Raw genomic sequence first — 115,343 nt, 5'->3', positions numbered from 1 at the left:
CACCAGAACGGCCGTCTTGCGCAGCTTGGCGGCGACGGCGAACCCGGTGGCGAGCGCCTCGAGCGACGTGTGCTCGGCCTGCACGACCTCCACCAGCGGCATCGCTGCGACGGGGTTGAAGAAGTGCAGCCCGACGACGCGCTCGGGGTGCTGCAGGTCCGCGGCCATCGCGCTGACGGACAGTGCGCTGGTGTTCGTCGCCAGGATCGCCGTGGGGGCGATGACGGTCTCCAGCTCGGCGAACACCCGCTTCTTCAGGTCGAGGATCTCGGTGACCGCCTCGATGACGAGATCGCACGACGCGAACTCCGCGAGATCGGTGGTGCCGTGGATCGAACCCAGCAGCCGGGCGCCCGCCGCCTGCCCCATCCGACCGGTCGAGGTGAGCCGGTCCACCGTCGCCTTGACGGCAGCAAGGCCCTTGTCGACACGCTCCTGGTCGAGGTCGCGCATGACGACCGGGACGCCGAGCCGCTGCGCGAACAGGGTCGCGATCTGCGCGGCCATGAGTCCGGCACCGACGATGCCCACGCGCGTCACGGGCTGTGCGAGCGAGCGGTCGGGTGCGCCGGCGGGCCGCTTTCCCGCGGACACCAGCCCGAACGCGTACACGCTGGCGCGCATCTCGTCGCTCATGATCAGGTCGGCGAGTGCCTCGTCCTCCGCCGCGAACGCGTCCGTGCGAGAAGCGTCGCGAGCCTCCGCGACGAGATCCAGGGCGCGGCCGGGTGCAGGGCGCGAACCCGCGACGACGGCGTCGAGCCGTTGACGCGCGACGGCGACGGCGCCGTCCCACAGGGGCGCCGGGTCGAGGGGACGTCGCTCGACGGCAATCTCCCCGGACACCACGCGGGCCGCCCACCGGATGGACTCCTCGAGGAAGTCGGCCGGGTCGAGGACGACGTCCACCAGACCGATCGACGCCGCCTCGTCTGCCGCGTACGGCTTGTTCGTGGCAGGCCGCGTCAGCACGACGTCGAGCGCCTTCTCGATGCCCACCAGGCGCGGCACGAGGTAGGCGCCGCCCCAGCCGGGTACGAGCCCGAGGCCCGCTTCGGGCAGCGCGAGCGCGCGCACGTCGGACGCTGCGGTGCGGTAGTCGCAGTTGAGGGCGAGCTCGAGCCCGCCGCCGAGAGCGACGCCGTTCACGAACGCGAACGTGGGGACGCCCATGCTGTGCAGCAGCTCGTAGGCGGCGTGCCCGGCACGGGCGAACGCCAGCGCGGTCGGGCGGTCCGTGATGCTCCCGACCTGCGTGAGGTCGGCGCCGGCGACGAAGAAGTACGGCTTGCCCGTCACTGCGACCGCGACGATCTCGCCGGCGGCGGCGCGGGCCTGGAGGCCCGTGAGGGTTGCCGTGAGCTCGGCGATGCCCAGCGGTCCGAGGGTCGTCGGCTTGGTGTGGTCGAGGCCGTTGTCCAGGGTGACCAGGGCGAGGGTGCCCCCGCCGCCGGGCAGGCGGATGTCCCGGGCGTGGGCGTGGGTGACGCGCTCGGCACGTCGCTCGGCGGTGGGCGTGCTCACAGGGCGCTCCCCTCAGAAGCGTCGGAGGACTCGTAGTCGGTGTGGTTCGGGTTCTCCCAGACGACGGTTCCACCCTGGCCGAGGCCGACGCACATCGTCGTGAGGCCGTACCGGACCTCGGGGTGGTCGGCGAACTGCCGGGCCAGCTGGAGCATGAGGCGGACGCCCGACGACGCCAGCGGGTGACCGACCGCGATCGCGCCGCCGTACTGGTTCACCCGCGGGTCGTCGTCGGCGATGCCGAACGCGTCGAGGAACGACAGCACCTGCACCGCGAACGCCTCGTTGATCTCGAACAGGCCGATGTCGTCGATCGTCAGCCCGGCACGCTGCAGGGCCTTGGTGGTGGCCGGCACCGGACCGATGCCCATGATCGACGGCTCCACACCCGCGTACGCGAACGAGACCATCCGCATCCGGGCCGGCAGGCCGAGCTCGGATGCGGTGTCCTCGGCGGCGAGCAGGCAGGACGCGGCGCCGTCGGTCAGCGGAGCGGCCGTCCCGGCGGTGACGCGGCCACCGGGCCGGAACGGGGTGGGCAGCGCCCGGATCGCCTCGACGGTGGTGCCGGGACGCGGCGGTTCGTCGGCGGTCGCCAGACCCCAGCCGTTCTCCGGGTCGCGCAGGGCCACGGGGACGAGGTCGGGGTCGATCTTCCCGGCGGCCAGCGCCGCCGCGTACTTGGCCTGGCTGGCGGCGCCGAACGCGTCTGCACGCTCGCGCGTCAGTGCGGGGAAGGTGTCGTGCAGGTTCTCGGCCGTCACGCCCATGTTGAGCGCGTCGTTCTCGACGAGCCGCTCGGACAGGAACCTGGGGTTCGGGTCGGCGTCGAAGCCCATCGGGTGGTGGCCCATGTGCTCGACGCCACCGGCGAGCGCGACGTCCTGGGCGCCCACACCGATCGCGGCTGCCGTGCTGGTCACCGCGGTCATCGCGCCCGCGCACATGCGGTCGATGGCGTAGCCGGGGACCGATCGTGGCAGGCCGGCCAGCACACCGACCGTGCGACCCAGGGTCAACCCCTGGTCGCCCTGCTGCGTGGTGGCCGCGATGGCGACCTCGTCCACCCGCTCCGGCGGGAGCGACGGGTGCCGGCGCAGCAGCTCGCGGATGGTCTTGACCGACAGGTCGTCGGCGCGGGTGTTCGCGTACAGGCCGTCCTTGCGTGCCCGACCGAACGGGGTGCGTACCCCGTCGACGAACACGACGCGACGGACACGCGGAGCGGGGGTGGGCATCCAGGCCTCCAAGGCGGGACGACGGTGTCCGGCGGGCACGCGACTGCGAGCCCGCGACGGTTCGACGCTACCCGGGTGCCCCGAGCGGCGCGAGCCGTAAGTTACCGAACAGTAACAGCGCGCCTCAGAGGGTCGCGAACGCCTCCGCCAACCGGGGTCCGACGAGCGCGACCTGCCACGGGCGGGCGCCACCGGCACGCAGGAACGTGGCGATCCCGTCGACGTCCAGGGTGGCGGGCGGGGTCCAGCACAGCCGCCGGAGCAGGTCCGGCTGCAAGAGGTTCTCCGCGGGCACCGACCACTGCGCGGACAAGGTGGCCACGGCCTCACGAGCCGCACCCAGACGAGCCGCAGCACCCGGATCCTTCTCCGCCCATGCGCGGGGCGGCGGTGGGGCATCGCTCTTGGGTCCGCGCACCGAGGGCAGGTGACTGTCAGGCTCGGCGAGGGCGCGGTCGATCGCCTGCTGCCAGAGGGTGGCGCGTCGACGTGTGCCCTTCCCGGCGAAGGCCGGGAGGGCGGTCAGCTGCGCGACGGACACCGGCAGTGCCTGTGCGGCCGCGACGATCGCATGGTCGGGCAGGACGCGGCCGGGGGAGATGTCGCGCTCACGAGCGTTCTGGTCGCGGGTCAGCCACAGCTCGCGCACGACGGCCAACCGCCGCGCGTCGCGGATCGCGTGCAGGCCAGAGACCCGACGCCACGGCTCGACCCGCGGGGGAGGCGGCGGCGCGGTGCGCACCGCCTCGAACTCCTGGGCGGCCCACTCCGCCTTCCCGGCCACGGCCAGCCTCTCGGCCAGGATCTCGCGCAGCTCGATCAGGACCTCGACGTCGAGCGCCGCGTACCGCAGCCACTCGGTGGGCAGTGGGCGGGTGGACCAGTCGACCGCGGAGTGCTCCTTGGCGAGCCCGAGTCCGAGCGCATCTGCGACGACCGCGGCGAGCCCGACCCGCTCCATCCCGAGCAGTCGCGCGCCGAGCTCGGTGTCGAACACCCGGCTGGGCACCATCCCCTGCTCGACCAGGCCGGGCAGGTCCTGGGACGCCGCGTGCAGCACCCACTCGACGCCCACGAGCGCCTGGGAGAGCGAGGAGAGGTCGGGGACCGCGATCGGGTCGATCAGTGCGGTCCCGGCCCCCTCGCGCCGGATCTGGACGAGGTAGGTGCGCTGGCCGTAGCGGTAGCCGGACGCGCGCTCGGCGTCCACGGCCACCGGGCCGGTACCGGCACCGAACGCGGCGACGACGGCGGCCAGGGCTTCGGGCGTCTCGACGACGGGCGGGATCCCCTCGGCCGGCTCGGAGAGCATGACGATCTCGGGGCCGCTCGTTGCGGCGTCATCGGGCACGACACCGAGCGGCTCGGACCCCCCGGCCGGCAGCTCGGGGGTCACCTCAGGTCGCATGACAGCAACCGTAAGCGACGAGACCGATGCATCTGCGCAGGCCGCGCGGAAGCGAACCGGTCAGGCGACGGTCAGGACAGCACGCCGCCGCGGATCGAGATGGCCACGAGCTCGGCCCGGTCGCCGGTCCCCAGCTTGCGAGAGATGCGCGCCAGGTGGCTCTTCACGGTGAGCGCCGAGAGTCCGAGCTCCTCGCCGATGAGCCGGTTGGTCCGTCCGTCCGCGACCAGCTTGAGGACGCTGACCTCTCGCGCCGTCAGCTCGGGCAGGGGCGGCGGGGCGACGGTCGGTGCCGCGGCCCGGGCCAGCGTGGGGGAGGTGGTGCTGGCGACGGCGCCGCGCAGGCCGCCGGCGAGCAGGATGCTGAGCTCGGGTCGGGCGGCTCGCCGGGTCAGGACGACGACCCTCGGCGCTCCACGGCGACGCAGGTTGCGCACCAGCGCGCCACCGTCGCCGTCGGCGACCTCCGTCACCACGACGCACATCTGCTGGGCTGTCGCACCCGCCGCGGTCGGTGCGGCGGCAGCGGTCCGCGGACGCGAGCTCGGCAGGGTACGTCGAAGCTCGGGCCCACGCGCCTGGGCCAGGTCTCGTCGCAGCGGCTCGATGCTCACGTGCCAGTCATCGGCAGCCCGAGCGGTCGACTTGAGGCTAGCGGCGCGGTCCCAGCGCGACGACACCCTCGGGCAGCGGCTCCAGACCGGCAGCAGTGCAGAGCAGGGTCGCCCACGCGGTCAGGTGAGGGGCGAGATTCTCGTCGGTCGCGGTCCACGACGCGCGGATCTCCAGCTCGGTCTGCTCGGCGCGACGGTCGAGCGCACCGAAGCTCTGCGACAGCACCCGCGTCACGGTCCCACCAGCGGCGTGCGGGTCGAGCCCGGACTCCCGGAGCGAGTCGGTGAACCAGCTCCAGGCGACCTCGGCGAGCAGCGGGTCGGCGCCGACCTCGGCCTCGAGGGTCGCCCGGACCAGGGTGACGAGCCGGAAGTGGCCCTCCCACGCCTCCTGGCCGGCCGGGTCGAAGAGGACGACGAACCGACCGGACGCGAGCTCGGCGGCCGCGACGGACCGGCGCGCGGTCCGGATCTCTGCGGTGAGCGCGGCGGAGAACGGCGCGATGCGCGCCGGCCCGGGGACCTCGTCGAGGATCACCTCGGGGCGGACGGTCACCTGACGCAGCGAGCGCAGCGCACTGACGAACTCGACGGGCACGTCCTCCGGACCAGCGGGTGTCACGGTGTGGAGCGTACGCACGACGGTGTCGTCTTGCGGTCCGGCACGCCGCTCCGTCGCCCGGCGGTGCGCACTAGGCTTGCGCGCGCACCCACCACCCGGACCCGTCGCCCCCCGCGCCCGCCCGCAACCCGGTCGCAGGGGACGGCACCTCGAAGGAGCTCTCCCGCATGGTCGCCTCAGGAACCGCCACCGGAACCGCGCAGATCGGCGTCACGGGGTTGGCGGTGATGGGCCGCAACCTGGCACGCAACTTCGCGCGGAACGGGTACACCGTCGCCATCCACAACCGGTCCTACGCGAAGACCGAGTCGCTGGTTGCGGACCACGGCGACGACGGCGACTTCGTGCCGTCGGAGTCGGTCGAGGACTTCGTCGCGTCGCTCGCGCGCCCGCGCAAGATCATCGTGATGGTCAAGGCCGGCGGCCCGACCGACGCCGTGATCGACGAGCTCGTGCCGTTCCTCGAGGCGGGCGACATCGTCGTCGACGCCGGCAACGCGCACTTCCCGGACACGATCCGTCGCGAGGCGGCGCTGCGGGAGAAGGGCCTGCACTTCGTGGGCTCCGGTGTCTCCGGTGGCGAGGAGGGTGCGCTCCTGGGCCCGTCGATCATGCCCGGCGGCACCAAGGAGTCCTACGAGTCGCTCGGCCCCATCCTCGAGAAGATCTCGGCGAAGGTCGACGGCGTGCCGTGCTGCACGTACATCGGGCCGGACGGCGCCGGCCACTTCGTCAAGATGGTGCACAACGGCATCGAGTACGCGGACATGCAGCTGATCGCCGAGGCGTACGACCTGCTGCGCCAGGGGCTGGGTGCCTCCGCCGCGGAGATCGGCCGGATCTTCGCGGAGTGGAACACCGGCGACCTCGAGTCCTTCCTCATCGAGATCACCGCCGACGTGCTCGCCCACGTGGACGCCGAGACGGGGAGCGCGTTCGTCGACATCGTGCTCGACCAGGCGGAGCAGAAGGGCACCGGCCGCTGGACCGTGCAGAACGCTCTCGACCTCGGCGTGCCGATCACGGGCATCGCGGAGGCCACGTTCGCGCGCGCCCTGTCCGGCTCGGTCCCGCAGCGCACCGCCGGCGCGGCCGCCCTGCCGGGGGACGTCACGCCGTGGGAGGTCACCGACCGCGACGCGTTCATCGAGGACGTCCGGCTCGCGCTGTACGCCTCGAAGGTCGTCGCGTACTCGCAGGGCTTCGACCAGATCGCCGCGGCGAGCGCCGAGTTCGGCTGGGACATCGACCGTGGCGCCATGGCGCGCATCTGGCGCGGCGGGTGCATCATCCGCGCCCGCTTCCTCAACCGCATCACCGAGGCGTACGAGCGCGACGCCCACCTGCCTCTTCTGCTTGCCGACGAGTACTTCACCGGCGCCGTCGGCAACGGCCTGGGCGCCTGGCGCCGGGTCGTCGCGGGTGCGGCGTTGCACGGTGTGCCCACGCCGGCGTTCTCCTCGTCGCTCGCCTACTACGACGGCGTCCGGGCCGAGCGCCTGCCCGCCGCGCTGATCCAGGCGCAGCGCGACTTCTTCGGCGCGCACACGTACCGCCGCACCGACAAGGACGGCACGTTCCACACGCTCTGGACCGGCGACCGCACCGAGCAGCCCGCGTGAGCGGGGCCCTCCCGCTGCAGCCCGTCATCCTCGGCGCCGACATCGGCGTGTACGCCCTGGCCCGCTCGTTCCACGAGGCCTACGGCGTCACGTCGGTGGTCGTTGCCGGTGCGGCGCTGGGTCCGGTGGCCCACTCGCGGATCGTCCGGCACGAGATCGTCGACGACGGCCACGACCCCCGCCAGCTGGTCGACCGGCTGGTGGAGGTCGCGCTCGCCATGCCGGACAAGCGGCTCCTGCTCATGGCCAACTCCGACTGGCTCGTCCGGGTGGTCGTGCAGCACCGTGCGCTGCTCGAGCAGCACTACGTGGTCCCGTTCCTGTCCGAGGACCTGCTCGACAAGATCTCGGACAAGGCGACGTTCGCCCAGATCTGCACCGACCTCGGCATCTCGGTGCCGCGGACGATCGTGCAGGACTTCGCGGGTCCCGAGTGGGCCGCGGCCGCCGTGGACCTCGACTACCCGCTGATCGCCAAGGCCGCCAGCAGCGCGGACTACCAGGACGTGGAGTTCGAGGGGAAGAAGAAGGTCTTCGAGATCGCGACGCCCGACGAGCTGACGTGGCTCTGGCAGGCGCTGCGCGACGCGGGGTTCCGCGGGCGCTTCGTGGTCCAGGAGCTCGTGCCCGGCGACGACACGCAGATGCGCTCGATCACCGCGTACGTCGATACGCGCGGCGTGATCACGCTGCTCTGCTCGGCCCACGTGCTGCTCGAGGAGCACACGCCGTCGGGGCTCGGCAACCCGGCGGCGATGATCACCACACGCGACGACGAGATGCTGGAGCAGGCGCGCACGTTCCTGTCGTCGACGGGCTACCGCGGTTTCGCCAACTTCGACGTCAAGGTGGACCCGCGCTCCGGGCAGTTCCGGTTCTTCGAGGTCAACCCTCGGATCGGCCGCAACAACTACTACGTCACGGCGGCCGGGGCCAACCCGATGCGGTTCGTGGTCGAGGACCAGGTGGACCGGGTGGCGGTCGAGCCGGTCGTCGTCGACCGCGAGATCCTCTACTCGATCCTGCCGCACCGGCTCCTGCTGCGGTACGTGAAGGACCCTGCCCTCAACGCCCGGGTCCGTCGGCTGGTCCGCACCAAGGCGGTGGCGCACCCGCTGCGGTACGCCCGCGACCTGTCGCCGCGTCGGCGGCTGTACGTGTGGATGGCGCTGGTCAACCAGGTCCGCAAGTTCCGCCGCTACTACCCGGACGTGACGTCGACCGGCTTCTGACCAGCCGTCCGACCGGCGTCGGACGGCGTGACCGCACGAGTTCGTGCGTTCCAGCCGAGGTTGCGCGTTTCAACGCACGAACTCGGCCGGAACGCACGCACTCGCGTTCACGCTGGACAGTGGTGGGGGTCAGCCGAGCTCGCTGGTCCCCGCGTAGAGGTGCAGGACCGGGACCTGGAGCTCGTCGCGGGCGCGCGACGCCCAGTCGGTGTGGAACGTGTCCTCGACCGCGTGCGGGTACGTGACCACGGCCACCTCGATCACGTCGCCGTCAGCGACCGCCGTCTTCAGCGCGGGCAGCGGGTCGTCGTCGACGACGACACCGGTGGCCGTCCGGCCGGCCGCCTGGAACGCGGCGATGCTGCCGGCGAGCTGCTCGTCGGCCGTGGCCTTCGCCTCGGGCTGCGACGGCTCCTTGCCACGCGCGCGGTTCCACGCCTCCCGGAGCTCGCCCATGCTCAGGTTGTCGATGATCGTGGCGACGAGGGGCTGGTCGGTGTCTGCCGGGACGAGGACGCGGTAGGCGTACGCCTCGCCGTCGTGCAGGGCGAGGAGCTTGTCGACGTCGGAGCTGGAGAGGGTGTCCTCCGTGAGGACGATGATGGTGTCGGTCACGCGCCGAGCCTAGCCACCCGCCAGCGACCCAGCAGCACACCGTCCGCGTGGAGCAGGTGCAACGGCTGCACGTCGCGGACGGGGGAGTACCAGGACGGCTGGCTCAGGATGCGCCCGGCCGGTCCGCCGACAAGCTGCGGGCTCCACGTCAGGCACACCTCGTCCACCACGTCGGCCTCGATCAACCGAGCGAGCAGCGACGGGCCGCCCTCCGCCAGGACGTGGCGCAGACCTCGGGCGGCGAGCGCCCTGACCGCGGCTCGGGGGTCGACGCGATGCTCGTCGGCCGTGACCAGGACGCGGTCCCGGCCGATCCTCTTGCGCAGGCCCCAGAGCGCAGGATTGTGGGCGACGGTGATCACGATCGGAGGCCGCTCCCCGTCGAGCAGGGCCGCCGGCAGGTCTCCCGTCGTCGAGACGACGGCCAGCTCGAGGTCGTCGGCACGGCCGAGGGCCGCCCGGGCCGCGCGCAGGTCGTCGACGACCGACAGGGCGGTGTAGCCCTCGGCGCGCACGGTGCCGGCGCCGACGAGGACCACGTCCGCGAGCGCACGCAGGACCCGGAAGACTCGCCAGTCGGCCGGATTGTTGATCGACCCGGACAGACCGTTGGCGCCGACCGCAGACCCGTCGACGGTGCTCACCATGTTGGCGCGGACGCCGGGTGAGTCGCCGAACAACGCGATCAGCTCCGGCTCGCCGGGGAGTGGCTGCAGTCGGGGGACGCCGAGGGGGAGCAGGACGTCGAGCGCTGGCAGGTCGTCGGGCACAGAACCAGGCTAGGGGTTCAGACCGTGCCCAGGACGTCCGCGAGTGCAGCGACATCGCCGACGACGACGACCGCGGGGTTGCCGACGCCGCGCTCCCGCGCCCGCACCGCGATGTCCGCGAGGGTGCCGACCGTGGTCCGCTGCGACGGGAGCGTCCCGCGCTCGACGATCGCCACGGGCGTGCCGGGGTCCTTGCCGTGCGCGAGCAGCTCGCGGGTGTGCGAACCGAGCTGCGCGACGCCCATCAGCAGGACCAGCGTGCCCTCGAGGCGCGCGAGCGTGGCCCAGTCGGGGGCGGTGTCGTGCGCGGACAGGATGGTCAGCTGCCGGGACAGGCCGCGGTGCGTGACGGGGATGCCCGCGGCAGCCGGGACGGCGAGCGCGCTGGTCACCCCGGGGACCACCTCGACCGGTACACCGGCGGCGATGCAGGCGAGGACCTCCTCGCCGCCGCGGCCGAGCAGGAACGGGTCGCCGCCCTTGAGCCGCACGACTCGGTCGCCCGCCTGCGCACGTTCGACGAGCACCGCGTTGATCTCGGTCTGCGTGAGCGTGTGGGCGTGCGGGGACTTGCCGGCCTCGATGACCTCGACGGACGGGTCCAGCTCGGCGAGCAGCGCACGAGGTGCGAGGCGGTCGACGACGACCACGTCGGCCTCCGCCAGCGCCCGGCGGCCGCGGGTGGTGATGAGCCCCGGGTCGCCGGGTCCGCCGCCGACGAGCACGACGTGGCCGGTGCCCGGCCGGTGCCGACGCAGGGGGAGCGCACCCGTGTCGAGGAGGAGGGCGATCGCGTTGCGCAGGGCGGTCGCCCGCCGCGGGTCGCCGCCGGCGCCGACCGCCACGGTGACATCACCCGAGCGGGCGACGGCGGGCGTCCAGGCGCTCGATGCCGCGGCGTCGTCGGCGCGGACGCACCACAGGCGTGCGGTCTCCGCGTCTTCGGCGACCGCGTCGTCGACCGAGCGGTCCCCGGTCGCCGTGTGCACGAGCCAGGCTCCGTCGAGGTCGGTCACCAGGTACTCGCGTTGCCGCCAGGTGACCCGGTCGAGCAGCTCGACCAGGTCCTCGCACAGAGCGGGGGCGACGACCACGACGGACGCGCCGTCCTCGAGGAGTCGACGCGCACGACGTGCTGCCACCGGCCCGCCACCGACCACGACGACGCGGCGACCCGCGAGGTCGAGCAGCAGCGGGTGGCGGCTGGTCATATCCCGGCGCCCGCCAGCCAGTCCTGGTCGTCGGCCGACGAGCCGGTCGGCGCGATCCGGTCGAGCAGGGTCGGCCCGATCATCCCGGCGGCCAGCGTGGTGCCGTCCGCGGGGTCGACGAGCAGGAACCCGCCCGTGCGGCGGTGGGTGGCGTAGTCGTCGAGCACCACGGACTCGGCCAGCCGGATCTTGACGCGGCCGATGGCGTTGAGTCCGAGCGATCGCGGCGGGATGTCCGAGGACGTGTCGGTGGCGTCGACCGCGTGCAGGGTGTCCACGCCGTCCCACGCGTCGACGGTGAGCGTGTCGACGTCGAGTCGGGCGTTCACCTCGCGCAGCAGGGCCCGCACCGTGCGGGTGCCGACGCGGACGAGCAGGCGGGCGCCCAGGACGCTGCGCTTCTCGGCCAGCCAGCAGATCGTGCCCTCGAGGTCCGAGCCGACCGTCACACCCGACCCCGTGGGCACCAGGACGTCGCCGCGGGCGACGTCGACGTCGTCGGCGAGCCGGAGCGTGACCGACTGCGGCGCGTGCGCCTCCTGCAGCGGTCCGTCGAACGTGTCGATGCCGACCACGAAGCTCGTCTTGCCCGACGGCAGGACGGTGACCTCGTCGCCGACCTTGACGACGCCGGACGCCACGCGACCGGCGTACCCGCGGTAGTCGGGGTGCTCGGGGGTGCGCGGACGGATGACGACCTGCACCGGGAACCGGAACGCCTCGATCTGGGCGTCCCGACCGACCTCGACACGTTCCAGGTGCTCGAGGAGCGTCGGGCCGTCGTACCAGGGCGTCCGCGTGGAGCGGTCGACGACGTTGTCCCCGGCGAGCGCCGACAGGGGCACGGCGACGACGTCGGAGATGCCGAGCCCGGCGGCGTAGGCCGTGAACTCCTCGGCGATCGCCCGGAACGTGGGCTCGTCGAAGTCGACGAGGTCCATCTTGTTCACCGCGAGCACCACGTGCGGGACGCGGAGCAGCGCGGTGATCGTCGCGTGCCGGCGCGTCTGCTCGAGGACACCCTTGCGGGCGTCGACGAGCACGATCGCCAGCTCGGCGGTCGAGGCGCCCGTGACCATGTTGCGGGTGTACTGGACGTGGCCAGGGGTGTCCGCGAGGACGAACGCGCGGGTCGCGGTGGAGAAGTACCGGTACGCGACGTCGATCGTGATGCCTTGCTCACGCTCCGCGCGCAGGCCGTCGGTGAGCAGCGCCAGGTCCACCTGACCACCACCGCGGGCGGCGGTCGCCGCCTCCACGGCGCTGAGCTGGTCTGCCAGCACCGACTTCGTGTCGTAGAGCAGGCGCCCGATCAGCGTGCTCTTGCCGTCGTCGACGGATCCGGCCGTGGCCAGGCGCAGGAGGTCCCGCGTCGCGTGCTCGGTCACCGGTACGTGCTCCTCAAGAATCGGCAGCATCAGAAGTAGCCCTCGCGCTTGCGGTCTTCCATCGCGGCCTCGGACGCGCGGTCGTCGGCTCGGGTGGCACCGCGTTCGGTCAGCCGGCTCGCGGCGACCTCGGCGATGACCTCGGGGACGGTCGCGGCAGACGACTCCACGGCGCCCGTGCAGCTCATGTCGCCGACGGTGCGGTAGCGGACCGTGCGGGTCTCGAGCGTCTCGGACGGCTTCGGGCCGCCCCACTCGCCGGGCGCGATCCACATGCCGTCGCGCAGGAAGACCTCGCGCTCGTGCGTGTAGTAGATCGACGGCAGCTCGATGTTCTCGCGCTCGATGTAGCGCCAGACGTCCAGCTCGGTCCAGTTGGACAGCGGGAAGACGCGCACGTGCTCGCCCAGCTTGTGCCGGCCGTTGTAGAGGTCCCACAGCTCCGGGCGCTGCCGGCGGGGGTCCCACTGGCCGAACTCGTCCCGCAGGGAGAACACGCGCTCCTTGGCGCGGGCCTTCTCCTCGTCGCGACGACCACCGCCGAAGACCGCGTCGAACTTGTTCGCGATGATGCCGTCGAGCAGCGGCACGGTCTGCAGGGAGTTGCGGGAGCCGTCGGGCCGCTCGGCCACGCGGCCGTCGTCGATGGCGTCCTGCACGCTGGCCACGACGAGCCGCAGCCCGTACTGCTCGACCACGCGGTCGCGGTACTCGATGACCTCGGGGAAGTTGTGCCCGGTGTCCACGTGCATGAGCGTGAACGGCACGGCCGACGGCCAGAACGCCTTGCGCGCCAGGTGCAGCATGACGATCGAGTCCTTGCCGCCGCTGAACAGCAGGACCGGCCGCTCGAACTCGCCGGCCACCTCGCGCATGATGTGGATGCCCTCGGACTCCAGCGCATCCAGCTGGGTCAGGGTCGGAGAACTCATGTGTGCAACCCGCATTCGATCTTGCCCGTGCCGGACCAGCGTCCCGCACGAGGGTCCTCACCGGGCGCCACCGCACGCGTGCACGGGGCGCAGCCGATCGACGTGTACCCGGCCTGGCGCAACGGGTTGAGCACGACGTTGTTCTCCGCCACGTAGGCGTCGACGTCGGCCTGCGTCCAGGCGGCCAGGGGGTTGAGCTTGACCTTGTCCCGCTTCGCGTCCCAGCCGACGACCGTGATGTCGGTCCGCGTCGGGGCGTCCTCGCGGCGCATGCCGGTCACCCACGCCGTGTACGGCGCGAGCCCGCGCTCGAGCGGCTCGACCTTGCGCATCGCGCAGCAGAGGTTGGGATCGCGGTCGTGGAGCTTCTCGCCGTGCTCGGCGTCCTGCTCCGCGACGGTGCGCAGCGGCAGGATCGTCAGGAGCTTGATGTCCGTGAAGTCGGCGTAGTAGTCCCGCGTGCCGATCGTCTCGGCGAAGTGGTAGCCGGTGTCGAGGAAGATCACGTTGACGCCCGGTGCGGCCTTCGCGGCCATGTGCACGAGGATCTCGTCGCCCATCGACGAGGCCACGACCAGGTCGTCGCCGAACGTCGCAGCGGCCCAGGCGAGGATCTCCTCGGGGTGTGCACCTTCCAGGTCGCGACCGGCCTGCTCGGCCTGCTCGCGCAGCGTCGTGAGATCGATGGTGCTCATGCGCGGCTCACCAGCCCCACGAACTTCAGGGCGAAGGCACGCGTGCACGACCGGCACTCCCACTGGCCGTGGGTCTCTCCGGCGGGCCACAGGTCCTCGCTGGCGCAGAAGGGGCAGTAGTACGGCACCGCCCGCTCGCCCGTCGTTCCGCTCATCGCAGGTCCTCCTCGTCGGCACGCTGCACCCACTGGGCGAAGAGCTCGCCGTCGGTGCGCTGCTCGTCGAACTTCGTCGCGACACGCTCGACGTAGTCGGGCAGCTCCTCTGCAGGAACGCGCAGGCCGCGCAGGGTCTTCCCCAGACCGCTGGTCATGCCCAGACCGCCACCCAGGTGGACCTGGTAGCCGTCCTCGCCGTTCGCCAGCGCACCCTTGAGGCCGATGTCGGCCGTCTGGATCCGGGCGCACGAGTTGGGGCAGCCGTTGAGGTTGATGGTGATCGGCTGGTCGAACGTGGGCAGCCGGTTCTCCAGCTCGCCGATCAGGTGCGTCGCGCGCGCCTTGGTCTCGACGATGGCCAGCTTGCAGAACTCGATCCCCGTGCACGCCATGGTGCCGCGACGGAACTGCGACGCACCCCGCACCGGGAGCCCGAGCGCCTCCAGACCCTCGACGAGCGGGTCGACGTTCGCCGGGGCGACGTCCAGCACGATGATCTTCTGCTCGACCGTGAGGCGCACCCGTCCTGACCCGGCAGTCTCGACCAGGTCGGCCAGCCTGTGCAGCAGGTCGCCCGAGATGCGGCCCACGGTCGGCGCGACGCCGACGTAGAAGTTCCCGTCGTTCTGCGGGTGCACGCCCACGTGGTCCCGGTTGCCGGTGGGCGGCGGCGGGGGCTCCGGGCCGTCCGGCAGCGTGAAACCGAGGTACTCGCCCTCCAGCACCTGGCGGAACACCTCCGGTCCCCAGTCGGCGACGAGGAACTTCAGACGCGCACGCGTGCGCAGCCGGCGGTAGCCGTAGTCGCGGAAGATGCTCACGACGCCTACCCAGACGTCCGGGATCTGCTCGAGCGTGACGAACGCGCCGAGGCGGACGCCCAGCTTGGGGTTGGTCGACAGGCCCCCGCCGACCCACAGGTCGAAGCCCGGGCCGAGCTCGGGGTGCACGACGCCGACGAACGCGACGTCGTTGATCTCGTGCGCGACGTCGTGGTGCGGCGAGCCGCTGATCGCGGTCTTGAACTTGCGGGGGAGGTTCGAGAACCGCGGGTCGCCGATGTAGTTGTCGACGATCGCGCGGACCGCGGGAGTGCCGTCGATGATCTCGTCGGCCGCGACGCCCGCGACGGGGGACCCGAGCACGACGCGCGGGCAGTCGCCGCACGCCTCCTGGGTGCTCAGCCCGACGGCCTCGAGGCGCCGCCAGATCTCGGGCACGTCCTCGACGCGGATCCAGTGCAGCTGGATGTTCTGCCGGTCGGTGACGTCCGCGGTGCCGCGGCCGAACTCGACGGAGATGTCCGCGACGGTACGCAGCTGCTGCAGGCTCAGCGCGCCGCCGTCGCAGCGCACCCGGAGCATGAAGAACTCGTCGTCCAGCTCGTGCGGTTCGAGCGTTGCCGTCTTGCCGCCGTCGATGCCGGGCTTTCGCTGCGTGTAGAGGCCCCACCAGCGCATACGTCCGCGCAGGTCCTCCGGCGCGATGCTCGCGAAGCCCTCGCGCGAGTACACGTCCTCGATCCGCTGGCGCACGTTGAGCGCGTCGTCCTGCTGCTTGAACAGCTCGTTGCCGTTCAGCGGCTCTGTCTGGCCGAACGCCCACTGGCCCTCGGGGCGAGCCGAGGGTGGGGCGATCCTGGTCTGCGCCATAGGGCGCTACCTCCGGTTGAACATGGTCGTGCGGCTGCACCCAGCGCTCGGGGGAGCGGCGATCGGACGCAGACCGCGCGCCCGAGGGGGACGTGGGCGGGGTCAGTTGCTCCGCGGACAGCAGCAGCGCATGCTCAGGGCCGCGGCGGCGCGCATGCACCGACAGGCGGACGTCCCGGACATGGTCACCCCCTGAGGATGACTGACGAGGGGCGCGCACGGGAGAGTCGTTCCGTCATCTGAGACGCTCCTACCGACATATGGACAGCCGCCCGACTGTGCGCTAAAAGCCGTCTCATTTGGTCGGGATTTCTGCGCGGTCCTCGGTTGCGCGTGTCTGCCCTCGCCTGACGAGGCCGCGTAGTCTCGTTCCTCGTGCCAGTGCCCGAGTCCCGCGCCGTCCACGCGCCGACCTCGTCGCTCGCCGACCGGCGTCCCCACGTCCCGACCGAGCGCCTCCTGTCCGAGCTCGTCCCTCCGCGGCACTTCGCGGACGAGTCGTTCGACACCTACCGGCCCGATGCCGCGCACCCGTCGCAGCGGGCAGCGGTCGAGCGGTTGTCGCACGTCGCTGCGCAGATCCGGGACGGTTCCGGCAGGTGGTGGCGCAAGAAGCCGGCAACCCCTGCGGTGTACCTCGACGGGGGGTTCGGCGTCGGGAAGACCCACCTGCTCACCTCCCTGGCCCGGGCGGTCGGGGACGCCGCCTACGGCACGTTCGTCGAGTACACGAACCTCGTGGGCGCGCTCGGCTTCCTGCCGACCGTCGAGGCGCTCGCCACCCGGCGCCTCGTCTGCATCGACGAGTTCGAGCTCGACGACCCCGGCGACACGGTCCTGATGTCCCGGCTCCTGCGCGAGCTCGGCGACCGCGGCGTCGCGCTGGCGGCGACGTCGAACACCCTGCCCGACGCGCTCGGGGAGGGTCGGTTCGCGGCCGACGACTTCCTGCGTGAGATCCAGGCGCTGGCCGCCCGGTTCGAGGTGCTCCGCGTCGACGGCGACGACTACCGGCACCGGTCGCTCGTCACCGACGCCACCGGGCTGAAGGACGCCGCCGTCCGCGCGGCGGTCGCGGGGCGTCCGGATGCGACCCTCGACGACTTCGACACCCTGCTGGCGCACCTGGCCACCGTGCACCCGTCCCGCTACGGGGCCCTGCTCGACGGAGTCGGCCTGGTCGGGCTGACCGCCGTAGGACCCGTCCCCACGCAGGACGTCGCGCTGCGGCTCGTCGTGCTCGTGGACCGGCTCTACGACCGTGACGTGCCCGTCCTGCTGGGCGGCTCGGGCGAGCACGACCTGTTCTCCCCGGAGATGCTCGCCGGTGGCTACCGCAAGAAGTACTACCGGGCGCTGTCCCGGCTGGGTTCGCTCGCGGCCGACGGAGCGGCGCTGGTCGGCAGACCGGACGTCCGCGCCGCGGCGGCCGGTGCCCGGCGAGCGAAAGTTCAGCCCGTCCGCACGGGCGATCGGCCGCGGAACGGGCCCCGGGACACCGGCGACGTCGGCTAGCGTCCGTCCACCACCATGTCAGGGGGCACGATGTCAGAGGCGCGACGCCTGCACGACCAGGCCGAGGCGACGCTGCGGCGCGGGATTGCGGACGGGCTCCGAGCGGAGGAGCTGTCGAGCGAGGTCGCGCAGCTGGTCGGCGTCGGCACCGACCCGGACCGAACCGTCCGCGCCCAGGTCGACCACCGGGGGCTGCTGACCGACGTGGCGCTCACGCCGGCCGCCATCGCACAGGGCACGGACGGCGTCAGCTCGGCCGTGCTGCGTGCGTATCGCGCCGCCGTGCTCGACGTGCAGGAGAGGGCCAGGCCACTGACTGCTGCGTTCGCCGGGCAGCCCGTCGACCTCGACGACACCGCGTTCCTCGACGACCTCGACGCACTGCTGCGCGGCCCCGGAGTGGGTGGGCATGCCTGAGCTCGTCGTCAACACCGACGCCGTCCGCGCGCACGCGCGCGCTGTGCGGACCCAGGCCGACCGGCTCGGCGACGCGGTCGAGGCGTCGCAGATCGCGGCCACTCCGGATTCCGCTTTCGGCCTGCTGTGCTCGTTCCTCGTGCCACCCGCCGTGGCGCTCCAGGGTCTTGCGGCGGGTGCGGTCCAGGGCGCAGCGACCTCGCTTGGCTCCATCGCCACCACCGTGGACACCACCTCCCGCGCCTACGACGCCGTCGATGGCGAGGTCCGTGAGGCGTTCCACAGCGTCGAAAGGCTGCTGCCATGAGTCTCGTCGCCGAGGTCGCCGGCCGTCCGGGGCTGGATGAGTGCTACCGCAGCCTGAGGATCATCGGACCCGCGGCGACGTCCATCGAGTCGGCGGGGGACGGTGAGTGGGCCGACCTCGCAGGGATCGGCGGTGCCTTCGGCGCTGCGATGGACCTGGTGGAGTTCGCCGTCGACCCCATCGGCTCGATGGCGGCGAGCGCCGCGGGGTTCCTGCTCGACTACATGTGGCCCTTGCCGGACATGCTCGACTCGATCGCCGGCAACCCACGAGCCGTGGAGGCCAAGGCGGGGACGTGGTCCAACGTCTCCGGGCGGGTCCGTGAGGTCGCCGACAGCTACGAGGCCGCCGTGCGCTCGGCGCTGTCCGGCTGGGCTGGACCGGCTGCCGACGCGTACGACACGTTCGCCTCGGTCTACCGCTCCGGGCTGGACGTCCTCGCCGGACTCACCGACGGGGTCGGTCAGGCCATGCTCGGCGCGAGCATCGTCGTCGGTGCGGTCCGCAGCATCGTGCGCGACATCGTCGCCGACCTCGTCGGCAAGCTCATCTCCTGGGCGTCGCAGGTGGCGGGGACCGTCGGGATCGGCGCCACGTGGGTGGTGCCGCAGGCGGTCGCCGCGATCGCGATCCGGGTCGAGCGGGTCCGTGGGTGGCTCACGAAGCTCACCCAGGGCATCCAGCATCTCCTCAGACTGGTTCAGGAGGCGAACGTCGCGCTGCGCGAGGCGGTGCCGGCCCTCCGGCGCATCGGTGAGGTGCTCGATTCGATGCCTGCAGCGCCGTCGCGCTTCGTCGCGGGCGCAGGACGCGCTGCGGGCTCCGTGCCCACGTGGAGCGAGGAGCTGAACACGACGGTGGGGCTGTCCTACAACGTCTTGCGCGTCAACGAGGCCGTCGACCGTGCGGAGAACCACGAATGACACCGACCAGCGGTCCGTCGGCCACGGACCCGCTGCGTGACGCGTCCGAGGCCTACGCGCTCCTCGCCGCGTGGGAGCGACAGGGTGCCGAACAGGTTGCTCGTGCGACCGCCGTCGCGACGGCGATCGAGGCTGTGCGGGTCACCAGGTGGTCGGCCGCGCGGGACGTGGCTGTCACGGTGGACAGCTCGGGCCTGCTGGTCGACCTGGTGGTGACGGAGCGAGCCCTCGCCGCGACCCCGTTGGCCCTGGGCCGCACGATCACGTCGACGTACGCGCGGGCCCTGACGCAGCTGCGCGCCGAGGTCGAGGAAGCCGTCGTCACCGCGGTCGGCCCGGCCGACCCGCTCGGGCGTTCGGCGGTCGATCACTACCGGGCGGTCCTCCCGGACGGCGAGCACTGACCGATCAGAACGGCCGCGCGCGCCGTACGAGTGGTTCAGCGGCGACGACCACGGCTATCTCGGGGTCGTCGGCGGCGTACCAGACAGACATCGGGTCACCGGTTCGCGGCTGGAAGTCCGGGCCGCTGATCCGCCCCACCGTCCACGTCAGCCCAGGGCGGTCGACCGAGGCGATCGTGACCCACAGGCTCGACTCGGCGACGCCGGCGAGGTCCTCGCGATCCACCCGAACGACCTGGGCGGCGGTGAGCACCGCGCCGTCCATCAACGCACTGGTCCGTGCCCAGCGCCGCTGCCGCGCCTGGTCGCCGCGCCAGGTCGGAACCAGCCCGCCCACGAGGATCGCCAGGCCCAACAGCATCGGTCCGGGATCGGCGCCGACCGCGAGGAGTGCGGGCAGCGCCATCACGAGCGCCACGGCGTACATCGTCCACGCGCCGTACTTCCAGTTCACGACCGCGACGACGAGGGCGAGCGCGACCGCCACCGGCTGGGCGTAGACCCAGCCGATGTGGTCGCTGAGTCCGGAGTACCCGAACGCGATCAGCGCGAGCGCGCCGACCACGAGCCCGAGAAGACCAGCGACGACGTGCCGCGCGGCGCGTGGGGCGTCCGAGCGGACGAGCGCCGCGGGAAACACCGTCGCTTCCTGCACCGTGGGTACGAGTCCGAACCGCAGAGGGCGGTCGTCGACGTATCGGGGGATGTCGGCGGGCTTCGGCACCCGGACACCTTAGCGACGAGCCCGAGCCGATCGAGAGGCGGGCTCGGTGGCGACCGCCAGGACCGCGACCGAGCGCGGCGGCATCTGCACCAGTGCACCGCCGGGAGCCGGCTCCAACGACGCCGACTCCCACGAGGCGACGAGGTCGACGGGGTCGTCGGTGTGGACGGGGATCGCGACCTCGTCGCCGGAGAGGTTGAGCACCACCCGGGCCGACCCGCGGTGGACGACGAGCCATCCGTCCCAGGGCACGTCCTGCGGGCGGTTCTCGGACTCGCCGCCCCAGACGACATCCGTGGCGCCCAGGTCACCGGAGGCCAGGTCCGGGACGGAACGGCGCAGGGCGATGAGCGCCCGGTACCAGTCGCGCAGCCGGGCGTGGTCGGGCAGCTCGAGCTCGTCGCGGGTGAGCACGGACGCCTCGAAGGTCGCGACGGACTGCGGGTCGGGCACCTCGACGTCGCCGCCGTAGAGGACGTCCCAGCCGTGCCCGCCGAACTCGCGGCGGCGGCCCGCGCGCACGGCGTCGGCCAACGGCGGCTCGGGGTGGTCGGTGAAGAACTGCCACGGCGTGCGGGTGCCCCACTCCTCGCCCATGAAGAGCATCGGGCTGAACGGGGACAGCAGGATCAGGGCGGCCTCGACGGCGAGCCGGCCGGGGTCCAGCCGGGCCGACGGGCGGTCGCCCAGCGCGCGGTTGCCCACCTGGTCGTGGGTGGACGCCGCGACGACGAACCGGTGCCCGTCGGTCGCGGGCGGGACGGGACGGCCCCAGTCGCGGCCGCGGAACGTCGAGAAGCTGCCGTCGTGCACGAAGACCCCGGTCAGAGCCTTGCGCAGCACCTCGGGCGTGCCGAAGTCGACGTAGTAGCCGTGCCGCTCGCCGGTGACCAGGGCGTGCACCGCGTGGTGCACGTCGTCGGCCCACTGGGCGGTCATTCCCCACCCGCCGGCGCCGGTCGGCGTCACCGAGACGATGTCGTTGAGGTCCGTCTCGGCGATCAGCGACAGCGGGCGGCCGAGCGACCTGGACAGCGCCGCCACCTCGTCGGACAGCTCGGCCAGGACGTGCACGGGGGAGTCGTCGATGAGCGCGTGCACGGCGTCGAGCCGCAGCGCGTCCACGTGGAAGTCCCGGAACCACTGCAGCGCGCTGTCGATCAGCCAGCGGCGAACCTCCGGCACGGCCAGGTTCACCGCGGCGCCCCACGGCGTCTCGTGCTCGCGCGTGAAGTAGGGGCCGAACTCGTCCAGGTAGTTCCCGGACGGGCCGAGGTGGTTGTGCACGACGTCCAGGCACACACCCAGGCCGTGCGCGTGGGCGGCGTCGACGAGCTCCTGGAGCGCGGCCGGTCCGCCGTACGGCTCGTGCACCGCGTAGACCGCGACCCCGTCGTAGCCCCAGCCGTGCACCCCGTTGAACGGGGCGATCGGCAGCAGCTCGACCAGGTCGACGCCGAGGTCGACGAGCTCCTCGAGGTGCCCGATCGCGGCCCGGAGGGTGCCCTCGGGGGTGAACGTGCCGACGTGCAGCTCGTAGGTCACGTGGCCGCGGGCGTCCGCGCCGGTCCAACCGGCGTCGGTCCACCCGAACGTCGAGCTGTCGTACACACGGCTGGGCCCGTGGACGCCGGAGGGCTGCCAACGCGAGCGAGGGTCCGGGCGAGGGTCGCCGCCGTCCAGCACGAAGGCGTAGTCGGTCCCGTGGTCCAGGTCCCGATCGGTGCGCCACCAGCCGTCGTGACCGGAGAGGAGCGGGATCGACGAGGAGCCGACGACCAGGTCGACCTGCGCGGCCGCCGGGGCCCAGACAGCAGGACGCATCAGGTCTCCGACCGCACGAGAAGGGCGACGGGCAGGCGATCCAGCACACCGGCGACGTCGACGACACCGCCGGTCACCGGCCGCTCGGTGAGCACGTCGAACCAGTCGGCGTCGGGCAGCGCGACAGTGTGGTCGGCCCAGCCGCCCAGTCGGTCCACCGCGGCGGCCAGCCGGGTCGCCACGACCGCGACCTGCGGCACGCCGTCGACGGTCCGGGCATACGTCAACGAGTGCCCCGACGAGTGCGCCAGCGGCCGGAAGCCAGCGGTCGGCCCGACGAAGGCCTCGGGCAGGTCGTGCCGCAGGCGCAGCGCCCGGGACGTGACGAGGAGCTTCTCGTCGGCGAGGTCCCGCGGACCGGCGCCGTCGTCGAGGCGGACGAGGCGCGCCGCCAGGGCGGCGGCGTCGACGGGCCTGCGGTTGTCGGGGTCGACCAGCACGGGTTCGGGCACCTCGGTGCCCTGGTAGACGTCGGCGATGCCGGGCAACGTCAGCTGGACGAGCTTCGTGCCGAGGGTCGCGGCACGGACGGCCGGGCGGGTCCGGACCTCCCACTCGCCGAACAGGGCGGCGACCTGCGGGTCGACCAGCGCCTGCCGGGCCGCGTCCAGGACGGCCCGCTCGTAGGGCTCGTCGGGCGCGGTCCACGTGGTACGTGACTTGGCTTCGCGGACCGCCTTGGTCAGGTACTCGACCAGCCGGTCCTCGCTGATCGGCCCGCGCTCGGTCCAGGTACCGGCGAGCGTCTGCCACAGCAGGTACTCGGTCCGGCCGTCGAGCAGCGCGCTGCGGTACGGGGCGCTGGCCGCCCGGAGGCGGTCGACGAGGTGCGACCACTCGCGGGGCAGCTCGCTGAGGACTCCGAGCCGCGCGCGGGTGTCCTCGCCGCGCTTGGTGTCGTGCGTGGACAGGGTCGTCATGCCGAGCGGCGACGACACCTGCATCCGCGCGGCCCACGCCGACAGGTCGGTGGGCGTCAGCGCGAACTGCTCGGGCTCCCCGCCGACCTCGCACAGGCCGACGAGGTGCGTCCAGCGGTAGAACGCGGTGTCCTCGACACCCTTGGCCATGACGGCACCGCAGGTCTGCTGGAAGCGGACGATGAGCTCCTCGCGGCGCGGTCCGCGGGTCTGCCCGGCGCTGCCGACCTCGCGGCCCAGGAGCAGGTCGACGACGACGTCCATCGTGGCCGTCCGCTCGGGCGCCAGCCGCAGACGTGCCTGCCGTGCCGCCGCCTGCAGCACCTCGAGCGACTCGGGGTGCACCGGCTCGCCCGGCACCACGTAGGCCCGGTAGCGGTCGAAGGCGACGAGCAGCTCGACCAGGCAGTCCTCGAGCGCGCGCCAGGTGTGGTCGCGCAGGCGCAGGTCGCCGTGGCAGATCTCGGCCGCGAGCGAGGCCAGGCGGTGGACCTCGGCGTAGAGGGGTCCGTCGACGATCTCGCGCTTGGCTCTCTCGGCGATGCCGGGGAACGCGTCGGAGGTGTCGCCCGTGAGCCGGTGCATCACCGAGTCCAGGACGGCCGCGCCGCCCGGGTCGACGAAGGTCTGCTGAATCCGCCAGAGGGCTTCGTAGCCGGTGGTTCCGGCGGTGTCCCAGTCGGCCGGCAGCGTCTCGCTGCCCGCGAGGATCTTCTCCACGACGACCCACGCGCCCCCGGTCGCCTCGCGCAGCCGCGCGAGGTAGCCCGCGGGGTCAGCCAGCCCGTCCGGGTGGTCGATCCGCAGCCCGTCGACCACGCCGTCGGCGACGAGCTGCAGGACCAGGCGGTGCGTCGCCTCGAAGACCGCGGGGTTCTCGACACGCACGGCCAGCAGCGTGCCGACGTCGAAGAACCGCCGGTAGTTGAGCTCCTCGTCGGCCACCCGCCAGTAGGCCAGGCGGTAGTGCTGGCGCTCGACGAGCTCGGCGAGCGGGAGGCTCTCCGTCCCTGGCCGGACGGGGAACACGTGGTCGTAGTAGCGCAGGACGGTCCGCAGGCCCTCGCCGGGAACCTCGACCTCCTCGAGCAGCAGCTCGTCGCGACCGAGCACGGCGCCGATCCGGTCGCCCAGCACGGGCATCAGGACAGCGCCGTCGCCGGCCGACCAGTCGACGTCGAACCAGTCGGCGTAGGGGGAGTCGGGGCCCTCGGCTAGCACCGACCACAGCGCGTGGTTGTGCCAGACGGGCGTCGGCACGGCCATGTGGTTGGGCACGATGTCGAGCACCAGCCCGAGCCCCGCCGCGTGGGCCACCTCGGCCAGGTGCTCGAGGGCCGGACGACCGCCGAGTGCGGGTTCGATCTCGTCATGGTCGACGACGTCATACCCGTGGGTCGATCCCGGCGCGGCCCGCAGGATCGGGGAGAGGTAGACGTGCGTCACGCCGAGCGACGCCAGGTAGGGAACCCGGTCGGCGACGTCGCGCAGGGTCAGGTCCGGTCCGAGCTGCACGCGGTACGTCGAGACCGGCAACGGCCTCCCGGCGGCGGGGAGCCGGCGGGCCGGGGTCGGGCGCGTGTCGGTCATGCGCTGGGGCGAGGCCGGGTCGTGCGGCGCTTCGGCCGTGTCTCGGCGGTCGGCGCCGGCCGCTTCGCCACCTTGGCCGCCTCGCGCGACGCCGACGCGACGGCGCCGATGCCCGAGGCCGTGGGTGCCGCGGTCCTCGGAGCCCGGGTCAGCACCACGACCGACTTCTCGGCGAGCTCGAGGTCCGCGTCTGCCGGCACGCTGGTCCCGGGCTCGACCTGCTCGTCGGTGTCGAGCGCAGCGGTCCACGCCTCGCCGTACTCCTTGCCCGGGATCCTGAACGTCACGCCGTGGGGCTGCCCGTTGAAGAGCACGAGGAAGCTGTCGTCCACGATGTCCTGACCGCGCTCGTCCGGCTCGACGATCGCGTCGCCGTTGAGGAAGACCATCACGGCACGCGCGTGGTCCGCACCCCAGGCATCGTCGCGCATGTGCTGGCCGTCCGGGGAGAGCCAGGCGATGTCGCGCAGGTCGGACTCGCCGCCGTGCTCAGCCTGCCCCGCGAAGAAGCGACGACGCCGGAACACCGGGTGGTCCTGGCGCAGGCGCACGACTCGGCGGGTGAACTCGAGCAATGCGGTCTTGTCCTCGTCGAGGTCCCAGTCGATCCACGAGATCGGGCCGTCCTGGCAGTAGACGTTGTTGTTGCCCCGCTGCGAACGGCCGAGCTCGTCGCCGTGCGCGAGCATCGGGATGCCCTGCGAGAGCAGGAGAGTGACCAGGAAGTTGCGTCGCTGGCGTGCCCGCAGCCCGCGGACGCGCTTGTCCTTCGTCGGCCCCTCCACGCCGCAGTTCCAGGACCGGTTGTGGCTCTCGCCGTCGGCGTTCCCCTCGCCGTTCGCCTCGTTGTGCTTCTCGTTGTAGGAGACGAGGTCCTCGAGCGTGAAGCCGTCGTGCGCGGTGACGAAGTTGACGCTGGCGATCGGACGGCGGCCGGTGTGCTCGTACAGGTCTGAGGAACCCGACAGCCGGCTGGCGAACTCGCCGAGGGTGGAAGGCTCCCCGCGCCAGAAGTCACGCACCGCGTCCCGGTACTTGCCGTTCCACTCCGACCACAGCGGGGGGAAGCCGCCCACCTGGTAGCCGCCCTCGCCGATGTCCCACGGCTCGGCGATGAGCTTGACCTGCGAGACGACCGGGTCCTGGTGCACGAGGTCGAAGAACGCCGAGAGCCGATCCACCTCGTGGAACTGCCGGGCCAGGGTGGCCGCCAGGTCGAACCGGAAGCCGTCGACGTGCATCTCGGTCACCCAGTACCGCAGCGAGTCCATGATCAGCTGCAGCACGTGCGGCGAGCGCATGAGCAGCGAGTTGCCGGTGCCCGTCGTGTCGAAGTAGTGCGCCTGGTCCTCGTCGACGAGACGGTAGTAGTTGGCGTTGTCGATGCCGCGGAAGCTCAGCGTCGGACCCAGGTGGTTTCCTTCGGCGGTGTGGTTGTAGACCACGTCGAGGATCACCTCGATGTCCGCCTGGTGCAGCGCCTTGACCATCGCCTTGAACTCCTGCACCTGCTGACCGGCCTGCGAGAACGCGGAGTAGCCGTTGTGCGGCGCGAAGAAGCCGATCGTGTTGTAGCCCCAGTAGTTCGACAGGCCCTTCTCGACGAGCGACGGGTCGTTGACGAACTGGTGCACGGGCATGAGCTCGACCGCGGTGACCCCGAGCGAGGTGAGGTGCTCGATCACGGCCGGGTGCGCCAAGCCCGAGTACGTGCCGCGCAGCTCGTCCGGGACGGCCGGGTGCTGCATGGTGAGGCCACGGACGTGCGCCTCGTAGACGACCGACTCGTGGTACTGGTGCTGGGGCGGGCGGTCGTTGCCCCAGTCGAAGTACGGGCTGATGACCACGGACGTCATGGTGTGCGCCGCGGAGTCCTGGTCGTTGCGCTCGTCCGGAGCGCCGAACTGGTAGGAGTACAGCGACGGGTCGCCGTCGATCTGGCCGTCGATCGCCTTGGCGTAGGGGTCGAGCAGCAGCTTGTTCGGGTTGCACCGGTGACCCCGGGCCGGGTCGTACGGCCCGTGCACGCGGAAGCCGTAGCGCTGGCCGGGCGAGATCGCGGGCAGGTAGCCGTGCCACACGAACGCGTCGACCTCGGTGAGGTCCACACGCGTCTCGGTGCCGTCGGGCGCGATGAGGCACAGCTCGACCCGCTGCGCCACCTCGGAGAAGAGGGCGAAGTTGGTCCCGGTTCCGTCGTAGGTGGCGCCCAGCGGGTAAGGGCGTCCCGGCCACATCTGCATGCGCTCCAGGGTGCCAGCCCTCGACTCTTCTGGCGCGTGGTGCACGTCGATGCCCAGGTGGACTTCGCCACATCTCGACCAGTTGCCGTCGCCCGCCGGACCTGCTGGGTGCGACGGCAGCGGTTCCTGGACCCTGCCGCGTTCAGCCTCTCTCTACGCGATCGTCCGGTCGACGGCGCGACGAACCACCTCGTCGTCGTCTGCGCCCTCGGCCCGCCACCCCAGCTGCTGGATCGCGCCGTTCCCCCGGCGCAGCACGGCGGCGACCTGGTGCTCGACCCAGTCCACGTCGCCGTTCGCGACGAGCGCCGGCCGCACGTGCTCCACCAGCGCACCGACGGCCTCCGCTGCGGGGACGGGTGTCCCGGACAGGGGATGGACCAGGTCGCCGGTGAGGCCCGAGCGCGCGGCCCGCCAGCCGGCCGCCCGCAGCAGCTCGGTCCGCAGCGGGGCCGTCGGCTCGCTCGTGGTGTCCGCGAGCCCGCGTACGAGAGCGGCCTGCAGCGCCGCGTCACCTGCGTCGAGGCAGACGTCCGCGACCCGGACCTCGACAGTGGGGTAGCGCGAGGACAGGCGGGCGTCGAAGTAGACCATCCCCTCGTCGAGGATCGTCCCCGAGCGCAGAAGACCGTCGATGACGGCCCGATAGCCGGCAGCATCGCCGAAGGGAGCGGTCGGACCGGCCGTCGGCCAGCGACCCCAGACCTGCGAGCGGTAGCTGGCGTAGCCGGTGTGCCTGCCCTGCCACGACGGGCTGTTCCCGGACAGGGCAAGCAGGATCGCGGTCCACGGGCGGAGGCGGTCGAGGATCCGCACGCCCTCGTCGTCGTCGGCGACCTCCACGTGGACGTGGCAGCCGCAGGTCAGCTGCTCCCGGGCGGTCTGGCCGAACTCCGCCCGGATCGCGTGCGCGCGCCGGTCGGGCAGGACGGTCGACTCGACGGCCTGCGGTGCCGTGGCCAGGGCTGCCACACGAGCGCCGGCGCGTCCGGCGAGCGCGTCGGCCCGCGAACGTCCGGTCCGGATCTGGTCGACGAGATCCGCGAGGTCGGTGCACGGGTGCGTGGACGTCTCGATCTGCTCCTGCTTGAACTCCTTCTCGACATCTCCGCCCGGTGCGTCGCCCGACGACGGCTCGTCGGCCGCATGGCGCAGCACTGCTGTCGCGACGGCGTGGGGCTGCCCGTCGGGTGTGACGAGCAAGAACTCTTCCTCGACGCCGACGCTCCGCATCGGATCAGTGTGGGGGAGGAGCCGCCGACCCGCTCGGCAGCGTCGGCCGCCGCAGCGAGCGCACGACGTGCGCCGTCCGGCCTCCGTTGACCGCGCCGCCGCCAGACCGTACCGTGCGGTAACGCTGCCGTCCGGATAGTGAGATTCCCCCCATGAGCCTCTTTCCCACCCTGCACGTGACCGGGGACCTGCCGCCTGCCCACCAGTCGCATCTGGAGCGGCGCGGGATCGAGCTGGTCGGCGCCGACGAGAACCCCGACGTCGTGCTCGTCCTGCCGGGCACCGATCCTCCTGCCACCCGGTCCGGCGCCGTCGTCCTCGTGACGGGGCACGAGGGACCCGCCACGACCGCCCTGCTCGCCTCCCGAGGTATCGCGACCCGTCCCACCGAGAAGACCGACATGCTCGCTGCGGCAGACCTCGGCGCTCAGGACCTGCTGGCGTGGACCGACGACCTCACGCTGCCGGTGCGCTGCGCGCTCGCCGTCGAGGACCCAGCCGTCCCGATGCTCCGGCTCGGCGGACGCGGGCCTGTCGTCGCGGCCGGATCGCGTCAGGACGGCGGGCCCGCGACGCTCGCCCTCGGGGTCGATCCGCTCGCCGGCAGCCCCGAGCTGCTCCTCAACGCCGTGTGCTGGGCTGCCCCGCCGGCTCTCTCGGCCGCCCTGGAGCCCGACCCGCTGATCGACCACCCGGCCTGGCAGCGGCTCAAGGCCGACGTCTCGGAGCTGCAACGGCTGCAGGTCAAGGACGGGTCGGTCGCGGATCCGCGGCAGCACGACCGCGCTCGCGAGCTCGTCACGGCGATCGATCTCGCTGTCAGCGCGCTCGTCCCGGCGCTCCCGCACGACGAGGAGTACCTGACGGCGGTGGGCAAGGACATCTCGCGGTGGGCCGACACCGGCTTCCAGGTCCCCGACTTCCTCGACTCACTGGTCGCCTTCCGACCCGAGACGCAGCGCACCGACGGACTGGTGCACCTGGTCGTGTTCCCGATGTACACGCAGAACGGCAGCACGGACCGGCGGATCGAGGCGGTTCTGCTCCGGGTGCGCTGGCCCGACCTCGTCGCCGACCTGGAGGCCACCCAGTTCAGCAACGGGATGTTCGTGCCCGTCACCTTCCTCGACTTCACGCCCGGCTACGACACCAACTCGGCCGTGCTCTTCCCGGAGACCGTGGCCGTGCGCGAGGTCCCCACCTTCACGTGGGGCGCGATCTTCGCCGACCGGGAGGCTGCGCGGTTCCGCCGCGTCGTGCGCGCTGCCGCCGACACCACGCGTCTGGCGCTGCCCCCCGACGCGGCGCGGCTCCTCGACGACCAGCACCTGGCCGAGGAGACGTTCGTCCTGTGGGACCTGGTGCACGACCGCACGCACATGCGCGGCGACCTGCCGTTCGACCCGTTCATGATCAAGCAGCGGATGCCGTACTTCCTGTACTCGCTCGAGGAGCTGCGCTGCGACCTGACCGCGTTTCGGGCGGCGGTCCGGCTCGAGGCCGACGGGGTGCCGCACGCACGGTTCGTGCAGTACGCGATCCTGTTCGACCGCATCTTCCGGTTCCCCGTCACCGGCACCCGCGTCCGCAACTACGACGGGCTCGGCGGCCAGCTGCTCTTCGCCTGGCTCCACCAACGCCACGTGCTGCACTGGACCGACTCGCGGCTGACCATCGACTGGCCGAAGGTCCCCGACGCGGTCATCGCGCTCGCCGAGCAGATCGAGCAGCTCTACTGGCGCTCGATCGACCGACCGAAGACCGCCCACTGGCTCGCTGCGTACGCGCTGGTGTCGGGCACGCTCACGGCACACCCCGCATCGGCGTGGGCAGTCCGCGACCTGCCGCTGGACGGTCCGCCCAAGGGCCTCACCGACGCGGTGCTCGACGACGAGTTCCCTCTGTCGATGTTCTACGAGGCGCTCTCGCGCAAGATCGCCGACGTCGTCGCGTCGACCTCCGGCATCACAGCCTGACCGGCCGGGGGCTCACTCGCCCGGTGCGTCCGGGCTCGTCGTGTCGATCGTCGTGCCGAGCCTCGACCGGCGAGGGGTGACGGTGAAGGAGGCGACGAGGCGCGCCACCAAGGTCGCCAGGAAGATCTGGCCGACCAGCGCCTCGAACGTCGCGATGTTGCGCCCCGGAAACTCTGCCGCGGTGTAGTCGCCGTAGCCCAGGGTCGTCAGCGTCGTGTAGGAGAAGTACTGCAGCGCCCGCTGGCTCACCTCCTGGCCACCGGCGAAGAACGGGGAAGGGCCCAGCCACGCGAGCACGCCGAACACCGCCGTGAAGATCATGCCGATCAGGAGGTAGGCGCTCAAGGCCCCGAAGATCGACTGCAGGGTGACGGCAGAACGCCGCAGGATCCGGTCGAGGATGACCACCAGGGCGGTGACCAGGATGGTGGCCACCGCCGCGTTCAGGACGCCGTACGCGTCCTGCCGCGGTAGCGCCACGAAGGCGGCGAGGCTGACGACGGCGGCGGCGAGCGGGATGGCGCGGATGACGATGCGTGCGCGACCCTCGACGCGCGACGACCGGATCGCGACGAACAGGGCGCCGACGTAGAGGACCGCCACGACGACCTGCACCCAGTCCTTGCCCCCCAGCGCGGAGAGCACGTACGCGGTCACCAGGAGGGTGAGGACCAAGGCGAACCGGTCCGGCTCGCGGCGGCGTACGGCCCAGCTCGTCCTCGTGCGGGCGGGCGGTGCGGCCGGTTCGTCGGCGGGGAGATCCTCGGCGCTCACGTTCCGGAGGCTAGCAGCGGGCGGTGCCCAACCGGGGAGATCAGCCGATCACGACCAGGTCGCGCACGTCGTCGTCGGGCAGCGTCGCCGCGACGGCCGTGACCTCGAGCTCGAGCAGGTCCGCGAACCCGTGGTGGACGTTGAGGAACGCCGTGTCGGAGGCGTCCCGACCGGTCGCGATCCGCACGAGCGTCGACCGCGGCGCGAGCGTCGTCGCGTCCACGACGTACCACTGCCCGTCGAGGTAGGCCTCGGCGACCGCGTGGAAGTCCATCGGCTGCAGCCCCGGGGCGTACACCGACGCGAGCCGCGCCGGGACGTCGAGCGCCCGCAGCAGGGCGACGACGAGGTGTGCGTAGTCGCGGCAGACGCCCTCGCGGGCGAGCAGCGTCCGGACCGCTCCGTCGGTGGGCAGGCTGGATCCGGGGACGTAGGACAGCCGCGAGCCGACCCACGAGCTGACCGCGGACAGCAGGTCGTAGCCGCTCAGGCCGGCGAACTCGGCGTGTGCGGTGGGGCCCAGGGAGTCCGACTCGCAGTAGCGGCTGGGTCGCAGGTAGCGCAGCAGGTCCGCCTCGGCGACGCTCTCGGAGCCGGCGCGGCCGTCGACGGTCGCGGCGTAGTCCAGCAGCAGGCGACCGGCGCCGGCTTCGAGGACGTGCAGGCGCGTGCCGTGGTTGTCGACGACCTCACGTGGTTCGACGAAGGCCCCGTCGATCGACACCGTGAGCGCCTCGGTCACGGTGTACTGCCCAGACACCGCGAGCTCGAAGGCGAGGGTTGCCGGTGACGTCACGTCGAGGACCAGGTGCGCGCTCATCTCGCGATGCATGCGCCGATCGTGGCGTCTGTCCGCCCGTCCCGCCTCCCGGCGACGCCTTCCCGGACGTCAGTGTGACCAGCGTCACCAAGCAGAGCGCGCGTAGTCCTTGAGGAAGCAGCCGTACAGGTCCTCGCCGGCTTCGCCGCGCACGATCGGGTCGTAGACACGAGCGGCGCCGTCGACGAGATCCAGGGGGGCGTGGAAGCCTTCCTCGGCGAGCCGGACCTTGGTGGGGTGCGGCCGCTCGTCGGTGATCCACCCGGTGTCCACGCTGGTCATGAGGATGCGGTCCTGCGCCAGCTCGGTCGCGCTCGTGCGCGTGAGCATGTTGAGGGCAGCCTTCGCCATGTTGGTGTGCGGGTGGCCGGGGCCCTTGTAGCCGCGCGAGAAGACGCCCTCCATGGCCGAGACGTTCACCACGTACGAGCGTCCGACCGGTCGGCGCATGACGTGTCGCAGTCGACTGACCAGGATGAACGGCGCCGTCTGGTTGCACAGCTGGACCTCGAGCAGCTCCATCGGGTCCACCTGGTCGACGGTGTGCACCCAGCTGTTCGACTCCGCGGTGTCCGGCACGAGGCCGCCCGCGTCGATGGCCGTGCCGGCGACGAGCCGGGTCAGCGACGCCGCCTCGGCGGTCAGCGCCAGCTCCGCGACACCGGCGCCGGCCGCGATGCTCGTCAGCTCGGTGACCGAGCCTGCCAGCGCGTGCGGGTGGGCGCTGCTGGTGCGGCCGAACGTCGTGATCGGCGGCAGCGGACGGTCCGGGAGCGGCTCCAGCTCGGCGTCGGCCAGGTGCGAGTACGCGCCCGGAGACCGGCGGACGGTCTGCGCGGCGTTGTTGATGAGGATGTCGAGCGGCCCCTGCGCGGCGACCTCGTCGGCCAGCGCGACCACCTGGGCGGGGTCGCGCAGGTCGATGCCGACGATGCTCAGCCGGTCGAGCCACTCGTCGCTGTCGGACATCGCCGCGAACCGGCGCGCGGCGTCGCGCGGGAACCGGGTGGTGATGGTCGTCGTCGCGCCGTCGCGCAGCAGCCGCAGCGCGATGTACATGCCGATCTTCGCGCGGCCACCCGTGAGCAGGGCGCGCTTGCCGGTCAGGTCGGTCCGCGCGTCACGCTTGGCGTGGTTGAGCAGCGCGCACGCCGGGCAGAGCTGGTGGTAGAACGCGTCGACGTCGACGTACGGCTCCTTGCAGATGTAGCAGGGCCGAGCCTTCAGCAGCGTCCCCGCGGTCGCTCCCTGTGCCGACGAGACGAGTGGGATGCCGTTGGTCTCGTCGTCGATCCGGCCGGGGCTGCCCGTCGCCGTCGCCGCGATGACGGCACGGTCGGCCGAGCTGATCGCGTCGCGCTTCTCGGCCCGGCGCTGCTTCTTGGCCGCCTTGAACAGCGCCGAGGTGGCCCGTCGCGCGAGCGCGAGGTGCGGGTGGTCGGAGGGGAGCGCGCTGATCTGCTCGGCGACCCGCAGGAAGGTCTGCAGGTCGGCCTCGTCGACCTCGTGCGTCACGGGCTCGTTCGTCAGGGTCGTCATCGTGCGTGTCCTAGCGGGTCGTCGTCGGATGGCCGACGAGCAGAGGTGAGCACGAGAGCCGGGCGCGGGGGAGCCCCCAGTCTACCGGCAGGCCGCGGCGCCGTTCCGGGACGATCACGAGTTCGGGACAGACCAGGACAGACGTGCATGTTCGGCTGCTACGTTCGGCAACGCAGGTACGTGCACATCTCCCCGGGTGCGGACCCGGCGGACGGACTCGAGGGAGCAGTTCCGTGACCGACAAGCGCGACGTGTACGGCCCGATCCACGGGCGGCCCAGCTTCCGGGACCACATCGACCGGGGCGTGTTCCCCGAGCACGGCATCGATCCCGACGAGGCGTACGAGCTGCTGCACACCGGCCTGATGCTCGACGGCCGCGAGACGCTGAACCTCGCGTCGTTCGTGACCACCTGGATGGAGCCGCAGGCCGAGAAGCTCATCCACGACACGATCCGCAAGAACCACATCGACCACGAGGAGTACCCGGCCGCGTCGCTCGTGGAGGAGGCGGCCGTGCACATGCTCGGCGACCTGTTCCACGCGCCGGACAACGCCAAGGTCGTGGGCGTCGCGACGATCGGCTCCTCCGAGGCGATCATGCTCGGCCTGCTCGCCCACAAGCGCACCTGGCGCAACCGTCGCGCCGCTGCGGGGCTGCCGACCGACAGGCCCAACGTCGTGTTCGGCGCCGAGACCCACGTGGTCTGGGACAAGTTCGCCAACTACTTCGACGTGGAGATGCGCAAGATCCCCATGAAGAAGGACCGGTTCGTCATCAGCGCCGACGACGTCGAGCCGCTGGTGGACGAGAACACGATCGCTGTCGGAGCCGTCCTGGGCACCACGCACGTGGGCGAGTCCGACCCGATCGAGGAGATCAACGACCTCCTGGTGCGGATCAAGAAGGAGAAGGGCTGGGACGTCCCGCTGCACGTCGACGGCGCGAGCGGCGCGTTCATCGCCCCGTTCGCCGAGCCCGACTTCAGGTTCGACTTCCGCCTCGAGCAGGTGGCCTCGATCAACGCCTCCGGGCACAAGTACGGCCTGGTCTACCCGGGCGTCGGCTGGTTGATCTTCCGGGACTCGACCAAGCTGCCCGAGGACCTCGTCTTCAGCGTCAACTACCTCGGCGGTGCGCAGCCCACGTTCACGTTCAACTTCTCGCGCGGGTCGGCCATGATCCAGGCGCAGCTGTACAACTTCCTGCGGCTGGGCCGGTCGGGGTACACCGCGATCGTCGAGACGATGCTGGCCAACGCCCGGTTCCTCAACGAGAGCCTCGTCGCCAGCGGGAAGTTCGAGATCCTCAACCCGGGGCTGGCCGAGCCGGTGGTGACCTTCACGCTCAAGGGCGACCCGGGCTTCGACGTCTACCACCTGTCCTCCCGGCTGCGCGAGGACGGCTGGATCGTGCCGGCGTACAGCCTCCCGCCCGACGCCGAGGAGACCCACCTCCTGCGCGTCGTCGTCCGCCTCGACCTCAGCAGGCTCATGATCGAGCAGCTGCTCAAGGACCTGTTCCTGGCCTACGAGGGACTGGCGGCCGAGCAGCCCACGCACAAGCAGGCGCGAAAGCCCGACGTCTGGACCTCGCCTGCGCACGCCGCCGCCAAGAGCAAGGCGCGCACCGGCCTGGCGAAGTGACCACGGGCACGACCATCCCCGACCTCCCCGAGGGATGGACCGTCGTCGAGACCTCCGGCCCGGCATCGTTCGTGACCGGTGCCGTGCTGGAGCGTCCCGACGGGTCCCGGGTGCACTGGAGCTCTCGTCGGCACCGCAAAGGGCTGGGTCTGCTGGAGGACCGCGTGCTGGACCCGGCCCGTTCCTGGGTCGAGCGCCCGACCGCGATGAGCTGGTGGATCGGCAGCCTGTTCGCGATCGGCTCGGTCTGCTTCGCGCTCGGGTCGCTGCCGGTCTACTTCGACAACGTCGCAGCAGCGACGGTCGCGTGGACGTTCTTCGTCGGTTCCCTGTTCTTCACCAGCGCCGGGTACCTGCAGTACCGCGAGACCGTCACGGCGCCCGAGGGGATCTTCATCGCGGACAAGCCGACCCGCGGCCCCCTGCGCCGGCTCATCGGGTGGAAGCCGAGGCGCCTGGACTTCTGGGCCGCGTTCGTCCAGCTCGTCGGCACCCTGTTCTTCAACGTGACCACGTTCGCCGCCACCCGCACCGACTTCACCGTCGCGCAGGAGCGGCACCTGATCTGGGCGCCCGACGCCCTCGGCTCGGTCGCCTTCCTCGTCGCGAGCTGGTTCGCGTACTCCGAGGTGAACCGAGGCATCCTGCCGAGGTCCGACCGCTCGACCGGTTGGCGCATCGGCGCCCTCAACCTGCTCGGCTCGATCGCGTTCGGCCTGTCCGCCGTCGGGGCCCGCTACCTCCGCTCCACGGGTGAGCTTGCCAACCTCGCCCTCGTGAACGTCGGCACGTTCGTCGGAGCCGTCTGCTTCCTGCTCGGCGCGATCCTGCTCCCTGTCGAGTCGGCGCGCGACAGGGTTGCCGAACCCGCGGCAGCGTGAACGGCCGCGCGGGCTCGGCGGGTGAATTCCGGTGAATTGACGGAACGCGACCTTAACGATTCCTGACGGATGTCACACCATTGATCGGCGCGGACCGGCAATTCATGTCGCACCCGTCCGCTAGCCTCGTCCCGATGGTGGAAGAGGCCCCTGCACGAATCTTCGCGAGACGCGCTGCGCTGCGCGAGCTCGCTCTTGTTGTTGCCCTCTACGCCGCGTACAGCGCCACCCGGTTCGTCGTGGGTGGCGACTGGGGCGCCGCCCGCCACCACGCCCTGCAGATCCTCGAGGTCGAGCGGTGGCTCCACATCGACATCGAGCAGGCCGTCAACCACGCGGTCACGCCGATCACCGCGGTGTCGGTGTTCTCGGCCTACTGGTACGCGACGATGCACTTCATCGTCACCTGGACCGTGCTCATCGTCCTCTACGTCCGGCGTCCCGCGCTCTACCGGCCCGCCCGCACCGCGCTGTTCGCGGCCACGTTCATCGCGCTGTTCGGCTACATGTTCTACCCGACCGCCCCGCCGCGGCTGACTGCCGGTTTCATCGACACCGTGTCCACGACCTCGCAGTACGGGTGGTGGCCGTCGGCCGCCGAGCAGGCGCAGAACGCCAGCACGGTGACCAACCAGGTCGCGGCGATGCCGTCCATGCACGTGGGCTGGGCGCTGTGGGTGAGTGTCGTGCTGGCCTGCCTCGCCCGTCGGCGCTGGCTCAAGGTCCTCGCGTTCGGCTACGTCGCCACGACCACGGCCGTCGTCGTCCTCACCGCGAACCACTGGCTCCTGGACGCGGTCGCCGGCGGCGCACTCGTGCTCGCGTGCTGGTGGGTCGCCGGCCGGCCGTACGCCTCCGCGGTCGCGACCGGACGGCGCAGCGGTGCGCGGGTCGCGATACCGCAGGACTACGCACTGGCCGCCGCCGAGGCCTACTCCGCGGCGGAGATGCACGAACCCCCGGCGGTCGTCGAGCTCCGGGAGATCTCGTCGCACGAGCGGGACACGGGTAGGCCCCCGGCCGCCTGACGGCGCCTGCGCTGGCCTGGTTGCCCGGTCGCACCCGGACCAGGGCAGACTCCATCCGTGGACGCGGACCCCATCACGAAGCTGCTGGCCGATCCGCCGCAGCTTCCGGTACGGGGTGCGCTCGACCAGGTCGTCGCCGCGGTGCTGGACCGCGGCGTCGTGGTCGTCCAGGCTCCGCCCGGCACGGGCAAGACGACCCTCGTCCCGCCCGCGGTCGCGGCCGCGATCCCGGGACGCATCGTCGTGACCCAGCCGCGCCGGATCGCTGCCCGCGCCGCGGCCCGCCGGCTCGCGAACCTGATCGGCGAGCCGGTCGGCGCGACGGTCGGGTTCAGCGTGCGGGGTGAGAGCCGCACGAGCGCCACGACCCGGATCGAGGTGGTGACCACTGGGATCCTGCTTCGGCGCCTGCAGCGGGATCCGGAGCTGGCCGGCGTCGGGGCGGTCGTCCTCGACGAGGTGCACGAGCGGCATCTCGACGGCGACCTCGCCCTGGCGCTGCTCGTCGACGTCCGCAGCCACCTGCGGGACGACCTCGTGGTCGTGGCGATGTCGGCGACGCTCGAGGCGCAACGGACGGCAGCGCTGCTCTCCGGGGCGCCGGTCGTGTCGGTCGAGGCGGCCCTGCACCCCGTGGACGTGCTGTGGTGCCCGGCCCCGCCGCGCGTCACCCGGACCGACGAGCGCGGGGTGACGCCGGGCTTTCTCGACCATGTCGCGGGCACGGTGCGTCGCGCGCTGCAGGAGCGTGCGGGTGACGTCCTCGTGTTCGTCCCGGGGGCCGGCGAGATCGGGGTTGTCGCGCGACGGCTCTCGGGGGTGGACGCGGACGTCCGACCGCTGCACGGCCGGCTGCCGTCACGGGACCAGGACCTCGCCCTGGCGCCGGGACCTCGGCGTCGGGTGGTGGTCTCGACGGCGGTCGCGGAGTCGTCGTTGACGGTGCCCGGCGTCCGGGTCGTGGTGGATGCCGGGTTCTCGCGACAACCCCGGACCGATCATCGGCGCGGTCTGGCTGGGCTCGTCACCGTCGGCGTGAGCCGTGCTGCGGCCGAGCAGCGTGCGGGACGGGCTGGTCGAGAGGGACCCGGCGCGGTCTACCGGTGCTGGACGGAGGCCGACCACGTGCGCCTGCCGGCACATCCGGAGCCCGAGATCCGTACCGCGGACCTGACGGCGTTCGCGCTCGAGCTCGCCTGCTGGGGGAGTCCCACCGGGGCCGACCTGGCGCTGCTGGACCCGCCGCCTGCCGCGGCGCTCGAGGCGGCCGTCGCGACCCTGCAGGGCCTCGGCGCCCTCGCTGCAGACGGTTCCGTCACGTCGCGTGGGCGGGCGGTCGCCGCGGTCCCGGTCGATCCGCGGCTGGCGCGCGCCCTGCTCGACGGCGCGGCGGTGGTAGGGGCCCGGCGTGCCGCAGAGATCGTGGCGATGCTCTCCGACGACCTGCGCGCGCCCGGCGGCGATCTCGTCGCGGCGCTGCGAGCAGTTCGGCGCGGAAGCCCGGACACCGATCGGTGGCGGGCACAGACGACACGCCTGCTGGCGGCCCTGCCCGATCGGACGCCCGGCAGCGGGCTGACCGACGACCTCGCCACGGCGTTCGTCGTCGCGCTCGCCCACCCGGACCGCATCGCGCGCCTGCGGCCGGGCGGGTCGGCGTACCTCATGGCGTCCGGCACGGGTGCGACGCTGCCGACCGGTTCGCCCCTGGCGGGGTTCTCGTGGCTCGCCGTGGCCGACGCCGACCGCGGCGCGGCTCGACGCGACGCGACGATACGGTCCGCGGCTCCCTTCGACGCGGACCTCGCCCTCGAGGCAGCGCCCGCGCTCGTTCGCGACGAGGAGCGCGTCGAGTGGCAAGCCGGCCGGGTGGTCGCGCGACGGGTGCGGTCACTGGGGGCGATCGAGCTGACCTCGCAGCGGCTGACCGACCCCGCCCCGGCTCTGGTCCAGGCGGCGGTGCGCGACGGCGTGGGGCGCGACGGGCTGGGCGTGCTGCGGTGGTCGCAGGGCGCCTCCGCGCTGCGGGCTCGTCTCGCGTTCCTGCACCGAGCGCTGGGCGAGCCGTGGCCGGACGTGTCCGACGGAGCGCTCCTCGACACCCTCGACGCGTGGCTCGGACCGGACCTGACCCGCGCGTCGTCCGACCTGCACCGCATCGATGTGACGTCGGCGTTGCGCCGCCTGCTGCCCTGGCCGGATGCGGCGCGTCTGGACGTCCTCGCGCCGGAGCGGCTGCAGGTGCCCAGCGGGACGACCGTGCCGGTGGACTACACCGGCGACCAACCTGTGCTCGGCGTGCGGCTGCAGGAGACCTTCGGCTGGCGCGAGACACCGAGACTGGCCGATGGCCGGGTGCCCGTGCTCCTGCACCTGCTGTCGCCGGCCGGACGACCTGCGGCCGTCACGGCTGACCTCGCGTCGTTCTGGAGGACCGGGTACCCGCAGGTCCGTGCGGAGCTTCGAGCCCGGTACCCGAAGCACGCGTGGCCCGACGACCCGCTGACCGCGGAACCCACGCGAGGGGTACGTCGCCCCGCGCGTTGACGGGCCGTCGCAGACAGCGACGAGCCGGCTGAGGCCCGTGGTCCTCAGCCGGCTCGTCGGGACGATCAGGCCAGCGCCGCAGCCTTGAGCGAGTCGAACTCGGCCTGTGTGATCGCACCGTTGTCCAGGAGCGCCTTCGCCTTGGCGATCTGGTCGGCGGGCGAGTCGACCGGTCCGGCGGCTGCCGTGCGGATCTGCGCGTCGAGCTGCTCCTGCGCCGCGGCTGCCTGTGCCAGGCCGCGCTCGCCCATGCCCCGACCACGGAAGATCAGGTACAGCAGGATCCCCAGGAACGGCAGGATGATCAGGAAGAAGACCCACAGAGCCTTCACGCCGCCGCCGGTGCTCCTGTCCCGGAACAGGTCCGAGAAGATCGCGATCAAGAGCCAGAACCAGATGATGAAAAGGAAGAACTCGAGCATCCAGAGGAGGACGTCGCCGTTGCCGAAATTCGTTGTGATGCCCATGTTGAGAGCCTCCAGGTGCGGGCAGATGCGTGTCTGGCGTCCGGCCGTTGCGGGCGGGAACCCGACACATCGGGCACCCGCGCCTCGATACTAGGTCCATCGGCGCACGTCAGAGGGTGTGCCTCGGGGTGTCGCTCAGGCGGGACGTCCGGCGGCGTCGCAGGGGAGCGCCAGGTCGAGCCCGATGGAGGACAGCTCCTGGTTCATGATCCGCAGGTTGCGCTGCATCGCCGTCGGCTCGAGCTTCCCGAGGCCCCCGCCGTGCGGGTGGTCGAAGAACGTGAGCAGCAGAAGGAGCAGGGTGATCACGACCGTGACGCTGCCCATGAGCATCACCTGGGTCTTCGCCATCTCCGCGCGGTCGGCGAAGAACAGCATGTAGGCGAAGATGACGCCGGAGATGACGTAGAGCACGAGCCAGAGCGGGAACGGGATCAGACCCTCGGCGCCGTGCACCCGGTCGACGCGGGACTGCTCGCGAGATGCCGTCTGGTCCATCCACCGGTCGTACGCGGACTGCTCCGTGTCGCTGCCGGGGGTGAAGTCCTGCAGGGTGTGGAACATCCGCACGCCCCACGGGTTCACGGCCTCGCCCAGCGAGCCGTCGGCCATCGCCGGCCACTCCGTCCCGACCACGGACCGGGCGTAGCAGACGAGCTCGCCGCTGAGCCGCTTCGAGGTGTCCGTCGGGAAGAACTGGGCCGTCTCCAGCTGCTGGGCGACGATCGTCGACTCAGCCTCGGCGCCCGAGCGCGCCTGGTCGTAGGAGTCGAACGCCAAGAAGATGATGAAGCCGAGGAGCACCGAGAAGCCGGTGGCCAGGACGCCGAACACGCCGGACGCGCGGTCACCGTCGGCGAAGAAGCTCCCGTCGGGCGCCCGTCGACGGACGAAGAGCATCGCGGTGCAGGTGAGCGCAGTGACGACGATGACGATGACCGCGCCCACGACGATGTTCATGGCCCGAAATATACGGGTCTGTCCTCATCCTCTTCGGACGGCGGGCCAGCGCATGCGGGTTTGCGCGGATCACCCGGGGCGGGTGTCGGCGCGCGGACGCTCTGGCGTCATCAGGATCGCGACGCTCAGGACGAGCACCCAGGCCGGGAAGAGCAGCTCGACCCAGCGGTACCGGCCACCCGCGAGCAGGAGGACGAGGGCGGCGCTGTACCCGACGTACGCGAGGTTGCGATGCACCGCGGCGGTCCTGAGCACGACGGTGCTGACGGTCGCGGTGAACACCGCCGCCATGCGCATCGCGTACACGGTGACGAGCGTGACGGTCGACTGCCGCCCGAACTCCCAGGTGCCCGGGCCGAGGTCGGGGCCCGGCACCATCCGCAGGAGGCTCGTGGCCAGCACGGCACCGAGGAACATCATGGCCAGGAACAGCAGGCCGCTGCCCAGGAACACCGACGAGAACAGCCGGTCCTCCGTGTCGCCGAGCTGGTCACGGACCACACCGATGAACCAGAGGAACGCGATCCCCGCGAACGGCACGAGCTGCAGCGCTGTCCGCATCAGGGCCTGCCGTCGAGGGTGGGCGACGAGGTCCTGGAGCGTCTCGTCGACCACCGCGACGCGCATGAGCACGAGCACCGTGATGAGCAGGACGGCGAACACGATGCCGCCGACCGCTGCGGACCGCCTGCTTCGCCAACGCTGGGCGGTGACGGCACTGCTCGGGATGCTCATGGAGCCCTGCTCTCGCTCAGACTGCACCGACCGGGGCGGTTGACTCGGCCCGGTACACGGGGATCCGCTCGCTTCGGGCGGGGCCGGCTGCACCAACCGTGCACGAACGGCTTCTCGTTGCACAGAGGCAACGACGTGATCCCGACGCAGGACGGGTCCTGGCACCCGCCGGACGCATGTCGGACGTCAGGCGACGCGGACCGGGCCGATCGTCGGGGCGAGCAGCCGCAGGACCTCGTCGGCGATGCGCACGCGATCGTCGACCCTCGTCATCGACAGCACGCTCGTCACCACGCGGATCGCGAGCAGGAAGTCGTCGACCGAGAGGATCGGCGTCGCCCCCTGGTCCGTGTGGCGCGCGAGCACCGTCGCTGCCATGGCACGGAAACGGCTCTCGAACGGGCGCAGCGCGTCGTCGTCGACCAGCCCGCCGGCCACCTCGCCGAACCCGACGGAGTCGATAGCCTGCCGCACGACCGCGCGCACGAAGTCGGCGAGCGACGTCGTCCGTTCGCCCGCCAGCTCGCCCAGCTGCGCGAGGTTCTCCTCGAACACCACGAGCGTGAGCTCTGCCCGGTTGGGGAAGTGTCGGTAGAGGCTGCCCTGGCCGACGCCGGCCTCCCGGGCGATGGAGCTGAACGGTGCCGCCGAGCCCGACTCGGCGAGGACCCGTCGGGCGGCGTCGACGAGGGCGTTGCGGTTCTCTTCGGCGGCGCTCGGCCCGCGGTTCCGGTTGGGGGAGGGCACGTACGCACCCTATAGCGCGGCCTCGACGGCCCGACCCGATGCGCACCCTGCGACAGGCTCAGCCCGTCGGCACCGCCGTCGGGATCGTGCTCGGCAGGGAGCTGGGTACCGGGACCGCGGGCACGACGGCGACGAGGCCGCGCCGCTGGAGCTGGACCTCGGACACAGCGACGACGCGTGTCGGCGACGGGTTCTGCGGCGCGATCGTCCCGACGATCACCACGGCGACCTTGGTGACGTCCTTGGCGTCCAGGGTGAACGGCTGCGGTGCCGACGAGTCGACCATCGTGACCTCCGTGCACTGGTCGGGTCGGTCACCCCAGACGATGTCCACCACACCGGGCTTGTCCTGGAGGTCACGGTCGGGGCTGGTCGCCGGCATGCCACCGAGGATGGAGATGCGGTCGACGTCGGTGGGCGCGGGGAGCGTCAGGACGAGCGTCGCGGTCCCACCCGCCTGCCCGCAGGCTCCGCCCGAGGTCGTCGGCTGCGTCCAGGTGCCGCCCCAGGCGGTCGCCGTCTTGCCGTCCACCGCGAACGCGGGTGCGTACTGCGGGTCGGCGGCTTGCGCAGGAACGGTCGACGCGGTCGCCTGCAGGACCGTGTAGCCACGCGGGTCGAGCGACGTCGCCTGCGCGACCGCCTGCTCCCGGACGGCGGCGGCCGACGGCAGCAGCACGACCCCCGTGATGCCGACCGCAGCGAGCATCGCGGTCAGCTGTGCCGCGTAGACCCGCACGGAGCGGACCCGGTCGTAGTGTGCGCGGATTCCCGCGTTCGCCGAGCGCATCCGCCGCCAGAACGCCTGGTTGCGGCGGATGCGGTCGTCGAGCCGCCGATACCAGGGCAACCGCGCGCGTTCGACCTCCTCCTCGACCACGACCGGGCGGACGAGCGTGGCGCCGCACCGGCAGAACCGGCGCGACGAGGGCAGCGCGCGACGACAGACCGGGCACCGGATCGCGTCGCCCAGTTGTGGTTCGCCGTCGCCGGAGGCGCTCATGCCGCCGGTCGGACCGTCGGCTCCGGCGTACTGGTCGACGTCGTCGGGCTGGATCGCGTCGAACGGGCCCGGACGTTGCCCTGGACCGCCCTGCGCCGACTCGTCGTCCGGTGCCCGGGGAGCGAGCCGGGCTGCGCCTGCCTCGACGCGCACGCCGATCGTCCGTTCCGGCGCCGGCCGCGGTGCCGTCCGCGGTGCTGCCGGACCCGGTTCCAGGACGACGGGCACCGGACGGATCGAGTGCGACGCCGGGGTCGGGGGAACGACCGTCGGCGTCGACGGTCCGTGGGACGGCACGCCGGCGACGGAGGTCGGCGGGCCGATGGTGAACCGGTTGCCGGCTGGCGCGCCGGGCACGGCGGCCGGGGTGGGTGGGTGCGGGGACGCTGGGGTGGGTGGGGTCGGTGGGTGCGGCGGTGCGGGGGTGGATGGGGTTGGCGGTGCGGGGGTGGGTGGGGTTGGCGGTGCGGGGGTGGGTGCGGTCGGGGCCGTGGTCGGCGTCTTGGTCGCGGCGTCGACGGGAGCCGAGGCAGACCACCCGAGGTAGGTGCGGCAGGTGACGCACAGGACAGCACCGTCCGCGTTCTGGTGGTGGCAGCGGGGGCACTCGATCACGGGACACCCCCGCCCGCCAGCTCGAGGTCGAGGTCGTAGGGGTCGACGCCGGTCGTGCCGTCGTCGCCGTGCAGGTCCAGCTCGCCCGGGTCGGGCAGGCCGACGAGCAACGCGACGGCGTCGACCTGCTGCCCCTGCGCGTCGAACGCCAGGATCGTCAGCGGATCGACGGGCGGGTCGCCGGCCGCCCCGACCACGACGCCGAGAACGTGGCCGGCACCGACGCGCTGGTCGTCGTCGACGGTCCAGGCGACCTGCGCCGGCCCCGTCACCACGAGCACCGTGCCGTCGTCGCCGTGCAGCTCGAGCGCGCCGGACGCGATCTGCGCCGGGGCGCGCCGCACGCGACCCGCGAGGATCGCGTGCACCCAGGCGCCGGGCGGAGCAAGCACGTGCGCGACGGCCCCGTCGCCCTCCGAGGGGCGGGGCAGCGATCCGCCGGCGACGGGCTGGAACCGGCGCCCGAGGACGAGCGGTGCGACAGGCTCTGCCGCCGGCGAGGCGAGCAGGCGCGTGCGGCTCTGTGCCGGCCCGCGGTCCGAGGTCGTGCGGGCAGGGGGCGCGGGTCGTCTCGACGTCCGCGGGACCACGGTCCGGACGGGCTCGTCGGCGACGCGACGCGTGTCGTCGGCGACGCGAGACGTGTCGTCGGAGGCAGTGACCGGCGCGGCATCCGTGGCCGGGACATCCGGAGCCGGGACGGTCGACGGCACGGTCGACGTCCGCTCGTCGGGCCGTGGTGGACGGCCCGGGCGCAACGGCACGTCCGGCGGTGCGAGCAACGACGCGAGGTCGTCGTCGTCACGCTCCTGCGTGCCATCCCCATCGTTCAACGACGTGCCCGCCTGCCCGTCTGGCGCTGTCCCGCGATGCACTCTTTCGGGCGAATGGTCCGAAAGGCTAGGGTCAGCGTACGCGGGGGTGTGAAGCAAGGGGGACGATTCACATGGCAGGGGCAGAGCGGCGTGTCCGCTCGTGACGACGTCGTCACCGTCCTTCGGAGCAGGACCACCACGCCAGTTGCCCGGGGCCTGCACCGCGACCGCCTGACCGTGCGGTTGCTCGGCCCGCGGGCTCCCGGCCTCGTCCTGGTGGCGGCTCCGGCAGGCTGCGGCAAGACGACGCTCCTGACCCATGCGGCCGCCCGTGCCAACCGGCCGGCGGCGTGGCTCACCCTCGACCCGGCTCTCGGGTCGGTCCACGTGTTCCTCGCTCATCTTCGTCTTGCCTGCGCACCCCTGGGGGTGGCCGGCGGGCCGCCCTGGCGAGAGATCGACGAGGCGCTCGACGCGCTCGAGGCGGTGGCGGGTCCGGGCCTTCTCGTCCTCGACGAGCTGCAGTCGCTCGACGGTTCGCCGGCAGCGCCCTTGGTGACGCACCTCCTCCAGCACCAGCCCGACACCGTGCGTGTCCTCGTGGGGTCGCGGACAACGCCGGCCGTGGTGCTCGCCCGGCGGCTCGCTGGCAGCGTGGACGTCGTGCTCGAGGACGACCTGCGGTTCCGCGCCTGGGAGGTCGAGGAGCTGTTCCGGCAGTGTCACGGCATGCGGATGCCGGCGCCCGAGGCGGCGCACCTCGCCAGCCGCACCGGAGGCTGGGCGGCGGGGCTCGAGCTGTTCCACCTGGCCACGCGGGGACGACCGCCGTCGGTGCGCGCTCGCGTGCTGGGGGCGGGCAGCGGACCGCTGTCCGGCGACTACCTGGCGCGGCACGTGCTGGACGAGATCCCGGCGGACCTGCGGGAGTTCCTGCGGGACACGTCGGTGCTCAGCCGGCTCACCGGTGCCCGGTGCGATGCGCTGCTGGGTGCACAGGACGGCGGGGCGCACCTCGCGGCTGCGCACCGGCTCGGGCTGCTCACCGAAGCGGTCGACGTGGACGGCCTGACGTACACGTGCCACGACGTGATGCGCTCGCACCTGCTGGGCGTCCTCGCCGACGTCCAGGGCGGTACCCGCGCGCGCGCCCTGCACGTCCGGGCGTCCCAGCTCGCGTTCGAGGCGGCGGAGTTCGACGACTCCCTGCGGGCCTCCTGCCGCGCGCAGGACTGGGAGACGGCCCGTCGGATCCTCGCCGTGGCGGGCGGTGACCTCGCGGACCGCCCGGGTGCCTGGATCGACATGCTCCCGTCGGTGATCCGCGACACCGACCCGTGGGTGGCCCTCGCCCTGGCCCGGCGGCTCGTCGTCGAAGGAGATCTCGACGGCGCGGTCGAGGCGTACCGCCGCGCCGCGAGCCGCCCGTGGACGGGCACGGACAGTGCGGCGGTCGACCGTGAGCTGCGCATGGTGCAGACCTGGCTGAACCCTCCGCTGGGCGTCGTCGACGACTGGGTGGCGCGCGCGCGCGACGCGTTCGTCGTGCCGCGTCGTCGGCCGGACCGGTTGCGACGCGACGCCTCGCCGGACCCCCGACGTGAGCTGGCCGGGGCGGTCGCCGACCTCGTGGCGGGCGACCTGGCGGCGGCCACACGTGGGTTCGCGCGGGTGGCCCAGAACGTCGGAGACGGTCCGACCCTCGAGGCGCTCGCCCTGCTCGGTGAGGCGGTGAGCCTGTCGTGGGCGCTGCGTGCCGAGGCGGCCGAGGCCCGGGAGCGGGCGGGTGCAGCAGCGAAGAGCTCGGGCGCACCGGCTCTCGAACGGCTCGTGGACGGCCTGGAGCTCGCGTGCAGGCCGGGGTCGGACGGTGCGGCGCTCGCGCACCTGCGGTCGGCGGCGCGGGCGGGCGGCGACCGGTGGGGGGCCGCGCTGCTCGCCCTGTTCGAGGCGATGGGTCGTCTCGCCGGCGGTCGCCTGCGCCCGTCCGACGTGTCGGCTCTCCGTGCCGACGTGGCGGAGCTCGCGGCACCCGCCCTGCTGACCTGGTGCGACGTGCTCGACGCGTGGGTTCGGACACCCGTCGACTCGTTCGAGACCGTCGTCCGCGACGCCGCCCAGGTCGGGCCGCTCGCGCACGCCGCGGCGGTCGCGGCCACCGGGTCCACCCTCGACCGCACCTGGGCGCTGCGGCTCGCCGCCTCGTGCGACGGTGCCCGCTGGCTGACGCTGGCGCTGCGGGCCCGCGACGCCGCAGCCGGTCCGGTGCCCGAGAGGACCGTGCCCCGGCTCGAGGTGCGGTGCCTCGGCGAGTTCCTCGTGCTGCGGGACGGTGTGCCGACCGACCTCGGTGCGCTGCGCCCGCAGCACCGGGCGGTCCTTCGGGCGCTGTGCGTGCATGCGCCCGCGGCGGTCCATCGCGACCGGCTCGTCGAGTGGTTCTGGCCCGACAAGGACGTCGAGCGGGCGCAGCACAGCCTTCAGGTGGCGGTGAGCGCGCTGCGTCGGATCCTCGACCGGCCCGGCGCGCCGGTGTCGGCGTCGTACGTCCGGCGTGTCGGCGCCGGGTACGCACTGGTCCTCGATGCGAGCGACCGGCACGACGCCCGCGGGCTCCAGGAGACCCTGCACCGCGGCGACTCGGCGCGGGCCCGGGGTGACCGCGCCGCGGCCGAGCGCGCCCTCGCCGAGGGCATCGCGCAGTACCGCGCCGACCTCCTGCCGGACGACGGGGGCGCGGAGTGGGTGGCTGACGAGCGTGACGGTCTGCGGTCCGCCGTACTGCGGTCGTGCGAGGTGCTGGCCCTGCTGCGCGCGGAGGGCGGCGACGCCCGGGGCGCTGTGGACGCCGCCCGGCAGGGACTGGTGATCGACCGTTACCGCGACGAGCTGTGGCAGCTGCTCGTCGACGCCCTGGAGGCCGACGGGCAACCGGCGGCCGCTGCGGCAGCGGGGCGCGACTACGCGGACGTGCTGGCAGAGCTCGACGTGCCGGTCAGTCACCGACCCGGCGCACGGTCGCCGGCACGTGCACGGGCTTGACGTCGTCCACGACCGACCGCACGAGGTCGAGCAGCGCGTCCGGATCGGGCTCGTCTGCCGCGATCCGCACGTCGACCTCCAGGCGTGGCAGCGAGGTGCCGGGCAACGGCGCGTGAGGTCGTCGGCTCCACGAGACGCCGCCGTTGTCGCGCACCTCCGGCGTGAGCCCCGTGCACGCTCGCACGGCCGCGACGACCCCGCCGGTGGTGCCGCGACCGAGCATCGCCTCGGTGACGTCCCCCAGGCGCGCGCGCAGGTCGTCTGCCGATCTCCGGGCAGCGATCCCTGGGGCGAGCCACGAGACGACCCAGCGGGCGAAGTCGTCGGGCGCGTAGCGCGGGTCGACGTAGGCGTCCAGCGCGTCGAGCAGCACGGTCACGGGCGCCAGGACGTCGTCGAAGGCCTCGACCAGGTTCACGGTCAGCTCACTGCCGACGAAGGCCGCGGGCAGCCCGGTCAGCAGGGACGTGTGCACGGGCGTCGCCGTCCCGCTCAGCGTCCGCATCACACGGCCTGGTCGACGACGACCGAGTGCTCGACGCTCAGCACCACGTGCGTGTCGTCGAGGTCGATCCGGTCCTGCGGTGCGGAGATCGACCCGTCGAGCGGGTTGGCCCGGCAGAGGACGACCGCCTCGACGAAGTCCAGCCCGGGCACCCGCCCGAGGACCCCGTGCACCTCGCCCGGCTGCACCGGTCGCCCCAGCGGCCATCCCGTGCCGTCGGGGCCGCCGGTCAGCGGGTCGTAGTAGCGGTACAGCGCGGTCAGGCACGCCCGCTCGAGCTCGGCCGGCTCGGAGTCGGGACGTGCCCGGACCCGCGCGTCGATGCGGATGCCGACATAGCTGGGCGGCTCGACGCTGATCCGGACCCCGACCACCCGCGTCTCGTCGAGCGCCCGCAGGACGCGGTCGCGTGCGCTGTCCGGCAGCTGCAGGTCGCGCAGGGCGGTTGGCCCGTCGCTCGGCTGGACCGCCGGGATCGCGAGCACTCGGACGCTGCCCGCGTCCGCGCCCTCGGTGACCGGGACGCAGTGCACCCGGGCGAGCTCGGGGGCGGTCCGCCGGACGATGTCGACGTAGTCCTCTGCCGTGACCGCGCGACCGCGGCTGCGCAGCTCGAGCGGACCGCGGCGGCGCGCGTTCTCTACCGTCTCGCCGTCGACGCCCCCCGCGGCGGCCCTGCGGTTGTAGACCGACGCGACGTAGGGGATCGACGTCCGCAGCACGGCGATCGCGCGGGCGGCCACGTTCCCGCCGGCGCCGCCGCCGGTGCGGTACTGCCGCACCCGCAGAGTCGACCCGCGCGGCGGGATCGCGCCGAACCGTCGTTCCGACCCGTCCTCGAGTCGGACGGCCGGTCCGAACCGCACCTCGCCCGTCGACCGGTCGAGCACGACGTGGGGGTCGTCGGGCGAGCTTGCAGCGAAGTCGTCGACCGCGATCCACGGGGTCTGTGCCCCCGGGGCCGACACGACGTCGACGACGAAGGCCTCGTCGGCGTCCAGGACCACCGGCGGGTAGGCGACGTGCATGACCTGGCCGGTCGTCCCGTCGCTCGTTCCGAGCGTCTCGTCGAGGACACGCTCGGCGTTCACGGCCTCCACGTCGCCGCCGATCGTCGCCGCCGTGACCGAGACCAGCACGGGCGACGACCGGTACGGGCGGGCGACCGGCACCACCCGGCAGCGCAGCCACGCCGCCGAGATGCCCGCGACGTTCGACTCGTCGTGCCCCGGCGGGACGTGGATCTCGATGCCGCCCGAGACGTTGAGCCCGAGGGTGTCGTCGCGCTCGAGCTCGCACGGTTCCCAGCCGTCCGGTGTCCAGGCCTCCCAGACGAGCGGGGGGTGTCGCGGGTCGATGCCGAACCCGCCGATGGAGCAGACGACCTGGACCAGGACCAGGTTCGACGGGGCCGGATGGTCCAGGCCGAGGTAGAGCGCGTCGTTGACGCCCGGCGTGGAGCTGAAGGCGAGGAAGCCGTCGCCGAGGCCGAGCCCGGACGTGCGGTCCGTGGCCTCGCCGCCCGCCGGCATGGTGAGCACGGTCCGCGAGGCGCCCGGCGAGATGTCGAGGTCGCGCAGGGTGGTGAACCCGACGGCGTCCTGCGCGACCGTGCGACGCGTCGAGACGACGGTGCCCGCGGGGATGCGCACGACGTCACCGTGGTGCGACGAGAGCCGGAACGACACCTCGGTGCGGGCGGCAGAGGGTGGGTAGAGCTGCACGCCGACGAGGTCGAGGAACGCGACGTGCAGCCGCTCGGGCACGCGGTTCACGCGGTACAGCAGCAGCTCGGTCATCCAGGCGAACGTCTCGACCAGCGTGATGCCCGGGTCGGACACGTTGTGGTTGGTCCACTGCGGCGATCGCCGCGCGATGTTCCGCTTGGCCTCGTCGACGAGGTCCTGGAACGTGCGGTCGTCCAGGCGCGGTGTGGGCAGGTTCATCGGGCTCCCTTCACGAGGCCACCGACGCGGGCAGCACGGGCAGCGCGTCCTCGCGCTCGGGGATGACGTAGAAGGGGAACACGAGGTTGCGTCGGTCGTTCGTCGAGCGCACCGAGTACAGGATGTCGATCCACAGCGTCGCGGGTTCGTCGGCGTCGGTGGAGACCACCACCTGCTCGACGACGACACGCGGCTCCCATCGGGTGAGCGCGGTCTGCACCTCGGCGGCGACGAGGCCGGCCGTCGTCGCGTCGCCGGACGCGAACACGAACTGCGCCAGGCGCGCCCCGAACTCCGGTCGCATCGGACGCTCGCCCGGCGTCGTCGACAGGATCAGGTACATCGCCTGCTCCAGCTCGGTCGTGCCGTGGGCGAGCGCGATGGCGCCGGTCTGGTCGGTCTCGATCGGCCAGTGCCAACCGGCGCCGACGAAGCTGTTGGTTCCGCTCATGTCTCCTCCTCACGACCCGACGATGACGCTCGTACCGGTGCCCATGACCTTGGGCGAGGACGTCACGCATCCTGAGACCGTGCACCCCGTGTAGGCGGCGCCCTTTCCGTCGAACAGCACGGTCCCGCTGCCGGTGGAGACCTTGCCCTCCTGCGTCGTCGGGACGAACTTCTGGTCAGACGGGTGGAGCCCGACGTGCGGAGGGAGGTTGTACCCGGAGCTGCCCTCGACGGCCGCCGGCTTCCCACCGATCTGCACCGTGCTCGCGAGGGAGGAGGTCAGCGGTGCGGTGAACGGCATCGGGGGCCCCGGCATCGGCGAGCCCGTCGGCCCGGGGATCTTGTGCCCCGAGCACAGGCCCATGATCTTGTCGCCCGCGACGACCGCTGCTCCGCCCATGTCCGTCCGTCCTCTCGCCTAGTTGAGCTTGATCTGCGTGCCCTTGACGGTGACGTTGCCGCTGCGCGCCTCGAGCGTCAGCCCGCTGCCCGCCGAGATCGTCGCGGCACCGTCCGAGTGGAGCGTGAGGTCGCCCGTCGAGGTGACCTTGGCGTCGCCCTTGGCCTCGACCGTGACGTCGCCCTCGGCCTTGACGACGAGCGAGCCGTCGGAGGTCTTCATGACGAGGCTGACCTTGTCCTCGCCCGTGCGCAGCTCGACGCTCTCCTCGCCCTGCTTGTCGCTGAGCACCACCTCGTGGCCGGTCCGGCTGCGCCATACGCGCGTCACGACGGCGCCGCCGGAGTCGACCGCGTCGTCGCGCGGCGGCTTGTCCTTGCCGTTGAACAAGCCGCCCAGCACGTACGGCCGGCGTTGGTCGCCCTGCTCGAACCCGACCAGCACCTCGTCGTCCACCTCCGGCAGCAGCTGCCAGCCGCGGTCGTTCCCGGCGCCCAGCTGCAGGACGCGGACCCAGTCCGACTCGAACTGGTCGTCGAGCCAGGGGAACCGCACCTTGACCCGGCAGGCGTTCTCGGGGTCGGCCACGTTGGTGACGATGCCGACGACCAGTCCGGCGACGCGGTCGTTGCCTGGTCGGCTGCCCGAGCGGACCAGCCCGAGCACGGACCGGTCGTGCGCACCGCTGGCCGTGAAGGAGGTGCGGTAGCTGCGCGCGTCCCAGACGTGCTTGGCGCGCGTGACCGTGACGCGGCCGTCGAACCGTCCGCCGGTCGCTCCGATGCTCACGGCCGCGCCCGCGACGATCCGTGGGTCGCCGAGGGCCACGCCCTCGGCGTGCGCGCTGGCGGCGCCCACCTTGTCCGCGAGCGACTTGGCGGCCGCGTCGCACTCCGCCTGCTGGCCCAGGGGCACGTCCACGGTGACCGAGGTGGGGGAGCCGAACAGCTGCGCGACGGACGCCGGGGTGTCCGTCATGACGGCCGCGGTCGTCGCGGCGGACGTCGTGCCGACGAGTGCCTGCTTGGTCGCGACGTCCCAGCCTCGGACCTGGACCTGGGACACCTGCTGGGCGGCCGTCACCCGCACGGAGAGCCGCTGGAGGTTCTCGCCGGGGACGAGCTGGAGCCGACCCGTCGAGTCGTGGTCCCCCGGATCGGGCGCCGCGCTCGCGTTGGACGGGGGAGCGAAGCTCAGCTTCTCGCCGACGACGGTGACCACGCACCCGACCTCGGCTGCCCTCCGCTCGAGGAACGCGAAGTACGTCTCGTTGATCTGGGCGACGTACTCGTGGAGCACCGAGCTGCTCGCGATGTTCCCCTCCTTGAGGCCGGCATCCTTGGCGACCTTGCGGGCCACGTCGCCGTCGGTCATGTTTTGGTAGCTGACCGTGTGGAGGCCCGTGTAGAGGCCGTACGACCGGTCGTACGCGGTGATCGTCGTGAAGCCGCCGCGGTCGTCGTAGTCGTACCCGATCGCGTAGACGACGCCGTCGAAGAGCCGGTCGCCCGTGTCCTCGCCGACGCGTCCCGCGACGACCGTCAGCGTGTCGGCGAGGTCGATCCCCGTGTCGGCGAGGACCGACGTGCCCGGGTCGTCGAAGGTCAGGTGGCACGAGTCGGGACCGTGCGCGTCGGTGTCGACGACGGTCGAGCGCAGCGCCGCCGACGCGCGGGCGGTCAGCTCCGTCCCGCCGACCGAGATCACCGGTCGCGCCGCGGGTCCGGTGGCGGGGCTCATCGGACCACCCGCGCGAGCTCGGAGACGTCGGGCAGCAACAGCTCGCGCCCGGGACCGAGGCGCATGGGGTTGTCGATGCCGTTGAGCTCGGCGATCGCCCGCCACGCCCCGGGATCGCCGTAGTGGTCGTAGGCCACGGAGTGCAGCGTCTGCCCGCTGCGCAGGGTGTGCCGGCGCCGCGAGCGCTCGGCGCCGGACGTCGGGTTGGTGCCCTTGGGCTCCTGCGCGGCCGACTTCAGCGCGACGTCCGCGGTCGCGCGCAGGGGGCAGCCGTTGCGGTCGAACATCTCGACCGTCACCTTCAGCGACTCGAGGTAGCCGACGAACGACTTCTCGGTGCTGACCGACAGCACTCCCCAGGCGAACACGAGCGGCGGCGGCCCGGAGCTGGGCTTGGTGACGTCAGGGACGGTGGTCCAGCCGAGGAGCTGGTCGATCTCGGGCTGGACCCCCTTGGGCCGGTCCTTGCCGACCGCGTCGAGGAAGATCTGCACCGTGATCGAGGTGGGTCCTGCGCCGGTGAACTGCACCGGCGGGTCGGTCGTCTTCTTGGGGCTGCGGTTCCACGTCACCGCACGCGAGAACGAGATCGTCGTCGGGTTGAAGTGGAACTCGAGCCGCTTGCCGGGGTTGTCCTGCTCGGCCAGCACCGCCATCGCGCGTTCGGCACCGCTCATGGGATCACGACTCCGTCCAGCCGTCGTGGGCGAACTCGAAGACCTCCAGGGCGATCTTCCCGCTGTCCACCGCGAACGACGGCCCCTTGTAGCTCACGGGCCAGACGCCCTTGAACTCCCAGGTCACGATGGCGGTGCGGTTGTCGTTCATCGCCTTGACGGCCGCGGTGTGCGAGGCCGAGGGCATGCCCGAGGCCACCTCGCGGAACCACTGCGACAGCTCGCGGGTCCGCATGTGGACCGGTCGCGTCAGCTTGATCGTCCCCCACGAGAGCCGCCCGGGCAGCCGGTGCACGTAGCCGTTCTCCCCACCCTCCGCGTACGTCTTGATCTCGTACTGCGCCGAGAGGCCGTCGATCGCGGTGAACGAGCCGATCTCCAGGCCGTCGATGGTCACGTCGAATCTCAGGGTGTTCGCGGGGTAGTCGCTGTCGGGGCTCATGGTCGGCTCACAGGTCCGGGAGCGCGCCACGACGTTCGCGCTCGAGCAGGAGGTCCGCCCGCAGGCGGGTCTCGAGGCGGTCCCACAGCTCGTCGGCCAGAGCCGACAGGTCCTTTCCGGTGGGCGCGCCAGACGCGGCGGTCGGCCCGGCGGCGACGATCTCGCCGGGAGGAGGCGGAGTCGGAGTCGGCGCGGGCGCTGCGCTCGCCCCGGCCGGTTCGTCGTCGCGCGCGACGAGGGTCAGTGGTCCCGGTGGCGCCGCACCCGTCCGCGTCGAGGTCCGGACGCTCTGTGGCGCGCGCGCTGCGGTCGCGGTGGGTGCCGACGAGGACGCGCCGGCCCCCGGCGGCGGGACGAACCTGACCTCGTCGGGTGCGACCCACCGCGCGAGCCCCACCTCGACCGCGGCCGAACCCGGGTCGTTCGTGTCGACCGGGCTCGGCGTCCTCGCCGGCGTCGTCGACGGGGCGACGCCCGCCGCGCCGACGCTCCGGGTGATCGACGGTGCGCTCACCGGGTGGCCGAGCCCCGGCACCCGGGCCGGGTGCTCGCCGGGTACGTCGCTCACGCGTCGAGCGATCGGCGCGGAGCTGACGGTCGGGATGTTCGGGCTCGACGGCGCCGAGCCGCTCCGGGCGGCCAGCCGACCGACCGGGATGCCGAGCGGTCCGGCCGGTTGTCCGGGTGTCGACGGGACGCCAGCCGGTGCGGCCGACGGTGCGGCCGTCGTCGGGGGAACGGCCTGCGGCGTGGCGAGCGCAGGGTGGCCGAGAGACGCTCGAGGGACGTCCGGCGAGACGGGGCGCCCCAGGCCCAGCGGGCGCGTGACGACGGTCGGCACGACCGACCCCTCGGACGTCCGCTCGATCGTCGACCTCTGCGCGACGGTGCGTGCGGGCTCCGCCGGGGCGTCCGGTGCAGGTGTCGGGGTCGCGGCCGCTGCCCGACGGACGGTCGCAGGTGCGTGCGGTTCAGCGTCGACCGCACGCGTCACCGGGACGGCCGGGCGGGCGGGGGCGGTGGAGGGTGGTGTGACCGTCGCGGTGGGAGCGGGTGCGCTGGGCATGGCCCGGGGCCCGTCAGAGGGGTCCCGCGCCACCGACCGGCGGAACGGCCCGGCGGTCACGGACCGGGCGGCGACCGACCCGGCCGAGGCCGACCCAGGCGAGGCAGACCCGGGTGTGGCCGACCCGGCGGGTGCCGACGCTACGGGTGCCGACCGGGCGGAAGACGCGACGGACGACGGCCGAACGGGGCTCGGGCCACGGGAAGTCGGTCCGACGGGAGACCGGGTGACAGAGGTCGGCTCGGCGGACACCGGCGCGGACACTGACGCGGACACCGGCGCGCCGGTCGACGGCTGAGCCGCGACGTGCGGTGTCGCGGTGCGGGATACCGTCGTCGTCGTCGTCGTCGTCGTCGGCTCGGCGTGGGCGGGGGCGACGGGCCTCAGCGAGGTCCTCGCGGCGACGGGGACGGACGCCTCGCTGACGGCTGGTGCGCTCGTCGACGCGGCCGGGCGGACCGATGCCGGCGACCCAGGGGTGACCGGTGGGGCGACGGATCGCCTGACCGGTACCGCCGGTCGCCGGACGGTGGGGGTGGCGGTCGCGCCCACCGCGGCTCCCGGAACGACCGGCGCGTCCGAGCGGACGTCGCCGCCGGAGGTCGCCGACGCACGAGCGACCGCCGGCGACCCGCCCCCGGCACGCGACGGTTCCGCGGCAGGGGCGGCGTCGACGGACCGGTCCGGGCGGGGTGCGGTCGCACGCGCGACGCCGGGGGAGCCGACGCTCGGGGAGCCACCCGTGCTCGGCGGCGTGGTGCTGGACGCCCGACGGACCGACGCCCCGGCGACGGCCCTCGCAGGCGGGCTGGGCTGAGCCGACCGCTGCCGTGCGGGCTGCTCGGGCACCCGGGCGACGGCCGGCACGTCGGGACCGACGGGGGCGCTGGGCGCCGACGCCTCGACGGCGCGGGCGACCGTCTCGACGACAGGCACCGCCGAGGGGCGTGCAGCGGGCACGGACGGCGCGGACGCCGAGGACGGTGAGGACGCGAGCGCAGTAGCCGAGGCGGCGCGGGTGCGCGACGCCGGGGAGTCTCCCGACGGGCCTCGCCGCCACCGCGGGACGCGTCGGGGCGGCGCCTGCTCGAGATGCTCGCGCTGCGCGACCGGTGCGCTCGCCCGTGCGATCGGTGCGCGGACCACGCCGACCGGCCCGACGTCGACCAGATGCTCCGGCGCCCGCAGGATGACCGGCGACGAGGTCCGGGTGGACAGGCCGTGCACGAACTCGGACGTCCGGGCGACCGGTCGAAGGGACAGCGCCTGCGGGCGGAGCACGGGCAGGTTCTCCCAGGCGCGGGCGACGGCGGGCGGTGCGGGAGCCGGGGCGGGTGCCGGCGCCGGAGCCGCCGGAGCGGAGAAGGGCCATCGCATGGCTACGGCCCTCCTTCCTCCGTGTCGTCGTCAGCGGCCTCCACCATCCGGCGGGCATAGGCCAGGAAGTGCTGCCTGTCGGGGTGCTCCAGGTCCAGGAGCGTGTCGAGCGGCCAGTGCAGGACGGCTGCCAGGTACGCGACCTCGTCGAGCAGGTCCGGGGTCGCGTACGTCAGGATTCCCCCGGGGCACCACCTGCCAGGTCCACCGCGAACGCCTCGTGGCAGGCGGGGCACTCGACCTCCGTGGTGGTCCGACCTTCGGAGTTGATCCGTCGGTACAGGTCCTGCAGGAACGCCAGGTCCGGGGTGAACAGGCCCTCGATGACGTTGACGTTGATGGTCGACAGGTCGCCCAGCCGGGTCACCGTCCGCGCCAGCAGGATCACCGTCAGGTACGCCTCGTTGTCCCGCACGCGAGGGTCGCGGAGCGGCGCGATCTCGTCGCGGGCCCGGGCCAGGCGCATGGTGCCGTTCCGGTGGATCTGACCGTCGTCCGAGGCGAAGCCCAGGGGCAGGACGAAGTCGAACTCCGTCTGGAGGCCCGTCTGGGCCGTCGTCGTCACGGCGGTCATGCCAGCTCGAGACCTTCGTGGACGAGGGTGACCTCCTCCACGGCGATCTCCGTGCCGCCTGCCTGCAGGCCGCTGATCGAGAGCGCCGACGGCCAGCAGTTGAGGAGGTTCACGCGGAACTTCTCCGTCAGGTCGTAGTCCATGAGGACGATCGACGCGTTGCGACGGGCCTTGTCGATCTTGCCGTCGTGCACCTCCTTGACCCACGCCCACCACCCGGTGTCCGTCGTGATCCCGCGCTTGAGCGTGACCGGGTTGTTCTTGCGGACGCCGGGCACGGGCTTGTTGATCGGGATGCCCTTGGCCTTGTTCTCCTGGTGCTCGATCACCGAGATCTCGAGCTTGAGGCCGGACACCTCCTTGAACTGGATGAGGGTCACGTTGTCGATCTCGACGTGGAACGCGTAGCTGGACAGTGCGTCGTCGCCGATGGCCATGGCTGTGCTCTTTTCGCTCCGGCTATTCCTGGACCGCGCCGCCGGTCGGCAGCTGGCTGATGCGGAAGACCACGAACTCGGCGGGCTTCACCGGTGCGATTCCCACCTCGATGACGACGAAGCCGGCGTCGATGACGTCGGGCGGGTTCGTCTCGGCGTCGCACTTCACGTAGAACGCCTCGTCCGGGGTGGTGCCGAACAGGGCGCCGTCGCGCCAGAGACCCAGCAGGAAGCCTCGGATGGTGCGACGCAGGCGCTGCCAGAGGTCCTGGTCGTTGGGCTCGAAGACGGCCCACTGCGTGCCACGCAGGATGCTCGACTCGATGAAGTTGAACAGCCGACGCACGTTGATGTAGCGCCAGGACTGGTCGGAGGCGAGCGTGCGGGCGCCCCAGACGGTGATGCCGAGCCCGGGCATGTTCCGGATCGCGTTGATGCCGGCCGGGTTGAGCATGTCGTGCTCGGCCCGGGTCAGCCCGCGCTCGACCTCGAGCGCCCCGAGGACGACCTCGTTGGCGGGCGCCTTGTGCACGCCGCGGTAGTCGTCGGACCGGCCCCAGATCCCCGCGACCGCACCGCTCGGCGGGAACAGCCGCGAGTGCTTGACCAGCGGGTCGTAGAACGACAGCCACGGGTAGTACACCGTGGCGAACGCCGACGTGAACTGCGTCTTCTCGGTGACCCACTCGTGCACCTGCTGCGCGGACAGTCCGCTCGGGGTGTCCAGGATCGCCATGCGGTCCTGCCGGGACTCGCAGTGCGCGACGATCGCGCCCTGGACGGTCTTGACGCCGTCGGCGTCGATCTGGCCGGCCTCGTACGCGCCGAGGAGGTCCGGGACGATCACCATCGTGACGTCGTCGAGCGCCTCCAGACCGGCGATCCCTGACCGTGCGGTGACGTCGCCGAGGTAGTCGTCGGGCGTCAGACGCGCCGGCAGGGTGGCGCCCCCCGTCAGGACGATCTCGCCCGTGGCGGGGACGCGCTCGGCGATCGAGGCGTTGCCGTGCTCGGAGATCGAGATCAGCTGCGACTCCGCCACGGCGGTCACCACGTTGTTGCCACCCTTGCGGGGCGTGACGTTCTCGTACCGTTCCACCTGGTCGCCCCGTCGGACGACGAGGGTGAAGGCTTCGTCGGGTGCGCGCTCGCCCTCGCCCTCCTGCTGCTCGGGCTCCGGGCGCGGCTCGACGGTGACGCTGATCTGGTCGCCCTCCTGGCCGGAGGACCTGGCCTCGATGCGGAAGACGCTCTGGCCGGCGCGGGTCGCGCTGGTGAGCTCCGCCGACGCCTTCCGGCTCGTCTCGGAGTCGAGCGAGCCGATGCGCGTGATGTAGGCGGCACCGCCGCCGTTGTTGAAGAACTGGTAGACGGCCTGCGGCAGGTAGGCGCCCTCGACCCAGGTTCCGAACGTCGTCGTGAACTGGGTCCAGTTGGTGACGAGCGTCGCCGTGTCGAACGGCCCGTTCGCCGTGACGCCGATGAATGCCGCGATCGCGGTACCGACGCCCTGGATGGGGCGTGAGCCGGTCGGCATCTCCTGCACGTAGACGCCAGGGGACCGGATGCTGCTGAGCGTGGCCATGACCAACCCTTCCGTCGGCTCGGAGTCCGTTGATCCACGGTCGTCGTCCCTGCGGCCGGGTGGAAGTGTCCGGCGCGTGCGCCAAGGGGCGCACCTGACTGCCCACTCGGGCAGTCCCCGGGGCAATGGCAGGTGAGGTGCTGGTCGCGGCCGGTCCCGATGCACTACTACGGGATGGTGACGCCCTGGGAGCGCTACGCCGACCTCGTGCTGCAGCGTGAGGCCGCGCTCTGCCGTGTGGTCTCCGGCGTTCCGCCGCGGGACTTCGCCGGCATGTACGTCGCCGACGAAGAGCTCGACGCGTTGCTGCGCGGGCTCCCGGGTCTCGACGGACCCGAGGCCGAGGCGGTCGCGCCGATCCGGCGGGCGTTCGCACCGGTCGTCGCGCTGGCGCGCAAGCAGCTGGCCGCGTGGGCCATGCGTTCGAACGACCCGCTCGCGCGCATCGCCCGCAACGCCGACCTGACGCGCGGCGATCTCGAGGTCCTGGCGTTGCTGACGGCGGTCGAGGTGGACCCGCGACGGCAGCGGCTCGTCGCCTACGTGCAGGACTCGGTCCAGCTGCCTCGTCTGACGCACGCGTCGCTCGCCCGACTGCTCGGACCTGATCACCCCGGCGCGCGAGCGGTCGCGCCGGGGTCGCCGCTCCGGACCGCCGAGCTCGTCGTCGCCGACGCCCCGGCGCCCTGGGCGGTGCAGATGTGGGGGGTCGCGGCGCGGGTCGTGTGGTCCGTGCTCGGCGCCGACTCACCCGACCCCGGACTGCCTCCGCGCGCTCGACTCCTGCCCGGCGCCGGCAAACCACCCAGATCGGCGCGGGCCGGGCCGCGCGCGGTGCTCGTGCACGGCGCCGACCCGGAGAGCCGACGACGCGCGGTCGCAGCCGAGCTGCCGGGTATCCCGCTGCTGGTCAGCGCTGTGCCGAGCGACGACGTGCAGTGGTCCGCGGTCGTCCGGGAGGCGGTCGTGAACGGTGCCGCCGTCGTCCTCGAGGTGACGGCACCGCCGGACGCGGCGGCCGCCGCCCGGATCGAGGCGGTGCCGACCGTCTCGGTGGCGCTGTCGTCGAGACGTGAGCTGCCGCTGGAGTCGCTGCCGGAACGACGCTGGCGTGAGCTCGACGTGCTCGACGGTGAGGCCGGCCCGCAGGACTGGCTGGCGGCCACCGGGTCCCTGGACGACGACGGCCAGCGCCTCACGCGGGAGCAGCTACGGCTGCTGACCACGATCGCCGGACCGGACGCCGTGCACTCCACCGTCCGACGACTGGCCGGGGGGCACCTGGACGGTCTCGCGCTGCGGGTGCGACCGCGACGCGGTTGGGGCGACCTGGTCCTTCCCGACCCGCAGCAGGGACAGCTCCACGAGCTCGCGGCTCGATACCGCCAACGCCGCACGGTGTTCGGCGACTGGGGGTTCCCGGCGGTGCCGTCGGCGGGGGTCGTCGCACTCTTCGCCGGACCCTCCGGCACAGGCAAGACGCTCGCGGCGGAGGTCGTCGCGGGTGAGCTCGGGCTCGACGTCTACAAGGTCGACCTGTCGGCCGTGGTCAGCAAGTACATCGGCGAGACCGAGAAGAACCTCGAACGGATCTTCGCGGCCGCCGGAGCAGGCGACGTGGTCCTGTTCTTCGACGAGGCCGACGCGCTGTTCGGTCGGCGCTCCGAGGTGTCGAGCGCGCACGACCGGTACGCCAACATCGAGGTCGCCTACCTCCTGCAGCGGCTCGAGACGTTCGACGGCCTGGTGGTGATGGCCACGAACCTGCAGCGCAACATCGACGACGCGTTCCTGCGGCGGATCGGTGTGGCCGTGACGTTCACGGCGCCCGACGACGAGCAGCGTCGCCGCATCTGGGGGCTCGTGTTCCCGCCCGAGGCCCCGGTCGAGGACCTCGATCTGGACTTCCTCGCCCGGCAGTTCAAGGTCACCGGTGGCGTGATCCGAGGCGCCGCCCTGGGTGCCGCGTTCACGGCCGCCGACGAGGGTGGGGCCATCACGATGGAACGCGTCGTCATGGCCATGCAGCGCGAGTTCGTCAAGCTCGGTCACCTGTCCACGCCCGTCGAGTTCGAGCGGTACTTCGACGTCGTCCGGTCAGGGCGGTAGGGCCGTGCCGACGCCGACCAGGACGATGGAGCCCGAGCGGACGGCGGCGCCCGACGCGCTCCGGACGCCGGTCTCGCGCAACCCGCTCGGCGCGGGAGCGTCGAACGCGAGCCTCGCACGGCTCGCGCGGGCCGGCGGTTCGCTCGCCACGCAGGGCGCACCGACCGGGCCCGCTCCGGCCAACAGGATCGCGCGCGCGACCCTCGGCGTGACACACCCGAACGACCCGGCCGAACGGGAGGCGGCGCAGGTCGCCTCCGACATCGTGCACCGCCGTGCGGCCGTCGTGGTCCCCGGTGTGCCCCCTGCGGCGCCACCACCGCCAGCGCGTGCGCCCCTCGTCGCGCGCGACGACGACGGCGCGCCGGCCGTTCCCGCTCAGGACGGGTCGGTCGCCGAGCACGCCGAGGCCGTGGCCGCGGGTGGCCAGGTCGACGTCTCCCCGCACGTCCACTCGTTGCTGGGCAGTCCCGGCACCGGTGCTCCGCTGGATCCGGCCGTGCAGGTGCGGGTCGAGCAGCACCTCGGTGTGGACCTCGGCGCGGTCCGCGTGCACCAGGGCCCCGAGGTCAGCGCCGCGGCCGCCGAGCTCCAGGCGCGGGCCTTCACCGTCGGCGCCGACATCTTCCTGGGCGAGGGCCAGTCGGCGGCCGACCTGGAGCTGATGGCGCACGAGGCCACGCACGTCGTCCAGCAGCAGGCGGTCGGGGTCTACCGGGCCGACGTCGCCCGGCTCGCCCTGGGCACGCTCATGCCCGACTGGCTCATCAAGGACTTCCAGGCGCTGCCGGGGTACGGGGTCGTGACGGTCGTCGTGGGCAGCGACCCGATCACGGGCGAGTCCGCGGCCGCGAGCCGCCAGTCGTTCGTCGAGAAGCTCTTGTCGTACGGACCGTTCGGGGCTGCGGTCGGGCCGCTGCTGCAGACCGTCAAGGTGCTCGACGACGTCTTCACGATGATCAGCGACGGCCTGGCCAACCACAACCTCACGTTCGGCCGGGTGATGCACGACTTCGAGGCCGCCTGGGACGAGATGAAGATCGTCGAGGGCGTCGACTACAACGTCGCGATCGCGCGCAAGTACCTGAACGGGATCGTCAGCGACCTCAAGGCGTTCCTCGGCGAGATCGCGGCCACGGTGATCGCGAAGGTCCGAGCCGTCCTGGCGAAGGTCGCCGAGCCGTTCCTCGAGAAGGAGAGCATCGCCCCGTACTGGAACCTCGCCAAGAAGGTCCTGCACACCAACCCGTTGACCGGCGAGGACGTCCCGGCGACGCCCGTCGAGATCCTCACCGAGTTCCTCAAGGTCCTGCACCAGGACGACGTGCTCGCCCAGATGACCGAGCGCGGCACGCTCCAGGAGACCGCGGACTGGGTCGGCAGCAAGATCGACCAGTTCAAGGGGATCATCAGCGAGATCGGCGGGCTGCTCAGCAAGGCCGGGGACGCGCTGACGCCGGCCAACCTCCCGAACCTCCTGGACACGCTTCCGGCCCTGGCCGACCAGGCCTGGGGGATCGTCAAGAAGATCGGCGACTTCGCCCAGGACGTCATCAAGCAGGTCCTCGTCCTGGTCAAGAAGTCGCTGCTGGCGTGGCTGTCGACGCACGCCCAGAAGATCCCCGGCTACGAGCTGCTCACCGTCATCCTCGAGAAGGACCCCTTCACCGAGGTGGCGGTGCCGCGCACCGCCGAGAACCTCATCAAGGGGTTCATCCTCCTGCTGCCCGGCGGCGACGGCATGTACAAGAAGCTCGCCGAGTCGGGCGTGATCGCCGACGCGGCCGGCCGGATCACGTCGGCCATGGAGTCGCTGAACATCTCCTGGAAGACGATCACCGACACGTTCCTCGGCATCTGGAACCTGGTGACGCTGGAGAACCTGCTCAAGCCCATCGAGACGTTCCAGAAGATCATGGACGAGTTCGGTGGCCCGCTCGAACGGATCATCACGTTCGCGGCCGTCGTCATCCAGGTCGTCGTCGAGCTGATCCTGCGGTTGATGAACTTCCCGCCCGAGCTGCTCGGGCACATCATCGACCAGGCGATGTCGGCGATCGACGACATCAAGAAGGACCCGATCGCGTTCCTGATGAACCTCATCGAGGCGATGAAGCGCGGGTTCAGCGCCTTCTTCGACAAGGTTGCGGACTACCTGCTCAAGGGCCTGGCCGACTGGATGTTCCGCGGCCTCAAGACGATCGGCGTCCAGGTGCCGACCGAGCTGTCCGTCCAGGCCGCGATCACGCTGGTGATCCAGGTCTCCGGCATCACGGTCGAGAGCCTGTGGAAGAAGCTCGCCGACAAGATCGGCCAGGAGACGGTCGACAAGATCAAGGGCGCCATCGAGCTGGCGGGCGAGGCGTTCGCCTTCCTCAAGGACATCCAGGAGCGGGGCTTCGAGGCGATCTGGGACAAGATCAGCGAGCAGCTGAGCAACCTGTGGGACCTGATCTTCGACTCGGCCAAGCAGTGGATCATGAAGGAGGTCGTCGACAAGGCGGTCGCCAAGGTCCTCTCGATGCTCGACCCGACCGGCGTCATGGCGGTCGTGAACAGCGCCATCGCGATCTTCAAGGGGATCCAGTCCGTCCTCGACTACGTGCGGGAGCTCCTGGAGCTCGTCGACAGCTACGTCTCGACGGTCGCGTCGATCGCCAAGGGTGACGTGGCGCCCGGCGCCGCCATGCTCGAGAAGGGCCTGGCCGGCTCGGTCCCGGTCGCGATCGGCTTCCTGATGAACCAGGCAGGGCTCGGCGACGTGCCCGACGAGGTCAAGAAGATCGTCCTGGGTCTGCGCGTCAAGATCGACGAGGCCATCGACTGGCTGCTCGACAAGGCGATCGCGCTGGGCAGGGCCGCACTGGACGCACTGGGCCTGGGAGGTGACAAGGACAGCGATATCGATCCGGCCAGGTTCGACAAGCCCTTCGTCGTGGACGAGGAGGTCGAGGAGGTTGACGAGACGCATCACGTCAGGTCGGACGGGCCCGACGGTGCGCTCGTGCTCCACAGCGACCCTGTCCCCGTCTCGCTGATGCCCGACGCCCCGAAGTTCCAGGCGGAGGTCGACGCCTACATCGCCGCCAAGAAGGCGTACGACGACGAGCGCGCCAAGGTCCCGAGGGATGTGAAGAAGCTCGGACCGCTCCTCACGGCACTCGACAAGGCGACGATCGACCTCGTCGCGAAGGTACGCGCCTTCGCGATCCTCAACCCGGGCGCGAGTGCTCCGGGTGTCGGGACCAAGGAGAAGCACGGGCTCCAGGGACAACGGATCGTCAGCAAGGCCCAGCACCCGAAGGCCAGGGCGCCCGGACCTCTGATCTGGCAGACGCGGTCCGAGCACGTGCTCCCGTTCCGTAGCGGGTCGTTGCTCTGGCACGCGCTCGGGGCCGACCTGCCGGACCGTGGATCAGGCCTCGACAAGAACCAGACGACGATCGTGACCTATCAGGGTGCTGCGGCTCGCAAGGACTCGAAGGACTACGGCGACGTCGTCGCCGCCAAGTCGAAGGCGGCCTCCGCGTACAAGGACCTCAAGACGGCGATCGAGGTCGAGCTGGACACTGAGAAGGTGAGCGGCGGCACGGGTGGCCAGGGCATGCAGCATGCCATCACCAACTTCCGGGAGTTCATGTACTGGTTGCACCAGGAGATCGCGAAGGCCAGCGGCGACGCTGTCACGGACACGACGTTGTTCGTGTCGCAGGAGAGCAACGACATCGATTCGGCGGTCTCCAGCCAGACGAACAGCGTCCGGCGGGGCCCAGCAAACAGTCCGGAGCCTGTGATTCCCGACGGTAGCGAGATCAAGGCGGCCGCCGACGAACAGCTCGCCGACGTCCGCGCCATGCTGGTGGAGGCGTGGATGGCTCGAGTCCAGAACCTCGGGCTGACGCCTGAGGTCATCGATGCGTTGGAGATCTCCTCGGAGTGAGGTCGTAGATCAGCGCTCGGCGACGCGCAGGTCGCGCTCCTGCACCGGTGGCCCGGCGACGAACTCGCGGGCGGGCTGCAGGGGCGCCACGATCACGACGTCCAGAGACGGCTTCATCTCTCCGCCCAGCGCGCCCCACAGGTCGGTCAGCGAACGGTCCGGGCCAGGCGGCCGGGCGACGGTGATCACCAGCTGCTCGTCGACGAACCGCGGTGGCAGGCACGACTCGGGGATGCGGTCGAAGCGCACGAGGTTGTCCAGGATCTGCCCGAGCAGCAGGTGTTCGTCCTCGGGCCGGCTGGTCCAGGCGGTGACCAGGTAGGACACCTTGTAGTAGCGCGGGCCCGGGCGATGCCCGGAGATGCGCCCGTTCTCGTCGCGCACGGCGCGGGCCTGGCCGTCGCGGCGCTCGACGTCCTCCCGGATGTCGTACAGGAACACGTCCACGACGGGCCCGCCTCGGCGCGCCGCCCACTCGCGCGTCGGTGCCTCGAGCACCACCTCCGCGCTCTGGCCGAGCAGGACCTCGGTCCGCAGGAGAGCCGCGAGTGCGGCATCGACGTCGGAGATCACAGCACCATGCTCCCGCCGGACTCGTCGTCGTGGCCGAGGAGTGGGCGAGGCATGCCCCAACGGGCAGTGACGTGGGCGGGGAGCGCGCCTAGCCTGGCGACGTGAGCGTCGTCGAGGCCAGCGAGATCTACCGCGTGGCCCGGCTGGCCGGGTTCAGCCCGGATCAGGCCGTGACCATGACGGCCATCGCGCTCGCGGAGTCGGGCGGCGAGACCGGCGCGCACGCCACGGTCGGGGAGAACTCGCTCGGCCTCTGGCAGATCAACGTCGCCGCGCACCCGAACCTGCAGGGCGTCGACCTGACGGATCCGCTGAACAACGCGAAGGCGGCGTTCGAGGTGTCGGGCCACGGCACCGACATCTCGCCCTGGACCGTGACCCACCGCGGCACGGGCGCGCGCTACCTGCAGTTCCGGACAGAGGCGGAGGTCGCCGCGACGCTGAACGGGGACCACGCCGTCGGCAGCTGGGTCGGGACGCAGGGGTACGGCGACGTGACCGCGGCGGCCGGCGGTGTGGCGACACCGGAACCAGGAGCGGATCCGGTCTCCGACGCCGTGGCTGTGACCGACGGCGGCGACTGGCACGACGGGGGAGTGCTCCAGCAGTTCCTCGACGCGGCCACCGCCCAGGCCGGCGACTCGTACGTGTTCGGGGAGAGGGTGGACCTCGACGACGCCGACCCCGACACGTTCGACTGCTCCGGCCTGGTGAAGTGGGCCGCCGGGCGCGTCGGCGTCGACCTGCCGCACGCGTCCTGGATGCAGTACATCCAGCTGCGCGACGAGGGCTACGCGATCCCCGTCGAGCAGGCGATCCACACGCCCGGCGCGCTGCTGTTCAACTTTCCCTCGGAGCCCGTGGCCGGGTCGGTCCGTCCCACCAATGCCCACGTCGCCATCAGCATGGGCGACGGGCAGACGATCGAGGCGATGAACCCGCACAAGGGCGTGCGGTTCGGGGCGGCCACCGAGAAGCGTTTCGACTTCGCGGTGGTCATCCCGGGGATCTCCGACGGGACGTCGCACGCCGACGCGATCGATCCGGCCCTGGACTCGGACGGCGACGGGATCACGGACCAGATGGAGGCCAAGCTCGGTCTCGACGTGTTCACGATCGACTCCGACGGCGACGGCCTCTCCGACGGGTACGAGCTGATGGTGACGGGCAGCAGGCCGACGGTCGCCGACTCGGACTCGGACGGCTACTCCGACTCGATCGAGCTGGTGCGCGGCTCGGACCCGCTCATGGCCGACGCCCTGACGACGACGTTCACGCACGACGTCCCCGTTCCGGACGACGACCACCTGGTGGACGACCTGTTCGGCCAGGACCACCCCGACGTGCACTAGTCAGATCAAGCCGTGCCGCACGGCGTACGCGACGGCGTGCGACCGGTTGCGCAGCCCGAACCGCCGCGTGATGTCCTGGATGATCGTCTTGACCGTGCGCTCCGAGTAGGCCAGTCGCCGTGCGATCTCGCGCGTGTCCGACCCGTCGCCGAGCATCTCCAGGACCGCGCGCTCACGCTCGGTCAGCGTCGCGAGCGCGAGCATCCGCGGCGCGGGCGCGTCGCCGCCGGAGTGCGGCAGCAGGGCGGACAACAGGTCGGGCGGCACCACCGCGTCGCCGCCGGCGACGGAGCGGAGCAGCTGCGCGAGGCTCTCGCCGGTCACGTCGTGGCGGCGAAGCAGCCCGACCGCACCGGCCTGCAGCACCACGGCGACGACGTCCGTGCTCAGGTCGCCGACGACGACCACCACTCGCGAGTCCCCACGGGCCGCGAGCGACCGCACCTCGGCGAGGCCCCTGGGCGTCACCGTGTCGAGCACGACCAGCGTGATGTCGGGGCCGTGCTCCGGCTGGACGGCCGCGAGGTCTGCGTCGTGCGTGAGAAGCGTCGCGATGCCGGTGCGCGTGATCGCGTCGCCGCCTTCGATGCAGACCCGCACGACGTCGGAGGTGGTGTGCCGTGGCCTGGCCTCGGTGAGCGTCGTCGTCACGACGCCACAGTGCGCCCCGACGCTCAACAGGCGCTCCACAGAAACTCAACAGCCCCGACGTCTCCCCGGACGGGGCTCGCACCGCGACAATGCGGACATGGGGGACGTCGAGGACCTGCTCGTCCAGACCGCCGACGCCGCACGGGCACAGGGACGTGACGACCTGGTCGGCCGCATCGAGGCGTCGCTCGGGCGCCTCGCCGTCCCCGAGTTCCGGGTGGTGGTCTGCGGCGAGTTCAAGAAGGGCAAGAGCTCACTGGTCAACGCCGTGCTGGGCGCACGCGTGTGCGCCACCGACGCCGACGTCGCCACCGCCGTCCCCACGTACGTCCGGTACGGCGAGCGCTTCGAGGCGCGCGAGCTGCTGGGGGAGGGACCGGCATCCGAGCGCGGTGCCGTGGCGACCGACGTCGACGCGGTCGCGACCGGTCACGCCGGGCCGCAGGCTCGTGCGTTGGAGGTGCGACTACCCCGTCGACTGCTGGAGGGCGGCACGGTGCTCGTCGACACGCCCGGGATCAGCGGCGGCCTGGCGTCGAGCCACGCGGGCATCGCGCTTCGGGCGCTCGCCGTCGCGGACGTGCTGATCTTCGTCACCGACGCGGGTGCCGAGCTCGGCCGGGCGGAGCTCGCGTTCCTGTCACAGGCCGCGTCCCTGTGCCCCGTGGTCCTGGGCGCCGTCACGCGGGTGGACCTGTACCCGCAGTGGCGTCGCATCGTGGCCGCGGACGCGCAGCACATCCAGGATGCCGGTCTGGACGTCCCGCTGTACCCGCTCTCAGCACCGCTGCGGCACGCCGGGCTGCGCGAGCGCGACCGCGGGCTGCTGGTCGAGTCGGGGTATCCCGAGCTGACGGCCCGGCTGGTCGCGGAGCAGGACCGGGCGGCCGGGTCGGGCGAGGTGTCGGCGGCCGCGGTCGCCGTCAGCGTCCTCGGCCAGCTGACCGCGGAGCTGACCGCCGAACGACGCGGGCTTGCCGACGACGCCGGCGCCCGCTCGCAGAGCGAGGCGTGGACGGCCGCGAAGGCGCAGGCCACGGACCTGCGCGGCGTCGGCTCCCGCTGGCAGCAGACGCTGTACGACCAGATGGGCGACCTGTCGGCGGACGTCGAGAACGACCTCACGGTCCGGGTCCGCGCTCTGCGTCGTGACGCGGCCGAGCGGATCGCGCAGATGCCTCCGGCGCGACTCGCTGCCGATCTCGGTCCGTGGTTGCAGCAACGCACGACGGAGACGGTTCTCGACCACCAGTCAGTCGTCCGGGCGCGCGCCGAGCAGGTCGCAGACACCGTGTCCGCGACATTCGGATCGGCTGCCATGGACCTGCGTAGAGCGCTCGACCTCGGCATCGCAGAAGGGTCGCCGTGGGCTTCGGTCGGGTTCGAGGCCACCCCGACCCGCAGGTCCGGGCTCGACGCGAGCATCACCGCTCTGCGGGGTGGGTCGGCCGGGGCGATGATCACGCACGCGGCCGGACTGGTGCTCGGTCTCGCGTTCCCGGTGGTCCTCCCCGTGGCGGTCGTGCTTGCCGGGGTGCTCGCCGGCAAGTCGTGGCAGAGCGCGCACAAGTCGCAGCTGCGTCTGTTGCGGGCCGAGACGGAGCGCGCGGTGCTCGGCTACCTCGAGGACGTCGACACGGCAGCCCGCAAGGACACCCGTGACGCCGTCCGACGGCTGCAGCGCCGGCTGCGGGAGGACTTCGAGTCCAGCGCCGCTGAGCTGCTGACGACGGCGACCCGGGCCGTCGAGCAGCTGTCGGCCGCACTGGCCGCAGACGCTGCGCAGCGCAGCCGCCGTCGGGAGGAGGTGGACCGGCAGCTCGCCGGGCTGGAGGGTCAGGCCCTCAAGGCGCGGCACCTGATCGCCGAGCTGCTGCCGGTGCCGTCGTGAGCACGACCGACCGGGTGCGCGGGCTGCTCGTCGACGCCATCGCGGCGTACACCGGCACGCCGCAGGAGGACGCGCTGCGCGCGAGCCTCGACCGGCTGGACGGTCCGCTGCGCGTGGCGTTCGCCGGCCGGGTCAAGGCGGGCAAGTCGACGTTGCTCAACGCCCTCGTCGGCCAGCGTCTGGCTGCCACCGATGCGACGGAGTGCACCCGGATCGTGACGAGCTACGTCGATGGCCCGGCCACCCGGGCGTGGGTGCACCGCGCCGGCGTCGAACCGGTCCAGGTGCCGTTCCGGCGCATCGGTGGACAGACCCACATCGACCTCGGCACCATCCCCGCCGACGAGGTCACCTCGCTCGTCGTCGAGACGCCGTCGTCCCGGCTCGCGACCATGACCCTCATCGACACGCCCGGCATCGGCTCGGTCCGCACGGAGATCTCCGCCCGGACCGAGGCGTTCCTGGTCGAGGACGCCCCGGGGGCAGACGCGGTCCTCTATCTGATGCGGCACCTGCACGCGGCGGACGTCGGCTTCCTGGGCGCGATGCAGGACGACACCCTCGGCCGCAGCTCGCCCGTGAACGCCTTGGGCATCCTGTCGCGGGCCGACGAGATCGCCGGCGGCCGCGAGGACTCGCTCGAGGTTGCCGCCCGGGTCGCTTCCGACTACGCCGCCGACCGCCGCGTCCGCGCCCTGGTGCAGGGGGTCGTGCCGGTCTCGGGCCTGCTGGCCATGGCATCCGTCGAGCTGGAGGAACGCCAGTTCGCCGGCCTGCGCGACCTCGCGACCGCGCCGACCTCGCTGCTGCTCTCTGCCGACCGGCTCGTCGACGCGCGCCCCGACCTGGGCCCGTCACGTGAGCTCCGGTCCGAGCTGCTGGACCTGCTCGGCCTTTTCGGCATCCGCTTGGCCGTGAGCCTCGTCCGCCTCGGAAACGCCTCGGATGCCGGATCGCTGGCGGTGGCCCTGCGCGTGGCCAGCGGTCTCGACGAGGTCCGCACGCTGCTCCGCGAGCGCTTCGCAGTGCGGTCGGCGGTCTTGCAGGCACGCGGTGCGCTCCAGGCGATCGGCTCGGCGCTCGACGCGTCGTCGATCCCGCGGTCTGCCGCATTGCGTCGGGGCGTCGAGAGCGTCGTGGCCGGCGCGCACGAGCTCACCGAGATGGCAGTCCTGGAGGACCTGCGTACGGGCGAGCTCGAGCTGGGAGACGAGGAAGCTCTCGCAGACGCCGAACGGCTGCTCGGCGTCGACGGCGACGACCCACGGGCCCGGCTGGGGCTCGCCACGGACTCGGACGAAGAGACCGTGCACGCCGGGGCCCGGGAGGCCCTGCGCAGGTGGCAGCAACGCTCGAGCAGCCCGATCGCATCGCCGGACATGCGTCGGGTGGCCACGGACGTTCGTCGGACGTGTGAAGGTCTGCTCCAGACCCTGTAGACCGCGCTAAGGGGAGCCGGTTGCCTCGCGGAGCCGACGGCGTCCGCTCCTCAACTTGCATCGACGCACGTGACGTCGATGTGGGCTGCTGCCCCGAACTCGTCAGTCGCTGTCACCTTGACGGTCGACGGCGCGGTGTCCGAACCCGCGAGCTTGGCGCTGCTGGAGAAGTGGCCGACGGGTCCCGTCCTCGTGATCCCCGGAGGGCCGGAAATCCTGACCGTCGACGGAGTGGCATCCGAGAAGGCGCCCGTGACGACGATTTTGCCGGCAATGATCGGGGGCTTTCGAGCCGGGTCGTAGGTCGGGAGCGTGTACGTGCAGCTAGCCGCGGTGATGACGGGCGGCCGGTTTCCCAGGGCGCCGATCTGCTGCGAGGCCGTCCCAGCAGTGACGTTGAGCCCGGGGGCGTTCAAGCCGTCCGTCGGGGGCGTACCGCCTGCCGTGAGCGTCACGTCGTGCGAGGTGCCGGCAGCCAGAGTGAAGGAACTGTTCTGAACGGCGATCCAGCCCATTCCCCCTGCTGGGGAGACCGTCACGGCGACCGTTCCGGCGCACCCTTGGGGCGCCTTCACCGTGATGACGACCACGGCGCCGGCTCTCCGGAGGTCCACCGGGTTGGGGGAGACGGGCAGGGGTGAGCACGGCGCGGCGACCGCGAACGGTTGGGTGAGTGCGCCGACCGGCTGGCCTTCACGGACCAGCGTCAGGGTCACGCTGAAGACCGTGTTGGTCTGCCACGCGACCGGCAGGGACGCGCCGGGTGCGGTGACCTCATCCTTCACCCCGCCCGGTTGGGCCACGAGGTGCCAGTGCCACTCGAGGTCAGCGGTGTCCCCCTCGACCGCGGGCGTCACGCTGAGGGTGTTGGTGGCGTCGTTCTCGTTGACGGAGAGCGATCTGATCGTCACCGGTCCATAGGTCTTCGTGGGGGGGATGGCGGTCGCCGAGGTGACGGGGGGTGTCGGCGTCGTCGGTCCGCCACCACCTTGACCCGGCCCGTTACCCCCCTGACCCGGCCCGTCACCCCCCTGACCCGGCCCGTTGCCCCGCCCGCCCTGGCCCTTGCCTCCGACCTTCGTGGACCCTCCCGTGCCCGGCGTCGCAGTGGCGGTGGCCGTCGGGGTGTTCTTCGGACGCGGCGCGGGGGACTCGGGCAGAGTGAGCGGGGTCGCCGGCGCGCCGGTGGTGGGGTTGAACTTCTCCAGAGACGCAGCCCTTCGCCAGATGCCGTCGACCAGGCGCAGGACGCCGGCCGCGGACCCGTCGCGGTCGTTGTAGAACACCATCCCGCTGGCGGGTGGGGCAGCTGTGAGCTCGAGCGCGTGCCCAGGGTCGGCGAGCGGGAACGTCCCCGCGACCGTGCCCTTGCGCGTGTCCACGACGATGGTGACGCCGCTCGAGCGGTCAGGCACGAAGACGAACCGGCCGGACTGGGCGAGCGCACTGTAGGTGCCGGTCCCGGGTGTCCCGATCTTCACGACCCGCCCGCAGTCGTCGTGACCCACGCCGGCGATGACCAGGGTGCCGGTCGAGGCCACGGCCGCATAGATCTCGCTCTTGTCCTGCGACCCCAGCAGCTCAGCGCCGGCACCCTTGGGGATGTCCAGGCACGTCGCTCTGCCCGCGGACCCGGACGGGCTCACCTGGCGGACCGTCCCCGCTTCCGGGTCGACGAGGACGGGCGACCCCTGGGTGAGGACGAGCTGGTCGGTGCGTGCGGCGGCGCCTCGGTCGACGTGCTTGGTCCCGTCGTACCAGGTCAGGCCACCGCGGGCGGAGTCGACCGCCCACAGGTTCCCGGCATCGTCGACCACCGACTGCCCGGCACCCGGTGCGGCGCCGAGCGCGATCTGGTCGTGCACCTTGAGGGTGTCGGGGTCCACGAGGTAGGCCAGCGACTGCGCGGGGTCGACGACATAGACGTGGTCGTGGCCCTGCAGCACTCGGAGCCCGGAGTCGGCGGCCGTCCCGAAGGCGACGGCCTTGTCCACCTCGCTCGTCGCACCCTCGACGAGCGCGACGCTGCCGACGGTGCGGTCCGTCAGGTACGCCGACGAACCGGCCTGGCTGACGTCGAGCGCGTGGTCGACGCCCTTGATGCGGACTGTCGCCTCGACCTCGTCCGCGGGCCCGTCGATGAGCGAGAGCAGACCCTGGTGCGGCGAGGCGACCCAGGCCGTGCCACTGTCCTGAGCCAGCGAGGTCACGGCGTTGCTGGTTCCGAGCGCCGTCATCCCCGCGACGGGGAGGGCGATCAACGCGACACAGGCGGGGACCTGCCAGCGCCGCCTCATGCTCGGGCCCGCGCGCCCTCGCGCTCGGCCGGTTCGAGTGTCGTCGCGCGGGACCGTCGGCCCGACGGGTCGAGCAGCGGGCGCGGGTCCAGCCACGTGCGCAGCCGGACGGCCAGGGGAGTCGCGGCGGCGATCGCGGTGCGCACGGTTCCCTCGAGCCGCCAGGCGTTGCGCGCGGCAGCGGGTCCGGGGGCGGACGGGGCGAACACGGCGTTCGTCGCGACGACGGCGAGCTCGGCGACGTCGTCCGCGGCGCCCTCGGGCAGGTGGGGCCGAGCCGCGCGGGCGACCTCGATCGGCGTCCAGGACGGCGGCACGGGTATGCCCTGCTCACGGAGTCGGTCGGTGGTCTCGCGCCAGGCGGCACTGATCTGACGGGAGGCCGTGCCGCCCGTGCGTCGCCGTCCGCGACGCAGGAGCTTGCCGCCGACGACCGCCGCCATGAGCAGCAGCAGGAGCAGGACGAGGACCGACACCGTGACGACCGAGGTGCGCACGATCCGCGTGACCACGCCGCCGCCGACCTCCGTGCCGCCGTTCCCCGCGGCCTGGTCGGGCTGGGCCGGCTGGGCGGCCGCGGGGTTGTCGGGGATGACCGGCTGGTCCTCGGGCTCCTGCGGCTGCGGGTCGGCCAGGTTGCGGGTGTCCGTCGGGTCGAACGCCACCCAGCCGTAGCCGTCCAGGAGCACCTCGGGCCACGCGAACGCGTCGGTCGTCGAGACCTTGTACGTGCTTCCGGTCTTCTCCTTGTCCCGCAGCAGGTAGCCGAACGCGACCCGCGACGGGTAGCCCATCGACCGGGCGAGGATCGCGAACGCCGACGCGTACTGCTCGGCGTACCCGGGCGTGGCCTTCTCGCCGACGAGCGTGCGGCGGACTGCGGCGTAGGAGTTGCCCGCCTTGGCCGTCGGGTCGTAGGCCCGGGTCCGCAGGTAGCTCTGCAGCGCGTCGAGCTGAGCCTTCGGGCTCGCGGCGGTGCCGCGGGCGAGGTCGGCCTGCTGACGCACCCACTCGGGTGCGTGAGGCAGCGCCTTGAGCCGCGGCTCGGACGGCGGCGGGACGGCCTTGTCGATGCCGACGGTGCTCGCGACATCGGCGGTCGCGGTGTAGCGCACGGCCTTCGGGCCGGAGCTGTCTGCGGCCTCGGCGCGCACGACGCTCCCGCTCGACTCGTCGATCGCGACCGAGGTCCCGCTGATCGTGCGGGTCTCGCCGACCACGGGCAGGTACGGGCTGCGTCGGCTCGTCACCTCGACGGCGAGCGTGACCGGGTCGGACGATCTCGCGGGGGCTGCTGCCTCGGGCAGCTTCGTCCCGGCCCTGACGAACGTGCCCGACTGGCTCCAGAGCGCGCCGTCGAAGTCGTCGAGCGCCGCGAGCCGGATGCGGTCGACACGGTCGGCACCCGGACCGGTCACCGAGACCGTGTACAGCGCCGAGGACGGACCGGTCATCTGCGGCTTGAGCTCGACCAGCGGCGAGAGCCCGAACGACTGGTCGATCTGGGGCTTGTGCGAGTCGCGGGGGTCCGCCCGGTGCGTGCCGGGAACGATCGGGACCGTCAGGACGAGTGCGGCGGCCACGGCGACGACGAGTGCCACACCCGGGATGCCGAGCAGGACCCGCCCGGCGGAGGACGTCCGCCGGGCACCGGCCGCGTCGGCGCCGACCGCGCGGTCCAGCGCCTCCTCGGCCGCGCGACCGCCGGAACCGGCGTCGGCGCTGCGCACGGAGTTGGCACGGAGCAGGATGAGCGCCGCGAGCACCACCGCGAGCCCGACCGTGACCCCCGTCTGGCTCTGGCCTCGCGCGGCCGTCAGCGCGAGCGCGAGCACCAGCACCCCGACCGCCGGCAGAGCGAGCGACGTGACTGCCGCGGTCCGCAGGACGAGCAGACCGGTGACGAAAGCGGCGGTCAGGGCGGCGGCCGCGGGCAGGGCGAGCGACTGCGGCCCCGGGTCGGCAGGGAGCGTCACCGTGAGCATCCGGTCCCACCCGGACAGCAGGTCCGTGCCGGTCGCCGCCAGCGCAGACGGCTTGGGCACACCGTGCAGCGCGAACAGGGCGTAGAGGTAGACGGCGACCAGGCCCGCGAGCGCGCTCAGCCACCCCGCCCAGCGCCACCAGGCGGACGCCGCGGCCAGCGCGGTCCCCACGAGCACCGCACCGCCGACCCGCGCGGTCCAACCCCAGCCGAAGAAGTACGGCGTGAACGCGAGCGCGGCGACAGCGACGGACAACGCACCGAGCGCCAGCTCGACCGCGACCGGTCCGACCGGCCGGCCGCCCCACCTGTCCTGCGTCGTCGTGGCCACCGTCAACCCCGGATCAGGCTGTTCCAGGCCCGTGCGAAGTCGTCGCTCGTGTCGACGTTCACCACAAGAGCGCCGTCGAGCGGTGCCGACCGACGTCCGGTCCGGTCGCCGACCTGCGCCACGGAGACCATCTGGAACCGCGGGCGCGCCCGAGAGATCGCGGCGCGCTGGTCCGGGTCGGGCTGGCCCGTGACCACGCCGAGCGAGACACCCTCCTCGCGCGGCACCATCCGGAGCAGGGCGCTGAGGCCGGGGTCGTCGTCCGACCTCTCGACCCGAGCCAGCAGGTCCAGCACCTCCGTGCGGTCGCGCGTACGGTCGACGGCGATGCCCGCGCCGCCGGTCGTGCACAGCTGCAGCGGGAACCGCCCGTCGACTGCGGCGACGGCCAACGACGCGGCCACGCGGACCGCCTCCTCGAACGCCTCGTCGTCCGAGTAGGGCGCCCGGGACGTGTCCAGCACGACCATGAGCCGCGGCTCCTCGGGCACGACGTTGTGCCGCACCATGAGGATCCCGGTGCGGGCGGTGGCCTTGGCGTGGATGAGGCGGTGGTCGTCGCCCGGGACGTACTCGCGCAGGCTGTGGAACGCGACGCCGCCGCGTGGCGCGCTCGACGACGTCGGTCCCTCCGAGTCCTGCGAGTGTCCGCTCGGCAGGGAGGCAAGGGCGTGCAGGCGCGGGTAGACGGTCAGCTCCGCGGTGGAGGCGAAGTCGCGGGAGATGCTCATGAGCCGCAGCGGGTCGGTGTGCCCGATCGACAAGGGTCCGACCCGGTAGATGCCCCGACGGTGCGTGGGGAGCGGGTAGGTCGACGCTGTCTGCGCGCCCGGGGCGAGGCTGGGCAGCGGGAGCGTGATGCTGCGGTCGCCGAACCGCTCGGCGGCCAGGACGGGCGGGCTCCGGCGGCGAGCCGTGTTCGTCAGGGTGACCACCCCGCGGGCCAGCTCGCCCTCCTGCACGCGCAGCGGCTGGATCTCGCGGACAGCGGAGAGCGTCGGCCGGTACACCATCCAGACGCCCGAGACTGCCAGTGCGAGCACGCAGACCAGCCCGAGCAGCGCCAGCTCGGGGTAGTCGAACCACCAGCCCGACGCGAGCAGCAGAAGACCGGCGACAGCGACGCCCTTGCCCGACGCGGTGACCACGACGACCGCCTCAGACCGCGGCGCGGGTCTGCGGCACGGGCACAGACGTGATGATCTGCTGCAGGAGCTCGAGGGCCGTGCGGCCGCGGAGCTCGGCCTCGGGCTTGAGGATCATGCGGTGCGGCAGGACGTAGGGCGAGACGACCTTGACGTCGTCGGCGGTGACGAACGACCGTCCCTGCGCGGCGGCGAACGCCTGGGCCGCCTTGGCCACGGCGATCGTGCCGCGCGGGCTGATCCCGAGCCGCAGGTCGGGCAGGGTGCGGCTCGACGCCGTGATCGTGACGATGTACGTGAGCACCGCGGGCGCGAGGTGGACCTGTGCGGCGATCTGGTTCATCTGCTGCAGGTCCGACGTGGTCATCACCGACTGCAGGCTGTCCGTCGTGTGGCCCGCCGTGGCGTTGGCCACCACCTGGACCTCGGCGTCGTGGTCCGGGTACCCGATGGTGGTCCGCATCATGAACCGGTCCAGCTCGGCCTCGGGCAGGTCGTACGTGCCGCTCTGCTCCACCGGGTTCTCCGTCGCGATGACGATGAACGGCCGGGGCACCAGGTACGGCACCGCGTCGATCGTGACCTGGCGCTCGGCCATGACCTCGAGGAGCGCCGACTGGGTCTTGGGCGAGGCGCGGTTGATCTCGTCGCCGAGCACGATGTTCGCGAACACTGCGCCCGGGTGGAAGACGAACTCACGCTTGCCGCTGTCGTAGATCTGGACGCCCGTGACGTCCGACGGCAGCAGGTCCGGGGTGAACTGGATGCGGCGCATCGAACCGTCGATGGACTGCGAGATGGCTTTGGCCAGGGACGTCTTGCCGGTGCCGGGGACGTCCTCGAGGAGCAGGTGCCCCTCGGCCAGCATGCAGATCACGGCCATGCGCACGACGTCCGGCTTGCCCTTGATGAACGTCTCGATGTTGGCGACCAACGCGTCGAAGCGCTCGGCGAACCACGCGGTCCGCCCTGCGGACGACGTGTCCGGGTACTCGGCGTCCACGACACTCCCTGGGTCTGGTACCGAAGCTGGCACAAATCGGATGTGTGGTACATCACTCTAGAGAGGCTGTGTGCGCGGCTGATACAGGGATGGCTCGGAACTGCACGGATGGGCTGACGGTGAGGGGGTGCCCGTGGATCCGGTGCTCGTCATCGGCGAGAGCGTGCTGAGCGCCGACCCCGGAGGGCAGGCCCGTGCACGGGTGACCGTGCGGAACGTGGGGGAGATCGTCGCGCAGTACCGGTTCGAGGTGCTCGGCGAGGCCGCGCGGTGGGCGACGGTGGTCCCGGCGCACGTGTCGGTGCTGCCGGGAGAGTCCCAGGAGCAGACCGTCGAGGTGCTCTTCCGTCCGCCGGTGGCTCCCGCTGCGCCCGTCGGCACCATCCCGTTCGGTGTCCGGTGCGTCTCCATGGAACGACAGGACGTCGCGGCGGTCGTCGAGGGTGACATCGTCGTCAGCGCCGTGCAGGACCTGGACGCGCGGCTGCGTCCGGACGGTTCCCGCGGGGCACGCGCCGGGCACTACCGGGTGGACCTGCACAACACCGGCACCGCCGACCTGGAGGTCGAGCTGGCCGTGGCGGACCGGGCCGAGCTCCTGCGCTTCGCGCTGGCGCCGACCGCCGTCGAGGTCCCTGCCGGCGCGACGGTCCCGTCGTATCTCGCGGTCCAGCCGCGTACGCCCAAGCTCGTCGGAAAGCCGCTGCCCCACCCCTTCACCGTGACGTACCGCGTCCCCGGGACCGACCGTGCGGGGGAGCTCGCCGAGACGTACGTCCAGCGGCCGACGGTCCGGCGCTGGATGGTCGTCCTGACCATCCTGCTCGTCGGCGCTCTGGTGGCCGCGTACCTGATCCTGCGCGGTCAGGGCGGCTCCACGGCCCTCGAGGTCGGACTGCCCCCGACCGTCGCGGTCACCTCGGCGACGGGCGGGCCCGGCGTCGTCGAGATCCACTGGCAACGGAGCCCGTACGCCACCGGCTACAGCTTGCAGGAGCTGTCGGAGGCGGGTGACGCCACCGGTGCCCTGAAGATCGACGCGGCCCAGACCTCGACGTCCTGGCCCGACCGGTCGGCCGGGACGCACTGCTACCGCGTGGCCGTCGAGGTGGAGGACAAGCCGGGCGGGTACGGCGAGCAGAAGTGCACGGAGGTGCTGCCCGGCGCGGGCACCGAGACGCCCGCGCCGACGCCCTCGGCGACGGCCGGCGGCGCCCCCTTCGAGCCCGTCGGCTTCTACGCGATCTTCGGCAACTTCCCGTTGAGCGACGCGGCGAACCAGGGCGCGGCGATGGCGATGCTCGCCGCCCTGCAGGGCGCCGGGGCGGAGGGTGTGCAGATGCGGTCGAGCCTCGACTCGGCGACGTTCGCCGACGGTGCGGGCAACGCCGGGAACACGGTCGTCTTCAAGGACGGGTTCGCGTCGGAGGCCGAGGCGCGCGCGGTCTGTGACCAGTTCCGGGCGATCGCGGGCAGCTGCGTCGTGCAGGGCAGCGCGCCACCGGCGGCGACACCGTGACCTACGCGCTGGGCATCGATGTCGGGACGGCCTACACCGCGGCGGCCGTCTGGCGGGACGGCCGCGCGTCGACCGTGCCGCTCTCGGACCGTACCGACACCGTGCCCTCGGCCGTGCTGCTCCGGGCGGACGGCGCGCTGCTCGTCGGAGATGCGGCCGTGCGACGCGGGGTGCTGGAACCCGAGCGGCTCGCCCGCGGGTTCAAGCGGCGCATGGGGGACCCGACCGGCCTGCTGCTGGGTGAGGAGGCCATGGCCCCGGAGGTCCTCACCGGCACGCTGATCCGCTGGGTCGTCGAGACCGTGGCGGCGCGCGAGGGTGGTCCGCCCGAGCACGTCACCCTGACCTGCCCGGCCCAGTGGGGTGACCTGCGCCGCGACCTGCTCGTGAGCGCGGCGGCGGAGGCGGGGTTGACGGGTGTCGGGTTGCTGGCCGAACCCGTCGCGGCGGCGGTCCACTACGCGTCGCAGCGCCGGGTTGCGCCCGGTGCGCTCGTCGCGGTGTACGACTTCGGTGGTGGCACGTTCGACTCCGCGGTCGTGCTCAAGACGGGCGACGGCTACGAGCTGCGCGGCGACCCCGACGGGGACGAGCACATCGGCGGCGAGGACGTCGACCAGGCCGTGATGAACCACGTGGCCTCCGCCCTCGGCCGCGCCTGGTCGCTGCTCGACGTGGAGGACCCGGCGGTGCGGCAGGGCCTCGCATCCGTCCGCGAGTCGGCGGTGCTGGCCAAGGAGACCCTGTCGCACGACGTCGAGGCGACGGTCCCGGTGATCCTGCCCGGCCTGACGCGTGACGTCCGGATCACCCGCGGCGAGCTCGAGCGGGCGATCCGCATCGACGTGCTGCGCACGGTCGACGTGCTCGCGCGCACCATCGAGTCCGCGGGCCTGACCCCACGCGACCTGGACAGCGTGCTGCTCACGGGCGGGTCGAGCCGTATCCCGCTGGTCTCGGAGCTGATCGCCGCCGAGCTCGGGGTGCCCGTCGTCGTCGACGTGCACCCCAAGTACGCGGTGTGCCTCGGGGCCGCCCTGACGGGTGCGGGACGGCTGGCGCCCGCCCTCCCTGCGGCACCGCCGAGCCCGCCGGCGGACGACCTCGTCGGCCTGCTCGCCCAGGCACCGGCCGTCGTGGTCGAGGCGGAGCCGAAGGACGTCGGCATCACGGCGCCGGTCGACGTGGCCGTGACCATGCGGGTCGGGACGCGTCTCGCGCTGCGCTACCTGACCGCGAGCGACACCGTGGAGGCCGAGTACCGTGGCGACGCCCGCCGCGGGCTGATCGTCGCGGCGGCCGTGGTCGGCGCTGTCGCGCTCGTGGTCGGAGCGCTCGTGCTGCTCACGTCCTTGCGCGGCTGAGCCTCAGCAGAGGGTCCCGTGGTACGGGGCCGACCTGGCGCCGTACCGGTCCCGCGCCACGACCGTGTACTGGGTGGCTCCTGCGATCGTCGTCGTGTCGACCAGTGCGCGGAACGACGTCGGCTGCGTCGGGTTGATGTTCGTGATGGGGAACCTCTGGCCACCGATGGTCAAGGTGCCCGTCAGGCCGGCGAGATCACCGTCGTTCCAGAAGGTCGTCACAGCGCGTAGCGGGCCGCCGGGCATGGTGCACGAGTCCGGCCCCGCGCTGGTCGGTGGGATGTTGGCGAAGATCGAGACTGCCGGTCCACTCCCGCCGTTCGAGGTCAGGTACAACGCCAGCCCGTTGTCTCCGTCGACGGGTGGGGTCCCCGCGCGGGTCACGGTGACGCTGGTCGACTGGCCGGCCGGCACCGTCACGGTCGACGGCGAGACCTGCAGCCACCCGGGCATCTCGAACGTGACGTCGAAGCCTCCGACGCACCCGCCGGGTGCCGTGAGGCCGAGGTTCGCGCTGCCCGAGCTGACGTCGAGCGTTCCCGTGCCCACCGCGATCGCGTCCGGCGATGCCGAGCACGGCAGACCCACGACGAACGTGGTGGTCCCGGCGTTCATGGCGCCGTCCGGCGTCAGCAGCTCGAGGGTGATCTGGTAGCTGCCGGCCGCGCCCGGCGTGAACGTGATCGGGGCGTAGTCGGTCGTGGTCTGGATGAAGCCGTTGCCGACGTCGCTCTGATAGGACCAGTTGAACGCGGTTCCGGGCGGCGCGCCGGTCGTCGTGGCCGAGAGATGGACGGTCTGCCCGAGCGTGTACGTCGTCGCGTCTGCCGTCACGGAGGTGACCTGGACGTAGGGCGCCGGATCGGCGGTGAACGCCAGCGGTGTCGCGGTCGCGGTTCCCCGCGCGGTCCGGACGGTCAGGGTCACGACGAAGTCGGCGCCGCCGGTGTACGGGAGCGTGGCGCTCATCGTGCCGACCGAGCTCGCCGTCGCGAGCACCGGGCCGCCGGGCCGGCTCAAGCTCCACGTCCAGGTGGCGCCGTCCGCGTTCTGCGCGGGTGCGCTGATGGTGACGGAACCGCCGAGCACGGCCGGCACGGGCGCCAGCGTGAGCGCGCCGACGACCGGGCCGGCGTCGCCACCCTGATGCGTCCCACCGCCGGGACGGGTCGTGCCGCCGGGGCGCGGCGTGCGGGAGGGGGCAGGGACGACCGTCGACGGCGGTCGGTGGGACGCCGACCTGCTCGGGGCAGGAGCCGGAGCGCGGCTCGGTCCGGGCGTCGGCGCGGCTGGGGCGGCGGTGGCGGGAGCCTGCGGTTCTGGCGTGACGATCGCGGCGGCCTTGCCGGTCGTCGGGTCGTACTTCTGGAGTGCGTGCGACGCGCGCCAGGTGTCGCCGTCGAGTCGGAGCACGCCCGCGTCGGACCCGTCCCGGTCGTTGTAGAAGACGAGCCCGTCCTTGTCGATCAGCTCGACGTCGTGTCCTGGTGCCGCCAGGTCGAACGTGCCGACGATGCGGTCGTCGGTGGTGTCGATGACGCGCGTGCGGCCGGTGCTGGTCACGGGGACGAAGACGAACCTGCCGGACTGGGCGAGCGCGCCGAACGTGGCGTCCGGGTCGGCCACCTGGATGAAGCGGCTGCAGTCGTCGTGGTCCACGGACGCCACGACGACGGTGCCGGTCGCCGGGACGGCGGCGAAGACCTCGGCGCGCGTGCGTGAACCCAGCAGATGGACGTCGTCGCTCGAGCGCACGTCGAGGCAGGAGGCGTTCCGTGCGACGCCCGCGTCGCCGAGCGTCCGGACGGATCCCGTCGTGGTGTCGACCAGCACGGGTCGCCCTTCCACGAGCACGAGCCTCGACGCGGCGGCGTGGGCGCCGGCGTCGACGTGCTTGTCGGGGTCGAACCAGGTCAGGGCACCGCTCGTGCGATCGATCACCCACAGTCGGCCGGAGTCGTCGACGACCGCCTGCCCGGGTCCGGGCTGTGCGGCCAGCGACAACGCTCGCCGAACCCGAAGGCTGCGGGGGTCGACACTGGAGGCGGTCCGTCGCGCGGGGTCGAGGACGTACACGACGTCCGCGTTGCGCAGCACCGTCAGGCCGCCGCCCGCCGGGGTGAACCGGATGGGGTCGGTGACCTCGTCCGTCGCGCCGTCGATGCGGGCGACGGTGCCGTCGGTCGTGTCCGCGAGGTAGGCCGACGAGCCGGACTGGACGACATCGAGCTCATGGTCCTGGGCGTGCAGGCGGATCCCGGCGACCACCTGCTCGGACGGACCGTCGATGAGCGAGACCAGTCCTTGGGAGGGCGACGTCACCCAGGCGCCTCCGCCGCTCTGGACGAAGCGCTCGAGCGCGTTGCCCCGACCGTCGAGAGCCGCGACAGTCATCGGGACCAGGACGGCGGCCGCAACGACCGCTCCCGTCAGCGCGCGCGGCCGCCACCATCCGCGTCGACGCCGACCGTCCACCAGACCTCCCTCCCGGGCTCGTCGTCCTCCCATAGTGGACCCATGGCCCGCAGGGGACGAGACACCCGGTGGGAGCTCAGCGGCGTCGCCCGACCGCCCACTCGAGCGTGGCCAGCAGGACGACCACGAGCCCGGCCAGCACGGCACCGAGGGGCAGCGTGCAGGCCAGCACGAGGCAGCCGACCAGCCCGACGACGGGGATCAGCCGCGGCGGTCGCCCCTCGTCGCGGCTCAGAGTCAGCGCGGAGGCGTTCGCGATCGCGTAGTAGACGAGCACCCCGAACGACGAGAAGCCGATCGCACCTCGCAGGTCGAGCGTCGAGACGAGGGCGACGACCACGATGCCGATGGTCACCTCGGCCGTGCGGGGGGTGCGGGTCCGGGCGTGGAGCCTGGCGAGCCGGGCGATCGGCGGTCGGTCACGGGCCACGGCGACGACCGTTCGGGACACGCCGAGCAGGAGTGCCAGCAGTGCGCCCAGCGACGCGGTGGCGGCGCCGACCTGGACGGCGGGCGACCACGCGGCCCACGACCCCGCCTCGACGACCGCCTGAAGCGGTGCGGGCGTCGCGGCGAGCCCGTGCGCGCCGATCGCGAGCAGTGCGCTGAGGCCGACGACCCCGTAGACCACCAGCACGACGAGCAGAGCGATGCTGATCGCACGCGGGATGGTCCGGGTGGGGTCGCGCACCTCCTCACCCAGGGTCGCGACGCGGGCGTAGCCGGCGAAGGCGAAGAACAGCAGCCCGGCCGACTGGAGGATCCCCACCGCGTCGGACCCGGGGAACGGCTGGAGGTTCGTCGGGTCAGCCGTGCCACCACGGAACGAGGCCAGGACGACGACCGCGAGCGCGGCGAGCGACACGACCACGATCACGGTGCTGAGCTGGGTGGACCGCTGAACGCCCGCCCAGCCCAGGGCCGTCAGGGCGACGACGGCAAGCACGGCGACCGGTCGGGCGTGACCAGGAGCCACGTACGACCCGACGGTCAGAGCCATCGCGGCACAGCTGGCGGTCTTGCCGACGATGAAGGCCCAGCCCGCCTGGCCGGCCCACAGCTCACCGAGCCGGTGGCGGGCGTAGACGTACGTACCGCCCGACGTCGGGTACCGCGCGGCGAGGCGGGCGGAGGACGTCGCGTTGCAGTAGGCGACGACCGCGGCGATGGCCAGCCCGATGAGGAGGCCTGACCCGGCTGCGGCTGCGGCGGGCGCGAACGCCGAGAAGATCCCGGCGCCGATCATCGCCGACATCCCGACGACCACGGCGTCCCGGAGGCCGAGCCGCCGGACCATCGCCTGCGGGGCCGGTGTCAGATCGGAGCCGGGATGCACGGCCCCATCATGGCGCCGGGCGATGTCTGCGCAGGGAGATGCCCACGGAAGTTCACGCTGCGGATGCGTGTACGGCCTGCGTCGGGACGGCGTCGACGGTCTCGATACGGAAGGCGAGCGACCGCCAGGCCCGCAGACGGTCCTCAGGAACTGAGCCGGCAGAAGTCGTCTCCGCCGGGTCGACCGGGTATCCGAGCTGGTCCATGTACGTCCTGTCTGTTCGGTAGCCCGGCTGACCGTGAAGGCCCCGTGGCTTTGCGTCCCCGCCTCGCAGCGGGTTTGCCGTCTCGCGACTTACCCAACGGTAAGTGAACAAGTCAGTGACCAGTGTCATTAGCGGCACGACTGATGAACATCCGTCCATCTTTCACCCGACTGGACGTTCGAGACGTCACCCGCTCGGCGGTGCGGGCGCTACCCGCCGACTCCGGAGCGCGGGGGGACGGGGAGTCCTGGCTGGTCCGGACCGTCGAACGACTGCTGGTTCGACCACTGCGGACCGTCCGTCCACGCGCCGTCGTCGATCTGGTACGCGACGAAGAGCAAGAAGGCGACCCAGGCGATCCACACCAGGATCGAGAAAGCGATCAGGCAGCCGCCGACGATCACGCTGGTGACGGCCCACCGCCGGGCGCCGGCCGCCTCGCGCTGCGCCGTCTCGTCGTCACCGGCACCGAACGCCTGCGCCGCGCGGTGCGACGCGAGGAGCGCCGGGATGCCGGTCGGCCAGAACACCAGCATCGCGGCGATGACCCAGCCGACGGGAGCGCCGGTGAACCGGGGGCGGGTCGGTGCCGAGGGCAGCGCGACCGCGTGCGTCGGCTGCGGGGCGGTTGCCGGCCCCGGCTCGGGGGCGTTCGGCACTGACGTCACGTCGTCCTCCTGCGGCTCGGTCCTCGGCCGCAGCGTACGGCCGGGAGCTGTGCTGTCAGCGGTAGGGTCCGGCGCATGGGGATCCGGCAGCTGGCATGGCGAGCCTGCTACGAGCTCCTCGGCGCGCGGGTACGGCGCACCGAGTGGGCGTTCATGAACTACGGCTACGCATCGCGCGTCGGTGCGGCACCCGAGCTGGAGCCGGCCGACGAGCCGGACCGGTTCTGCATCCAGCTCTACGCGCACGTCCTCGACGGTGTCGACCTCACGGGAGCGGACGTGCTCGAGGTCGGGTCGGGGCGCGGCGGCGGTGCGTCCTGGATGAGCCGGTACCTGGGCCCACGATCGACGACCGGAGTCGACTTCGCAGCGTCGGCGGTCTCCTTGGCGCGTCGTGACCGACGGGGACCGCAGCTGACGTTCGTCCGCGGCGACGCAGCGGCCCTGCCGTTCACCGGCGCCTCGTTCGACGTCGTCGTGAACGTCGAGTCGTCGCACTGCTACGGGTCCATGGAGGCATTCGTCTCGGAGGTGCGGCGCGTCCTTCGGCCCGGCGGCCACTTCGTGTGGGCGGACCTTCGCGACGAACCGGACGTGGCAACGACCCGGGAGCAGCTCGCATCGAGCGGGCTCGTGCCGGTGCGCGAGCGCGACATCACCGCCGAGGTCCTGCACGCGATGCGGCTCGACGACGCCCGCAAGGCGGACATGGTCCGCGAATGGATCCCTCGGCCGTTCCAGAGGCCGCTGCGCGGGTTCGCCGGGCTCGACGGCACCCGGAATCCTGAGGGTATGGCCGCGGGGACGATCCGGTACCTCAGTGCCGCGCTCGTGCGCGCCACCTGACTCGGCGGGGCGACCCGCACCCGGTCCTGGTGTCGCAGCCCGTAGGGCCTTGCTGCGCCGCCGGGTCCGGAGGACGCTGATGTCGAGACGGAGGGGTGCCATGACAGGATTCGTGCAGATCATCGACTTCCGCACGACGCGGATCGACGAGGTGCAGGCGCTGGGCGACGAGTACGTGTCGGCCCGCGCTGCGGAAGGTGACACCCACGTGGTTCGGACGGTCGTGACCGCCGACCGCGACGAGCCGGGTCGCTACCTCAACATCGTCGAGTTCGACTCCTACGAGGCGGCGATGGAGAACTCCGCACGGCCCGAGACCGACGCGTTCGCGGCGAGGCTCGCGGCTCTGTGCGACGGGCCCCCGACGTTCGTGAACCTCGACGTCCGGTTCGTCTGGGGCCGCTGACGCCCCTCCCGGTCCGAGCCGTACCGGTCAGGACTCGGTGTGCTTGCGCATCTCGTCGGTCACCTTGTGCTCGACCAGCACGGGCACGAAGTCGCGCACCGCCGAGCCCTCGAACTCGGCCAACGCCGTGTCCACCTGCTCGTGGACCTGCTCGGAGGGCACGTCGGGGAACCTCGTCGCGATCCGGTCGACCACCTCGTCGATGGCCTTCGACTCATCCTCGATCGGCATGCGTCGAGCGTGACAGAACCGCCCGGCGGTCGCCACCGCCCGACGCGGAACGGCCCCGCACCACCCGGGTGCGGGGCCGTTCGCTCAGGACGAGCTCGCTGCGAGCGCTTCCTGTCGCGGGTCGAGGTCGTCCTCGTCGTCACGCTCGACGTCGTTCTCGGTGTCGAGCTCGGCCTCGTACAGCGCCAGGTGCGTGGCACCGTCCATGTCGAGGGGCTCGGCGACGGCCTCCGGCTCGATCGACGTGGCCAGCGGCTTGTGCTTGATGAACACCAGCACGACGGCCGCGACGATCGCGATCGGCACCATGTAGAGGAACACCGGCGTGAGGGCGTCGTTGTAGGCGCCCACGATGATCTCGCGCACCTGGTCGGGCAGGTTGTGCACGAGGTCGGGCGTGAAGCTGCCCGTGTCGCCCGCGGCCCCCGAGGCCGGGAGACGCTCCGTCAGGAGGTGGGCGAGCTTCGACGCGAAGAGCGAGCCGACGACGGCGGAGCCGACCGACGCGCCGATCTGGCGGAAGTAGTTGTTCGACGACGTCGCGGTACCGACGACCTTGATCGAGAACGAGTTCTGCACGACGAGCACCAGGTTCTGCATGGTCATGCCGAGACCGACGCCCATGATGGCGGTGTAGGCGCAGATGACCCAGACGGCGAGCCCGGGAGTCATGGTCGACAGCAGCAGCAGACCGATGGCCACGAACACCATGCCCACGACCGGGTACCACCTGTACGAGCCGGTGCGGGAGATCGCGATGCCGGAGATCACGGACGTGAGGAGCAGCGCGAGCATCATCGGCACCATCAGCAGTCCGGCTTCGGTCGCGCTGGAACCGGTGACCATCTGCAGATAGGTCGGCAGGAAGGCCATCGCCCCGAACATCGAGATGCCGGTCAGCAGCCCGCCGAGGGTGGCGACGTTGAAGTTCCGGTTGCGGAACAGGGACAGCGGCATGATCGGCTCGGCCGCGCGGCGCTCGACGAGCACGAACGCGACTCCGGACACGATCGCACCGGCGATCAGGCCGAGGATCTGCGGCGAGGACCAGTCGTACGTGGAGCCGGCCCACGTGGTGGTGAGCACGATGCAGGTGCTCGCGATCGCGATCAGCACCATGCCGGCGTAGTCGAGACGAGGCTTGGCGCGGACGCGCCTCGGGAGGTGGATGAACTTCACGGCGCAGATGATCGCGAGGATGCCGAGCGGCACGTTCATCCAGAACGCCCACCGCCAGCCGGGCCCTTCGGTGAAGAACCCGCCGAGCAGGGGACCGGCGACCGAGGACACGGCGAACACGGCGCCCATGATCCCGCTGTACCGACCACGCTCGCGGGCCGGCACGACGTCGGCGATGATCGCCATCGCGAGGATCATCAGGCCGCCGCCGCCGAAGCCCTGGACAGCGCGTCCGGCGATCAGGGTCGGCATCGAGTGCGCGAGACCGCCGATGACGGAGCCCACGAGGAAGATGGCGATCGCGCTGACGAAGAGCCACTTGCGGCCGACGAGGTCGCCGAGCTTGCCGTAGACGGGCATGACGATCGTCGAGGCCAGGATGTAGGCCGTGGTGATCCAGACCATGTGCTCGACGCCGTGCAGCTCGCCGACGATCGTCGGGAGGGCGGTCGAGAAGATCATCTGGTCGAGCGACGACAGCAGCATCGCGATGAGGAGGCCGGCGAACACCAGCAGGACGCCCTTGTGGGACGTGTCCGAGGCCGGCTGCGGGAGGTACTGCGGTGCCTGTTCGGCTTCCGCGGCTGTGGTGGTCACGTGAGGTTCTCCCATGTTGTCTTCAGGAGCGCGTTTGCACGCTCCTCGATCTGGTCTGTGGTGGCGAGCCCCGGTCTCTTCGCGGCCTCGGTCATGGCGGCGCGTACCGCGAAGGCTGCGGCGATGATCGCGATGTCCGCCCAGGCCGTGTCCTGGTCGGTCCCGACCGCGCGAGCGGTGGCGATCCGGACCAGGGCACCGGAGAACGCCTCCTGGGTGTCTCCGAGCTGACGGAACGCGGTGGCCAGCAGGTGCGGGTACCGGTCGAACAGCTCGCGGCGCTGCGCTCGCTGCGTTCCCGACTGCAGCGTGGTGCGGATCTTCTCGACGAAGAAGCGCACCGCTACCTCGCGCACGCTCAGGTCGTCGCTCGCCGCCACGGTGGCGGCGACCATCGCCTCGATCTCGTGCGCGTCCGGCGCGTTGAGCAGCGCGTCGTCCTTCGACTCGAAGTAGTTGAAGAACGTACGCGGGGACACGCCCGCGGCCGCGCTGATGGCGTCGACGGTGGCACCGTCCAGACCGTGCTCGAGCGTCAGCTCGAGTGCGGCGTCCGCAATGCGGTGCCGCGTCTCGACGCGCTTGCGCTCTCGCAGCCCGGTCTCGGTTGATTGCATAACTGCATTATTGCACGACTGCAATCGTTCGTCACTGTTGCCTCGGTCACCAAGCGCCGGCGACCCTCCACGCGGAGCTCGCCGCGTCGGAGCGCCTTGACGGCCCTGCCGGGTGGCGGCAGGTTGTGACACGAGCACCTCACCGTTGTGTCGCGGCAGGGCTGGTCTGCTCGCGGGTGCAACCCACGCGAAGGAGCCGGACATGAGCAGCGCCGAGCGCGCCGGGGACGAGCTCCCCACATGAGCGCCGACTACGACGTCATCGTCCTCGGCGGCGGTTCGCCCGGTGAGCACTGCGCGGGCGCCCTGGCGGAGGGCGGCCTGCGCGTCGCCGTCGTCGAGCGGGAGCTCGTCGGCGGGGAGTGCTCGTACTGGGCGTGCATCCCGTCGAAGACGCTGCTGCGGCCGGGGGAGGCGGTGCACGGTGCCCGCGACGCCGCCGCCAGCGCAGAGGTCGACGTCGAGGCGGCGTTGGCCTGGCGCGACTTCATGGTGTCGGACTACTCCGATGACGGGCAGGTGCGGTGGTTGGCGGACAACGGCATCGAGCTTCTCCGCGGCGGTGGCCGGCTCGCGGGTCCGGGGGCGGTCGAGGTCGACGGGGTGCGGCACACGGCGGATCACGTGGTGCTCGCGAACGGTGCCGAGCCCTTCTTCCCGCCCGTGCCGGGCCTGAGCGAGCTCGAGGGTGTCTGGACGAGCCGCGAGGCGACCTCCATGAAGGCGGTCGCACGCCGCCTGCTCGTCATGGGTGGTGGGCCGGTCGGCGTGGAGCTGGCGCAGGCGGTTCGCCGGCTGGGCGCTGAGGTGGTGCTGACCGACCGGTCCGCGCACCTGCTGGCCCGCGAGCCGGCGCAGCTCGGCGAGGCGTTGGGGGAGGTGCTCCGTCGCGACGGCGTCGAGCTCGTGCTCTCCACCGGCGTTGCGGGCGCCCGACGCGACGGCGACGACTTCGTGCTCGACCTGGACGACGGACGCGAGCTACGAGGGGACCGGCTGCTCGTGGCCACCGGACGGCGACCACGGGTCCACGGCCTCGGCCTGGAGACGGTCGGCGTGGAGGAGAACCCGCGCGGGGTGCCGGTCGACGATCGGCTGCGCGTGACGGATGGCCTCTGGGCCATCGGCGACGTCACGGGCCTGTGGCCGCTGACCCACGTCGGCAAGTACCAGGGCGACGTCGTTGCGGCGAACATCCTGGGAGAGCGGCGGACCGCCAACTACGACGCCGTCCCGCGGGTGACGTACACCGATCCGCAGGCAGCGTCGGTCGGTGCGACGAGCGACCGGTTCTCCGCGACAGTCCCGGTGCGCGACGTCGCCAAGACTGCGACGTACACGCGGGCCTACGCCGACGACAACGGGTTCCTCACCCTGGTCAGCGACGGGACGAGGCTGACCGGTGCCTATGCGCTCGGACCCGAGGCGGGAGAGTGGCTGCAGCAGGCCACGCTGGCCGTACGGGCCCGCGTGCCGCTCGACGTGCTGGCCGACACGATCCAGCCGTTCCCGACCTTCTCGGAGATCTATGTCTCCGCGCTCAAGGGGTTGCTCGGGCGGATCGCTGGCGGCGAGACGGGGTGATGCCGGTCCGGGACGCGGCGTCGGCCGGGCGCTCCGGTGCGTCGCACCGTTCGGACGGCGTTCATCCGGTGTCCGGAGCCGTCGTGCCAAGGCGTGAGACGCCTTGACAGCATGTGGACGGCCACCGACACTCGAACCATGTCCATCGCCAAGCCCGTGCTCGAGATCCCGCGTGACGCGGGGTCCGTCGACATGTCGTCGACGCACCGGCTTGTCTGTCGAATGTGTTGTTGCTGACGACCGAGTCGTGCTCGTCCTCGCAGCCTGGAAGGGCTGACCGGCAGGTCATCCACCTGGCCCGGGGGAGGACCTCCCGCGGCGCCGCCGCGCCGCACGCCAGCAACGAGCGCCCCCGCTCTGATCGGGTGGTGCCGGTGCGAAGCAACACACCTCGCGCAGAACCACCGATGGAGCAGAAACCGTGTCCGACCGCACCCAGACCGATGTCCTTGCCATCCAGTCCGTCGTCGCCAAGGCGTCACCGAGCGCATGGCGCGACGGCCTCGTCGTCTCGCGGCACGGCGACCGCCTGACCGTCACCCTGCTGGACGGCCACGTCGTCGTGATGAGCACCATCGCCTCGCCAGCGCTGGGCGAGCCTGTTGCGGTGCACCCCGTCGCTGGGCTGGTCGCCCTCGGCGGGACGTGGTTCTCGGCGCGGTCGCTCGACCAGGCGTAGCGCTAGGCCGCCTGCATCGCGGACATGGCCGTCGAGCATGCCTCGACCATGGCCCGGCAGGCCGCTGCGCAGACTCGGCAGTGCTCCGACATCGCGGCGTGCATGTCGCACTCGGCGGCGCAGGCCTCACCCATCGCCATGCATGTCGACATCATCGAGGTCATGACGCCCATGTCGTAGCCCGCGGGCCGCAGCATCATGCGCATCATCGTGTCGGCCATCTCGGCGGTGTTCATACACATCGACGCACATCGGCCCATACCTTCACCACCGTCGGCGTCGGCGCACATCGTGGCCGCCATCGACGCCGCGGAGCAGGCCTCGATGCATCCCTGCATCATTGCCATGTCCATACCGGCAGCACCTGCCATCGGCATGCTCTTCATCATGTCCGCCATCATGCTCATCGCGTGCCCGCTCTCTCGTCCGTCGGTCGCTCCTGACTTCTCGAGGCTACGCTCGGCCCGTCGCCGGAGGCCATGGTCGCGCTCACCCACCGGACCACCCGTTCCGACGCCCGTTGCACACCCGAGCCGCACGTGTGTACCGTCCGGGTGATCGTTCCCGACCGCCGGAGGTGAGACCCATGAACGCAGGATCCGCACTGGGTGCTCCCTCGCAGTCCACGGTCGTGCGACTGAGCTAGTCGCCACCGGGAGCGCCCCTCCAGGCAATTCGCGAAGGGCGACTCTCATGAACACCACACCTTCTGCACCTCTGCACTCCGTCTCGACGACGGTCCGGCACCTGTCGACGTCCGACCAGGACCACCCACAGATCGATGCCACCGTGCGGATACCCGCCACGGGCGCGCGAGCGCTGGTCCTCGGTGGCGGCGGATCGACAGGCAACGCCTGGCTGATCGGCGTCGTCGCCGGCCTGTTCGAGGCCGGGCTGGACGTGACCGCAGCCGACCTGACGATCGGGACGTCAGCCGGTTCGACGGCCGCCGCCCAGCTGGCCGGCGCGACGCCGACCGAGCTGCTGTCCGCCATCCTGAACACTGCCCCACCGGCAGGCGCGGGTCCCCGCCGCGGCCGCGCTCCGGCCGGGCCCGTGGCGAGCCACCTGGAGCGGACCGCCGCCATCATCGCGGCATCGGACGATGCCGCTGACATGCGCCGCAGGATGGGAGCGGCGGCGCTCGAGATGGAGGCGGCGTCCGACGGATCCTGGCAGGCACAGTGGCGCGCCACCGTCGCTTCGCGGCTGCCCAGCCAGCACTGGCCGGAACGTGCCGTGCTCGTCACGGCGGTCGACGCCCGGACCGGTGAACCGGTCGTGTTCGACCGCCGGAGCGAGGTCGAGCTGGTGGACGCGGTCGCTGCGAGCTGTGCCGGTGGCCTTCCCTACCGGATCGGGGACCACCAGTACATCGACGGCGGCTACCGACGCAACGAGAACGCCGATCTCGCGGCGGGATACCGGCGGGTTCTCGTGCTGTCACCCTTCGGCGGGAGGACCCGGCATCCACTGGACTGGGGCCTGCAGCTCGCCGCGCAGGTCGACGAGCTCCGCGCACGCGGCAGCAAGGTCGAGACCATCGGCCCGGACAGCGGCTCCGAGCACCTGTTCGGCGCCAACGCGATGGACCCGTCGCTGCGTCCGGCCGCTGCTCGAGCCGGATACGCGCACGGTGGAGCCCTTGCCGCCCACCTGGCCGAGTTCTGGCGGTGACGGTACCGCCGTCAGAGGGCCATGCCGAGGAGCGCTCCGACGCCGTAGGTGACGGCCATCGCGAGCACGCCACCCACCACGTTGCGCAGAACCGCCCGACGAGCGGGCGCGCGACCGACCCGAGCGCTCAGCCAGCCCGTCGCCACGAGAGCCAGGACCACCGCGACGACGACGGCCGGGACGATGAGGGCGCTCGGCCAGGGCACGAGCACGACGATCATCGGCACGATCCCGCCGACGAGGAAGGCGGCCAGGGACGCGAACGCTGCGTGCCACGGGTTGGTCTGTGCGTCGGCCGGGACGCCGGCGGCGCGCTCGGCGTCGCGCTGGGAGCTGACAGAGACGTACTCGCCGGCCGCCATCGAGAGGGCTCCGGCGACGAGGCCCGCGACGCCCGCGGCGAGGACCGCCTTCTGCGACGACGAGGCACCCGCGACACCGACGACGATCGCCGCGACCGAGACGATCCCGTCGTTGGCGCCCAGCACGCCGGCCCGCAGGCTGTTCAGGCCGGCCCCGGACAACGGCGCGGGCGACTCCGAGCGTCGCACCAGAGCGTTCGGCAGGATGGTCACACGGTCACCATAGGCACGCTCGTCGGCCTGTGTCATCGAAGCGAAGCCTGCCCTGACCTGCACCGATACAGGCAAGGCTAACCTCGCCGCCCGCCGGCCCGAGCATGGCCACCGCGACGAGCGGCGCCGTCAGAGCACGTTCTGGGGGCCCTCGAGCTCGAGGGCGTACGCGTCGCAGGAGTACCGGGCGGTGATCGACGAATCATGCGGGCCGCCCCGGGTGTCGTCGTACGGCGCGAGCGCCCACCAGGCGTCGTCGATCCGCACGACGCGATACGTCTTGCCGTTGTGCGTCGTGGCGGCGAACGAGCCGTCCGACTGCTCGGTCCACTTCAGGAGGTAGGCCATGGGCGCCACGCTAGCTTTCACGCGCGTGCTCGGGTGCCCGTGTACTCCTGGGCGGTCGTCCTGGACGTCGTAGCCGCTTTCGTGCACCATCACCCAATGAGCAAGCCTCTGGACATCGAATGCCCTCGCTGCGGCGCAGCGCGCGGCAAGTCCTGTCGAACGGCCGACCGCGTCAAGCGGGACCCGCACCGGCGACGTGTCAAGGCGGCCGCGCACAAGAGGTGACGACCGGGCCCCGCAAGGGCTGCGTCACGGGCATGGTCCTCAGGGGAGGACGTCGATACAGTCGCAGGCGGGCCGCTCGGTCAGGAGGACGCGATGGACACGACACGCGATCTCGACGGGTACCACCCTGACTCCGAGGACTCCCTGCGGGAGTACATCGACCGGCTCGTCGCTGAGGGCTACAGCGTCTCGGGCGGCGAAGGTGCGGACCCGGTGCTGATCGACCCCGGTGGCAAGGCCGTCGAGACCTGGCGCGAGGACTATCCCTACGACGAGCTGATGGATCGCGACGAGTACGAGGACGCGAAGTACCACCTGCAGGTCGAGCTGCTGAAGCTGCAGTACTGGGCTGAGGAGACCGGCGAGCGTCACATCATCGTGTTCGAGGGGCGTGACGCAGCCGGCAAGGGCGGCACGATCAAGCGGTTCATGGAGCACCTGAACCCGCGCGCGGCTCGCGTGGTGGCGCTGACCAAGCCCACCACCACCGAGCAGGGCCAGTGGTACTTCCAGCGCTACATCCGGCACTTCCCGACGGCCGGGGAGATCGTGCTGTTCGACCGGTCCTGGTACAACCGGGCCGGTGTCGAACGCGTCATGGGCTTCTGCTCCGACGACGAGTACGCGGCGTTCATGCGCCAGGCCCCGGAGTTCGAGCGGTTGATCGTCGGCGACGGCACCCATCTGACCAAGTTCTGGTTCTCGGTCACCCGCCGCGAGCAGCGCACCCGCTTTGCGATCCGCCAGATCGACCCCGTCCGGCGGTGGAAGCTGTCACCGATGGATCTCGAGTCGCTCGATCGATGGGAGCAGTACTCCGCGGCGAAGGAGGCGATGTTCGCCGGTACGGACACCGACGCCTCGCCATGGATCTCGGTCCGCAGCAACGACAAGAAGCGCGCCCGCCTGAACGCCATGCGGTACTTCCTCAGCCAGTTCTCCTACGAGGGCAAGGACGAGGACGTCATCGGCGAGGTCGACCCGTTGATCGTGCAGCGCGGCCGCCTCACCGTCGGCGACTAGCGCGCGTCTGAGTCGCGTCACACGCCGAGGATCCAGCGCAGCGTCCTGGCGTTGCGCACCGCGTTCCCACCGCCGTCGTTGTTGAAGTACAGGAGCACGTCGCGCCCGGAGCTCTCCCACTCGCGGACGCGATCGGCCCACCAGCGCAGGTCGTCGTCCGAGTACGAGCCGCCGTACAGGTGGTCGTGGTCCGGACCGTGCATCCGCACGTAGACGAACGGAGCGGTGGCGCGCAGGACGCACGGCAGGCGGGCGCCGCTCATCACACAGGATGCCGCGCCGTGACGCTCGAGCAGCGCGAAGACCTCGTCGACCTGCCACGACGGGTGGCGGAGCTCGACCGCCACGCGGACCCAGTCGGGCAACGAGTCGAGGAACCAGTCGAGCCGGGCGTCGTCGCGCTCCTGGTCGGGTCGCAGCTGGACCAGGACGACCGCGCGTCGATCGCCGAGCTGGTGCCAGGACCTGGCGATGCGTTCCGACCAGACCTCGGGCGCGTACAGGCGCTTGGCGTGGGTCAGGCCGCGCGGCGCCTTGACCGACATGCTGAAACCCGGCGGCAATCTTCGCCGCCAGCCGGCGAACGTCGACTCGCGAGGCCAGCGGTAGAAGCTGGCGTTGAGCTCGACCGTGTCGAACTCCTGGACGTATCTGGCCAGCCGGTCCGACGGGTGCAGTCCCGGCGGGTACAGCACGCCGTCCCAGTGGTCGTAGGACCATCCGGAGGTCCCGATGTGGATGCTCATGGAGACTGCGTCGAGGGCGACCGGCCGTCAGGGCGCAGCGCCGTCGTTGTCGTCGTCGCCCCTCGCCCCGTGCGATTCACGCAGCGCACGTCCGAGCAGTACGTCCTTCTCCTCGTTGGCCTGCCTCTTCTCGCTCGAGCGCGTGTCGCGCGGTGGGAGCTGGATGGTCTTCTCGGCCTCGATGCCGCCCTGGAGCTCGCGTCCGCGTTCGAGCTCGGCGTCGAGCTCGGCGCCGAACAGGAGTGCCAGGTTCGTGATCCACAGCCAGAGCAGGAACACGATCAAGCCGGCCAGCGAGCCGTAGGTCTTGTCGTAGCTCGAGAAGTTCGACACGTACACGCCGAGCGCGAGCGAGGCGAGCACCCAGACGACGAGCGCCACGACGGCGCCGACGCTGATCCAGCGAATCCTCGGCTGCCGCACGTTCGGCGTCGCGTGGTAGAGGATGGCGATCGCCACGACGACGAGGGCGGCGATGACCGGCCACTTCACGATGTCCCACACCGTCACCGTGGCGTCGCTCAGGCCGATGGTCGAGCCGATGGACCTCGCGACGGCGCCCGACAGGACGAGTGCGGCGACGATCACGACGGCGATGACGACCAGGGTCACCGTGACGACGAGCAGTGCTGGCCGCAGCTTCCAGAACGGACGTCCCTCGTCGATCTCGTAGATGCGGTTCATGCCTCGACTGAAGGCCGCGACGTACCCGGACGCCGACCAGAGGGCCAGCACCAGTCCGAGCACGAGCGTGAAGCCGGCGGCCGGCGCCTGGGTCAGTCGGGTGAGGATCGGCTCGAGGGTCTCTCCCGCGGACGGGGCGCCCGCGTCGTCGACGATCTTCAGGACGTCGTCGATCATCTTCTGCGGGTCTCCGACGAGCCCGAGGATCGAGACGAGCACCAGCAGCGCGGGCGCGATCGCGAGAACCGCGTAGTAGGTCATCGCTGCTGCGAGGTCCGTGCACTGGTCCTTGGCGAACTCGCGCAGGGTCGTGCGCAGGACGTACCGCCAGGAGCGCTTCGTGATGTCCTCGGGCGAGGCGGGCTTGCGCGGGTCGTCGGGGGACGGAGCATGCTCCTTGGCCGTGCTCAGGGTGCTGTCGGTGCGCTGGTCGGACATGGTGGCCCTACCTCTTCGGGACGACGGTCGCAGCAGCGCCGTGGGCCGGCGGCCACCCCACCGGGTCGGCGGCCCAGGAACCGTGACCGCCGTGTTCGAGCGAGGCGCGCGCTGCGCCCGAGGAGTCCTTCGTCCGCGGTGTGCGGGCGGGCTGCGCCGCGCACCTGACCACGTCCGGCGACGCTTCCTGCCCCGGGCGACTGTCCGGTCGACCGTTCCGACCGGTATGTCGGGACGCTAGGCCAGGCCCGACGAGCCCGCCACTCAGGCGTCCTGGGCTTCCGGGTGGTCGGCTTCCGTGTCGGTGGCGGGCCCGTGCTCCGACCGGTTGGATCGACTCGTGCGACTCGTCCTGCTCGCCGACACCCACATCCCGCGCCGCGCCCACGACCTGCCGGCACCGGTGTGGTCGGCGGTGGACGACGCGGACGTCGTCGTCCATGCGGGCGACTGGGTCTCCGACGAGTTCTGCGCCGCCCTCTCGGGACGGGCGCGCCGGCTCGTCGGATGCCACGGGAACAACGACGGCGACGCCCTGCACGCTCTTCTGCCGCGGGTCGCGCGCGTGGAGCTCGCCGGCGTCCGGCTCGGCGTGGTCCACGAGACGGGCCAGGCCGCGGGTCGCGAGCGCCGGTGCGATGCCGAGCACCGCGACCTGGACGTGCTCGTGTTCGGGCACAGCCACATCCCGTGGGACACCGTCACGCCCGCCGGCATGCGGCTGCTGAACCCCGGTTCGCCGACCGACCGCCGACGGCAGCCCCACGCCACCTTCATGACGGCGGAGGTTCGCGACAGCGCGCTGGTCGACGTGGTCCTGCACCGGCTGCAGGCCCGGACGTAGCGGGCCGTCAGATCTCCCGCTCCACGTCGTGGGGGTCCTTGTCGGGCCGAAGACCGCGCCAGGCCGGATGCCGCAGCCGCCCGTCGCCGGTCCACTCGGTGTAGGCGACCTCTCCGACGAGCTCCGGACGCACCCAGCGGACATCGCGGACCTCGGCGGACGGCAGGCGCTCCTGGAAGGGAGACGTCGGTCGCTCGAGCGGGAGCAGACGCGACCGGAGGTCATCGAGCATCCGGTCGGTGAAGCCCGTGCCGACGCCACCGACGGGACGGAGCACACCGTCCTGGGGAACGGCGAGGACCAGCGATCCGATGGTGTTCGCGCGCCTGCCCTTGCCCGGTCGCCAGCCCACGACCACCACCTCCTGCATGTGCACGTGCTTGACCTTGAGCCAGTCCGACGAGCGCCTGCCTGGACGGTAGGTCGCGGAGCGCCGCTTGACGAGGACACCCTCGAGACGATTCTCGCGGCTGGCCGCCAGGACGTCGGCGCCGGGTCCGGGGAACGACGCCGGGGTCTGCCAGGAGGGGCCTGCGAGCCCCAGCCGCTCCAGAAGGGTGCGCCGCTCGTCGTACGGCAGGTCGAGCGTCGACCGGCCGTCGAGGTGGAGCACGTCGAACACGAGGTAGACGACGGGCACGGAGCGAGCCAGGCGTCGCGCCACGGCGGGATCGGCGACGTGCATCCGCTGCTGGAGGCGCCCGAAGTCGGGCGCGCCGCCCGCGTCGAAGGCCACGAGCTCGCCGTCCAGGACCACGGGCGTCGACCCGAGCTGCTCGCCCATCCGGGCAACCTCAGGGTAGGAGCGAGTGATGTCGAGGTCGTTGCGGGACATGAGGCGCACCCGGCCCCCGTCGACGTAGGCGACCGCGCGGACCCCGTCCCACTTCATCTCGTACGCCCAGCCTTCGTCGTCCTCCGGCAGGTCGCCGGGCACCGCGAGCATCGGGCGCACGAGCGCGGGCACCGGCTCCCAGTCGGGTCGGGTCGGGGGATCCATCCGATGCACCATCCAGTTCTTCCCGGCGTCGGGCGCGGCGCCCTTGGCGCCCGTGGCGAACAGCACGTAGCGGCCCTGCACGCGTTCGCCGTGGAGGACCACCTGGACCTCGCGCGGCGACCACTTCACCAGGTCGTACGTGCCGCGGTCCCAGACGGTGACCTGCCCGCCGCCGTACTCGCCGGCACCGATCTCGCCCTCGAACGTCGCGTACTCGAGCGGATGGTCCTCCGTGTGCACAGCGAGGTGGTTGGTCTTCTGGTCCAGCGGCAGACCTTTGGGGACGGCCCAGGACACGAGGACGCCGTCGCGCTCCAGGCGGAAGTCCCAGTGCAGGGCTCGGGCGTGATGCTCCTGGACGACGAAGCCTCGACCCGCGCCCGGGCTCAGGGCCGCGCCGGGGACGGCGCCCGGCGCCGGGACGGGCTCGGGCGTGCGCGCCGGGTCCCGCTTGGCGCGGTACTCGTCGAGGGGTTCGCTCTGGTGCGTCCCGTCTGGCACGTCCCGAGTCTGGTGCGGTACGGACCGCCGTGCGACCGGGCGCACCCCTCGCCGGGCAGGGGTCCCCCTGCCCGCCGAGCCTCGATCCGGTCAGCCGACCTGCGACCTCATGGGCACGTCCCGCCGGGACGTCGCCGCCCGCTCCGAGACCGCGTCGAGCCCGCTCCGGACGACCGCTCGGAGGGCCGGGTCGAGACCGCCGTGCTCCGCCGCCGTGCGGATCAGCTCGGCAATGGCGCGGACCCGGATGTTCTCGCGCTGCGAGATGCTCACGAGAGAGGCGAAGGCAGTCTCGCTGTCGGTTCCGAACGTCGACATGACGACGCCCTTCGCCTGGTCGATGACCGTTCGGGACTCGAGCGCGAGAGCGAGATGTCCGTCCACGGCCTCGGCCACGGCCCGGCTGCGCGTTCTCGTCACGTCCACGACGAGGCCGGTGACGGACCCGTCGGGCGCAGGGCTGACGGCCAGTGTCGCTGCTCGTTCGGCGCCGGCCATGTCGACGAGCCGGTACTCGCAGCCGGCTTCTCGGGAACGGCCCAGCTGCAGCACCGCCTCGACCAACGACCGGTCGTCGGGGTGCACGTGGCGCGCGAAGAGGCCCGCCGTGGGAACGACGTCGCCCGGTTCCAAGCCGTGGAGGGCGTACATCGCGTCAGACCACTGCCAGCGCTCGGTGAGGGGGGAGAAGGTGAACCGGCCGGTCGGCGCCGGGGATGCGGTACCGCCGTCCGTGGCCGTCGTGGGCACTGTGGAGGCAGGCAGCCGGCTCGCGTCGGCGCAGGAGCGTACGGGGGTCGGCCCGGTTTCGCCGGGTCGCTGCATGTGTAGGGCCATGGGGTTCCTCCTCCTAGCCGCTCGGAGGGTCGAGCGTCTGTGGATGGGGCGTCGGCGCCCGGGAGTCGGTCGGCGTCGAGCGCGGCGCGGGGTGGGATGTGGGAGCAGGGCGGGCGCCGATCCGGCGGGGATCGGGGCATGCCCGAGCGACGGGTGTCCTCTGTCGCGGTGCGGCGCACGCGCTGCGCACCTGCCGTACCCGGCGACGTTTCCTGTCCCGGGCAAAGGTGCACGGGCCGACGAGTCAGCCCGGCACGTCGGACGCTAAGGCCACGGCGACCGTCGCGCCACCGCAAGGCGCTCGTCGGGTCAGTTGCGTTGCTGGAAGGTGTCGACCGTCCGAGCCGGGGTGCCGGCGACGGCTTCGACGACGATGGCTGCCACCTCCCGAAGCTTCACCTTGCGGTGCTGGGACGCGCTGCGCAGGATCGCCATCGCCTTGTCCGGGGAGCAACGGTTCTGTGCCATGACGACGCCGAGGGCCTGGTCGATCACGGCACGCGACGCGAGGGCCGCCCGGAGGTCGGCGTTCATCTCGGCCAGGTCGGCAGTCCGCAGGCACAGGGCGACCGCTCGCGCGGCCTCGTCGGCGTACAGGTCGGCGACCTCGATCGCGGACTCGTTCCAGGCGTGCGCGTCGACGGCGTACAGGTTGAGCGCGATGTGTGTCGCGGGCCGGACGGACCGGGGGAGAGCCGCCGCCGACCTGTAGCCGTTGCCCCGCGCCGCAGCCCGCCAGGCCGGCCACTGGGTCTCCGTCGCGATGTCCGGGACGTGGATGAGCCGACCGAGGTCGATCGAGCTCAGGCACGGCCCCTCCTCGACCGCGTACTCGACCTCGTCGCACTCGGCAGCGCGCGGATCGCTCGCGGCGACGAGCGTCGGTCTACCGTCGCGGCGCAGGGTGATCGTCGCCGATGTCGCAGGCCCTACCTGTCGTGCTGCTGCGTCGGCCACCCCGTCGAGGAACTCCTCGATGCCGACCGTCTCGAGCAGGACGGCCTGCAGTTCCGTGATCGCGGCGGTGCGCGTCGCCTCGTCCATCCCCCGCTGCGTCCCTCCTGGCTGCGCCGCTCGCGCTCCGGCCGACCGCGACTTGGCGACCCGGGCTCGCCTCTGTGGTCAGCCGCTACGACCGTACGCCCCGGCGCGCGAAGGCACCTGCGCACCGGCTGTGGCGCACCGTGACGACCGGCATCCACGCTCGGCCGTGGCGGGGCCCGATGCCCGAAGCCTGGTCCAGTGGCCAGTGCGCCGGACATCGGGTCGCCTCACGTCACGCAGCGGCGCCCTGTGCGGCCGCCTCCTTGTCGCGCTTGGCGACCTCCTCCTTGACGATGGGGATGACGTACCGACCGAAGTCGGTGGCGTCGTCCAGCAGGTCGTAGCCGCGTGCAGAGATGATCCGCACGCCGAGGTCGTAGTACGCGAGCAGCGCCTCGGCGACGGTCTCGGGGGTGCCGACGAGTGCGTTGGAGTTGCCGGCGCCGCCGGTGGCCTTGGTGGTCGCCGTCCAGAGCGCGGTGTCGAAGCGATCTCCCTGCTCGGCGATCGCCAGCAGTCGCTGCGAGCCCGCGTTCTGGGGCGGCCCCGAGGACCAGCGCGACGACACGCCGGCGAGGGCGGCCTTTCGGGCCTCGATCCGGGCGACGACGTCGTGGGCCTTCTCCCAGGCGAGCTCCTCGGTGGGCGCGATGATCGGGCGGAATGCGGCATGGATGCGCGGCGGCGTCGCTCGCCCCGCAGCGGCGGCTTCGGCGTGCACCCGGGCGATCTGCTCCGCGGTGTTGACCAACGGCTCGCCCCAGACGGCGTAGATGTCGGCCTCGGCCGCGCCGACCCGGTAGGCCGCGTCGGACGACCCGCCGAACGAGATCGTCGGCAATCGGCCCTCGAACGCCTTGGCGTCGAGGATGAAGTCGTCGAAGTCGTAGAACTCGCCGTGGTGGTCGAACGGCTCGGTGCTGGACCAGGCCTTCTTCACGATCTGGATGTACTCGCGCGTCCGGGCGTAGCGCTCGTCCTTGGTCAGCCGGTCGCCCTCGCGCGCCTGCTCGTGGTCGCTGCCACCGGTGATGAAGTGGACGGACAGCCGTCCCTGCGACACCTGGTCGAGGGTCGCGAACGTCTTGGCGGCGAACGTCGGGTAGGAGACGTTGGGACGGTGGGCGAGAAGCAGCTCGATCGAGTCGAGCCGGCCCGCGATGTACCCGGCGAGGGCCGACGGCTCCAGGCCGCCGGAGCCGTAGGCGAAGAGCACACGGGTCCAGCCGTTGTCCTGGTGCGTCCGGACGATGCGCTCGAGATACCCGAGGTCGATCGGTCGGGTGGTCGCGGCGGTGGTCTCGGAGGCGTCGCTCGTGGTGGCGATTCCGAGGAACTCGACGGGCATGTTCTGGCCTTCCGGTTGGGCGCGGACGCGTGAGACGCGGCGCACCGTAGGAAGCCACCGGGCGTCGGTCAATGCCTGCGCGCCATTGCTCACGATGCGGACCCGTCGGCACCTTCCGCGGAGGTCCGTCGGTGCAGGTCCCGGGGATGCACGGTCGTCGGCCGCGGCCGGCGCCGGGCCGCCGAACCAGCTGGGTGATGGCTGGAGGGATTGACAGGCACCGCCCTCAGCACGCATCATGACACCGGTGTCAGACACCGGTGTCAGACGGTGGCTCCACGACCGCGGACCGCTCGGGAGAACGCGCGAGCGACCTTCGGCTCGACGATCAAGACGTTCGATGGAGGAAGCAGTGGGGCAGTGGTGAGCGGACGACTCGTGGCCGGGCTGGATCTCGGCAGCACGGGGATCAAGGTCCTGATCGCCGACGAGGGTGGGAACGAGGTGCTGGTCCGGCAGCGGCCGACGCCGTGGCGCCCGGGCCCGAGCGGTACGACGGAGCTCGACGCGGACGCCCTGATCGGCAGCATCCGGACGCTCCTGGCAACCGCTGCCCACGACCTGCGGGATGCCACGGGCGATCGGCGTGCCGCGGTCGAGGTGGTCGCCGTCTCCGGCATGGGGGAGACCGGGTTCCTGGTCGGTCGCGACGGCGCCGCGGTCGCCCCGGGCATCGCCTGGTTCGATCCGCGCGGCCGCCCCGAGATCGAGTCCTTGCCCGCCCACATGCTCGAGCAGTTCGCGGGGCGCACCGGACTTCCGGTGGGCGCGCAGGTGTCCGTGGCGAAGCTGATCCACCTGCGCGACGGCGGGGTGGACCTGCGCGACGTGCGGTGGTTCAACCTGCCGGAGTTCGTCGCCGCGAGCATGGGCGCGGACGGGGTGAGCGAGTACTCCCTGGCCTCACGGACAGGTCTTCTGGACCAGGACACGGGAGAGCCCTGGCTCGAGCTGATCGACCATCTCGGCGCGTCGGAGCGCCTGCTGCCTCCGCTCGTGCACGCCGGCACCCGGCTCGGGGCGGCCACGGCCGGCTGGGTCCCTGCCGGGTTCGCCGGCGCGGAGATCACGGTCGCCGGCCATGACCACCTCGTCTCCGCGGTGTCCGGCGGCGTCATCGCCCACGACCGGTACCACGTGTCCATGGGGACTGCGGAGGTGCTCCTGCGCGTCGTCGACGAGCCGTTGTCGTTCGACGCCCGCGCCCAGCTCGCCCAGCACCTCATCAACTGCGTCCGCCACGTCATCCCCGGCCAGTCCGTGATCGTCGCGGGCGTCAAGAGCGGGCTGCTCATGCGACGCGCCCTGCAGCTGTCCGGGATCACGGACCGCGCGGGCCGAGACAGGCTGGACGCCGAGGCTGCCGGCCTGCCGCTCGAGGGTGCGCTCGACCCGGGCAGCATCCACGTCAGCGGTGCCCGCAACGACGACGGGGTGCTTGCCCTGACCGTCCGCGGGGACGGCGTCAGCCCGGCGGAGCTGTTCAACGCGGTGCTGCGGCACAGCAACGACGAGATCCAGCTCCTCGTCGACGCCATGGACCGGGTGGTCCCGCCGGCCCGTTCCAGCCTGCTCACCGGTGGGTGGGCCGGGATGGCGAGCGTCCAGCGAGCACGCGCCGCGGTGCTGCCCGGGCTCGTCGTCTCCAGTCGCGATCAGGACACCGCGTACGGCGCGGCGCTCTTCGCCATGGGTCTGCTCGAGAGCGACCTCCAACCTGCCGTCAGCCGCGACTCGGCGTGACGACTTCACAGTCCGCGAGCACCTGCTCGGAACCCGCACGACGACCCCCGGAGAATCCCATGAACGAGCTCACCACCCTCGAACGGCGCGGCATGGCCGCGATCTCGACGCCCGCCGGCCACGTCCTGATCGTGGCCGCCGACCAGCGCAACGGCATGAAGGCCGTGATGACCGATGCCCCCGACGGCCCTGGCTCCGTGACGCTGGACCAGCTCGCCGAGGCGAAGTCCGACCTGGTGGAGTACCTGGGGAACGCGGCGCCCGCGATCCTGCTCGACCCGGAGGTCGCCCTCCCGGCGATCGTCGACGACGGGACCCTCGCCCGCGGCACGGCTCTCGTCGTCGGCATGGACGCCTCGGGGTTCGAGACCACCGACGGCCTGAGGTTCACGCACTTCGTGGACGGCGTCACGGCTCGGACGGTCCGCGAGCTGGGCGGCGACGTGGCGAAGATGCTCTGGTACATGCGGCCCGACAAGCAGGACGCCGGCTCCCGCGTGGGTGAGGAGATCCGTGACCTGGTCAAGGCCTGCGAGGCCGAGGGGCTGCTGCTGATCGTCGAGATCCTGACGTACCGGCTCGACGGTGAGAGCGAGGCCGAGTACGAGGCGGCGTTCCCGCAGCTCATCGCGGACGCGGCGCGCATCTCGGTGCAGTGCGGCGCCAAGCTGCTCAAGCTGCCCTACCCGGGTTCGGCTGCCGCGTGCGCCGCGGTGACGGCGGCCGCCGACGGTGTGCCGTGGGCCGTGCTGTCCGCCGGCGTCAACCACGAGACGTTCATCAAGCAGGTCGAGATCGCCGTCGCGAACGGCGCCTGCGGCGCGATGGCCGGCCGGTCGCTGTGGAAGGACAGCCTGGCCGTCTCCCACGAGACCCGGCACGATCTGCTCACGACGCGAGCGCTGCCCCGCCTGCGTGAGCTGGCCGCGGTCGTCGACGGGGCGCCCGCACGGGCGTGACGATCGGTCGCCGGACGTGGAGACGAACGAGGGACGACGACAGTCGCAGGCTGTCGTCGTCACGGGCCCGCCGGGGTCGGGCAAGAGCACCCTGGCCGCCTTGCTGGCCGGACGCCTCGGGGCCGCCCTGCTCGACCTCGACACCGCGACGGCCGACCTGACCGCCGTCGTCGCCACGCTGCTGGGAGTCAACGATCTCGACGACCCGGTCCTGGCGGGTGCGACCCGGGCTGCCCGCTACGCGGCGATCACCGCGGTGGCCGAGGAGAACCTGCGGCTGGGCCTGAGCGTCGTCCTGGTCGCGCCGTTCACCTCCGAGCGGCGCGACCCGACGGCCTGGGCGGCCTTGGCGGCGCGTCTGGAGGCTGCGGGCGGGAGGCCCACTCTCGTCTGGCTCGAGATCAGCGCCGCCGCCGTGGAGGACCGGATCCGGCGGCGTGGTGCCGGGCGAGACGCTCCGAGGCTCGCCCGCGAGGACGGGCTGACCGGCGTCGACCTTGCCGCGCCACGGGTCCCGCACGTCCGTGCCGACGCCATGCAGCAGCCGGAGGCGCTCGTCGACGCCGTTCTCGCGCGTCTGCTGGGCGGGCCGGTGCGCCAGGATGTGCCATCGGTGTCATAGATTCTCCGCAGACCCGACGTCGGACGGAGATCCCCATGGCCACGATGCGAGACGTCGCCGCGCACGCCGGCGTCAGCCCCAAGACCGTCTCCCGTGTCCTGCGGAACGAGGGATACGTCCGGGACGAGGTGCGCGCACGGGTCCAGGCGTCCGTGCGAGAGCTGCACTACGTCCCCAACGTCCTGGCCGTCAGCTTCCGGGCAGGGCGCGAGTCGGCCATCGGGGTCGCGGTGCCGGACATCTCGGACCCGTTCTTCGCGCAGATCATCCACGCGGTCGAGGCCGTGGCCGTGGCTCGGCACACCGGCGTCATCGTCACCAGTCTGGGCAACGACGCCGGCCACGAGCAGGAGGCCGTGGAGAACCTCTTGAAGCGACAGATCGCGGGTCTCATCGCGTGCCCTGTCGGGCCGGACCAGTCCTACCTGCGCCCCTGGCAGGAGCGGACGGCCATGGTCTTCGTCGACCGCGCGCCGGGGAAGCTCGTCGCGGACTCGGTCATCGAGGACGACGCCGGGGGCGGTCGCGAGGCGACCGCTCACCTGCTCGCGAACGGCCACCGGCGCATCGCCTTCGTCGGTGATGCCTACCGCTTCCCGACGACCGCGCTGCGGTTGCAGGGCTACCGGGAGGCGCTCGCGACGGCCGAGGTCGACGCCGACGAGCAGCTCGTGTACCTCGGTGAGACCGACGGCGAGGCCTTCGAGGCGGCGCTGCGCCGCTGGCAGCAGCTCGCGAGCCCGCCCACGGCGATCTTCTCGTCGAACGCGCGGTGCAGCCTCGACGCGGTCCCCGCACTCCAGCGGATCGGTTGGTCCGGCGTCGAGCTGGTGAGCTTCGGCGACTTCCCGATGGCCGGATCGCTCACGCCGCCGGTCACCGTCATCGACCAGGATCCCGGAGAGGTCGGCCGGTTCGCGGCCGAGCGGCTCTTCCTGAGGATCGACCAGCCTGACCGGCGACTGCGGCGGAAGACCGTGCTCCCGGTCCGGCTCGTCGACCGGGGCGCGGCCGCGAGGCTCACGACGGCCTGATCCACGCAGGCCCCGACGCTCGCGACGGCCGCATCCACCTGGTCACCCGTTCGGGACGCCCCGGTCACCCGTTCGGGAGGCACGACCTGCGCTCCACGAGCTGGACCGGGAGCACCGTGTGGCGGCGAAATCGCCGCTGGGGATGTGCGAGCCGGTCGAGGATCCGCTGGGCCGCGAGAGTGCCGAGCGCCGCCGGGTCCTGGTCGATCACGGTCAGCGACGGCTCGAGCACGTCGGCCATCGGAAAGTCGCCGAAGCCGGCCAAGGCCAGCCCTCGGTGCGCGTGCAGGACCGGCACCAGGCTCATGGTCACTCGAGCGTTGGACGTGAAGATCGCGGTGGGCGGCGCCTCGAGATGCTGCAGGGCGGCGAAGGCGGCGGCGGCGGACGGGCGGTCCATCGCGCCGAGCACGACGAGCGACTCGTCGTACGCGATCGCCGAGTCGAGGAGCGCAGCCCGATATCCCTGGAGACGACCACGGCTGGTCGGGATGGCGGTGCTGTCGCCGAGGAAGCCGATCCTGACGTGACCGTGCCCGACCAGGTGCTCGGTGGCGACGCGTGCGCCCGCATGGTCGTCCTCCGTGAAGGAATCGGCGACGATCCCTGACGGTCGACGGTCCACGAACACGACCTGCGTGTGCTGAGCCCAGGCCTCGAGATAGGACTGGTCACCCGCGATCGGCGCGATGACCAGCCCGCTCAGCGACTGCCGGAGGAGGGACTGGACGATCGCCGGCTCACGCGAGGGATCCTCGCCCAGGCTGGTCATCACGACGGACATGGCGTGCCGGGCGGCCAGCGCCTCGACCGCCTTGGCGAGCGCCCCGAAGAACGGGTCGGCGATGTCGGGCACAGCGACGCCGATCACCGGCGCCCTACCCGTGCGGAACGTCGTGGAGAGCGTGCTCGGAACGTAGTTCAGCTCACGCAGGGCGGCCTCGACGCGTGCCTTCGTCCCCGGGCTCACGTGTGGGTCGTGGTTGAAGACGCGCGACACCGTCTTCGCGCTGACTCCGGCACGACGCGCGACATCACGCATCGTCGTCATGCGCCGCGGCCCCCTTCCGTCAGCCGGACAGCCCGCTCACCGGGCTGTGTAGCCACCGTCGATTGGCAGCGACACGCCCGAGATCATGGAGGCGGCGTCGCTGAGCAGGAAGGTGATCGGACCCGCGATCTCGTCCTCGGTCGCCCATCGCCCGAGCGGCATGGCGTCGAGGAACGGACCCTCGATGTCTGGGCGGCCCCAGTACCAGGCAGACATCGGCGTCATCACCACGGTGGGGTTCACGCTGTTGACGCGGATGTCGTACCGGCCCAGCTCCAGCGCAGAGACCCTGGTGATGTTGTCCACCGCGGCCTTGGACGAGCCGTACGAGATGTGGCCGGTCAGGGCGACGAGGCTCGCTTGGCTCGAGACGTTGACGATGGCGCCCCCCTGGCCCAGGCGGATCATGGAGCGGGAGGCGTACTTGGTGACCAGCAGGGTGCCACGCGCGTTGACCGCCATCACGTGGTCGAACACCGCGATGTCGGTGTCCATCGGGGTGGCGATCTCACCTCCGAAGCCGCCGCAGTTCACGACGCCCCACAGGTCGGTGCCGTCCAGGGCGTCCCGGACCGAGTCCTCGCTGGTCAGGTCGAAGGGGAGCGTTCGGACGCCCGTCTCCGCGGCGAGCTCGTCGAGCGCGTCCTGCGTCCTCCCGCTCGCGATGACGTCGGCGCCGGCCTTCACCAGGTGGCGGACCGTGGTGCCGCCGATGCCACCGCCGGCCCCGGTGACGAGGATCGTGCGGCCGTTGAGATCGAACATGGGAACTCTTCCTCGGGTCGGGGGATGTGAGGCCGTCTCGCGGCCCGAGGGCACGCGCGCCAACCTCGACGACGCGGTCAATGTAGCCCAAGATCGGTCGCTGTGTCACCGGTGACAGACACATTTCTGTCACCGGTGACAGGGAACGCTTGACACCGGTGTCATGCGGGCATAGGTTCCTCGGCAACTCGACCCCGACGTTCGAGCGAACGGCCGTCGGACCACGTCAGCGAAACGAGTTCTCCATGGTGACCAACGTCGACACCACGAAGCCCGAGGCCGTCGCACGGGACGCGGTGCGCGAGATGTCGGTGGACGACCTCGTCGACCGCGCCCGTGCCCTGGCCGGGTCGAACCGACGCACCCTCCTGGCCATCACCGGAGCACCGGGAGCCGGCAAGTCGACGGTCGCCGCAGCACTTCTGCGAGCGCTCGGTGACCAAGCCGTCCTGGTCGGCATGGATGGCTTCCACCTCGCCGACGACGAGCTCGAGCGTCTGGGGCGCCGGGAGCGCAAGGGCGCGCCGGACACCTTCGACGTCGGCGGTTACGTCGCCCTGCTCCGACGGCTGCGTCACCAGGTCGAACCGGTCGTGTATGCGCCACGTTTCGATCGCGGTCTCGAGGCCGCCATCGCGGGCGCCGTCGCCGTCCACGAGGACACGCCGCTGGTTCTCACGGAGGGCAACTACCTCCTGCTGGATGACCTCGGATGGGACGCCGTCCGACCATGCCTCGACGAGGCCTGGTACCTCGACGTGCCGCCGGACGTGCGGAGCGAGAGGTTGGTGTCGCGACGCCGATCGTTCGGTGACGCACCCGAGGACGCACGAGCCTGGGTCGCGAACGTGGACACCGCCAACGGCCTCATCGTCGAGGCCACTCGCACCAGGGCGGATCTGGTCGCCCGCCTCACACCTGCTCGTACCCGCTCACCGAAGGAGCTCTGACGATGCCGTCTACCACCCCCATTCTCGAAGCTCGCGGTCTCACACGCAGCTTCGGCGCCGTCCGTGCCCTCGACGGGGCGGACTTCGACGTGCACGCCGGAGAGGTCGTCGCACTCATCGGCGACAACGGCGCCGGCAAGTCGACGATGGTCAAGGCGCTGTCGGGCAACCTTGCGCTCGACTCCGGCTCCATCCTGTTCAACGGGGAGGAGGTGGACCTGAGCTCGCCCAGCGTGGCGAGCCACATGGGCATCGAGACCGTCTTCCAGGACCTGGCGCTCGCTCCACACCTGACGCCGCCGCAGAACATGTACCTCGGTCGCGAGCTCCCTGCCCCGGGCTTCCTCGGAAAGCTCGGCTTCCTGGACAACAAGACCATGCGGGCTAGGTCGAAGGTCGCGTTCGACGAGCTCGGTGCCACGGTCCGCAGCTACTCCAGCCCGGTCGGCAGCATGTCCGGTGGCCAGCGCCAGGCGATCGCCATCGCCCGTGCTGTCGCCTGGGCCAAGGGCGTGGTCTTCCTCGACGAGCCCACCGCGGCGCTCGGCGTCGTCCAGACCAAGGCTGTGCTGGAGACGATCCGCAAGGTTCGCGACAAGGGCGTCGGCGTCGTCTTCATCAGCCACTCGATGCCCCACGTCATCGAGGTCTCCGACCGGGTCCAGGTCCTGCGGCTCGGGCGCCGCGTGGCCACCTTCCAAGCCCGGGACACCACGGTCGAAGAGCTCGTCGGCGCCATGACCGGCGCCCTGGACGCAGGAGCCAAGTGATGAACAGTGACATGTCAGCCAAGAACGCCACGGCCGACGCGGTCGGAGTGGCAGCCGACGCCGCACCCAGTGGCGAGCTCCGCAGCGAGGCGGCGGTCAGCCCGGACGCCTCACTGATGACGGCGGTCGAGTCGGGGGGTGGGCTCGCCGGGCTCGCGCGACGCATCGTCAAGGTGCAGTCGTTCCAGATCCTCCTGGTGCTGGTGGCCATCTCCGTGGTCTTCAGCCTGCTCGCGCCGGACACGTTCCCCACCTGGGGGAACCTGCGACTGGTCATCCAGAACGTGTCGATCCTCGCGGTCCTCGGCATCGGCATGACCTACGTGATCATCACCAGCGGCATCGACCTCTCCATCGGATCGGTCCTGGTGTTCTCCGGCGTGATCGCCGCCAAGGTCATGCAGTCCATGGGCGGGGACGGCTGGGGGACGGCGATCGTCGGGATCCTGGTATCGATCGTCTGCGGGATCCTGTGGGGCCTGCTCAACGGAGCGCTGATCGCCAAGGCCAAGGTCCCGCCGCTCATCGTCACCCTGGGCACGCTCAGCGGGGCGCTCGGGCTGGCGCAGGTGATCACGGGTGGCGTCGACATCCGTGAGGTGCCCGCCGTGCTCTCGACCAACATCGGCTACGGCAACATCCCGGGCACCACCATCCCGACGATCTCGGTGATCGCGCTGGTGTTCCTGGTGATCTTCGGCGTCGTGCTGCACAAGACCCGGTACGGCTTGTACACGTACGCCGTCGGTTCCAACGAGGAGTCGGCTCGACGGGTCGGCGTCAAGGTCGACCGGCACCTCATCACGATCTACGCGCTGTCCGGCTTCATGGCCGGCGTTGCCGGGATCCTGTCGCTCGCCCAGTACTCGACGACGGCCATCGCCGGCCAGTCCAACACCAGCCTCGCGGTGATCGCCGCGGTCGTGATCGGTGGGACGAGCCTCTTCGGCGGTATCGGCACGATCTTCGGCACGGTCGTCGGCCTCTTCATCCCCGCCATCCTCCAGAACGGTTTCGTGATCACCGGCGTGCAGCCCTTCTGGCAGCAGGTCGCCATCGGAGCCGTCCTCATCGTTGCGGTCTACATCGACCAGCGCCGCCGGGCCGCCGCATCCCGCGCCAACAAGACGGGCAAGCGTTCCCTCGCCCACCTGTTCCGACGGTCGGCGTAGCCGCACCGGTCGCAGCACCACCTCCACCACCCCTGCTCGACGGCGCCGACGACGCGCTCGACCCGACACCCCGAAGGAACAGACCATGAAGACCATCACCAAGCTCCTCCCGCTGGTCGCAGCGAGCGCCCTCGCACTCACCGCGTGCAGCAGCGGCTCCGACGACTCCGGCTCCGGGTCCGGGTCGAGCGCGAGCGGCGGCAACCAGAAGCTGGCGTTCGTCCAGGGCGTCGCCGGCGACGAGTTCTACGTCACCATGCAGTGCGGCATCGAGGCCGAGGCGAAGAAGGTCGGCGCGACCGTCAACACGCAGGGTCCGGCCAAGTTCGATCCGACGCTCCAGAAGCCGATCGTCGACTCGGTCATGGCCAGCAAGCCCGACGCGATCCTCATCGCCCCCACCGACGTCTCCGCCATGCAGGCACCGCTGAAGGCCGCCGCCGACCAGGGCATCAAGGTCGTGCTGGTCGACACCACGGTCGACGACCCGTCCTTCGCGGCCTCGCAGATCTCGTCGGACAACGAGGGCGGGGGAGCGGCCGCGTTCAAGGCCATCCAGGACCTCAACCCGGACGGCGGGAAGATCCTCATCATGTCGACCGACCCCGGCATCTCGACCGTCGACGCGCGCGTCAAGGGCTTCGAGACGGCCGCCGCGAAGGACGAGAAGTTCGACTACCTGGGCGTCCAGTACAGCCACAACGACACCGCGACCGCCGCCCGGCTCATCACGGCGGCTCTGGCCAAGAACCCCGACATCGTCGGGGTGTTCGCGACCAACACCTTCTCCGCGGCCGGCACGGCGACCGGCGTCCGCCAGGCCGACAAGCAGGACCAGGTCAAGGTCGTCGGCTTCGACGCCGGCCCGGACCAGGTCGGTCAGCTCAAGGACGGGACCGTCCAGGCGCTCATCGCCCAGGATCCGTACGAGATCGGTGTCGACGGCGTGGACCAGGCGATGGCCTCCCTGGACGGTAGCGAGGTCACCCCGACGATCCAGACCGGGTTCCACATCATCACCAAGGACAACGTGGACGGCGACGGAGCCCAGTACCTCTACAAGTCCAGCTGCTGAGCACCCGCACGCGGCTTCCCCTGCGGGGGAGGCCGCGTGGCCACGCCCATACCGAAGGACGCCACACATGACGATCCACCTCGACTCCAGGGCTCTCGGCGGCCTCGATCCGCGCGTGGCCGTCCCCGGCTACGACCGCGACCACGTCACCGCAGGGATCGTGCACCTCGGAGTCGGAGCATTCCACCGCTCCCACCAAGCCATGTACGTCGACCGGCTGCTGCACGAGGGCGAGACCGGCTGGGGCATCTGCGGGGTCGGCGTCCTGCCGGCCGACCGGACCATCGCCGAGGTGCTCGACGAGCAGGACGGCCTGTACACCCTGCTCACCGTCGACCCTTCCGGCGACACCGACGCACGGGTGATCGGCTCCCACGTCGCGCACCTGCATGCGCCCGCCGATACCCGGGCGGTCGTCGACCGCCTCGCGGACCCGGCGACGCACGTCGTCTCGTTGACGATCACCGAGGGCGGGTACGGCATCAACGACGCGACCGGTGCGTTCGAGCCTCGTGACCCGGCAACCCTGGCGGACCTGGCCCCGGGCGCATCGTCGCCGTCGAGCGTCCTCGGCCTGATCGTGGCGGCCCTCGCGGTCCGCCGCGCTGCTGGGACGGCACCGTTCACCGTGATGTCCTGCGACAACATCCAGGGCAACGGGCACGTCGCGAGGACGGCGGTCACCGCCTTCGCCCGCGTCATCGACGCCGAGCTGGCGGACTGGATCGAGGAGCGCGTGGCGTTCCCGAGCTCGATGGTGGACCGGATCACGCCCGCCACGACCGACGAGGTCGTCGCGGCGGTGGCCGCGCTCGGCATCGAGGACCGGTGGCCGGTCCGCTCCGAGTCGTTCACGCAGTGGGTGCTCGAAGACAGCTTCAGTGACGGCCGGCCCCCGTTCGAGAAGGTGGGCGTGCAGGTCGTCGACGACGTGACGCCGTACGAGCTCATGAAGCTTCGCCTGCTCAACGCCTCCCACCAGGCCATGGGCTACCTCGGGATCCTGGCCGGCGAGACGTACGTGCACGACGTGTGCCGCGACCCGCTGTTCGTCGGCTTCCTGCTCGGCTACATGCACCGAGAGGCGATCCGCACCCTGCAGGACGTCCCCGGCATCGACCTGTCGGAATACTGCGAGGAGCTGATCGCTCGGTTCAGCAGCGAGGCCATCCGGGACACCCTCGCCCGCCAGGTGGTCGACGCCTCCGACCGGATCCCCAAGTTCTTGCTCCCGGTCGTGCGTGCGCAGCTGGCGGCCGGTCGCGAGATCTCCCGGTGCGCGCTGGTGCTCGCCGCGTGGTGCCGCTACCTCGAAGGCACGACGGACGCCGGAGCGACGACCGCGCCCCAGGACAAGCGACTCGACGAGCTCCGGCACGTCGTCGAAGCCGAGGCGAGCTCGCCGGGCGCGTTCCTGTCGTACGAACCGGTCTTCGGAGACCTCGGATCGAACGCCGTGCTGCGCGACGCCTTCGTCGCAGCACGCGCGAGCCTCGCCCGCGACGGCGCACGCGCCGCCACAGCCGCTCTGGCCTGAACCGCTAGGAGGAGGAACCGGCATGAACATCGTGGTGGGTTACGTGCACACGCCAGAGGGCGAGGCCGCCCTGGACGCTGCCATCGCGCAGGCACGGTCGTCCGACGCCGTCCTGCACGTCATCAGCGGCCCCGACACCGGCGCGGACAACGCCTTCGACATCTCGCTCGAGCAACATGCGGACGCACTGAGCGCCAGGCTCGACGGCCTCCACGTGCGCAACGTCGTGTATGCGCACGACGCGACAGCCGACCCGGCCGACGAGATCCTCGACCGAGCACGCACCAGCGGCGCGGAGCTGATCGTGATCGGCCTGCGACGGCGCAGCCCCGTCGGCAAGCTGATCCTGGGCAGCACGGCGCAACGGGTGCTGCTCGAGGCCGACGTCCCGGTCCTCGCGGCCAAGCGGCCCCCCGCGACCTGACGCCGGGCTCTTTCGCTCCCGCCCTCTCGCCGCCCGCGTCCGAGGGATCGGAGACCTCGCCCGTAACGCGAAGCGCGGTTGGTCGCGACGCGAGTCTCGGCCCAGCACCCGTGGCGTCTGAACTGCGAGATCGGCAGGGTCGGTGCAACCGCGGGTCACGCACACGTGTCCTGGTAGGGCAGGCCTGAGGCATACGTCTTCCAGGCGGTTGCGTCGAGGCCCTTGCCCGTGATGGTGCAGGCAGTCTGGGCGGCGTGCCGCTGGAGGTCGACGACCCCACTGACGTCCCACAGGGTGGCCTTGTGGTCGACCCCGATGGTGGCGACGGTCCGACCTGTGGGGGAGAACAGGACCTGAAACGCGGGCCGTGTCGACAGGGGTACAGGTGGCCCGAACTGTGTGGGCGCATTGACGTCGGTGACGTCCCACAGGATGAGGCCCGCCGCTAGGTGCGTCGTCGCCAGGATTCGGCCGTCCGGGGAGAACGACAAGGCGCTGACACTCACGTCACTGTTGACGGCACCCCCGTTGCCGTGCACGTCGCTCGGGCCGATCAGGAGCTGGCCGACCCGGGTCGGCTTCTCGGGGCGGGACACGTTCCACAGCGCGATCGTGCCGTCGGCTCGGCCCGTCGCCAGGGTCGAGCTGTCGGGGCTGAAGGCGAGTCCGGTCACGTTGGTGAAGGCTTCTACCGGCAGGGTCGTCGGTCGTTCTGTGGGGTGCTTCGGATCGCTGACGTTCCACAGCGTCGCCGCGCGGTCGTAGATGTTCGCGACGGCCAGCGTGCGACCATCCGGTGAGAACGCCGCGGCAAGGACGATGACGGCGGGCAGGGTGTCGACTCGTCGGACCGGGTGTCGCGGATCGGACACGTCCCACAGGTAGGACGTGTCCTCGTCGCCGGTGATGAGCAACCGGTTGTCCGGCGAGAACATCACCGGGGCGCCGCTGCCCG

General features: G+C 71.9%; 101 protein-coding genes and 1 riboswitch (2 of these 102 cut by a window edge). Of the genes, 38 read left to right on the top strand and 63 right to left on the bottom strand.

What is annotated here, in order from left to right:
* The 5 genes from I847_RS0103275 to I847_RS0103255 form a co-directional block, all read right to left on the bottom strand.
* Positions 1-1,524 carry the 5' portion of a 3-hydroxyacyl-CoA dehydrogenase NAD-binding domain-containing protein gene (locus I847_RS0103275; protein ID WP_028048541.1) on the bottom strand. The gene continues 591 nt to the left of window position 1, outside the view, so only the first 1,524 of its 2,115 coding nucleotides appear in the window; it begins with the start codon at positions 1,522-1,524; the stop codon falls past the left edge of the window.
* Entirely contained in the window at positions 1,521-2,762 is a 1,242-nt protein-coding gene (locus tag I847_RS0103270) for a thiolase family protein (protein ID WP_028048540.1), read from the bottom strand. The genes I847_RS0103275 and I847_RS0103270 overlap by 4 nt, the downstream gene beginning before the upstream one ends.
* A gap of 124 nt (positions 2,763-2,886) precedes the next feature.
* Entirely contained in the window at positions 2,887-4,170 is a 1,284-nt protein-coding gene (locus I847_RS0103265; protein ID WP_081680382.1) for an HRDC domain-containing protein, read from the bottom strand.
* Positions 4,171-4,241: 71 nt separating this feature from the next.
* Positions 4,242-4,784 (bottom strand): LuxR C-terminal-related transcriptional regulator, encoded by a 543-nt coding sequence (locus I847_RS27655; protein WP_255346360.1) that lies wholly within the window; start codon positions 4,782-4,784, stop codon positions 4,242-4,244.
* 37 nt (positions 4,785-4,821) lie between these two features.
* Positions 4,822-5,406 (bottom strand): DUF3000 domain-containing protein, encoded by a 585-nt coding sequence (locus tag I847_RS0103255; RefSeq protein ID WP_028048537.1) that lies wholly within the window; start codon positions 5,404-5,406, stop codon positions 4,822-4,824.
* 167 nt (positions 5,407-5,573) lie between these two features.
* Between I847_RS0103255 and gndA the strand changes: the two genes are divergently transcribed.
* Both gndA and I847_RS0103245 read left to right on the top strand, forming a co-directional pair.
* A complete protein-coding gene (gndA, locus tag I847_RS0103250; RefSeq protein WP_028048536.1) occupies positions 5,574-7,028 on the top strand; it encodes an NADP-dependent phosphogluconate dehydrogenase in 1,455 nt (484 codons plus the stop codon).
* Positions 7,025-8,260: a hypothetical protein gene (locus I847_RS0103245; RefSeq protein WP_028048535.1), complete on the top strand. Its 1,236-nt coding sequence runs from the start codon at positions 7,025-7,027 to the stop codon at positions 8,258-8,260. Before gndA ends, I847_RS0103245 begins: the two co-directional genes overlap by 4 nt.
* A 129-nt stretch (positions 8,261-8,389) precedes the next feature.
* On the opposite strand, the gene I847_RS0103240 is transcribed toward I847_RS0103245, so the two are convergent.
* The 8 genes from I847_RS0103240 to I847_RS0103205 are packed head-to-tail and all read right to left on the bottom strand — an operon-like array spanning position 8,390 to position 15,681.
* On the bottom strand, positions 8,390-8,875 hold the full coding sequence (locus I847_RS0103240) for a hypothetical protein (RefSeq protein WP_028048534.1): 486 nt from the start codon (positions 8,873-8,875) through the stop codon (positions 8,390-8,392).
* Positions 8,872-9,645 (bottom strand): dihydrofolate reductase family protein, encoded by a 774-nt coding sequence (locus I847_RS0103235; RefSeq protein WP_028048533.1) that lies wholly within the window; start codon positions 9,643-9,645, stop codon positions 8,872-8,874. Before I847_RS0103235 ends, I847_RS0103240 begins: the two co-directional genes overlap by 4 nt.
* Positions 9,646-9,662: 17 nt before the next feature.
* On the bottom strand, positions 9,663-10,856 hold the full coding sequence (gene cobA, locus I847_RS0103230) for a uroporphyrinogen-III C-methyltransferase (protein WP_028048532.1): 1,194 nt from the start codon (positions 10,854-10,856) through the stop codon (positions 9,663-9,665).
* The gene (locus I847_RS0103225; RefSeq protein WP_051274410.1) at positions 10,853-12,274 is read right to left on the bottom strand and encodes a sulfate adenylyltransferase subunit 1; all 1,422 of its coding nucleotides are present in this window, start codon (positions 12,272-12,274) and stop codon (positions 10,853-10,855) included. The genes cobA and I847_RS0103225 overlap by 4 nt, the downstream gene beginning before the upstream one ends.
* A complete protein-coding gene (gene cysD, locus I847_RS0103220; protein WP_231384052.1) occupies positions 12,274-13,176 on the bottom strand; it encodes a sulfate adenylyltransferase subunit CysD in 903 nt (300 codons plus the stop codon). Before cysD ends, I847_RS0103225 begins: the two co-directional genes overlap by 1 nt.
* Positions 13,173-13,871 (bottom strand): phosphoadenylyl-sulfate reductase, encoded by a 699-nt coding sequence (locus I847_RS0103215; protein ID WP_028048529.1) that lies wholly within the window; start codon positions 13,869-13,871, stop codon positions 13,173-13,175. The genes cysD and I847_RS0103215 overlap by 4 nt, the downstream gene beginning before the upstream one ends.
* Entirely contained in the window at positions 13,868-14,026 is a 159-nt protein-coding gene (locus tag I847_RS26980) for a hypothetical protein (protein ID WP_196804456.1), read from the bottom strand. The genes I847_RS0103215 and I847_RS26980 overlap by 4 nt, the downstream gene beginning before the upstream one ends.
* Positions 14,023-15,681 carry a nitrite/sulfite reductase gene (locus I847_RS0103205; RefSeq protein ID WP_028048528.1) on the bottom strand — a complete coding sequence of 553 codons (1,659 nt, stop codon included), beginning with the start codon at positions 15,679-15,681 and terminating at the stop codon, positions 14,023-14,025. Before I847_RS0103205 ends, I847_RS26980 begins: the two co-directional genes overlap by 4 nt.
* A 375-nt stretch (positions 15,682-16,056) precedes the next feature.
* Between I847_RS0103205 and zapE the strand changes: the two genes are divergently transcribed.
* Genes zapE through I847_RS25330 form a run of 5 tightly spaced genes read left to right on the top strand, consistent with a single transcriptional unit; the run spans position 16,057 to position 19,247 of the window.
* Entirely contained in the window at positions 16,057-17,196 is a 1,140-nt protein-coding gene (gene zapE / locus I847_RS21700; RefSeq protein WP_081680380.1) for a cell division protein ZapE, read from the top strand.
* A 30-nt stretch (positions 17,197-17,226) separates the two neighbouring features.
* Positions 17,227-17,613, top strand: coding sequence for a hypothetical protein (locus I847_RS0103195; RefSeq protein WP_155855975.1), 387 nt, complete (start codon positions 17,227-17,229; stop codon positions 17,611-17,613).
* Complete coding sequence (locus I847_RS21695) at positions 17,606-17,920, top strand: type VII secretion target (RefSeq protein ID WP_155855974.1); 315 nt, start codon at positions 17,606-17,608, stop codon at positions 17,918-17,920. The genes I847_RS0103195 and I847_RS21695 overlap by 8 nt, the downstream gene beginning before the upstream one ends.
* Entirely contained in the window at positions 17,917-18,843 is a 927-nt protein-coding gene (locus I847_RS0103185) for a WXG100 family type VII secretion target (RefSeq protein WP_028048526.1), read from the top strand. The genes I847_RS21695 and I847_RS0103185 overlap by 4 nt, the downstream gene beginning before the upstream one ends.
* Positions 18,840-19,247 (top strand): hypothetical protein, encoded by a 408-nt coding sequence (locus I847_RS25330; protein ID WP_028048525.1) that lies wholly within the window; start codon positions 18,840-18,842, stop codon positions 19,245-19,247. Before I847_RS0103185 ends, I847_RS25330 begins: the two co-directional genes overlap by 4 nt.
* A gap of 4 nt (positions 19,248-19,251) precedes the next feature.
* Here I847_RS25330 and I847_RS21685 read toward each other — a convergent pair whose 3' ends face one another.
* The 5 genes from I847_RS21685 to I847_RS0103150 all read right to left on the bottom strand — a co-directional run bounded on the left by I847_RS21685 (position 19,252) and on the right by I847_RS0103150 (position 27,781).
* Positions 19,252-19,971, bottom strand: coding sequence for a hypothetical protein (locus I847_RS21685; protein WP_034608781.1), 720 nt, complete (start codon positions 19,969-19,971; stop codon positions 19,252-19,254).
* Positions 19,972-19,980: 9 nt separating this feature from the next.
* A complete protein-coding gene (gene treZ, locus I847_RS21680) occupies positions 19,981-21,795 on the bottom strand; it encodes a malto-oligosyltrehalose trehalohydrolase (RefSeq protein ID WP_051274409.1) in 1,815 nt (604 codons plus the stop codon).
* Positions 21,795-24,305: a malto-oligosyltrehalose synthase gene (treY, locus tag I847_RS0103160; protein WP_028048524.1), complete on the bottom strand. Its 2,511-nt coding sequence runs from the start codon at positions 24,303-24,305 to the stop codon at positions 21,795-21,797. Before treY ends, treZ begins: the two co-directional genes overlap by 1 nt.
* Complete coding sequence (gene glgX, locus I847_RS21675; RefSeq protein WP_034608778.1) at positions 24,302-26,548, bottom strand: glycogen debranching protein GlgX; 2,247 nt, start codon at positions 26,546-26,548, stop codon at positions 24,302-24,304. Before glgX ends, treY begins: the two co-directional genes overlap by 4 nt.
* A gap of 153 nt (positions 26,549-26,701) precedes the next feature.
* Positions 26,702-27,781 carry a glutamate--cysteine ligase gene (locus tag I847_RS0103150; protein WP_028048523.1) on the bottom strand — a complete coding sequence of 360 codons (1,080 nt, stop codon included), beginning with the start codon at positions 27,779-27,781 and terminating at the stop codon, positions 26,702-26,704.
* A gap of 629 nt (positions 27,782-28,410) precedes the next feature.
* Here I847_RS0103150 and I847_RS0103145 point away from each other — a divergent pair.
* On the top strand, positions 28,411-29,757 hold the full coding sequence (locus I847_RS0103145) for a DUF6421 family protein (RefSeq protein ID WP_369751705.1): 1,347 nt from the start codon (positions 28,411-28,413) through the stop codon (positions 29,755-29,757).
* 12 nt (positions 29,758-29,769) lie between these two features.
* Here I847_RS0103145 and I847_RS21670 read toward each other — a convergent pair whose 3' ends face one another.
* The 3 genes from I847_RS21670 to I847_RS0103130 form a co-directional block, all read right to left on the bottom strand.
* A complete protein-coding gene (locus I847_RS21670; protein ID WP_081680377.1) occupies positions 29,770-30,531 on the bottom strand; it encodes a potassium channel family protein in 762 nt (253 codons plus the stop codon).
* Positions 30,532-30,571: 40 nt separating this feature from the next.
* Positions 30,572-31,363, bottom strand: coding sequence for a transglutaminase family protein (locus tag I847_RS0103135; protein ID WP_028048521.1), 792 nt, complete (start codon positions 31,361-31,363; stop codon positions 30,572-30,574).
* Between the two features lie 72 nt (positions 31,364-31,435).
* The gene (locus I847_RS0103130; RefSeq protein ID WP_051274408.1) at positions 31,436-32,890 is read right to left on the bottom strand and encodes an SDR family oxidoreductase; all 1,455 of its coding nucleotides are present in this window, start codon (positions 32,888-32,890) and stop codon (positions 31,436-31,438) included.
* Between the two features lie 233 nt (positions 32,891-33,123).
* Between I847_RS0103130 and I847_RS21665 the strand changes: the two genes are divergently transcribed.
* The 4 genes from I847_RS21665 to hrpB all read left to right on the top strand — a co-directional run bounded on the left by I847_RS21665 (position 33,124) and on the right by hrpB (position 38,992).
* Positions 33,124-34,536 carry a glutamate decarboxylase gene (locus tag I847_RS21665; RefSeq protein ID WP_081680375.1) on the top strand — a complete coding sequence of 471 codons (1,413 nt, stop codon included), beginning with the start codon at positions 33,124-33,126 and terminating at the stop codon, positions 34,534-34,536.
* Positions 34,533-35,417 carry a hypothetical protein gene (locus I847_RS0103120; RefSeq protein WP_051274407.1) on the top strand — a complete coding sequence of 295 codons (885 nt, stop codon included), beginning with the start codon at positions 34,533-34,535 and terminating at the stop codon, positions 35,415-35,417. Before I847_RS21665 ends, I847_RS0103120 begins: the two co-directional genes overlap by 4 nt.
* 134 nt (positions 35,418-35,551) lie before the next feature.
* Positions 35,552-36,445, top strand: a complete 894-nt coding sequence (locus I847_RS21660) for a phosphatase PAP2 family protein (RefSeq protein WP_051274406.1) — start codon at positions 35,552-35,554, stop codon at positions 36,443-36,445.
* Between the two features lie 57 nt (positions 36,446-36,502).
* The gene (gene hrpB, locus I847_RS0103110) at positions 36,503-38,992 is read left to right on the top strand and encodes an ATP-dependent helicase HrpB (protein WP_196804455.1); all 2,490 of its coding nucleotides are present in this window, start codon (positions 36,503-36,505) and stop codon (positions 38,990-38,992) included.
* 65 nt (positions 38,993-39,057) lie between these two features.
* Here the strand turns inward: hrpB and I847_RS0103105 are convergent, their stop codons facing one another.
* The 6 genes from I847_RS0103105 to I847_RS25325 all read right to left on the bottom strand — a co-directional run bounded on the left by I847_RS0103105 (position 39,058) and on the right by I847_RS25325 (position 44,352).
* Positions 39,058-39,459: an SHOCT domain-containing protein gene (locus tag I847_RS0103105; protein ID WP_028048517.1), complete on the bottom strand. Its 402-nt coding sequence runs from the start codon at positions 39,457-39,459 to the stop codon at positions 39,058-39,060.
* A 135-nt stretch (positions 39,460-39,594) separates the two neighbouring features.
* Positions 39,595-40,419 carry a DUF4239 domain-containing protein gene (locus tag I847_RS0103100; protein ID WP_028048516.1) on the bottom strand — a complete coding sequence of 275 codons (825 nt, stop codon included), beginning with the start codon at positions 40,417-40,419 and terminating at the stop codon, positions 39,595-39,597.
* Between the two features lie 69 nt (positions 40,420-40,488).
* Positions 40,489-41,154, bottom strand: coding sequence for a hypothetical protein (locus tag I847_RS0103095; protein WP_028048515.1), 666 nt, complete (start codon positions 41,152-41,154; stop codon positions 40,489-40,491).
* A 186-nt stretch (positions 41,155-41,340) separates the two neighbouring features.
* A complete protein-coding gene (locus tag I847_RS21655) occupies positions 41,341-41,901 on the bottom strand; it encodes a TetR/AcrR family transcriptional regulator (RefSeq protein ID WP_051274405.1) in 561 nt (186 codons plus the stop codon).
* Positions 41,902-41,959: 58 nt separating this feature from the next.
* On the bottom strand, positions 41,960-43,261 hold the full coding sequence (locus tag I847_RS0103085; RefSeq protein ID WP_028048514.1) for a hypothetical protein: 1,302 nt from the start codon (positions 43,259-43,261) through the stop codon (positions 41,960-41,962).
* Positions 43,262-43,515: 254 nt separating this feature from the next.
* Positions 43,516-44,352 carry a hypothetical protein gene (locus I847_RS25325; RefSeq protein ID WP_051274404.1) on the bottom strand — a complete coding sequence of 279 codons (837 nt, stop codon included), beginning with the start codon at positions 44,350-44,352 and terminating at the stop codon, positions 43,516-43,518.
* 132 nt (positions 44,353-44,484) lie between these two features.
* Between I847_RS25325 and I847_RS21650 the strand changes: the two genes are divergently transcribed.
* Positions 44,485-47,376, top strand: a complete 2,892-nt coding sequence (locus I847_RS21650; protein WP_051274403.1) for a BTAD domain-containing putative transcriptional regulator — start codon at positions 44,485-44,487, stop codon at positions 47,374-47,376.
* On the opposite strand, the gene I847_RS21645 is transcribed toward I847_RS21650, so the two are convergent.
* Genes I847_RS21645 through I847_RS21640 form a run of 8 tightly spaced genes read right to left on the bottom strand, consistent with a single transcriptional unit; the run spans position 47,330 to position 54,602 of the window.
* Positions 47,330-47,881, bottom strand: a complete 552-nt coding sequence (locus I847_RS21645) for a phage tail protein (RefSeq protein WP_051274402.1) — start codon at positions 47,879-47,881, stop codon at positions 47,330-47,332. The genes I847_RS21650 and I847_RS21645 overlap by 47 nt on opposite strands.
* Complete coding sequence (locus I847_RS0103060; protein ID WP_028048512.1) at positions 47,881-49,827, bottom strand: putative baseplate assembly protein; 1,947 nt, start codon at positions 49,825-49,827, stop codon at positions 47,881-47,883. The genes I847_RS21645 and I847_RS0103060 overlap by 1 nt, the downstream gene beginning before the upstream one ends.
* 10 nt (positions 49,828-49,837) lie before the next feature.
* A complete protein-coding gene (locus I847_RS0103055; protein ID WP_028048511.1) occupies positions 49,838-50,278 on the bottom strand; it encodes a GPW/gp25 family protein in 441 nt (146 codons plus the stop codon).
* A gap of 9 nt (positions 50,279-50,287) precedes the next feature.
* Positions 50,288-50,677 (bottom strand): PAAR domain-containing protein, encoded by a 390-nt coding sequence (locus I847_RS0103050; RefSeq protein ID WP_028048510.1) that lies wholly within the window; start codon positions 50,675-50,677, stop codon positions 50,288-50,290.
* A gap of 18 nt (positions 50,678-50,695) precedes the next feature.
* Positions 50,696-52,417 (bottom strand): VgrG-related protein, encoded by a 1,722-nt coding sequence (locus tag I847_RS0103045; RefSeq protein WP_028048509.1) that lies wholly within the window; start codon positions 52,415-52,417, stop codon positions 50,696-50,698.
* Positions 52,414-53,094, bottom strand: coding sequence for a LysM peptidoglycan-binding domain-containing protein (locus I847_RS0103040; protein ID WP_028048508.1), 681 nt, complete (start codon positions 53,092-53,094; stop codon positions 52,414-52,416). The genes I847_RS0103045 and I847_RS0103040 overlap by 4 nt, the downstream gene beginning before the upstream one ends.
* Before the next feature lie 4 nt (positions 53,095-53,098).
* Positions 53,099-53,536, bottom strand: a complete 438-nt coding sequence (locus I847_RS0103035; protein ID WP_028048507.1) for a phage tail protein — start codon at positions 53,534-53,536, stop codon at positions 53,099-53,101.
* Between the two features lie 7 nt (positions 53,537-53,543).
* A complete protein-coding gene (locus I847_RS21640; RefSeq protein ID WP_155855971.1) occupies positions 53,544-54,602 on the bottom strand; it encodes a hypothetical protein in 1,059 nt (352 codons plus the stop codon).
* A 319-nt stretch (positions 54,603-54,921) separates the two neighbouring features.
* On the opposite strand from I847_RS21640, the gene I847_RS21630 reads away from it, so the two are divergent.
* The gene (locus I847_RS21630; RefSeq protein WP_028048504.1) at positions 54,922-55,419 is read left to right on the top strand and encodes a hypothetical protein; all 498 of its coding nucleotides are present in this window, start codon (positions 54,922-54,924) and stop codon (positions 55,417-55,419) included.
* A gap of 732 nt (positions 55,420-56,151) precedes the next feature.
* Here I847_RS21630 and I847_RS0103015 read toward each other — a convergent pair.
* The 3 genes from I847_RS0103015 to I847_RS0103005 are packed head-to-tail and all read right to left on the bottom strand — an operon-like array spanning position 56,152 to position 58,575.
* On the bottom strand, positions 56,152-56,553 hold the full coding sequence (locus I847_RS0103015) for a hypothetical protein (protein WP_028048503.1): 402 nt from the start codon (positions 56,551-56,553) through the stop codon (positions 56,152-56,154).
* Positions 56,550-56,990 carry a phage tail protein gene (locus tag I847_RS0103010; RefSeq protein ID WP_028048502.1) on the bottom strand — a complete coding sequence of 147 codons (441 nt, stop codon included), beginning with the start codon at positions 56,988-56,990 and terminating at the stop codon, positions 56,550-56,552. Before I847_RS0103010 ends, I847_RS0103015 begins: the two co-directional genes overlap by 4 nt.
* A 22-nt stretch (positions 56,991-57,012) precedes the next feature.
* On the bottom strand, positions 57,013-58,575 hold the full coding sequence (locus I847_RS0103005) for a phage tail sheath C-terminal domain-containing protein (RefSeq protein WP_034608764.1): 1,563 nt from the start codon (positions 58,573-58,575) through the stop codon (positions 57,013-57,015).
* 174 nt (positions 58,576-58,749) lie between these two features.
* On the opposite strand from I847_RS0103005, the gene I847_RS21620 reads away from it, so the two are divergent.
* Together I847_RS21620 and I847_RS0102995 are read left to right on the top strand one after the other, a co-directional pair.
* Positions 58,750-60,684: an ATP-binding protein gene (locus I847_RS21620; RefSeq protein WP_034609102.1), complete on the top strand. Its 1,935-nt coding sequence runs from the start codon at positions 58,750-58,752 to the stop codon at positions 60,682-60,684.
* A gap of 4 nt (positions 60,685-60,688) precedes the next feature.
* Entirely contained in the window at positions 60,689-64,624 is a 3,936-nt protein-coding gene (locus tag I847_RS0102995; protein ID WP_028048500.1) for a DUF4157 domain-containing protein, read from the top strand.
* 9 nt (positions 64,625-64,633) lie between these two features.
* Here I847_RS0102995 and I847_RS21610 read toward each other — a convergent pair whose 3' ends face one another.
* On the bottom strand, positions 64,634-65,197 hold the full coding sequence (locus I847_RS21610; RefSeq protein ID WP_034608759.1) for a DUF4255 domain-containing protein: 564 nt from the start codon (positions 65,195-65,197) through the stop codon (positions 64,634-64,636).
* Positions 65,198-65,298: 101 nt separating this feature from the next.
* On the opposite strand from I847_RS21610, the gene I847_RS21605 reads away from it, so the two are divergent.
* On the top strand, positions 65,299-66,549 hold the full coding sequence (locus I847_RS21605) for an NlpC/P60 family protein (RefSeq protein ID WP_051274398.1): 1,251 nt from the start codon (positions 65,299-65,301) through the stop codon (positions 66,547-66,549).
* Here the strand turns inward: I847_RS21605 and I847_RS0102980 are convergent, their stop codons facing one another.
* Positions 66,550-67,200, bottom strand: a complete 651-nt coding sequence (locus I847_RS0102980) for a response regulator transcription factor (RefSeq protein WP_196804454.1) — start codon at positions 67,198-67,200, stop codon at positions 66,550-66,552. It lies immediately after the preceding gene.
* Between the two features lie 97 nt (positions 67,201-67,297).
* Here I847_RS0102980 and I847_RS21600 point away from each other — a divergent pair, with 97 nt between their 5' ends.
* Together I847_RS21600 and I847_RS0102970 are read left to right on the top strand one after the other, a co-directional pair.
* On the top strand, positions 67,298-69,091 hold the full coding sequence (locus I847_RS21600) for a dynamin family protein (protein WP_034608758.1): 1,794 nt from the start codon (positions 67,298-67,300) through the stop codon (positions 69,089-69,091).
* Complete coding sequence (locus I847_RS0102970) at positions 69,088-70,530, top strand: dynamin family protein (protein WP_028048498.1); 1,443 nt, start codon at positions 69,088-69,090, stop codon at positions 70,528-70,530. The genes I847_RS21600 and I847_RS0102970 overlap by 4 nt, the downstream gene beginning before the upstream one ends.
* A gap of 50 nt (positions 70,531-70,580) precedes the next feature.
* Here the strand turns inward: I847_RS0102970 and I847_RS0102965 are convergent, their stop codons facing one another.
* Genes I847_RS0102965 through I847_RS0102950 form a run of 4 tightly spaced genes read right to left on the bottom strand, consistent with a single transcriptional unit; the run spans position 70,581 to position 77,290 of the window.
* Positions 70,581-72,767, bottom strand: a complete 2,187-nt coding sequence (locus I847_RS0102965) for a YncE family protein (RefSeq protein ID WP_155855969.1) — start codon at positions 72,765-72,767, stop codon at positions 70,581-70,583.
* Between the two features lie 56 nt (positions 72,768-72,823).
* Positions 72,824-75,142: a transglutaminaseTgpA domain-containing protein gene (locus I847_RS0102960; RefSeq protein WP_028048496.1), complete on the bottom strand. Its 2,319-nt coding sequence runs from the start codon at positions 75,140-75,142 to the stop codon at positions 72,824-72,826.
* A 2-nt stretch (positions 75,143-75,144) separates the two neighbouring features.
* The gene (locus I847_RS0102955; protein WP_028048495.1) at positions 75,145-76,290 is read right to left on the bottom strand and encodes a DUF58 domain-containing protein; all 1,146 of its coding nucleotides are present in this window, start codon (positions 76,288-76,290) and stop codon (positions 75,145-75,147) included.
* 10 nt (positions 76,291-76,300) lie between these two features.
* On the bottom strand, positions 76,301-77,290 hold the full coding sequence (locus I847_RS0102950) for a MoxR family ATPase (RefSeq protein ID WP_028048494.1): 990 nt from the start codon (positions 77,288-77,290) through the stop codon (positions 76,301-76,303).
* Between the two features lie 127 nt (positions 77,291-77,417).
* Here I847_RS0102950 and I847_RS25315 point away from each other — a divergent pair, with 127 nt between their 5' ends.
* Together I847_RS25315 and I847_RS21590 are read left to right on the top strand one after the other, a co-directional pair.
* Positions 77,418-78,809, top strand: coding sequence for a hypothetical protein (locus I847_RS25315; protein ID WP_155855968.1), 1,392 nt, complete (start codon positions 77,418-77,420; stop codon positions 78,807-78,809).
* Positions 78,806-80,173 (top strand): Hsp70 family protein, encoded by a 1,368-nt coding sequence (locus I847_RS21590; protein WP_051274395.1) that lies wholly within the window; start codon positions 78,806-78,808, stop codon positions 80,171-80,173. The genes I847_RS25315 and I847_RS21590 overlap by 4 nt, the downstream gene beginning before the upstream one ends.
* A gap of 3 nt (positions 80,174-80,176) precedes the next feature.
* Here the strand turns inward: I847_RS21590 and I847_RS0102935 are convergent, their stop codons facing one another.
* The 4 genes from I847_RS0102935 to I847_RS0102920 all read right to left on the bottom strand — a co-directional run bounded on the left by I847_RS0102935 (position 80,177) and on the right by I847_RS0102920 (position 84,857).
* The gene (locus I847_RS0102935; RefSeq protein WP_028048492.1) at positions 80,177-82,648 is read right to left on the bottom strand and encodes a YncE family protein; all 2,472 of its coding nucleotides are present in this window, start codon (positions 82,646-82,648) and stop codon (positions 80,177-80,179) included.
* A 76-nt stretch (positions 82,649-82,724) separates the two neighbouring features.
* On the bottom strand, positions 82,725-83,984 hold the full coding sequence (locus I847_RS0102930; protein ID WP_369751697.1) for an APC family permease: 1,260 nt from the start codon (positions 83,982-83,984) through the stop codon (positions 82,725-82,727).
* 52 nt (positions 83,985-84,036) lie between these two features.
* Entirely contained in the window at positions 84,037-84,189 is a 153-nt protein-coding gene (locus I847_RS26510) for a hypothetical protein (protein ID WP_155855967.1), read from the bottom strand.
* Between the two features lie 14 nt (positions 84,190-84,203).
* A riboswitch (cyclic di-GMP riboswitch) is annotated at positions 84,204-84,278 on the bottom strand.
* A gap of 120 nt (positions 84,279-84,398) precedes the next feature.
* Positions 84,399-84,857, bottom strand: coding sequence for a CD225/dispanin family protein (locus I847_RS0102920; RefSeq protein ID WP_155855966.1), 459 nt, complete (start codon positions 84,855-84,857; stop codon positions 84,399-84,401).
* A 75-nt stretch (positions 84,858-84,932) separates the two neighbouring features.
* Here I847_RS0102920 and I847_RS0102915 point away from each other — a divergent pair, with 75 nt between their 5' ends.
* Positions 84,933-85,703 carry a class I SAM-dependent methyltransferase gene (locus I847_RS0102915; RefSeq protein ID WP_028048489.1) on the top strand — a complete coding sequence of 257 codons (771 nt, stop codon included), beginning with the start codon at positions 84,933-84,935 and terminating at the stop codon, positions 85,701-85,703.
* A gap of 100 nt (positions 85,704-85,803) precedes the next feature.
* On the top strand, positions 85,804-86,109 hold the full coding sequence (locus I847_RS0102910; protein ID WP_028048488.1) for a hypothetical protein: 306 nt from the start codon (positions 85,804-85,806) through the stop codon (positions 86,107-86,109).
* A 27-nt stretch (positions 86,110-86,136) separates the two neighbouring features.
* On the opposite strand, the gene I847_RS0102905 is transcribed toward I847_RS0102910, so the two are convergent.
* The 3 genes from I847_RS0102905 to I847_RS25310 all read right to left on the bottom strand — a co-directional run bounded on the left by I847_RS0102905 (position 86,137) and on the right by I847_RS25310 (position 88,733).
* Complete coding sequence (locus I847_RS0102905) at positions 86,137-86,340, bottom strand: three-helix bundle dimerization domain-containing protein (protein WP_028048487.1); 204 nt, start codon at positions 86,338-86,340, stop codon at positions 86,137-86,139.
* Between the two features lie 84 nt (positions 86,341-86,424).
* Complete coding sequence (locus I847_RS21585; protein ID WP_231384051.1) at positions 86,425-88,116, bottom strand: MDR family MFS transporter; 1,692 nt, start codon at positions 88,114-88,116, stop codon at positions 86,425-86,427.
* Positions 88,113-88,733: a TetR/AcrR family transcriptional regulator gene (locus I847_RS25310; RefSeq protein ID WP_051274394.1), complete on the bottom strand. Its 621-nt coding sequence runs from the start codon at positions 88,731-88,733 to the stop codon at positions 88,113-88,115. The genes I847_RS21585 and I847_RS25310 overlap by 4 nt, the downstream gene beginning before the upstream one ends.
* A gap of 240 nt (positions 88,734-88,973) precedes the next feature.
* On the opposite strand from I847_RS25310, the gene I847_RS0102890 reads away from it, so the two are divergent.
* Together I847_RS0102890 and I847_RS0102885 are read left to right on the top strand one after the other, a co-directional pair.
* Positions 88,974-90,317, top strand: coding sequence for an NAD(P)/FAD-dependent oxidoreductase (locus I847_RS0102890; RefSeq protein ID WP_028048486.1), 1,344 nt, complete (start codon positions 88,974-88,976; stop codon positions 90,315-90,317).
* Positions 90,318-90,738: 421 nt separating this feature from the next.
* Positions 90,739-90,996: a hypothetical protein gene (locus tag I847_RS0102885; protein WP_028048485.1), complete on the top strand. Its 258-nt coding sequence runs from the start codon at positions 90,739-90,741 to the stop codon at positions 90,994-90,996.
* 2 nt (positions 90,997-90,998) lie between these two features.
* Here the strand turns inward: I847_RS0102885 and I847_RS0102880 are convergent, their stop codons facing one another.
* A complete protein-coding gene (locus I847_RS0102880; protein WP_231384050.1) occupies positions 90,999-91,385 on the bottom strand; it encodes an aldehyde dehydrogenase in 387 nt (128 codons plus the stop codon).
* A 304-nt stretch (positions 91,386-91,689) separates the two neighbouring features.
* Between I847_RS0102880 and I847_RS0102875 the strand changes: the two genes are divergently transcribed.
* Positions 91,690-92,673, top strand: coding sequence for a patatin-like phospholipase family protein (locus I847_RS0102875; protein WP_028048483.1), 984 nt, complete (start codon positions 91,690-91,692; stop codon positions 92,671-92,673).
* Positions 92,674-92,684: 11 nt separating this feature from the next.
* Here I847_RS0102875 and I847_RS0102870 read toward each other — a convergent pair whose 3' ends face one another.
* On the bottom strand, positions 92,685-93,248 hold the full coding sequence (locus I847_RS0102870) for a VIT1/CCC1 transporter family protein (protein ID WP_231384049.1): 564 nt from the start codon (positions 93,246-93,248) through the stop codon (positions 92,685-92,687).
* A gap of 129 nt (positions 93,249-93,377) precedes the next feature.
* Complete coding sequence (locus I847_RS0102865) at positions 93,378-93,596, bottom strand: hypothetical protein (RefSeq protein ID WP_028048481.1); 219 nt, start codon at positions 93,594-93,596, stop codon at positions 93,378-93,380.
* Between the two features lie 318 nt (positions 93,597-93,914).
* On the opposite strand from I847_RS0102865, the gene ppk2 reads away from it, so the two are divergent.
* A complete protein-coding gene (gene ppk2, locus I847_RS0102860; RefSeq protein WP_034608756.1) occupies positions 93,915-94,844 on the top strand; it encodes a polyphosphate kinase 2 in 930 nt (309 codons plus the stop codon).
* Positions 94,845-94,861: 17 nt separating this feature from the next.
* Here ppk2 and I847_RS0102855 read toward each other — a convergent pair whose 3' ends face one another.
* Together I847_RS0102855 and I847_RS0102850 are read right to left on the bottom strand one after the other, a co-directional pair.
* Positions 94,862-95,590: a DUF72 domain-containing protein gene (locus I847_RS0102855; protein WP_028048479.1), complete on the bottom strand. Its 729-nt coding sequence runs from the start codon at positions 95,588-95,590 to the stop codon at positions 94,862-94,864.
* Between the two features lie 27 nt (positions 95,591-95,617).
* On the bottom strand, positions 95,618-96,712 hold the full coding sequence (locus I847_RS0102850; protein WP_028048478.1) for a YihY/virulence factor BrkB family protein: 1,095 nt from the start codon (positions 96,710-96,712) through the stop codon (positions 95,618-95,620).
* A gap of 340 nt (positions 96,713-97,052) precedes the next feature.
* Here I847_RS0102850 and I847_RS0102845 point away from each other — a divergent pair, with 340 nt between their 5' ends.
* Positions 97,053-97,556, top strand: coding sequence for a metallophosphoesterase (locus I847_RS0102845; RefSeq protein ID WP_028048477.1), 504 nt, complete (start codon positions 97,053-97,055; stop codon positions 97,554-97,556).
* A 7-nt stretch (positions 97,557-97,563) separates the two neighbouring features.
* Here I847_RS0102845 and ligD read toward each other — a convergent pair whose 3' ends face one another.
* The 4 genes from ligD to I847_RS0102825 all read right to left on the bottom strand — a co-directional run bounded on the left by ligD (position 97,564) and on the right by I847_RS0102825 (position 102,286).
* On the bottom strand, positions 97,564-99,057 hold the full coding sequence (gene ligD / locus I847_RS0102840; protein ID WP_028048476.1) for a non-homologous end-joining DNA ligase: 1,494 nt from the start codon (positions 99,055-99,057) through the stop codon (positions 97,564-97,566).
* Between the two features lie 90 nt (positions 99,058-99,147).
* Positions 99,148-99,807: a PAS and ANTAR domain-containing protein gene (locus I847_RS21575; RefSeq protein ID WP_051274393.1), complete on the bottom strand. Its 660-nt coding sequence runs from the start codon at positions 99,805-99,807 to the stop codon at positions 99,148-99,150.
* Positions 99,808-100,203: 396 nt separating this feature from the next.
* Entirely contained in the window at positions 100,204-100,938 is a 735-nt protein-coding gene (locus tag I847_RS21570; protein WP_051274392.1) for a GAF and ANTAR domain-containing protein, read from the bottom strand.
* Between the two features lie 232 nt (positions 100,939-101,170).
* A complete protein-coding gene (locus I847_RS0102825) occupies positions 101,171-102,286 on the bottom strand; it encodes an LLM class flavin-dependent oxidoreductase (RefSeq protein ID WP_028048475.1) in 1,116 nt (371 codons plus the stop codon).
* A gap of 363 nt (positions 102,287-102,649) precedes the next feature.
* On the opposite strand from I847_RS0102825, the gene I847_RS0102820 reads away from it, so the two are divergent.
* Genes I847_RS0102820 through I847_RS0102805 form a run of 4 tightly spaced genes read left to right on the top strand, consistent with a single transcriptional unit; the run spans position 102,650 to position 106,644 of the window.
* Positions 102,650-104,029: an L-fuculokinase gene (locus tag I847_RS0102820; protein WP_034609072.1), complete on the top strand. Its 1,380-nt coding sequence runs from the start codon at positions 102,650-102,652 to the stop codon at positions 104,027-104,029.
* Positions 104,030-104,088: 59 nt separating this feature from the next.
* Entirely contained in the window at positions 104,089-104,988 is a 900-nt protein-coding gene (locus I847_RS0102815; RefSeq protein ID WP_028048473.1) for a tagatose-bisphosphate aldolase, read from the top strand.
* Between the two features lie 16 nt (positions 104,989-105,004).
* Positions 105,005-105,610: an AAA family ATPase gene (locus I847_RS21565; protein ID WP_196804453.1), complete on the top strand. Its 606-nt coding sequence runs from the start codon at positions 105,005-105,007 to the stop codon at positions 105,608-105,610.
* A 35-nt stretch (positions 105,611-105,645) separates the two neighbouring features.
* Positions 105,646-106,644 (top strand): LacI family DNA-binding transcriptional regulator, encoded by a 999-nt coding sequence (locus I847_RS0102805; protein ID WP_028048472.1) that lies wholly within the window; start codon positions 105,646-105,648, stop codon positions 106,642-106,644.
* Between the two features lie 64 nt (positions 106,645-106,708).
* Here I847_RS0102805 and I847_RS0102800 read toward each other — a convergent pair whose 3' ends face one another.
* The gene (locus I847_RS0102800; protein ID WP_028048471.1) at positions 106,709-107,695 is read right to left on the bottom strand and encodes a LacI family DNA-binding transcriptional regulator; all 987 of its coding nucleotides are present in this window, start codon (positions 107,693-107,695) and stop codon (positions 106,709-106,711) included.
* A gap of 36 nt (positions 107,696-107,731) precedes the next feature.
* Entirely contained in the window at positions 107,732-108,460 is a 729-nt protein-coding gene (locus tag I847_RS0102795) for an SDR family oxidoreductase (RefSeq protein WP_028048470.1), read from the bottom strand.
* 245 nt (positions 108,461-108,705) lie between these two features.
* Between I847_RS0102795 and I847_RS21560 the strand changes: the two genes are divergently transcribed.
* The 6 genes from I847_RS21560 (at position 108,706) to I847_RS0102765 (ending at position 114,388) form a co-directional block, all read left to right on the top strand.
* Positions 108,706-109,410: a nucleoside/nucleotide kinase family protein gene (locus I847_RS21560; protein WP_231384047.1), complete on the top strand. Its 705-nt coding sequence runs from the start codon at positions 108,706-108,708 to the stop codon at positions 109,408-109,410.
* A gap of 2 nt (positions 109,411-109,412) precedes the next feature.
* Positions 109,413-110,180, top strand: coding sequence for an ATP-binding cassette domain-containing protein (locus I847_RS0102785; protein ID WP_034608754.1), 768 nt, complete (start codon positions 109,413-109,415; stop codon positions 110,178-110,180).
* Positions 110,180-111,352 carry an ABC transporter permease gene (locus tag I847_RS21555; RefSeq protein ID WP_231384046.1) on the top strand — a complete coding sequence of 391 codons (1,173 nt, stop codon included), beginning with the start codon at positions 110,180-110,182 and terminating at the stop codon, positions 111,350-111,352. The genes I847_RS0102785 and I847_RS21555 overlap by 1 nt, the downstream gene beginning before the upstream one ends.
* 85 nt (positions 111,353-111,437) lie before the next feature.
* A complete protein-coding gene (locus I847_RS0102775; RefSeq protein ID WP_028048468.1) occupies positions 111,438-112,427 on the top strand; it encodes an ABC transporter substrate-binding protein in 990 nt (329 codons plus the stop codon).
* 67 nt (positions 112,428-112,494) lie between these two features.
* On the top strand, positions 112,495-113,964 hold the full coding sequence (locus I847_RS0102770; RefSeq protein WP_028048467.1) for a mannitol dehydrogenase family protein: 1,470 nt from the start codon (positions 112,495-112,497) through the stop codon (positions 113,962-113,964).
* A 22-nt stretch (positions 113,965-113,986) separates the two neighbouring features.
* On the top strand, positions 113,987-114,388 hold the full coding sequence (locus I847_RS0102765; RefSeq protein WP_028048466.1) for a universal stress protein: 402 nt from the start codon (positions 113,987-113,989) through the stop codon (positions 114,386-114,388).
* A gap of 155 nt (positions 114,389-114,543) precedes the next feature.
* On the opposite strand, the gene I847_RS0102760 is transcribed toward I847_RS0102765, so the two are convergent.
* Positions 114,544-115,343 carry the 3' portion of a WD40 repeat domain-containing protein gene (locus I847_RS0102760; RefSeq protein WP_028048465.1) on the bottom strand. 3,676 nt of this gene lie beyond the right edge of the window, so the window shows 800 of its 4,476 coding nt (coding positions 3,677-4,476); the start codon falls outside the window, past its right edge; its stop codon occupies positions 114,544-114,546.

The organism is Cellulomonas sp. URHD0024, assembly GCF_000426185.1.
Classification (GTDB): domain Bacteria; phylum Actinomycetota; class Actinomycetes; order Actinomycetales; family Cellulomonadaceae; genus Cellulomonas.
Note: the sequence above shows the minus strand (reverse complement) of the source record. Positions and strands in the feature narration are given on the sequence as shown.

Coding starts and splice junctions, on each gene's coding strand:
- I847_RS0103270 (WP_028048540.1), bottom strand. CDS start 2,762: ATGCCCACCCCCGCTCCGCGTGTCCGTCGCGTCGTGTTCGTCGACGGG.
- I847_RS0103265 (WP_081680382.1), bottom strand. CDS start 4,170: ATGCGACCTGAGGTGACCCCCGAGCTGCCGGCCGGGGGGTCCGAGCCG.
- gndA (WP_028048536.1), top strand. CDS start 5,574: ATGGTCGCCTCAGGAACCGCCACCGGAACCGCGCAGATCGGCGTCACG.
- cobA (WP_028048532.1), bottom strand. CDS start 10,856: ATGACCAGCCGCCACCCGCTGCTGCTCGACCTCGCGGGTCGCCGCGTC.
- I847_RS0103225 (WP_051274410.1), bottom strand. CDS start 12,274: ATGCTGCCGATTCTTGAGGAGCACGTACCGGTGACCGAGCACGCGACG.
- cysD (WP_231384052.1), bottom strand. CDS start 13,176: ATGAGTTCTCCGACCCTGACCCAGCTGGATGCGCTGGAGTCCGAGGGC.
- I847_RS0103215 (WP_028048529.1), bottom strand. CDS start 13,871: ATGAGCACCATCGATCTCACGACGCTGCGCGAGCAGGCCGAGCAGGCC.
- I847_RS26980 (WP_196804456.1), bottom strand. CDS start 14,026: ATGAGCGGAACGACGGGCGAGCGGGCGGTGCCGTACTACTGCCCCTTC.
- I847_RS0103205 (WP_028048528.1), bottom strand. CDS start 15,681: ATGGCGCAGACCAGGATCGCCCCACCCTCGGCTCGCCCCGAGGGCCAG.
- I847_RS0103195 (WP_155855975.1), top strand. CDS start 17,227: ATGTCAGAGGCGCGACGCCTGCACGACCAGGCCGAGGCGACGCTGCGG.
- I847_RS21695 (WP_155855974.1), top strand. CDS start 17,606: ATGCCTGAGCTCGTCGTCAACACCGACGCCGTCCGCGCGCACGCGCGC.
- I847_RS0103185 (WP_028048526.1), top strand. CDS start 17,917: ATGAGTCTCGTCGCCGAGGTCGCCGGCCGTCCGGGGCTGGATGAGTGC.
- I847_RS25330 (WP_028048525.1), top strand. CDS start 18,840: ATGACACCGACCAGCGGTCCGTCGGCCACGGACCCGCTGCGTGACGCG.
- treZ (WP_051274409.1), bottom strand. CDS start 21,795: ATGCGTCCTGCTGTCTGGGCCCCGGCGGCCGCGCAGGTCGACCTGGTC.
- treY (WP_028048524.1), bottom strand. CDS start 24,305: ATGACCGACACGCGCCCGACCCCGGCCCGCCGGCTCCCCGCCGCCGGG.
- glgX (WP_034608778.1), bottom strand. CDS start 26,548: ATGCAGATGTGGCCGGGACGCCCTTACCCGCTGGGCGCCACCTACGAC.
- I847_RS0103150 (WP_028048523.1), bottom strand. CDS start 27,781: ATGCGGAGCGTCGGCGTCGAGGAAGAGTTCTTGCTCGTCACACCCGAC.
- I847_RS0103135 (WP_028048521.1), bottom strand. CDS start 31,363: ATGCATCGCGAGATGAGCGCGCACCTGGTCCTCGACGTGACGTCACCG.
- I847_RS0103130 (WP_051274408.1), bottom strand. CDS start 32,890: ATGACGACCCTGACGAACGAGCCCGTGACGCACGAGGTCGACGAGGCC.
- I847_RS21660 (WP_051274406.1), top strand. CDS start 35,552: ATGGTGGAAGAGGCCCCTGCACGAATCTTCGCGAGACGCGCTGCGCTG.
- I847_RS0103105 (WP_028048517.1), bottom strand. CDS start 39,459: ATGGGCATCACAACGAATTTCGGCAACGGCGACGTCCTCCTCTGGATG.
- I847_RS0103100 (WP_028048516.1), bottom strand. CDS start 40,419: ATGAACATCGTCGTGGGCGCGGTCATCGTCATCGTCGTCACTGCGCTC.
- I847_RS0103095 (WP_028048515.1), bottom strand. CDS start 41,154: ATGAGCATCCCGAGCAGTGCCGTCACCGCCCAGCGTTGGCGAAGCAGG.
- I847_RS21645 (WP_051274402.1), bottom strand. CDS start 47,881: ATGCGGACGCTGAGCGGGACGGCGACGCCCGTGCACACGTCCCTGCTG.
- I847_RS0103060 (WP_028048512.1), bottom strand. CDS start 49,827: ATGAACCTGCCCACACCGCGCCTGGACGACCGCACGTTCCAGGACCTC.
- I847_RS0103055 (WP_028048511.1), bottom strand. CDS start 50,278: ATGAGCGGAACCAACAGCTTCGTCGGCGCCGGTTGGCACTGGCCGATC.
- I847_RS0103050 (WP_028048510.1), bottom strand. CDS start 50,677: ATGGGCGGAGCAGCGGTCGTCGCGGGCGACAAGATCATGGGCCTGTGC.
- I847_RS0103045 (WP_028048509.1), bottom strand. CDS start 52,417: ATGAGCCCCGCCACCGGACCCGCGGCGCGACCGGTGATCTCGGTCGGC.
- I847_RS0103040 (WP_028048508.1), bottom strand. CDS start 53,094: ATGAGCGGTGCCGAACGCGCGATGGCGGTGCTGGCCGAGCAGGACAAC.
- I847_RS0103035 (WP_028048507.1), bottom strand. CDS start 53,536: ATGAGCCCCGACAGCGACTACCCCGCGAACACCCTGAGATTCGACGTG.
- I847_RS21640 (WP_155855971.1), bottom strand. CDS start 54,602: ATGCCCAGCGCACCCGCTCCCACCGCGACGGTCACACCACCCTCCACC.
- I847_RS0103015 (WP_028048503.1), bottom strand. CDS start 56,553: ATGACCGCCGTGACGACGACGGCCCAGACGGGCCTCCAGACGGAGTTC.
- I847_RS0103010 (WP_028048502.1), bottom strand. CDS start 56,990: ATGGCCATCGGCGACGACGCACTGTCCAGCTACGCGTTCCACGTCGAG.
- I847_RS0103005 (WP_034608764.1), bottom strand. CDS start 58,575: ATGGCCACGCTCAGCAGCATCCGGTCCCCTGGCGTCTACGTGCAGGAG.
- I847_RS21620 (WP_034609102.1), top strand. CDS start 58,750: ATGGTGACGCCCTGGGAGCGCTACGCCGACCTCGTGCTGCAGCGTGAG.
- I847_RS21600 (WP_034608758.1), top strand. CDS start 67,298: ATGGGGGACGTCGAGGACCTGCTCGTCCAGACCGCCGACGCCGCACGG.
- I847_RS0102965 (WP_155855969.1), bottom strand. CDS start 72,767: ATGACGGCGCTCGGAACCAGCAACGCCGTGACCTCGCTGGCTCAGGAC.
- I847_RS26510 (WP_155855967.1), bottom strand. CDS start 84,189: ATGGACCAGCTCGGATACCCGGTCGACCCGGCGGAGACGACTTCTGCC.
- I847_RS0102915 (WP_028048489.1), top strand. CDS start 84,933: ATGGGGATCCGGCAGCTGGCATGGCGAGCCTGCTACGAGCTCCTCGGC.
- I847_RS0102910 (WP_028048488.1), top strand. CDS start 85,804: ATGACAGGATTCGTGCAGATCATCGACTTCCGCACGACGCGGATCGAC.
- I847_RS0102905 (WP_028048487.1), bottom strand. CDS start 86,340: ATGCCGATCGAGGATGAGTCGAAGGCCATCGACGAGGTGGTCGACCGG.
- I847_RS25310 (WP_051274394.1), bottom strand. CDS start 88,733: ATGCAATCAACCGAGACCGGGCTGCGAGAGCGCAAGCGCGTCGAGACG.
- I847_RS0102890 (WP_028048486.1), top strand. CDS start 88,974: ATGAGCGCCGACTACGACGTCATCGTCCTCGGCGGCGGTTCGCCCGGT.
- I847_RS0102880 (WP_231384050.1), bottom strand. CDS start 91,385: ATGATGAAGAGCATGCCGATGGCAGGTGCTGCCGGTATGGACATGGCA.
- I847_RS0102875 (WP_028048483.1), top strand. CDS start 91,690: ATGAACACCACACCTTCTGCACCTCTGCACTCCGTCTCGACGACGGTC.
- I847_RS0102865 (WP_028048481.1), bottom strand. CDS start 93,596: ATGGCCTACCTCCTGAAGTGGACCGAGCAGTCGGACGGCTCGTTCGCC.
- ppk2 (WP_034608756.1), top strand. CDS start 93,915: ATGGACACGACACGCGATCTCGACGGGTACCACCCTGACTCCGAGGAC.
- I847_RS0102855 (WP_028048479.1), bottom strand. CDS start 95,590: ATGAGCATCCACATCGGGACCTCCGGATGGTCCTACGACCACTGGGAC.
- I847_RS0102850 (WP_028048478.1), bottom strand. CDS start 96,712: ATGTCCGACCAGCGCACCGACAGCACCCTGAGCACGGCCAAGGAGCAT.
- I847_RS21570 (WP_051274392.1), bottom strand. CDS start 100,938: ATGGACGAGGCGACGCGCACCGCCGCGATCACGGAACTGCAGGCCGTC.
- I847_RS0102825 (WP_028048475.1), bottom strand. CDS start 102,286: ATGCCCGTCGAGTTCCTCGGAATCGCCACCACGAGCGACGCCTCCGAG.
- I847_RS0102815 (WP_028048473.1), top strand. CDS start 104,089: ATGAACGAGCTCACCACCCTCGAACGGCGCGGCATGGCCGCGATCTCG.
- I847_RS0102805 (WP_028048472.1), top strand. CDS start 105,646: ATGGCCACGATGCGAGACGTCGCCGCGCACGCCGGCGTCAGCCCCAAG.
- I847_RS0102800 (WP_028048471.1), bottom strand. CDS start 107,695: ATGACGACGATGCGTGATGTCGCGCGTCGTGCCGGAGTCAGCGCGAAG.
- I847_RS0102795 (WP_028048470.1), bottom strand. CDS start 108,460: ATGTTCGATCTCAACGGCCGCACGATCCTCGTCACCGGGGCCGGCGGT.
- I847_RS21560 (WP_231384047.1), top strand. CDS start 108,706: ATGGTGACCAACGTCGACACCACGAAGCCCGAGGCCGTCGCACGGGAC.
- I847_RS0102785 (WP_034608754.1), top strand. CDS start 109,413: ATGCCGTCTACCACCCCCATTCTCGAAGCTCGCGGTCTCACACGCAGC.
- I847_RS21555 (WP_231384046.1), top strand. CDS start 110,180: ATGAACAGTGACATGTCAGCCAAGAACGCCACGGCCGACGCGGTCGGA.
- I847_RS0102775 (WP_028048468.1), top strand. CDS start 111,438: ATGAAGACCATCACCAAGCTCCTCCCGCTGGTCGCAGCGAGCGCCCTC.
- I847_RS0102770 (WP_028048467.1), top strand. CDS start 112,495: ATGACGATCCACCTCGACTCCAGGGCTCTCGGCGGCCTCGATCCGCGC.
- I847_RS0102765 (WP_028048466.1), top strand. CDS start 113,987: ATGAACATCGTGGTGGGTTACGTGCACACGCCAGAGGGCGAGGCCGCC.